Origin of the sequence: Parapedobacter sp. SGR-10, assembly GCF_011030405.1 — a bacterium.
Lineage (GTDB): Bacteria > Bacteroidota > Bacteroidia > Sphingobacteriales > Sphingobacteriaceae > Sphingobacterium.
The window spans coordinates 346,028-443,176 of the sequence record NZ_JAAJTJ010000002.1; the positions used below are offsets into that span (position 1 = coordinate 346,028).

96 protein-coding genes and 1 tRNA gene (1 of these 97 running past the window's edge) are annotated in these 97,149 nt (G+C 43.4%); 64 read left to right on the forward strand and 33 right to left on the reverse strand.

The window, feature by feature from the left end; all coding sequences use genetic code 11:
* The 3 genes in view from G5B00_RS03670 to G5B00_RS03680 are tightly spaced (at most 22 nt apart) and all read right to left on the reverse strand, a layout consistent with a single transcriptional unit that may run on beyond the window.
* A protein-coding gene (locus G5B00_RS03670) for a cupin domain-containing protein (RefSeq protein ID WP_163871889.1) crosses the window boundary here: on the reverse strand, positions 1 to 90 show its start. 255 nt of this gene lie to the left of the window's left edge; the window shows 90 of its 345 coding nt (coding positions 1-90); the start codon lies at positions 88 to 90; the stop codon falls past the left edge of the window.
* The gene (locus G5B00_RS03675; protein ID WP_163871890.1) at positions 87 to 2,240 is read right to left on the reverse strand and encodes a heparinase II/III family protein; all 2,154 of its coding nucleotides are present in this window, start codon (positions 2,238 to 2,240) and stop codon (positions 87 to 89) included. The genes G5B00_RS03670 and G5B00_RS03675 overlap by 4 nt, the downstream gene beginning before the upstream one ends.
* Before the next feature lie 22 nt (positions 2,241 to 2,262).
* Positions 2,263 to 2,994 carry a FadR/GntR family transcriptional regulator gene (locus tag G5B00_RS03680; RefSeq protein WP_163871891.1) on the reverse strand — a complete coding sequence of 244 codons (732 nt, stop codon included), beginning with the start codon at positions 2,992 to 2,994 and terminating at the stop codon, positions 2,263 to 2,265.
* A 505-nt stretch (positions 2,995 to 3,499) separates the two neighbouring features.
* On the opposite strand from G5B00_RS03680, the gene G5B00_RS03685 reads away from it, so the two are divergent.
* From G5B00_RS03685 to G5B00_RS03695, 3 genes are all read left to right on the forward strand, one after another.
* Entirely contained in the window at positions 3,500 to 3,793 is a 294-nt protein-coding gene (locus G5B00_RS03685; protein ID WP_163871892.1) for an HU family DNA-binding protein, read from the forward strand.
* A 15-nt stretch (positions 3,794 to 3,808) separates the two neighbouring features.
* Positions 3,809 to 4,648, forward strand: coding sequence for a tetratricopeptide repeat protein (locus G5B00_RS03690; protein ID WP_163871893.1), 840 nt, complete (start codon positions 3,809 to 3,811; stop codon positions 4,646 to 4,648).
* Between the two features lie 296 nt (positions 4,649 to 4,944).
* Entirely contained in the window at positions 4,945 to 6,498 is a 1,554-nt protein-coding gene (locus G5B00_RS03695) for an Rne/Rng family ribonuclease (protein WP_163871894.1), read from the forward strand.
* A gap of 35 nt (positions 6,499 to 6,533) precedes the next feature.
* Here G5B00_RS03695 and G5B00_RS03700 read toward each other — a convergent pair whose 3' ends face one another.
* Genes G5B00_RS03700 through G5B00_RS03710 form a run of 3 tightly spaced genes read right to left on the reverse strand, consistent with a single transcriptional unit; the run spans position 6,534 to position 9,272 of the window.
* Positions 6,534 to 7,127: a gliding motility lipoprotein GldD gene (locus G5B00_RS03700; protein WP_240894369.1), complete on the reverse strand. Its 594-nt coding sequence runs from the start codon at positions 7,125 to 7,127 to the stop codon at positions 6,534 to 6,536.
* The gene (locus tag G5B00_RS03705; RefSeq protein WP_163871895.1) at positions 7,120 to 7,866 is read right to left on the reverse strand and encodes a shikimate dehydrogenase family protein; all 747 of its coding nucleotides are present in this window, start codon (positions 7,864 to 7,866) and stop codon (positions 7,120 to 7,122) included. Before G5B00_RS03705 ends, G5B00_RS03700 begins: the two co-directional genes overlap by 8 nt.
* A complete protein-coding gene (locus G5B00_RS03710) occupies positions 7,863 to 9,272 on the reverse strand; it encodes a tetratricopeptide repeat protein (RefSeq protein ID WP_163871896.1) in 1,410 nt (469 codons plus the stop codon). The genes G5B00_RS03705 and G5B00_RS03710 overlap by 4 nt, the downstream gene beginning before the upstream one ends.
* A 259-nt stretch (positions 9,273 to 9,531) precedes the next feature.
* On the opposite strand from G5B00_RS03710, the gene G5B00_RS03715 reads away from it, so the two are divergent.
* Both G5B00_RS03715 and G5B00_RS03720 read left to right on the forward strand, forming a co-directional pair.
* A complete protein-coding gene (locus tag G5B00_RS03715; protein ID WP_163871897.1) occupies positions 9,532 to 9,810 on the forward strand; it encodes a NifU family protein in 279 nt (92 codons plus the stop codon).
* A gap of 115 nt (positions 9,811 to 9,925) precedes the next feature.
* Entirely contained in the window at positions 9,926 to 10,528 is a 603-nt protein-coding gene (locus tag G5B00_RS03720; protein WP_163871898.1) for a carboxypeptidase-like regulatory domain-containing protein, read from the forward strand.
* Between the two features lie 18 nt (positions 10,529 to 10,546).
* Here the strand turns inward: G5B00_RS03720 and G5B00_RS03725 are convergent, their stop codons facing one another.
* Positions 10,547 to 10,939, reverse strand: a complete 393-nt coding sequence (locus tag G5B00_RS03725; protein ID WP_163871899.1) for a RidA family protein — start codon at positions 10,937 to 10,939, stop codon at positions 10,547 to 10,549.
* 283 nt (positions 10,940 to 11,222) lie between these two features.
* Here G5B00_RS03725 and G5B00_RS03730 point away from each other — a divergent pair, with 283 nt between their 5' ends.
* The 12 genes from G5B00_RS03730 (at position 11,223) to G5B00_RS03785 (ending at position 29,923) form a co-directional block, all read left to right on the forward strand.
* On the forward strand, positions 11,223 to 12,776 hold the full coding sequence (locus G5B00_RS03730) for a glycoside hydrolase family 10 protein (protein ID WP_317168826.1): 1,554 nt from the start codon (positions 11,223 to 11,225) through the stop codon (positions 12,774 to 12,776).
* A 192-nt stretch (positions 12,777 to 12,968) separates the two neighbouring features.
* Positions 12,969 to 14,231 carry an exo-beta-N-acetylmuramidase NamZ domain-containing protein gene (locus G5B00_RS03735; protein ID WP_163871901.1) on the forward strand — a complete coding sequence of 421 codons (1,263 nt, stop codon included), beginning with the start codon at positions 12,969 to 12,971 and terminating at the stop codon, positions 14,229 to 14,231.
* A gap of 150 nt (positions 14,232 to 14,381) precedes the next feature.
* The gene (locus tag G5B00_RS03740) at positions 14,382 to 17,399 is read left to right on the forward strand and encodes a SusC/RagA family TonB-linked outer membrane protein (protein WP_163871902.1); all 3,018 of its coding nucleotides are present in this window, start codon (positions 14,382 to 14,384) and stop codon (positions 17,397 to 17,399) included.
* A gap of 5 nt (positions 17,400 to 17,404) precedes the next feature.
* Complete coding sequence (locus G5B00_RS03745) at positions 17,405 to 18,946, forward strand: SusD/RagB family nutrient-binding outer membrane lipoprotein (protein WP_163871903.1); 1,542 nt, start codon at positions 17,405 to 17,407, stop codon at positions 18,944 to 18,946.
* An 11-nt stretch (positions 18,947 to 18,957) separates the two neighbouring features.
* Positions 18,958 to 19,743: a hypothetical protein gene (locus tag G5B00_RS03750; RefSeq protein ID WP_163871904.1), complete on the forward strand. Its 786-nt coding sequence runs from the start codon at positions 18,958 to 18,960 to the stop codon at positions 19,741 to 19,743.
* Positions 19,744 to 19,746: 3 nt separating this feature from the next.
* Positions 19,747 to 21,363: a PKD domain-containing protein gene (locus G5B00_RS03755; RefSeq protein WP_163871905.1), complete on the forward strand. Its 1,617-nt coding sequence runs from the start codon at positions 19,747 to 19,749 to the stop codon at positions 21,361 to 21,363.
* 64 nt (positions 21,364 to 21,427) lie between these two features.
* Positions 21,428 to 22,459, forward strand: a complete 1,032-nt coding sequence (locus G5B00_RS03760; protein ID WP_163871906.1) for a glycosyl hydrolase family 18 protein — start codon at positions 21,428 to 21,430, stop codon at positions 22,457 to 22,459.
* A 103-nt stretch (positions 22,460 to 22,562) separates the two neighbouring features.
* A complete protein-coding gene (locus G5B00_RS03765) occupies positions 22,563 to 24,383 on the forward strand; it encodes a PQQ-binding-like beta-propeller repeat protein (RefSeq protein ID WP_240894370.1) in 1,821 nt (606 codons plus the stop codon).
* A gap of 143 nt (positions 24,384 to 24,526) precedes the next feature.
* Positions 24,527 to 25,351 (forward strand): N-acetylmuramic acid 6-phosphate etherase, encoded by an 825-nt coding sequence (gene murQ / locus G5B00_RS03770; protein ID WP_163871997.1) that lies wholly within the window; start codon positions 24,527 to 24,529, stop codon positions 25,349 to 25,351.
* Positions 25,352 to 25,493: 142 nt separating this feature from the next.
* The gene (locus G5B00_RS03775; protein ID WP_163871908.1) at positions 25,494 to 26,996 is read left to right on the forward strand and encodes a sodium:solute symporter; all 1,503 of its coding nucleotides are present in this window, start codon (positions 25,494 to 25,496) and stop codon (positions 26,994 to 26,996) included.
* A gap of 78 nt (positions 26,997 to 27,074) precedes the next feature.
* Positions 27,075 to 27,890: a purine-nucleoside phosphorylase gene (locus tag G5B00_RS03780; RefSeq protein WP_205966283.1), complete on the forward strand. Its 816-nt coding sequence runs from the start codon at positions 27,075 to 27,077 to the stop codon at positions 27,888 to 27,890.
* A gap of 44 nt (positions 27,891 to 27,934) precedes the next feature.
* Complete coding sequence (locus tag G5B00_RS03785; protein WP_163871909.1) at positions 27,935 to 29,923, forward strand: putative porin; 1,989 nt, start codon at positions 27,935 to 27,937, stop codon at positions 29,921 to 29,923.
* Between the two features lie 224 nt (positions 29,924 to 30,147).
* On the opposite strand, the gene G5B00_RS03790 is transcribed toward G5B00_RS03785, so the two are convergent.
* The gene (locus G5B00_RS03790) at positions 30,148 to 30,495 is read right to left on the reverse strand and encodes a phage holin family protein (RefSeq protein WP_163871910.1); all 348 of its coding nucleotides are present in this window, start codon (positions 30,493 to 30,495) and stop codon (positions 30,148 to 30,150) included.
* A gap of 160 nt (positions 30,496 to 30,655) precedes the next feature.
* Here G5B00_RS03790 and G5B00_RS03795 point away from each other — a divergent pair, with 160 nt between their 5' ends.
* From G5B00_RS03795 to G5B00_RS03815, 5 genes are all read left to right on the forward strand, one after another.
* Positions 30,656 to 31,087: a DUF2147 domain-containing protein gene (locus tag G5B00_RS03795; protein ID WP_163871911.1), complete on the forward strand. Its 432-nt coding sequence runs from the start codon at positions 30,656 to 30,658 to the stop codon at positions 31,085 to 31,087.
* A 148-nt stretch (positions 31,088 to 31,235) separates the two neighbouring features.
* Positions 31,236 to 32,426 (forward strand): glycine C-acetyltransferase, encoded by a 1,191-nt coding sequence (kbl, locus tag G5B00_RS03800; protein ID WP_163871912.1) that lies wholly within the window; start codon positions 31,236 to 31,238, stop codon positions 32,424 to 32,426.
* A 259-nt stretch (positions 32,427 to 32,685) separates the two neighbouring features.
* Complete coding sequence (locus G5B00_RS03805) at positions 32,686 to 33,906, forward strand: serpin family protein (protein WP_163871913.1); 1,221 nt, start codon at positions 32,686 to 32,688, stop codon at positions 33,904 to 33,906.
* A gap of 90 nt (positions 33,907 to 33,996) precedes the next feature.
* Positions 33,997 to 35,802 (forward strand): translational GTPase TypA, encoded by a 1,806-nt coding sequence (gene typA, locus G5B00_RS03810; protein ID WP_163871914.1) that lies wholly within the window; start codon positions 33,997 to 33,999, stop codon positions 35,800 to 35,802.
* A gap of 79 nt (positions 35,803 to 35,881) precedes the next feature.
* Positions 35,882 to 36,217, forward strand: coding sequence for a Rieske (2Fe-2S) protein (locus G5B00_RS03815; protein ID WP_163871915.1), 336 nt, complete (start codon positions 35,882 to 35,884; stop codon positions 36,215 to 36,217).
* A 13-nt stretch (positions 36,218 to 36,230) separates the two neighbouring features.
* Here G5B00_RS03815 and G5B00_RS03820 read toward each other — a convergent pair whose 3' ends face one another.
* Both G5B00_RS03820 and G5B00_RS03825 read right to left on the reverse strand, forming a co-directional pair.
* Positions 36,231 to 36,971 carry an aspartate/glutamate racemase family protein gene (locus G5B00_RS03820; RefSeq protein ID WP_163871916.1) on the reverse strand — a complete coding sequence of 247 codons (741 nt, stop codon included), beginning with the start codon at positions 36,969 to 36,971 and terminating at the stop codon, positions 36,231 to 36,233.
* Positions 36,972 to 37,185: 214 nt separating this feature from the next.
* A complete protein-coding gene (locus G5B00_RS03825; protein ID WP_163871917.1) occupies positions 37,186 to 38,364 on the reverse strand; it encodes a P1 family peptidase in 1,179 nt (392 codons plus the stop codon).
* A 258-nt stretch (positions 38,365 to 38,622) separates the two neighbouring features.
* Between G5B00_RS03825 and G5B00_RS03830 the strand changes: the two genes are divergently transcribed.
* The gene (locus G5B00_RS03830) at positions 38,623 to 40,737 is read left to right on the forward strand and encodes a M3 family metallopeptidase (RefSeq protein ID WP_163871918.1); all 2,115 of its coding nucleotides are present in this window, start codon (positions 38,623 to 38,625) and stop codon (positions 40,735 to 40,737) included.
* Between the two features lie 34 nt (positions 40,738 to 40,771).
* Here the strand turns inward: G5B00_RS03830 and G5B00_RS03835 are convergent, their stop codons facing one another.
* The 6 genes from G5B00_RS03835 to G5B00_RS03860 all read right to left on the reverse strand — a co-directional run bounded on the left by G5B00_RS03835 (position 40,772) and on the right by G5B00_RS03860 (position 46,409).
* Positions 40,772 to 41,539 carry a DUF4197 domain-containing protein gene (locus tag G5B00_RS03835; RefSeq protein ID WP_163871919.1) on the reverse strand — a complete coding sequence of 256 codons (768 nt, stop codon included), beginning with the start codon at positions 41,537 to 41,539 and terminating at the stop codon, positions 40,772 to 40,774.
* Between the two features lie 241 nt (positions 41,540 to 41,780).
* A complete protein-coding gene (locus G5B00_RS03840; protein ID WP_163871920.1) occupies positions 41,781 to 42,629 on the reverse strand; it encodes an endonuclease/exonuclease/phosphatase family protein in 849 nt (282 codons plus the stop codon).
* A 300-nt stretch (positions 42,630 to 42,929) separates the two neighbouring features.
* Positions 42,930 to 43,694, reverse strand: a complete 765-nt coding sequence (locus tag G5B00_RS03845; RefSeq protein ID WP_163871921.1) for a glycerophosphodiester phosphodiesterase — start codon at positions 43,692 to 43,694, stop codon at positions 42,930 to 42,932.
* A 12-nt stretch (positions 43,695 to 43,706) separates the two neighbouring features.
* Complete coding sequence (locus tag G5B00_RS03850; RefSeq protein WP_163871922.1) at positions 43,707 to 44,537, reverse strand: phosphodiester glycosidase family protein; 831 nt, start codon at positions 44,535 to 44,537, stop codon at positions 43,707 to 43,709.
* Positions 44,538 to 44,595: 58 nt separating this feature from the next.
* Positions 44,596 to 45,243 (reverse strand): HD domain-containing protein, encoded by a 648-nt coding sequence (locus G5B00_RS03855; RefSeq protein ID WP_163871923.1) that lies wholly within the window; start codon positions 45,241 to 45,243, stop codon positions 44,596 to 44,598.
* A gap of 2 nt (positions 45,244 to 45,245) precedes the next feature.
* Positions 45,246 to 46,409: a class I SAM-dependent RNA methyltransferase gene (locus tag G5B00_RS03860; protein ID WP_163871924.1), complete on the reverse strand. Its 1,164-nt coding sequence runs from the start codon at positions 46,407 to 46,409 to the stop codon at positions 45,246 to 45,248.
* A 67-nt stretch (positions 46,410 to 46,476) separates the two neighbouring features.
* Here G5B00_RS03860 and G5B00_RS03865 point away from each other — a divergent pair, with 67 nt between their 5' ends.
* Entirely contained in the window at positions 46,477 to 46,857 is a 381-nt protein-coding gene (locus G5B00_RS03865; RefSeq protein WP_163871925.1) for a DUF3127 domain-containing protein, read from the forward strand.
* A gap of 184 nt (positions 46,858 to 47,041) precedes the next feature.
* Here G5B00_RS03865 and G5B00_RS03870 read toward each other — a convergent pair whose 3' ends face one another.
* Positions 47,042 to 48,049 (reverse strand): acyltransferase, encoded by a 1,008-nt coding sequence (locus tag G5B00_RS03870; protein WP_163871926.1) that lies wholly within the window; start codon positions 48,047 to 48,049, stop codon positions 47,042 to 47,044.
* Positions 48,050 to 48,375: 326 nt separating this feature from the next.
* On the opposite strand from G5B00_RS03870, the gene G5B00_RS03875 reads away from it, so the two are divergent.
* From G5B00_RS03875 to G5B00_RS03890, 4 genes are all read left to right on the forward strand, one after another.
* Positions 48,376 to 49,152 carry a hypothetical protein gene (locus tag G5B00_RS03875; RefSeq protein WP_163871927.1) on the forward strand — a complete coding sequence of 259 codons (777 nt, stop codon included), beginning with the start codon at positions 48,376 to 48,378 and terminating at the stop codon, positions 49,150 to 49,152.
* Positions 49,153 to 49,255: 103 nt separating this feature from the next.
* Positions 49,256 to 50,359 (forward strand): toxic anion resistance protein, encoded by a 1,104-nt coding sequence (locus G5B00_RS03880; protein ID WP_163871928.1) that lies wholly within the window; start codon positions 49,256 to 49,258, stop codon positions 50,357 to 50,359.
* Positions 50,360 to 50,796: 437 nt separating this feature from the next.
* Positions 50,797 to 51,267 (forward strand): Lrp/AsnC ligand binding domain-containing protein, encoded by a 471-nt coding sequence (locus tag G5B00_RS03885; protein WP_163871929.1) that lies wholly within the window; start codon positions 50,797 to 50,799, stop codon positions 51,265 to 51,267.
* A 151-nt stretch (positions 51,268 to 51,418) separates the two neighbouring features.
* Entirely contained in the window at positions 51,419 to 53,098 is a 1,680-nt protein-coding gene (locus G5B00_RS03890) for a glutamine--tRNA ligase/YqeY domain fusion protein (protein WP_163871930.1), read from the forward strand.
* 31 nt (positions 53,099 to 53,129) lie between these two features.
* Here the strand turns inward: G5B00_RS03890 and metF are convergent, their stop codons facing one another.
* From metF to G5B00_RS03925, 7 genes are all read right to left on the reverse strand, one after another.
* Positions 53,130 to 54,086: a methylenetetrahydrofolate reductase [NAD(P)H] gene (gene metF / locus G5B00_RS03895; RefSeq protein WP_163871931.1), complete on the reverse strand. Its 957-nt coding sequence runs from the start codon at positions 54,084 to 54,086 to the stop codon at positions 53,130 to 53,132.
* A gap of 26 nt (positions 54,087 to 54,112) precedes the next feature.
* On the reverse strand, positions 54,113 to 54,634 hold the full coding sequence (gene rimM, locus G5B00_RS03900) for a ribosome maturation factor RimM (RefSeq protein ID WP_163871932.1): 522 nt from the start codon (positions 54,632 to 54,634) through the stop codon (positions 54,113 to 54,115).
* 12 nt (positions 54,635 to 54,646) lie between these two features.
* Entirely contained in the window at positions 54,647 to 55,408 is a 762-nt protein-coding gene (locus tag G5B00_RS03905) for an exodeoxyribonuclease III (protein ID WP_163871933.1), read from the reverse strand.
* Positions 55,405 to 56,163, reverse strand: a complete 759-nt coding sequence (locus G5B00_RS03910) for a peptidylprolyl isomerase (protein ID WP_163871934.1) — start codon at positions 56,161 to 56,163, stop codon at positions 55,405 to 55,407. Before G5B00_RS03910 ends, G5B00_RS03905 begins: the two co-directional genes overlap by 4 nt.
* Positions 56,164 to 56,166: 3 nt before the next feature.
* Entirely contained in the window at positions 56,167 to 56,514 is a 348-nt protein-coding gene (locus G5B00_RS03915) for a hypothetical protein (protein ID WP_163871935.1), read from the reverse strand.
* 1 nt (position 56,515) lies between these two features.
* On the reverse strand, positions 56,516 to 56,947 hold the full coding sequence (locus G5B00_RS03920; RefSeq protein ID WP_163871936.1) for a low molecular weight protein-tyrosine-phosphatase: 432 nt from the start codon (positions 56,945 to 56,947) through the stop codon (positions 56,516 to 56,518).
* Positions 56,948 to 57,061: 114 nt separating this feature from the next.
* A complete protein-coding gene (locus G5B00_RS03925) occupies positions 57,062 to 57,913 on the reverse strand; it encodes a M23 family metallopeptidase (RefSeq protein ID WP_163871937.1) in 852 nt (283 codons plus the stop codon).
* A 132-nt stretch (positions 57,914 to 58,045) separates the two neighbouring features.
* Between G5B00_RS03925 and mutY the strand changes: the two genes are divergently transcribed.
* The 15 genes from mutY (at position 58,046) to G5B00_RS04000 (ending at position 71,695) form a co-directional block, all read left to right on the forward strand.
* Entirely contained in the window at positions 58,046 to 59,095 is a 1,050-nt protein-coding gene (gene mutY / locus G5B00_RS03930) for an A/G-specific adenine glycosylase (protein ID WP_163871938.1), read from the forward strand.
* Positions 59,096 to 59,110: 15 nt separating this feature from the next.
* The gene (locus tag G5B00_RS03935) at positions 59,111 to 59,563 is read left to right on the forward strand and encodes a single-stranded DNA-binding protein (RefSeq protein ID WP_163871939.1); all 453 of its coding nucleotides are present in this window, start codon (positions 59,111 to 59,113) and stop codon (positions 59,561 to 59,563) included.
* Between the two features lie 89 nt (positions 59,564 to 59,652).
* Entirely contained in the window at positions 59,653 to 60,690 is a 1,038-nt protein-coding gene (gene pheS / locus G5B00_RS03940; protein WP_163871940.1) for a phenylalanine--tRNA ligase subunit alpha, read from the forward strand.
* The gene (locus G5B00_RS03945) at positions 60,687 to 61,094 is read left to right on the forward strand and encodes a hypothetical protein (RefSeq protein WP_240894371.1); all 408 of its coding nucleotides are present in this window, start codon (positions 60,687 to 60,689) and stop codon (positions 61,092 to 61,094) included. The genes pheS and G5B00_RS03945 overlap by 4 nt, the downstream gene beginning before the upstream one ends.
* Before the next feature lie 3 nt (positions 61,095 to 61,097).
* Positions 61,098 to 61,673 (forward strand): TetR/AcrR family transcriptional regulator, encoded by a 576-nt coding sequence (locus tag G5B00_RS03950; protein WP_163871941.1) that lies wholly within the window; start codon positions 61,098 to 61,100, stop codon positions 61,671 to 61,673.
* Positions 61,674 to 61,960: 287 nt separating this feature from the next.
* Positions 61,961 to 63,373, forward strand: a complete 1,413-nt coding sequence (rlmD, locus tag G5B00_RS03955; protein WP_163871942.1) for a 23S rRNA (uracil(1939)-C(5))-methyltransferase RlmD — start codon at positions 61,961 to 61,963, stop codon at positions 63,371 to 63,373.
* A 108-nt stretch (positions 63,374 to 63,481) separates the two neighbouring features.
* Positions 63,482 to 63,880: a hypothetical protein gene (locus G5B00_RS03960; RefSeq protein ID WP_163871943.1), complete on the forward strand. Its 399-nt coding sequence runs from the start codon at positions 63,482 to 63,484 to the stop codon at positions 63,878 to 63,880.
* A 140-nt stretch (positions 63,881 to 64,020) separates the two neighbouring features.
* Positions 64,021 to 64,779: a hypothetical protein gene (locus G5B00_RS03965; protein WP_163871944.1), complete on the forward strand. Its 759-nt coding sequence runs from the start codon at positions 64,021 to 64,023 to the stop codon at positions 64,777 to 64,779.
* A 117-nt stretch (positions 64,780 to 64,896) separates the two neighbouring features.
* Positions 64,897 to 65,586 (forward strand): OmpA family protein, encoded by a 690-nt coding sequence (locus G5B00_RS03970; RefSeq protein ID WP_163871945.1) that lies wholly within the window; start codon positions 64,897 to 64,899, stop codon positions 65,584 to 65,586.
* Positions 65,587 to 65,714: 128 nt separating this feature from the next.
* A complete protein-coding gene (gene miaB / locus G5B00_RS03975) occupies positions 65,715 to 67,148 on the forward strand; it encodes a tRNA (N6-isopentenyl adenosine(37)-C2)-methylthiotransferase MiaB (protein ID WP_163871946.1) in 1,434 nt (477 codons plus the stop codon).
* An 89-nt stretch (positions 67,149 to 67,237) separates the two neighbouring features.
* A complete protein-coding gene (locus G5B00_RS03980) occupies positions 67,238 to 68,497 on the forward strand; it encodes a sigma 54-interacting transcriptional regulator (RefSeq protein WP_163871947.1) in 1,260 nt (419 codons plus the stop codon).
* 12 nt (positions 68,498 to 68,509) lie between these two features.
* Entirely contained in the window at positions 68,510 to 69,043 is a 534-nt protein-coding gene (locus G5B00_RS03985; RefSeq protein WP_163871948.1) for an LptE family protein, read from the forward strand.
* A gap of 7 nt (positions 69,044 to 69,050) precedes the next feature.
* On the forward strand, positions 69,051 to 70,130 hold the full coding sequence (locus G5B00_RS03990; protein ID WP_163871949.1) for a hypothetical protein: 1,080 nt from the start codon (positions 69,051 to 69,053) through the stop codon (positions 70,128 to 70,130).
* A gap of 15 nt (positions 70,131 to 70,145) precedes the next feature.
* Positions 70,146 to 70,499: a preprotein translocase subunit SecG gene (gene secG / locus G5B00_RS03995; RefSeq protein ID WP_163871950.1), complete on the forward strand. Its 354-nt coding sequence runs from the start codon at positions 70,146 to 70,148 to the stop codon at positions 70,497 to 70,499.
* Between the two features lie 149 nt (positions 70,500 to 70,648).
* On the forward strand, positions 70,649 to 71,695 hold the full coding sequence (locus tag G5B00_RS04000) for an ABC transporter ATP-binding protein (RefSeq protein ID WP_163871951.1): 1,047 nt from the start codon (positions 70,649 to 70,651) through the stop codon (positions 71,693 to 71,695).
* 86 nt (positions 71,696 to 71,781) lie between these two features.
* On the opposite strand, the gene G5B00_RS04005 is transcribed toward G5B00_RS04000, so the two are convergent.
* Both G5B00_RS04005 and G5B00_RS04010 read right to left on the reverse strand, forming a co-directional pair.
* Positions 71,782 to 72,657, reverse strand: a complete 876-nt coding sequence (locus G5B00_RS04005; protein ID WP_240894372.1) for an alpha/beta hydrolase — start codon at positions 72,655 to 72,657, stop codon at positions 71,782 to 71,784.
* A 112-nt stretch (positions 72,658 to 72,769) separates the two neighbouring features.
* Positions 72,770 to 73,981, reverse strand: coding sequence for an alanine dehydrogenase (locus G5B00_RS04010; protein ID WP_163871952.1), 1,212 nt, complete (start codon positions 73,979 to 73,981; stop codon positions 72,770 to 72,772).
* 304 nt (positions 73,982 to 74,285) lie between these two features.
* On the opposite strand from G5B00_RS04010, the gene G5B00_RS04015 reads away from it, so the two are divergent.
* The 8 genes from G5B00_RS04015 to G5B00_RS04045 all read left to right on the forward strand — a co-directional run bounded on the left by G5B00_RS04015 (position 74,286) and on the right by G5B00_RS04045 (position 80,743).
* Positions 74,286 to 76,232 carry a polysaccharide biosynthesis protein gene (locus tag G5B00_RS04015; RefSeq protein WP_163871953.1) on the forward strand — a complete coding sequence of 649 codons (1,947 nt, stop codon included), beginning with the start codon at positions 74,286 to 74,288 and terminating at the stop codon, positions 76,230 to 76,232.
* Positions 76,233 to 76,427: 195 nt separating this feature from the next.
* Entirely contained in the window at positions 76,428 to 77,081 is a 654-nt protein-coding gene (locus tag G5B00_RS04020; protein ID WP_163871954.1) for a tetratricopeptide repeat protein, read from the forward strand.
* A 66-nt stretch (positions 77,082 to 77,147) separates the two neighbouring features.
* A complete protein-coding gene (gene ribH, locus G5B00_RS04025) occupies positions 77,148 to 77,636 on the forward strand; it encodes a 6,7-dimethyl-8-ribityllumazine synthase (RefSeq protein ID WP_163871955.1) in 489 nt (162 codons plus the stop codon).
* A gap of 3 nt (positions 77,637 to 77,639) precedes the next feature.
* Complete coding sequence (locus tag G5B00_RS18265; RefSeq protein WP_255453775.1) at positions 77,640 to 77,768, forward strand: hypothetical protein; 129 nt, start codon at positions 77,640 to 77,642, stop codon at positions 77,766 to 77,768.
* A 34-nt stretch (positions 77,769 to 77,802) separates the two neighbouring features.
* Entirely contained in the window at positions 77,803 to 78,132 is a 330-nt protein-coding gene (gene ytxJ / locus G5B00_RS04030) for a bacillithiol system redox-active protein YtxJ (RefSeq protein ID WP_163871956.1), read from the forward strand.
* Between the two features lie 119 nt (positions 78,133 to 78,251).
* Positions 78,252 to 78,323: transfer RNA gene (locus G5B00_RS04035), tRNA-Glu, on the forward strand.
* Positions 78,324 to 78,572: 249 nt separating this feature from the next.
* Positions 78,573 to 79,790 (forward strand): site-specific integrase, encoded by a 1,218-nt coding sequence (locus G5B00_RS04040; RefSeq protein WP_163871957.1) that lies wholly within the window; start codon positions 78,573 to 78,575, stop codon positions 79,788 to 79,790.
* Between the two features lie 80 nt (positions 79,791 to 79,870).
* Positions 79,871 to 80,743, forward strand: coding sequence for an Rpn family recombination-promoting nuclease/putative transposase (locus tag G5B00_RS04045; protein WP_163871958.1), 873 nt, complete (start codon positions 79,871 to 79,873; stop codon positions 80,741 to 80,743).
* A gap of 245 nt (positions 80,744 to 80,988) precedes the next feature.
* Here G5B00_RS04045 and G5B00_RS04050 read toward each other — a convergent pair whose 3' ends face one another.
* The 6 genes from G5B00_RS04050 to G5B00_RS04075 all read right to left on the reverse strand — a co-directional run bounded on the left by G5B00_RS04050 (position 80,989) and on the right by G5B00_RS04075 (position 85,374).
* Positions 80,989 to 81,975: a DUF5712 family protein gene (locus G5B00_RS04050; RefSeq protein ID WP_163871959.1), complete on the reverse strand. Its 987-nt coding sequence runs from the start codon at positions 81,973 to 81,975 to the stop codon at positions 80,989 to 80,991.
* 9 nt (positions 81,976 to 81,984) lie between these two features.
* Positions 81,985 to 82,491 carry a BfmA/BtgA family mobilization protein gene (locus tag G5B00_RS04055; protein WP_410510761.1) on the reverse strand — a complete coding sequence of 169 codons (507 nt, stop codon included), beginning with the start codon at positions 82,489 to 82,491 and terminating at the stop codon, positions 81,985 to 81,987.
* 40 nt (positions 82,492 to 82,531) lie between these two features.
* Positions 82,532 to 82,843, reverse strand: a complete 312-nt coding sequence (locus G5B00_RS04060) for a hypothetical protein (protein WP_240894373.1) — start codon at positions 82,841 to 82,843, stop codon at positions 82,532 to 82,534.
* Positions 82,844 to 82,847: 4 nt separating this feature from the next.
* The gene (locus tag G5B00_RS04065) at positions 82,848 to 83,123 is read right to left on the reverse strand and encodes a helix-turn-helix domain-containing protein (protein ID WP_013663620.1); all 276 of its coding nucleotides are present in this window, start codon (positions 83,121 to 83,123) and stop codon (positions 82,848 to 82,850) included.
* Between the two features lie 404 nt (positions 83,124 to 83,527).
* The gene (locus tag G5B00_RS04070) at positions 83,528 to 84,277 is read right to left on the reverse strand and encodes a hypothetical protein (RefSeq protein ID WP_013663619.1); all 750 of its coding nucleotides are present in this window, start codon (positions 84,275 to 84,277) and stop codon (positions 83,528 to 83,530) included.
* Between the two features lie 23 nt (positions 84,278 to 84,300).
* Positions 84,301 to 85,374, reverse strand: coding sequence for a tyrosine-type recombinase/integrase (locus G5B00_RS04075; RefSeq protein ID WP_163871962.1), 1,074 nt, complete (start codon positions 85,372 to 85,374; stop codon positions 84,301 to 84,303).
* Positions 85,375 to 85,564: 190 nt separating this feature from the next.
* On the opposite strand from G5B00_RS04075, the gene tet(X) reads away from it, so the two are divergent.
* From tet(X) to G5B00_RS04105, 6 genes are all read left to right on the forward strand, one after another.
* Positions 85,565 to 86,731 (forward strand): tetracycline-inactivating monooxygenase Tet(X), encoded by a 1,167-nt coding sequence (gene tet(X), locus G5B00_RS04080; RefSeq protein ID WP_163871963.1) that lies wholly within the window; start codon positions 85,565 to 85,567, stop codon positions 86,729 to 86,731.
* A gap of 203 nt (positions 86,732 to 86,934) precedes the next feature.
* A complete protein-coding gene (locus G5B00_RS04085) occupies positions 86,935 to 87,996 on the forward strand; it encodes a linear amide C-N hydrolase (RefSeq protein ID WP_163871964.1) in 1,062 nt (353 codons plus the stop codon).
* Between the two features lie 301 nt (positions 87,997 to 88,297).
* Positions 88,298 to 89,080 (forward strand): lincosamide nucleotidyltransferase Lnu(H), encoded by a 783-nt coding sequence (gene lnu(H), locus G5B00_RS04090; protein WP_163871965.1) that lies wholly within the window; start codon positions 88,298 to 88,300, stop codon positions 89,078 to 89,080.
* 232 nt (positions 89,081 to 89,312) lie between these two features.
* On the forward strand, positions 89,313 to 89,894 hold the full coding sequence (locus tag G5B00_RS04095; protein ID WP_116876868.1) for a Crp/Fnr family transcriptional regulator: 582 nt from the start codon (positions 89,313 to 89,315) through the stop codon (positions 89,892 to 89,894).
* A gap of 87 nt (positions 89,895 to 89,981) precedes the next feature.
* Positions 89,982 to 90,614 (forward strand): hypothetical protein, encoded by a 633-nt coding sequence (locus tag G5B00_RS04100; protein WP_140936949.1) that lies wholly within the window; start codon positions 89,982 to 89,984, stop codon positions 90,612 to 90,614.
* A gap of 5 nt (positions 90,615 to 90,619) precedes the next feature.
* On the forward strand, positions 90,620 to 91,045 hold the full coding sequence (locus G5B00_RS04105; RefSeq protein ID WP_116876870.1) for a hypothetical protein: 426 nt from the start codon (positions 90,620 to 90,622) through the stop codon (positions 91,043 to 91,045).
* Between the two features lie 185 nt (positions 91,046 to 91,230).
* Here the strand turns inward: G5B00_RS04105 and G5B00_RS04110 are convergent, their stop codons facing one another.
* Positions 91,231 to 92,010 (reverse strand): phytanoyl-CoA dioxygenase, encoded by a 780-nt coding sequence (locus G5B00_RS04110; RefSeq protein WP_163871966.1) that lies wholly within the window; start codon positions 92,008 to 92,010, stop codon positions 91,231 to 91,233.
* Between the two features lie 381 nt (positions 92,011 to 92,391).
* On the opposite strand from G5B00_RS04110, the gene G5B00_RS04115 reads away from it, so the two are divergent.
* The 7 genes from G5B00_RS04115 to G5B00_RS04145 all read left to right on the forward strand — a co-directional run bounded on the left by G5B00_RS04115 (position 92,392) and on the right by G5B00_RS04145 (position 97,030).
* On the forward strand, positions 92,392 to 92,958 hold the full coding sequence (locus tag G5B00_RS04115) for a Crp/Fnr family transcriptional regulator (protein ID WP_163871967.1): 567 nt from the start codon (positions 92,392 to 92,394) through the stop codon (positions 92,956 to 92,958).
* 54 nt (positions 92,959 to 93,012) lie between these two features.
* Positions 93,013 to 93,594 (forward strand): peptide deformylase, encoded by a 582-nt coding sequence (gene def / locus G5B00_RS04120; RefSeq protein WP_163871968.1) that lies wholly within the window; start codon positions 93,013 to 93,015, stop codon positions 93,592 to 93,594.
* Between the two features lie 184 nt (positions 93,595 to 93,778).
* The gene (locus G5B00_RS04125; RefSeq protein ID WP_163871969.1) at positions 93,779 to 94,471 is read left to right on the forward strand and encodes a helix-turn-helix transcriptional regulator; all 693 of its coding nucleotides are present in this window, start codon (positions 93,779 to 93,781) and stop codon (positions 94,469 to 94,471) included.
* A 67-nt stretch (positions 94,472 to 94,538) separates the two neighbouring features.
* Complete coding sequence (locus G5B00_RS04130) at positions 94,539 to 95,168, forward strand: DinB family protein (RefSeq protein ID WP_163871970.1); 630 nt, start codon at positions 94,539 to 94,541, stop codon at positions 95,166 to 95,168.
* 207 nt (positions 95,169 to 95,375) lie between these two features.
* The gene (locus tag G5B00_RS04135; protein WP_163871971.1) at positions 95,376 to 96,191 is read left to right on the forward strand and encodes a helix-turn-helix domain-containing protein; all 816 of its coding nucleotides are present in this window, start codon (positions 95,376 to 95,378) and stop codon (positions 96,189 to 96,191) included.
* Between the two features lie 69 nt (positions 96,192 to 96,260).
* Positions 96,261 to 96,737, forward strand: a complete 477-nt coding sequence (locus tag G5B00_RS04140) for a VOC family protein (RefSeq protein WP_240894374.1) — start codon at positions 96,261 to 96,263, stop codon at positions 96,735 to 96,737.
* Positions 96,738 to 96,739: 2 nt separating this feature from the next.
* Positions 96,740 to 97,030 carry a TfoX/Sxy family protein gene (locus G5B00_RS04145; RefSeq protein WP_163871972.1) on the forward strand — a complete coding sequence of 97 codons (291 nt, stop codon included), beginning with the start codon at positions 96,740 to 96,742 and terminating at the stop codon, positions 97,028 to 97,030.
* The last annotated feature ends 119 nt before the right edge of the window (positions 97,031 to 97,149 follow it).

A 97,149-nucleotide genomic window follows, 5' to 3' on the forward strand; every position in this document is an offset into this window, starting at 1 on the left:
ATCGTATCCGTAGACTTGGCGTTTTATGCCATTGCCCAGATCTTCCCAAGGCGTACGCTCACTGAATTGAAAATTTTCACTTTTTATCATGGTTCTATAGTTTTTACGTTAGTGATTTCATTGTCTGTTATTGCTATGGAGAAGCCATAGTGTTTGTCCGCTACATCGAAACGGAGCTGTATATCATGTGCTGATGGCATGACCATCTTAAAGTTACTGACCATAGGATTGGCGTTCGTGATGGTTTCGTCGGTAGGATTGATATCGCCATAGGTTTCGAGCAGTTGGGCGAATACGGCACGGTTGGTGTTTTTTTGCCTTAATATAAACCCTCTTGTGGGCAGTAGGTTGAGATTGGGGTCGTTTGCTCCTAGATGCACGTGATGGAGCGAAGTCTCCGGGCTATTGTTTGCAAAATGAATCTTGTAAAATTTGTAATTCGTCAAAAGGGTGAGGTAATTATCCTTTTGCTGAAGGGTATAGCTACCGTCTAACCAAAGGTGCTCATATCCGTTTTTGGTGCCAAATGTGTGCAATGTCTGTGCTGCGGCCAGATCTTTTTGGGATTGATCTACTACCTGTCCAAGATAATAGTAAGGGAGATCAATGCTCGCCATTTTAGTGTTGCCATGTGCCATACTGATGTCCAGGATAAGTGGTTTTTCTAGTCCTTCAATTTTTAAGGTGATCAATGCTCTTGACAAGCTTGTCTGTGGATAGGCATTCTTGTCCGAAGCAATGGTATATGTGATAGTTCCCTGTTCCTTGAGCTTGATCATGGAAGGGGTATACTCTTCGGCAGCGCTGACCTTTGCATTGAACTGTGAGGCTTCGCTGATGACGAGGGTATTATGCGCGATAGTCTGTTTGGCCCAGGAGTTGTTTTCTTTCAAATAGTGCCCGCCGGATTTAGTTTCGATGTTCAGAAAACGTGCTGCCCCATAGTCGGGGAATATTTCTGTGCCATTGTCATATAATAGGAAGCTGAGGCGGTCGAAGTGTCCGTGTCCCATGCCGTGTGTAGTATTTTTCAGTACCAAGGCTTGTTGCGTATCTTCTGCGCCGTGGCGAAGGATAGCTATACCTCCTTTTTTACCATCTTTGCCATCGTGTATCAATGTTGTTTTGTAGTCAAAGGGTTGTGATTTTCCAAGATAAATGTCTTCTGCGACCTGTAGGCCAGCATCTGAAAGGGTAACTTTCCCTTGTTTTTGTGCCATGCCCAAGAGTGTAGGAGAGGGACTGATGTCTCCATAGATGATATTGTTGGCTAGGATCAGCTCGTTGCTTTTGATAGATTTGTCCTTGATGGCGTCATTGAGCGGGAACAACAGGCCGTTTGTATAGCTGGTCTGAAATACGGTTTCGATAGCCTTGGCCAGAAGTTTGTCCCTGTATTCGAAGATCTTTAGTTCCGGTCTGTAGTTGTGCAGCGCCTTTGCAAACAAGACAAAGGGGAGCAATGCGTATCTTTGATAATAAGGGCCTTCAGCATAATATCCATCGGGTGAAAACAATTCGTCCATTTGCTTCAGAAAGCCGGTATTTTTGTCTAATGCACTACCATAAATTGATTTGTCCACCCATTCCTTTTTGCCCAATACCAATCCCGTAAGCCCTACGGCGGCAATGCTCCAAGTCCCATGGTTATGGATTTTGTCGAATACGTCTTTGTGATTGACCATCAGATAATCGACCATCGGTACAAAGAGGTTGTTTTCGATATGTTTTCTTTCTTGGTCGGATAGTTCGGATACGATCAGATCGTATGCTTGGATGGCATGCACTAACCATACACAATCATTGAGGTTTTGCCAAAAAATACGCCCACTTGGATGATTCTCTTTTCGTTTAGGATGCTCGGGCCAATTCTTGTAGCTTTGAGCATACGCCAAAAATATTTCTTTGCACCTTTTAAGATATTTCTGCTCTAGTGTGATCTGATAACAGATAGCACTATTGAGCAGCAACTGGTAATTTTTCTTGTGTAGCTCGTGGGTATAGCCACCGCCTGCATCTTGGGGCGTAGGTACGGACACTGTGCCCTGCAATTCGAGATCGACAAAGTTTTTTATCTCCAAGAAACTGGTTTTCAATAGTGGTAGCTGTTCCACTCCACTACGCAGTTTGGGTAGCTTTGGCTGTGTAATCAGCAAGCTAGGGTGATCCTGTGCAAAGATGGTGAGCGGGAAAATAAAGGCAAAAAATACCCTTACCACATATTTTATGTAGTTTCTCATAATGAATTGAGCTATTAAAAAGTTAAATTATCTGTCTATTTTTTAGTTCACGTTGGCTAAGTTCCCAAATTGCGTTTAAATGTATTTTCATAGCTTCTTCGGCAAGATTTGCATCTTGCTTTTCGATAGCTTCGTATATAGCTCTGTGTTGATCGATGGCATCGAAAACCTGATTTTCGCCGCATACTTTTTTTTCTGTGATGTGTTTAACCAAATCCGGTATCAAATGCAGAAGCATGGAGGAGAGGACCGTATTTTGAGATGCTTGTGCAATTTTAGTATGGAAAAGCATGTCTTCCTCTACACTGGACTGGTTGTTGTTGGTCTTGATTTCAAAAGTAAGCATCGTGTCTTTCAAGATTTTTAAATCTTCTTCTGATCTCCGCTGAGCCGCTAATTGTACCGCGTTGAGCTCCAAGTGATAACGGGCTTCGATCAAGGCATAGAAATCGTCTTTACTAAAGTTGATTAAGTCACCGATCATGCTATCGATAATATTGATACTCAGACCGGCTACATAAGTGCCACTTTGCGGGTTGGTCTTCAATAGTCCGTAAAACTGGAGTTTGAGGATAGCTTCTCTTACATAGCTCCGACCTGTCTGGAATCTTTCACTCAATATACGCTCAGACGGAAGACGATCTCCCGGTTTTAGCTGTCCGGAAACAATCAGGTTCCGGATCTGATGGATAATGATGTCCACAGGCGACTGGATCTGTATAGCCGAAATGTTGTCAATGATAGTTGTGCTCATATTAAAACTTTAACATACCGTTTAAATTGGTCAACCAAAAATTGGTTAACCAAAATTAGGAATAAAAAATTCAAATCCAAAAAAAATATAAAATAATCTATTCGAGATCAAGAAACCTAGGTGTGAAAGCTATAGGAGTAATGATTTAAGCAATATATTAATAGAAAATGTGAAATATTTCTATTAATATAGAGGCCGATTTTTACACTACAATACATGCTTTGGATAGGATTTTGGAATGATGCTTTCGGGACTATACTACTGTTTCGAACGGTTAGGTTGTGACGCGAAATAAAATTAAAGATTTGAAAATCAGTAAAATAATGCTAGATTTGCCGTCACGTTTTGAGTAGGGGGAAGGCGGTTTATGGAGGTAACGTTTTGAAAATGAAAAAAATATGGGGTATTAATATTTAAAATATTTTAAAACCTCATTTTAAAACGGTAATTTTGCGTCCCGAAATGTTGGGAAGGGAAGAAATTAAATAATACAGTATAAATAGATATGACTAAAGCAGAAATTATTGCAGAGATCTCTAACAAGACAGGATTAGAGAAGGTAGATGTCCAGGAGACCGTAGAGGCATTCTTCAAGGTGGTTAAAAATGCAATGATCCAGGGAGAAAATGTTTATGTAAGAGGTTTCGGAAGTTTTGTAGTAAAAAAGAGAGCTGAGAAAACAGCCCGTAACATTTCCAAGAATACGGCTATTATCATTCCTGAGCATTATGTACCAAGCTTCAAGCCTGCAAAAGTTTTTGTGGAAAAGGTAAAGTCAGGTAACAAAGTAAAAAAATAATCCCAATATCTTCAGATGAAAACCAAACAAATCCTTGTCGTCGTGTTGGCAGTAGCCTTGATGGGTGTATTGCTGATGCAGCCGATCAAGGGTTTGGTGGATAAAGACAAAGGTGCCTCAACGGAGACGACCGAAGAGGTTTCCTCTCCTTACAACCTGCAGACGGTATCGGAGATGTCCAAGCAGAGCATAAACGCAACCATCGCACAGGAAATCACGGCTATCGAGAAACAGATTGAACAGGTAGAAGGCGAAGGGAAAGTTAGTCTATTACAACAATTGGCAGACAAATGGGATGATGTAGCCAAAGCGATCCCGCAAGGGTTTGTATATGAAGAAATGGCTCGTCTCTCGCCTACTGTCGGCTATTGGGTGAAGTCGGGAGATGCCTATCGAGAGGGATATACCAATCTACAAGACACGGCAATGGTTTCTGCTCTTAACCAACGTGCTATTGCAGCTTATGAACAGGCGCTTGCATTGGATGATAAAAATCTGTCGGCCAAGACCGGGCTTGGATCAGCGTTGGTGACAGGCACAAATAACCCCATGCAAGGCATCGCTTTGCTACGTGAGGTTGTAGAAGAAGATCCCAAAAATGTAGAGGCCAATAAGGCGTTGGGCCTGTTTTCGTTGCAGTCCCAACAATTTGATAAAGCCATTGACCGTTTCAAAACGGTCGTTGAACAAAAACCCGATGCCGAGTCTTATTTTTATTTGGCTACAGGGTATGAAAAAATTGGGTTGAAGAACGAAGCTATCGCTGCTTATCAAAAAAGCAAGGAAATGGCTGCCGATCCAACCCTTTCTCAATACATCGATCGTCAGATCGAAGCATTGAGCCAAAGTAATTAACAAAATTATTCACATTAAAAACATTAAGCTATGCCAAGCGGAAAGAAAAGAAAAAGACACAAAATGGCTACTCACAAACGTAAGAAACGTTTGAGAAAAAACAGACACAAGAAGAAATAACTTTGTATAGTCTTTAGAGGGCGAGTATGTTCTCATCCAAAGGCTATCCGCAACCTATGATTTCAATTCGTTGTTTTATCATAGGTTGTTTTGCATTGCAATAAAGTTTTTTCACAAGTTTTATGTTTCATTTGGGAAAGGGTACGCGAGGTGCCTTCCCACAATTTTAGTAGCTGTTGGTAAAGGAATTAATTATCGATTCAACCCCTGAAAACGGGGTGACTATTGCTTTACTACAGGATAAACAATTAGTAGAACTTAATAAGGAAAAGGTCGGCAATAATTTTTCCGTCGGAGATATCTATCTGGGGCGTATCAAAAAAATTATGCCGGGTTTGAATGCCGCTTTTGTCGACGTTGGTTACGACAAGGATGCTTTTTTGCATTATCTGGATCTAGGTCCTCAGGTACATTCCTTATTAAAATTGACCCGTGTAGTAAAGAATGGCAGCTATCAAGAGAAGCTGCTCAGTAGTTTGAAGCTTGAAAAGGATATCGATAAGGCAGGTAAGATTTCGGAAGTATTGAACCGGAATATGCTTTTACCCGTACAGATCGCAAAAGAACCTATTTCGACAAAAGGTCCGCGCTTGAGTTCGGATCTGTCCATTGCAGGACGTTTTGTCGTGTTGGTGCCTTTTTCAAGTTCTGTTTCCATTTCCAAAAAAATCAAAAGCAGCGCGGAACGTACACGTCTCAAGAAGATTGTAGAGAGTATCAAACCTGCAAACTTTGGTGTGATTATCCGTACGGTGTCCGAGGGCAAGGGAGTAGAAGAAATGCAAAAAGATCTACTCGATTTGATTTCGAAATGGGAACTGTTTACCAAGCGCCTTAAAAATGCCGAACCTCCGCAAAAGGTGTTGGGTGAGATGGATAGAGCTTCTACCATCCTGCGTGATATCCTGACGGACGAGTTTACACATATATATGTCAACGATCCTGTCATCTATGAAGAGACAAAATCATACGTACAGGAGATATCGCCAGAACTGGAAAAAATAGTCAAGCTCTATAAACATAAGGAGCCTATTTTTGATCATTTTGGCATTGAAAAGCAGATTAAGGCGTCTTTTGGTAAAACAGTCAATTTACAAGGTGGAGCCTATTTGGTCATTGAGCATACCGAGGCTTTGCATGTCATCGACGTGAATAGCGGCAACCGTATCGCAAGCAAGGAAAACCAAGAGGATAATGCCCTTTTGGTCAACAAGGAAGCAGCACGGGAAATTGCCAGACAATTGCGTTTGCGTGATATGGGCGGTATAGTCGTTGTGGACTTTATCGATATGCACAAGGCAACAAATAGGAAGGATCTTTATACGTACCTCAAGGAATGTATGAAGGAGGATCGGGCACGCCATACGATACTCCCGCCAAGCAAATTTGGCCTTGTACAGATCACGCGCCAACGGGTAAGACCGGAGATGAGCGTCGTGACGAATGAAAAATGTCCTGCTTGTGATGGTACGGGAGAGATCCGTTCCAGTATTGTCCTGTTGGATGACATTGAAAACAATTTGAGTTTTATCCTGGAGGAGCAAAATGAAAAAGGTGTAACCTTGTGTGTGCACCCTTATATTGAGGTATATATCAAGTCCGGCTTGATCTCCAAAAGGTTGAAATGGTTTTTCAAGTATGGAAAGTGGATCAAGGTCAAGGCCGTGCCGTCTTATTTTCTGACGGAGTTTCATTTTTTCAACGCGAAGGACGAAGAAATAAAATTATAAAAAAGGCCTCGGGCATATGCCCGAGGCCTTTTTTCTTACCTCCATCTAAAGGTATGGATCAAATGCCGGATATCTTCTTTTAAGAATTCCAATACAGGCTGTATGGAGTCTAGGTTTGGCTTTTCATTGAAATACAGTGCACCTCTCAAATAGTTTGTCGTACTATCCGAAAGATAAAACTGAAAATTGGAAGCCGTATTGCCTTTGATGCTGTACTCGATGCCATAGACTTTTTGTGCTGGGTACGATACATGCGTCTGGTCGATGGCGGTGGCTTTAGTGGTATGTTTGAATACAAAAGTGCGTGCATCCTCGGTAAGCTGATCGAATGAGGCCGTAGGGCTGATCCGAAAATAGCTCAGATGCAAACGGGCATTGAATTCGGGAAAATCAAGATTTTTCCAGCAGGGCCGGGCATTTCGGGAGATATCATCTTCCAGTCTACTGTATGCGGGAATATCGAATACAAAGGGACAACCATCGGTATCGGCAGATTGATACGCTTTTTGAGGAAAGATGATACGGTGATATCCCCGGGGCTTGGGGCTGTAGTCTGCATTTTGACACGCCCAAGTGAAGGCTGTCAGCACCGTCAACCCCATTGTCCAAGCTCTTCTTGCCCTACACATTGTTCCAGATCTCCCAGTTTTTTTCAGCCTGTAGCAACAGCATTTCGTAGCCATTTTTGGTTGTGGCTCCATTTTCCCTACCTTTTTGCAAAAACAAGGTCTCCTCCGGATTGTAAATCAAGTCATAGAGCAGATGGTCTTCGCCGATAAACTCATAGGGGATCTGCGGAGCTTCATCTATATTTGGAAATGTACCTACAGGAGAGCAGTTGATGATGATTTGATGGTCTCCTATGATGTCCCTGTCCAGTTCTTCGTAGGTGAGATCGCCGTTGTGTTTTGAGCGGCTTACGATCAGATAGGGTATTCCGCGTTTTTTCAATACGTACAGAATAGCTTTTGCCGCTCCTCCATTGCCCAGGACAAGGGCTTTTTTGTGTTTTTCTTGCAGTAAAGGAGCTAAGGACTCCTCAAACCCAAAAGCATCTGTATTGTATCCTTTGAGATAAGGTTTGCCACCCTTCCTTTGGATAGTGATACAGTTTACCGCTTGTATGGCGGCTGCTTCTTCAGACAGTTCGTCCACAAACTGCATGACAGCCTGCTTGTGAGGGATGGTGACATTAAAGCCATAAAACCGATCATCCTGCCCGTATAGTTGTGGAAAATCATGAATGTCTTCAATGGAGTACAGATCGTAGTCGATGCCAAGGATATGTTCTTTGTGGAACTTGTCCAGGTAATATTTCTTCGAAAATGAATGGCTCAAAGGATATCCCAATAACCCTAATTTCCTCATGTATTGTCCTTGTATTTGTTGATAATGTCTACAATAACCTGATTGCCTTGTAGTTGGGGTAGGTATTCGAACAGGATATCGTGTTTGTCGGGATCTATGGCCAAGGCCAGATCCAATGTATTCAATGCATCGTTGTATTGGCCATCGGCAAACAGGTAAGCAACCAGTCGATAGTAGAGTTCGGGTATCTCAGGATTGCATTTTATAGCTTCGGCCATAGTCTCAATGGCCTGCAAATGATTCTTTTTCTCAAAATAAATGGAAGAGAAATCCAGCCAGGCTTCTATATCTGTGGGATTGAGCTCTACAACTTTCATATAGGCTTTTTCAGCTTCTTCAAATTGGCCCAATTTGTACCGGGCGTCGGCGATGGCGAACCAATAATCCGGGTTTTCATCATCAAATTCCAACGCTTTCTTATAAAAGTGGAGTGATTCGAAATACCTTTCTTCAAAGTCCAGCGTCACACCTATGCCAAACCAAGCATCTGCCAACGTGTTGTCCAGTTTGACGGCCTTTTTGTAATAATCGCGGGCGGTGTCCATCAACTCGAGCTTTTCATAACATTCGCCTATAGCACAGTAGGTGTCGGCACTGGGTGGTTCGTACTCAAAGGTTTGTTTGTATATATCGATAGCCTCCGAATACCTATCCAAATTGACCAATGCATTTCCCTTGTTGAAATAGGCCGATGCAAAATTTTCTTTTATCAATATAGCATAATCATACGCATCGATAGCTTCTTCGTATCTCCCCAATTTATGGTAAGCATTACCTAGGTTGTACCAGGCGACGTACGAATAGGGGTCGTTGTCGATAAAGTGCTTGTAGAAAGAGATGCTCTCCTCCTGCCGCCCGATGATATCGTAGCAAAAGGCCAATTCGTAGAGGGCATCCTGATTTTCCTGATTGATTTGTAAACTTTTTTTCAGATAATGTACAGCTTTTTCGAAATCTCCTTTGACCTGGAACATATTGCCCAATTGGTAATACACATCTTCCTTGTTGTCTGCGGAATGTAGCGCTTTTTTCAGATTTTCCTCTGCATCGTCAAACCAGCCCATAGAGGAATAAATCGTGCCGCGGATCAGATAGATATCTCCTTCGGAAGGCTCCAGAAGCTCGGCCTTTTCTAAAGCTGCTAGTGCCTCGTCAAAATTTTGTATCGAAGCGTAGATCTGCGCTTGCTTGACCAGGAAAATAGTTTCAAAAGGGTGTTGGTTGATCGCAAAACCGATGACCTGCAGGGCTTTGACCGGATCGTTCTTGAGCGCGTAGTAGTCGATGATACTTTCAAATGCCGCAGCGTCAAAAAAATACTGATCATCGTTACGGATCATTTCTTCGTAACGATCTACAGATTGTTTTTGCTCTTCCGGCGAACCGAATTCGAATTCTTCTTCCATATCTAAACTATTTGTCGAGAGCCATAAAGGCGCTTCTTCGCCTTTTTCAATAACAATGTATGAAAATTAGCGCAAATTTCTGACAAAGGTATGCTTTAATTTTCCACATTTAAACATATAGGCTGTTTTGTGAGGTTGGTATGACGGTATCGTTTTCCTCAAAAATTAAGATGGGTTTGACTTGAAAAGCGACATTATTGTGTCACGATTGCAAATAAAATTGATTACCTTTACCTAGTTTAAAGTAATTGGATTGAAAATGACTATTTACGAGAGAGTAGAACAAGCCTTGGATAGCATTAGGCCTTATCTCGAAACGGATGGTGGCAATGTGAGTATTGAGGAAATCACGAACGATAATGTTGTGAAGCTGAGGCTGTTGGGCACCTGTGCTAATTGTGCAATGAGTATCATGACTTTTAAGGCCGGCTTAGAGCAGGCCATAAAGAAGGCTGTTCCCGAAATAGTATCCGTAGAGGCTTTGAATCTTACGGATATGGACGACCCTAATGCCATCACGCCCGGCCAATTGTCATGATATTGTTTCAAAAGTGATTAACACATTTTAACAGCCCATACGCAAATATTTGTTTAGTTTTGTTAAAGTGGTACGTTATCAAACATATCTGTTTTTTATTTTCCTGTGTCTTAGTGTGTGCCGGTCACATGGGCAGGAAAAGAATATTCTGCAATTCAGCGGACTGATTACTTCTACCAATAATCCCGATTTACCTGTTGCTTTCGCGACCATCAAGAATACATCTTTTAGGGACCAGACATTTATTTCGAATAATGACGGTTATTTTTCCTTTGTAGCTCATTCGGGAGATACTATATTGTTTACTAGTGTAGGTTTTGATCCATTGACCTATGTGATTCCGGAGGTTACAGGCGATAAATTTACTGCTCACATACAGATGCGCAGCCTGGTGATCGAGCTACCTGCTGTCACACCCTACCCTTGGGCCAGCTACGAAGACTACCTGGCGGACTTCATGGCGATGAAGCTGGGTGACGACCCGGTGGCGATGGCCCGGCGCAACATCAGTCCCGAGGCGATGGCGGCATTGGCACAGATTGTGCCACGCAATGCGGATGAGATACAGAGTTATCATTCCTTGCAGCGTCATACGATCCAAAGTAATCGGTATATCAATCAACGCATGAATAACCCGTTGCTGAATCCTTTTGCTTGGGGCGAGCTGATCAATCAGATACGAAGAGGCGACTTCAGTCGTGAGCGGCTTAAGTATTAAACCGCTCCATGTTTGTTGCTATTCTCCTGCTTTCCAGGCGATGACCGAAATCTCGACATTTACATTTTTTGGGAGTGTTTTGACAGCGACACACTCACGTGCAGGTTGGTTGGTCTTGAAATATTGTGCATATACTTCGTTGACTGTGCTGAAATAGTCCATGCTGCTCAAAAAGATGGAAGTTTTGACGACGTCTTCAAATCCGTATCCGGCATGTTGTAAGATCGCTTCCACGTTCTGCAGTACCTGATGCGTTTCATCTTCCACTCCGGCGCTGATCAGTTGCATGGTTTCAGGGATCAACGGGATTTGACCGGATATATAGAGCGTTTGTCCTGCCTTGATAGCTTGATTGTAAGGGCCGATGGCGGCTGGTGCTTTCTCGGTATTGAAGATTTCTTTCTTTGACATGGTATTTTATGATAAAATTATGTGTTAAATGTTGATTTTGGCTAAGCCTTTGCTAAGATACGTTGGTTGGAGGGGAATGTCAATATTTGAACAAAACTTCGTAAATATTGGCTCAAGCGTCTGCTTGCGTCTGCCATGTGCGTCAGTATACTGGCCAGAGAATTTTATATTGCAGATAACTATTTAAAACGTAGATTTGTGGCCTATGAATAGGAGATTTTTCAGTGTGTTACTGGTTTTTTGTGGAATATTGCTATTGGGTATTTCCTGTCGTTCGAAAAAAGTGAAGACAGTAGAAAAGACAGAAGTGAATAGGTCAGTGCCTAATAAATATTTGGATACGGTCAAGAAAGTACAACCTCCCATCGTACAAGAGATTGTTCCACCGGTAGTAGCTACACCGGAGCCTGTAGAGGAGACCATCGAGGTGCAGCTTCCGGCTGTCCCTCGTGAATTCCGTGCAGCTTGGATAGCTACGGTGGCGAATATCAACTGGCCTTCAAAAAATAACCTGTCTGTCGAACAGCAAAAACTGGAGGCAGTCTATCTTCTGGATCTTTTGAAGAACAATAATTTCAACGCGGTCATATTTCAAGTGCGGCCTTCGGCCGATGCGCTGTACAACAGCGTCTATGAACCTTGGTCTTATTTTTTGACGGGAGAGATTGGCCGGCGGCCGGAGCCCTATTACGATCCGTTGGAGTTTTGGGTAGAGGAGGCACATAAGAGAGGTCTGGAGCTGCATGTATGGCTCAATCCTTACCGCGCACACCATACCAATGGAGGAGCTGTGACGGCACAGTCCATGGTTCGAAGGGCTGCCGATCATGTCGTGCGATTGAAAAACGGAATGTATTGGTTTGATCCGGCTGACCAAAGAACCCAGGATCATGCATCTGCCGTAGTCAGCGATATCGTAAAAAGGTATGATATAGACGGTGTACATTTTGACGATTATTTTTATCCTTACGCTTCGTATAACGGGGGGGCAGACTTTCCGGATGACAAAACGTGGAATGCTTATAGGAGAAATGGGGGGATGCTTTCGCGGGCTGACTGGCGTCGGGATAACGTGAATAAATTTATTCAGCGGATCTATAAAGAGATAAAGACGGAGAAAAACTATGTTAAATTCGGACTAAGCCCTTTTGGTATCTGGAAACCGGGTTATCCAGCAGGTATTACAGGTTCTTCCCAATACGACGAATTGTATGCAGATGCCAGGCTTTGGCTGAATGAGGGGTGGGTAGATTACTTTACACCGCAATTGTACTGGGCTATAGATCCTCCTCGACAAAGTTTTACGGCGCTGTTGAAGTGGTGGCAGTCTGAAAATACACATAATCGACATTTGTGGCCAGGATTGAATACAGTGGCGGTAAGGACAAATGATCGGCCAACGGAAATTGTCAATCAGGTACGGGTGACCAGAGAAATACTGCCCCAGTCTGTTGGTGCGGTACATTGGAGTATAGCAGGGCTGACAAAGAGCCCGGAATTGCTAAGAAGGCTCAAAGAAGGGCCTTATGCGCAAAAAGCTTTGGTGCCAAAATCACCTTGGCTAAAAGCCAATCCTCTTCTTCAACCCACACTTTTACTGACGGACCAAAAACAAAGTGTATTTGCCAAGTGGCTACATAAGCAACCCGAACAGGTCGTGCATTGGATTTTTTATGTACGTTATGGTCAGGAATGGGAGATAGAAATTCTGGATGCACCCATTACTTCGTTTGAATTGCCCAAGGTCAAGTATGGCAAATCTCTGAATGCTGTAGCTGTGCAGGCTGTGGACAGGCTGGGTAATGAAAGTGTGTATATTGCCAAACCTATACGTTGATAATATAATAATACATGTTTAATATTTTATAGAGACGTAAGATCTTACGTCTCTACTTGGATGAAATTAAAGAATGTTTGGTTATATTTTGCGTTTTTGTGCTTTGTGTTTAAATAAAAACGCAAAATTTTATCTTTTGTTTGCATATATATGCGTTTTTTAGCGTATCTTTATACTGAAAAACCATCTATTATGATACAGACTTTCTTCAAATCAGGTTGGGAAAAAGGTTGTGTTTTCCTGCTTACGTTTACGCTTATTTCTTTTTCGTATGCTTGTCAGTCTTCTTCCAGTAGAGAAAAAAAGGTTGCGCAGGAACGGGGCACCCCTACGGACAATGACGGTCCTATTGTGCCCGGTGCAGATCGGCTTACGGCATACCTGCCGCTATTGGAAGGTAAGAAAGTAGGCTTGATGGGTAATCAAACATCGATCGTAGGAACTGATAAGGAGCATTTGGTCGATGTTTTGCTTCGAGAAAAGGTGGATATCCAATTTGCCTTTGCTCCGGAACATGGTTTTCGGGGCGAGATCGAACGCGGGGAGAAAGTGAGTAATGAGGTAGACATAAAAACAGGACTGCCGCTGTTTACCCTTTATGGAGGAAACGAAAAGCAGGATTCGATCGTGCAATCCATTGATGTCATGATCTTTGATCTACAGGATGTGGGGGCTCGGTTTTATACGTATATCACTTCGCTTCATCGTGTCATGGAGCTTTGTGCCAAACACTATAAGGAATTGATCGTACTGGACAGACCTAATCCCTGCGGTGATCAGGTGGACGGGCCGGTGCGAAAGGATGATAAATTCAAGTCCAATGTGTCTTTTCATAAGATTGCAATGGTACATGGGCTGACAGTAGGAGAATTGGCTCAAATGATCAATGGCGAAGGTTGGCTGGAGCATAGTCGGCAGTGTAAACTGACGGTTATACCGGTGGAAAACTGGGATCATTCTAAGCGCTATGAGCTTCCTATAGTACCCTCTCCGAGTCTACCTAACCACTTATCTGTGCGTCTTTATTCGTCTTTATGCTTGTTTGAGGCGACGGATTTTTCAGTTGGTCGAGGGACGGATTGGCCGTTTCAGGTGATTGGATATCCAAGCCCGGTCTTTGGTGATTTTGAATTTACTCCCGGGGAAAAAAGTGGGATGGCAAAACATGTTGAAGGGAAAGGTTCGGTCAATTATGGATTGGATTTAAGAAAATTAAATTCTGATAATCAAAAGTTTACATTAAAATATATTTTGGATTTTTACGATAAGATGCCTGATAAATCGAAGTTTTTTACGCGTCCGGAATTTTTCGATAAGCTGGCCGGAACGGACGAATTGCGTAAGCAGATTCTGGCCCGAAAGACCGAGGATGAGATTCGTGCGTCTTGGGAACAAGACTTGGCGGCCTATAAAGGGATGCGTAAAAAATATCTGCTTTATGCGGATTTTGAGTAAATAAATATTTTTTTTGCATTTTTTTGCGTTTTTCAAAACGATTGTCTACCTTAGCATTGTGGTTTTGTGAGTGGTTTGTATAAAACAGTCTAAAAACTGCATGATAAGCTGAATTATGATAGTACATTTTTAATTTCAAAAAGTTAACGTATGAAAAAAGCTTTGCAATTGCTTTTTGCCTCGTTGTTTACTTTTCATGTGGCCTTGGCTCAGGAGGTCACTGTGAAAGGTAGGGTATCTTCTGCCGAGGATGGGTCGTCCATAGCGGGCGCTTCCATTCGGATAGAGGGTACAGGTGCTGGAACTTCTTCAGGGGCAAATGGTCAGTACGAAATTCGGGCGTCGAAAGGTCAGGTTCTGGTGTTTTCGTTTGTTGGAATGGTGTCGACGACGAGAACTGTGGGAGACGAAAGCGTTATAAACGTCGTTTTGGAGTCCGATGGACAGAGCTTGGACGAGGTTGTCGTGACGGCCTTGGGCATAGAGAGGAACAGAAAGAATCTGACCTATTCTGTTCAGACGGTGTCGGGAGATGATCTGAGAGCTGCGAACCAAGGAAATATCATCAATGCACTTCAAGGTCAAGTGGCAGGTGCACAGATATCTTCGGCAGGCGGTTCGCCTGGATTGCCCACGGAAATTATTCTTCGTGGATCCACGACCTTGTCGGGTGACAACCAACCGCTGATGATAGTGGATGGTATTCGTGTCAATAACTCCTCTTCTAATTTTACGGTCAATCGTGTGGCGGATATCAACCCCGAAGATATAGAGGATATATCCATATTAAAAGGAGCAGCAGCGGCTGCACTTTATGGTATTGACGCTGCCTCGGGAGCCATTATCATTACCACGAAGAAAGGAAAGCAGGGTGTCATCCAGGTAAATGGATCGTATAAGAGCTTTATGGAGACAATGGGGCGGCTACCTCGTCAACAGGCTATATACACCACAGGCACAGGTGGTACTTACGATGAGTCGTCTGGTTCGTCCTGGGGTCGAAAGTTCCGATATGATGAGACGATATATAATAATGTAGAGCGATTTTTCCAAACAGCCTTGACGCATGACGTGAATCTGAATATCAATGGTGGAAGCGAAAATCTTCAATATTATATGTCCGGAGGTTATCGCAATGCAGGCTCTATGGTTCCGAACACTTTTCAAGACAAGCTTAGCTTCATGATGAAAGGGACTGCCAAGCTGAGTTCGAAGCTGAGTATGACGGCATCGGCCAATTATGTTCAGAATAATATACAGGAAGGTTTGGGAGGAGCCTCTGCGGGAGGTTGGATCAACAATATCTTGAGATTTCCTCTGAAATATGATATTTTACGATATGAATATCCCAATGGTGAGCCTTGGTATGCATATCTGGAGCCAGAAGACGATGGACGGAACGCCCGGATATCGCCGATGTGGGGTGTAATGCGTAACCCGCGCAACAATAATGTGGATCGATTTACAGTCAATGGATTCTTGGAATACAATCCTCTGGAGTGGTTGAGGCTGTCGTACAGGTTGGGGCAGGATTTTACGGCGTCAAAGTATAGAACGATCATAACTCCCCGAACTCCCGGAGATTTTTTCGATGGCCGTGTGGCAGAGGTCAACTCCAATTCCAAGTATATTACTTCGACCTTCAATGCAACGATCAATAAAAAACTGCATGAAGATCTTGGTTTCACACTGTTATTGGGCGCGAATAGTGACTATTTTGAGGCGAGAGGGATCAACTATACAGGAGAGGGCCTGTTGATTCCAGATATTTTTTCTCCAAACGTGGTCGATCGTACCGGCCTCACTTTTGGGGAGAGCCTTTCGCGCCGTCAGCGTTATGCTGTATATGGTGATTTGAGTGTCTCATACAAGGATATCGTCACTTTAGCCATGACAGGGCGTAACGACTGGACTTCAACTTTATCTCCACAGCATAGAAAGTATTTTTCGCCTTCTTATTCAGGAAGTCTGGCCTTTTCCGAGCTGTTTGAGGATAACGATCTTTGGTATGGAAAACTGAGGGTGAGTTATGCAAAAGTTGGGAAAGACGCACCTATTTACAAAACCAATACAAACTTAAGACAGGTTGCAACAGTAGGGGCAGGTTTTGTAGTCGATCCGACTACAGGTGGAAACCAAGATTTGAGACCCGAGCGTACTTCTGAGTTTGAGGTGGGGACAGAATTAAGTTTTTTCAAACGTCGGTTGAATATAGATCTGACCTATTATAATCGGGAGAGTATCGACATGATTTTGACCACACGGGTGCCTCCTCCTGCAGGGTATATCTTTAAGACTTTCAACTCTGGTTCATTACGTAATAAAGGTGTAGAAGCCTCGGTAAATGTCATTCCATTTAGAAATGAAAAATTTCTCTGGAGCACGACATTGAATGCCTGGAAAAATACATCCAAAATGTTGCAATTTGTGGGTGATATAGAAGTATTCCCCTATACGAATGTGCAGCTCAATGCTGGCAAAGCGGGTACGCGGTTGCATGAGCACGTGTTAGGTATTATCGGTACTGATTATAAGCGGACAGAGGAAGGGTATGTTATCGTAGGCACAGATGGTTATCCCATCGTGGATGATACGGAAAAAACGATCGGCAACAGAGAGCCTGAGTTCAATTTGGGATGGCTGAACAGATTTAACTATAAGGCTTTTAGCTTATCGTTTATGTGGGACTTCCGTTTTGGGGGAGATATTCTGAATGCCTCTCGCCAAGGGATGATGTCTACAGGTATAGCGTACGATATCGGTGAATGGCGCGATAAGGAGTTTGTGTTCAATGGCGTCGTAGCGCAGGAAGATGGTTCGTATGTCAAAAATGAAAAGCAGGTTGTATTGGACTACAGCTATTTTGCCAACAACTACTATCAAGTAGGAACCAATTTTGTGGAAAAAGTGAATTGGGCACGTATCCGATACATTACGCTAGGGTATTCTTTGCCCGATTTCATCGCCCAAAAGGTGCGTGTAAAACGGTTGGGGCTGGAGCTTTCGGCACAGAACCCATTGATTTTCACCAATTATTCGGGCGGTGACCCGGAGGTGAATAGTGCCGGACCCAATGCGGGAGGCACCGGAGCCAGTTCGATGGGAGTGGACAATGGAGCCATACCATTGCCGCGGGCATTTTCATTAGGTTTAAATATTTCATTATAGGAATTATGAAAAGATTGGTTAAGATTATATGTACACTACTAGGGATTATAGCCATTACTTCATGTAATGACTTGGACCTGAATTATAACCCGGTCCAGCCGGTGACAGCACCTTCGCCCCTACGTCTACCTGCCATTCAGGCCAATTTGGCCTATTCACTCTATTCGCAGGCTCGGTTTGCGTCGTTCCATAGTTATTACCTGACGACCAGAACAGGGAATAGCAATGCACAGACAGATACCTGGAATTATAATAATATCACCCGTATGGGAGCGTGGCGTTGGCATTATTTTGATGTAAGTGCCAACATAGCCTCCAAAGATGGAATATTGATAAGAGCCGAACAGGATGGGGACAATAACTATACGGGAGTCGGAAAGATATTGCTGGCTTTTAGTTTCCTGACCGCGACAGATGTGTTCGGAGATATGCCATTTTCCGAAGCTTTTACAGATATCATGAATCCTGTGTATGACTCGCAAGAGACGGTATATCAAGGAGTCGAAAGACTGCTGGACGAGGGGATCAACGAGCTCAGAAATGTGAACCCTACTGCACGGAGTATGAACGCTTCCTCGGATTTGATATATGCGGGAGATTACAATAAATGGATATCTTTTGCGGAGGCTGTCAGGGCCCGGTTGAAATTGCATACAGCCAGTTTTACAGCCAATGGATATACAGATTTGTTGGCCTCTGTCAATACCGCTTTGGCTGGTTTTGAAGATGCGATGTTTAGATATCCCGAAGAATCCTCTTCATTGTGGGAGAAAAATCTATGGGGAGAGACGAGGCCCAATCCGGAATGGCAGTTTGCGGATATCCGCAACGACTTGGCCAACACGTTGCCAACCGACGTACTGATGAATGCACTGACTGTGGACGAAGCTACGAATACTTTCGATCCGAGACTGTACAAATTGACTACTCCCGGAGCGAACAACAAATATCTGGGAGCTCAAATGTCAGTAGGCTTGCATTCTTCAAATACAAATCTGCCAAGTGGTACGACATATCAGGATTTTGCTAACCTCTACAACGGCTACTGGACAGCGGATAACTCCCCTTATCCATACATGATCAAAGAAGAATTGTACTTTATGAAAGCCGAAGCGTTGTTCTATCTGGAACGATATGGAGAGGCTTTGATTGCTTACCAACAAGGAATTGAACACAATTGCCAAAGATTGGGTGTCGAGCCGGGATTGATTACCAACTTTATGGGATCAGCCAAAGTTGTCCAATCCGCTGAAAATCTAAAAATATCTGATATCATGATGCAAAAATGGCTGGCTTTGTATCTCCAGGCCGAGACGTGGGTAGATATGCGTCGCTATGGATATGGTACACACGCTTATCCGGACCTGTATTATCCTCGATTTGCATTGGCCGAATGGGGAGGACGGTATATCCAACGGTTTATATACGATCCGCAGACGGAATATGTGTATAATCCAAAAGAGATTGCGCGCCTTGGTGCAGGAGCTAGAGATTGGGCATTCAAAGAAGTTTGGTGGGCCGAAAAATCGACGTTGAAAAACCCTTAATTGTAGATCATATGAAAAAGTATATAAAATATATATATGGTATTGTCACCTTGCTCGTTATCGTGGCATGTGAGAAAAACGATCCGATTACAGAACTGGGCGTGACCAATGGACAGTATGCGGCACAGTTGAGGGTAACGTATAACAATACAAGACCTGCTATAGGGGATACTTTAATCATTACGGCCTCCACTTGGCAACGGGATGATAAATACAGCAAGGTAGTATTTTATGAAACCATTTTTGAAACATTTGGGCTGAAGTTTTCTTTGGAAAATGGGACAGTCATTAATACAAAAGAAGTTGAAGTCAATGATATCACATTCCCCACTTTGCTCATCACGGATACGGTCAAAAACAAATCCGTACTCCGTACGATAGATGCTTCCGAGATGGATAGCCATTGGGTGACTGTTTCGAATAGTTATGCGATTCGTGAAGAGTATATCTTCAAGAAAATAGATGGAGATTATCCCAATAATAGTGAGTTGGTCGATAAATTGACTGCCGTGGAGTTTGATATCGTAAAAAGTGTATTGGCGTATGGTATTACGCGGGATGATTATCTGGCACTGTTTCCAGATGCCCCCTCGTCGCATTTTACAACTGGAGGTACATATGTGCTCACGCAGGAAGGTATTAATAATCTGAAGGCTAATCTGTCTAAAGCTATGTTGTTGCCCCTTATCTCTCAATTGGAGAAAACAGGAAGTTATAGTATACGAATCGATGTTGATGCAATTACTCCGACAGGTGCTACTACGTCGACAACGCGAACCTTTGACAATAATATATAGGTTATGAAAAGATTAAGATTATTTTGTTTGTTTGTCACAGGTCTTTTTATCGTGGCATGCTCGAAAAATGAAATTACCGGTATAGGCCAGCAAGGTGATTATATCGCCAATTTTGACTTTCCTATATATGATATATATGCACCAGGAAAGGTGGTCATCACCAATAGGTCAAAGAACGCAGACAAGTTTTTGTGGGAATATGAAGGAGGAAAAACAATTGTCGGTCAGGACACATTAGCTATTTCTACCTCAGAAAAGATGTCGCCGGATACTATATTTTACGAATTGCCGGGACAGTATAATGTCAAATTGACGACTTGGAAAGGCAGTGAGCAAAAAACGATCTCAAAGACCATCACGGTTGAAAAACAACAGCCAACGATTGTCGTTCCGGAAAATATCGGTATTCTGCTCGAAGTAACATTTTCAGCCAGGGTATTCAAGTTTCCGGGAGGTAGCGTAACCTATTCTTGGGATTTTGGAGAAGCAGGTACTTCGACAGAGGCTACGCCGAAAGTCACTTTTATGACAGAGGGTGTCCATCTTGTCAAATTGACGATCAATGATGGTGAGGAAGAACTGTCGACAGAGGTCGAAGTGAATGTTCAAGGAGAATTGGCAAAGACGATATACTTTACAGATGCCTTTACACGACGCATTTATCGGTATAAGTTGACAACAATGACTGCATCGCAAGTCGAATGGATTGGAGCGACCACAGGCTACAATGCGTTAGGACTATCTGTGAAAGGGAATAAGTTGTACCTGTCCGAGACAGGCTTTGGTACAAGGTTCTCCAGTGGGGATGCCGCTGTTGCTGATGGGGTACTGAAATCTTATAATTTGGATGGAACAGGTGAAAATATCATAACCAGACCTGTGGCGACATCATTAGATTATCGTGATGATCCTTGGATGCATACAGTAGACAAATACGGTAATATCTGGTGGACCTGTAGAAACTGGGGAGTGAGAGTCTTGAATGCATCGTCTTCTGAGGCTGCCTATCCGGGTATAAAGTTCAATATCAATGCTACAATAGCTGGAGAGGCTATTAACACATACTTCCCTTCGGATATCAAAGAGGTAGGTGAACAAATATGGGTATCCTATGCAGGTACAACAGGCAAAGGTATTTATAGATACGATTATGATGGGACGTATAAAGACAAGTTTACCACAGCTATCCAAAGTCATGCTATCCGCACGTTTGCGGTCGATCATGTGAACGGGCATATCTACTTTGCGACAAACAGATCTGATGCAGGTAGACCGGTAGGTGTATACAGAGCAAATATAGATGGTTCGAACATTGTTGCGATTGATAACGGCTCAAGCATGCAGATAGGAGCCGGAGGATATAGCAATCAAGGTGCAGACGGCGAATATATCTATATTACAAATATGGATATAGATGTGGATGAAAATGGCCAAGGTTACCTCTACTATGGTTATAGGGCCAATACAGATATCAATGGTAGCGGAAATCCGCCAACCTTGGGAAGTTCTGCCGCAAATTCGGGCGTCAAACGGTATAAACTGGATGGCTCGGAGAGTGCAGAATTTTTATTCAAAGGTTATGCGCCTTATGGTTTGGCCATTGATCAGATTAAACGTTAGAAAATGGCTATGGGTTCTGCCTAACGCAGAACCCTTCCCAGACTTGAATGAAAAAACAAAACTTATGAAGAGATTTTTAGTTTTATGTATTTCGCCCCTTGTACTATTTACTTCTTGTGAGAAAGAGGTAATATGGGTACCTGATGGGTACGGCGCCTCGGAGGTAAAGAAACCCGAGGGCGAATATGTATCGGATCAATCGTTTAAGCGCGTAGCGTATGCATATCACAATAATGCTATAGCCAATTTTGATACCACAAAGTTGGATTATGTGACACATTTGCATTTTGCGTTTCTGAATCCACATGCAGATGCCAATGGAAACTTTGCCGCACTGACGAATCAAAACAATTTTGAGGCTTTGAACAAGTTAGCTCGATCCAAGGGTGTAAAAACCGCTATTTCTTTGTCCGGCAGTGAGAATATCTTTCGGACTATTGCTGCAAATGAAAATACCAGAAAGGTGTTTGTAAAAAATATTGTTGATTTTGCCGTAAGGTATCAATTGGATGGTGTGGATATTGATTGGGAATACCCACGTTCTAACTATGGGAATGATGTTACCTTTGAAGTTTTCATGAACGAGCTTTCAGCAGAGCTTCATTCGTGGCATAAATATCTGAGTATGGCGGTCACTGCAGGATTGTTTGCCGGCACTGTAAAAGAGGGTATTACGAAAGGAGCTATCGACGCTTGTGACTTTGTGAACCTCATGGCTTATGATGGAATCGGAACAGACCCCAATAATCTGAACCATCACTCTTCGTATTATATGGCCAATCGAGTGTTAGATATTTGGTTAAATGATAAGCAGCTCCCTGCGGAGAAGGCTGTCTTGGGTATCCCCTTGTATGGGAAATCGGCCGCGAATGCTTCCGCTACATTTGCTAGTTTAATAAGCAGTGGAGCTGATCCGCATGCGGATGAATTTACAAATACCTCTGATGTCACATTCTATTATAATGGTATCAATACGATACAAGCAAAGACAGAATTGGCAAAAACCAAGGGCAACGGGGTGATGTTTTGGGAGTATAATCAAGATGTAAAGGGAGCCAACTCCTTAATGAAAGCTGCATACGAAGTGTCAAAATGAGTTTTTACCAATAGAGAGGTCGCTTTTATAGGAACAAAGGAAAGAGGCTGTTCGGAAATTGATGTCCAGCGGTTTGAATATGAGAATAGGCTATACTGGTTTTATGTATATACTGTGGATAGTAGGCATCATGCATTCGGTCGCCTTTGCCCAGCAGCCGTTTCAATTTGCTTTGGTCACGGACACGCATGTGGGGGGGGCTACGGGAGCGGAAGATCTGCGGCGTACGGTGGCAGATCTCAATCAGCGTATAGATATCGATTTTGTGGTTTTGTCGGGCGATGTGACCGAGTTTGGATCGGATGAGGAATTGCGGTTGGCCAAGCAGATTTTGGATAGTCTCCAAAAACCATTGTATATCATTCCGGGCAACCACGATAGCAATTGGTCAGAGAGCGGAGCAAATAGTTTTCGGCAGGTATTTGGCGGAGAGACTTTCTTTTTTGAACACAAGGGATACCAATTTATGGGCACGACTTCGGGCCCCAATATGCGGATGAGCCCCGGCCAGATTCCCCGGGAAAATCTGGTATGGATGGATTCAATCTTTCGGGTATATACCGATAACCCCTTGGTATTCATCAACCATTATCCCTTAGATTCCTCGCTGAACAACTGGTTTGAAGCTATCGATCGGTTGAAAACAAGAAATATACGGTTGGCTTTGTGCGGGCATGGACACCAAAACCGATTGTACGATTGGGAAGGAATTCCGGGGGTGATGAACAGATCCAATCTAAGGGCAAAGGAGGCCGTCGGGGGATACAACATTATTCATCTCACCCGTGATTCGGCATTTTTCCGGGTACGTAGGCCTCTTGAGCGTACGGAGAACGTTTGGTTGAAAATTCCCTTAGGACTGAACAATGTTATGCCGGAACAACCGAAGAGGCCCGATTATACAGTCAATTCGACTTATGGAAGGCGTGTACTTTGGGAATACCGGGATCACGGAGATATCGGCTCCGGGATGGATACAGACGGTCGTTTTATTTTTGCGGCAAATACTGTGGGGGAGATTTATGCGTTAGATATACATGACGGTAGACGCGTATGGTCTTTTAAAACTGGAGGAAAGGTTTATTCTACTCCGGCTTATGCGAAGGGTGTGGTAGTCGTGGGTTCTTCCGATCATGGGATTTATGGATTGGATGCTAAGACAGGAATGCTATTGTGGAAGGTGAAGACCAGCAAGGCAGTATTGGGTTCTCCGGTAATAGATGGAGATAAAGTGTACATCGGAGGCTCGGATGGTACTTTTCGTTGTCTTGATCTTCGGGACGGTAGATTGGTTTGGGCTTTTGACAGTGTGAAAGGATACGTTTCGGCACGCCCAACCTTAGTTGGTAATAAGGTCATTTTTGGGAGTTGGGAAAATGGTTTTTATGCATTGGACAAAAGAACGGGTAACGTAATCTGGGAGTGGGACAACGGTTATAGCAACAGGATGTTTTCTGCGGCGGCATGTTATCCGGTGGTGACCAATGGACGTGTTTTTATTGTTGCGCCGGATCGGTATATGACGGCTTTGGATTTAAAAAGTGGAAAAGTTGTCTGGAGGGAAAAGAAAGAGGGTATTCGGGTACGCGAATCGATCGGCCTTGCACCCAATGGAAAGTATGTATATGCCAAGACGATGGACGGTGAATTGATCGGCGTGTCTGTGCACAAGGATAGTATGTCCATAGATTGGCACTCGGCGTTGAAATTACCTTATGATATCTCGCCAACGGCTATTGTTAGCTCGTCCGATTTGACTTTTGTGCCCAGCCATAGTGGTTTGTTGTCCGCGGTAGACCCCAAGACAGGTCAGGTGAGATGGCAGTATAAAATAGCTGAAGGGATGGTCAATCCACCGTTGGTATGGAAGCATTCTGTGTTTGTAAGTACGATGGACGGCAAAATAGTCGCCTTGCGTATCTGATAGGATAAGTGATTAAATTCGGAGATAAAGCTGTTTGAAAAAAATATTATATTCGTGCGGTAATTTAAGGTTGCGTTTTTTTGCGTATCTGGTTTTAGAGGCGCATATTTACGTATGTTTTTAGGATTTAGATGGATGAACTGATGATCAATGCAACAAATACTACAGAGAAAGATTCCTATTACCGGGATCTGGATAAAATGTCTATTCATGAGCTGCTGACCAACATCAACAAGGAAGATAAAACGGTTCCCCATGTTGTGGAAAAGGCCATACCCCAGATTGAACAATTGGTCGAAGTGGCCGTAGACAGGATGCAAAAAGGGGGAAGGCTTTTTTATATAGGTGCCGGGACAAGTGGGCGTTTAGGTATTCTGGACGCTTCGGAATGTCCTCCTACGTATGGTGTGCCGTTTGATTGGGTGATAGGATTGATTGCCGGAGGCGATGTCGCTATTCGCAAGGCTGTAGAATTTGCGGAAGACGATGAGGAGCAGGCGTGGAAAGATCTGGAGGAATATGCCATCAATGCCGACGATATTGTCATCGGTATTGCGGCTTCGGGCACGACTCCCTATGTCATAGGAGGCCTACGGGAAGCCAATCGCCATGGTGTGGCTACAGGCTGTATCGTTTGTAATGGTGGAACGCCTGTCGCCAAGGAAGCGGCCTATCCCGTAGAAGTGATCGTAGGTCCCGAGTTTGTGACTGGATCGACCAGGATGAAAGCGGGAACAGCGCAAAAATTAGTGCTCAATATGATCAGTACCTCTGTTATGATCCAACTGGGCAGGGTTAAAGGCAATAAGATGGTAGATATGCAACTGTCCAACCACAAACTGGTCGGGCGGGGTGTCAGGATGGTCATGGCCGAGACGGGGGTGGATGAGGATACGGCCACGGCCTTGATCGAAGAATTTGGTAATGTCCGTAAGGCTATCGATAATTTTCATCAAAACGCGCATTAGGGTTGGGAATAATGAGTAGTGCGTATGGAGATGATTGTATAGCTTTTTAATTTATAGAAATGTATATATCGCAATACGTACGTCCCCCGTCGCAATACTCAATACGCATATCGCAATACGCTATTAACTTTTAAATCAGATTATGACCCCTCTAGTTTTACTTTCATTTTTGGTCGTTTATTTTGGAATATTGCTGAGCGTAGCTTATTTTACTTCCAAAAAGACTTCCGATAATTCCACGTTTTTTGTAGCCAACCGTAGTGCCAAGTGGTATATGGTAGCCTTCGGTATGATCGGAGTGGCGTTGTCGGGTGTGACTTTTATTTCCGTTCCGGGGGATATCGGGAATGCCCCCGCAGGTCTGCAACCCAACAATTTTAGTTACTTCCAATTTGTATTGGGCAATGCACTGGGCTTTATCGTCATTGCCTATGTCCTGTTGCCCCTGTATTACAGGATGCAGCTGACCTCCATATATACGTATCTGGAGGAGCGATTGGGACATAGAAGCTACAAGTCTGGTGCGATGATTTTCCTAATTTCCCGAACCATCGGTTCGGCTTTCAGGCTCTATTTGGTGGCCATTGTCTTGCAGCGCTATATCTTTGATGCTTGGAATGTGCCTTTTATTGTGACGGTAGCTATTTGTTTGGTATTGATCTGGCTGTACACGAATAAGGGGGGCTTGAAAACAATCATCATCACGGATATGATGCAGACGACTTGTCTGGTGTTGGCGGTGGTGCTTTCGATTTATTTTATGGCTGATGGATTGGGATGGAGCGTGACAGAGGCACTGGAAAAAGTGAAGGAAAGTTCATATTCCAAGATTTTCGTGTGGGAAAACCTCCTGGGCGATACCAGACATGTGCTGAAGCATATTATAGGAGGTATGTTCGTGACCATAGCCATGACAGGATTGGATCAGGATCTGATGCAGAAGAACTTGAGCATGAAAACCATTGGAGAGGCGCAGAAGAATATGATGACTTTTACCGGGATATTCGTGGTCATCAATATCTTCTTCCTTGCGGTGGGCGCGTTGTTGTATTTCTACGCCGAAGCAAATGGTATAAGCATAGCCGAACTCGGCAAGTCCGATTACCTCTATCCGGAGATTGCCTTGAATTATCTGGGTATGGTGCCGGGTACTGTATTTATGATGGGATTGACGGCGGCAACCTTTGCAACAACGGATTCGGCATTGACAGCATTGACAACATCTTATTGTGTGGATTTTCTGGATTTCAACAAAAAGGAAGATCCGAATGATCCTAAACTGGTCAAACAAAGGAATGTTGTCCATTTGGGTTTTTCGATTGTCATGCTCCTTGTGATTTTATTGTTTCATGTGATCAACGATGATTCGGTCGTGACAGCTATTTTCAAAGTGGCAGGTTATACATATGGCCCGCTTTTGGGTCTGTTCTCCTTTGGCATATTGACCAAGCTTCGCGTGAGAGACGGTATCGTGCCTTATATCTGTGTGATCTCTCCGATATTGATCTTTTTGCTCGCACAATATGTATTGCCCTATACGGCTTATAAGATCGGATTTGAACTTATTGTCTATAATGGGTTGATTACCTTTTTGTTGCTATGGGCGACTTCGCCGGGGAGAATTGTTGACCATAAAAACCTATAAAGTTTCCAAAACCTTATGGGTTTAACCTTGTACGTGCCAAAAAATTACGTTAAGTTTGAACAAATAGTTTATGCACGTATGTATCATTTAATAGACGACACCGTAGATTATATTCGAAAAAAGATAGGAGACTTCACCCCGGAATTCGGGATTATATTGGGTACAGGATTGGGCAAGGTCGTGGATGACATACAGATCGAGCATCAATTGATGTATGCCAATATTCCTAACTTCCCGATTTCTACGGTCGAATTCCACTCCGGAAAACTAATATTTGGGTATCTCAACGGACGAAAGATTGTCGCTATGCAAGGGAGATTGCACTATTACGAAGGCTATTCTATGCAGGAAATTACCTTTCCCGTTCGGGTCATGAAATCGCTGGGTATCCAAAAATTATTTGTTTCGAATGCATCGGGTTCCTTACAGCCGGGAATCAGAAAAGGCGAGCTTGGCATTATTGAAGATCATATCAATTTATTGCCCGACAACCCCCTTAGAGGCCCTAATGACGACCGTTATGGCTCTCGCTTTCCGGATATGAATGCACCCTATGACAAGGTCATGATCGAGCAAGGTATGCAGATCGCGGCACAGCTTGGCGTGGCGGCCCATAAGGTTGTTTATGTAGCTACACCGGGTCCAAATCTGGAAACCCGTGCGGAATACCGTTATATGCGTATCATCGGTGGAGATATTGTAGGGATGAGTACCGTGCCCGAAGTAATCGTGGCCAACCACATGGGACTGCCGGTCTTTGCCATTTCGGTGATTACCGATGAAGGTTTTCACGAGGATTTACAGCCGGTATCCCTGGCAGAGATCGTCGCTGTAGCGACTGAGGCCGAACCTCGGCTCACGGCTATACTAAAAGAATTACTTGCATTGCAATAAAGTCTAATTTATCCTTTATTTTTGTCCGGTATTGCTTTATGTACATGAGTAGTTTGACGAGAGGTTTATTTGGTTTGTGCTTCCTGATGTTGATGGGGATGTATGGCTATGGGCAGGTGGACGAAGAGTTTAGCAGTGCTCTGGATTCAGCGAGGGCATTGGAAGACAATAAAAAGGATTCGGTCGTTTTCTCAGCAAAATACGTGCGGTATGCTACATTGGATATGTTGAAACATGCAACCTATACGAAACAGATAGATACGAGCCATCGCAATTTCCAATACTATAACAAGCAAAATCTCCCTTGGAATCCCAGTGTACATTTAGGCTCGTACGGTCTGGCGACCAGGGATCTGTTGTTCAGCCCCAGTAAGACTATAGGTTTTCAACCCGGCTTTCATGCCTTGGAAAGATACCTGGTACTAGCAGATTCAGTACAGTATTATCGGGCGAGAGCACGGTATTCGGAGCTGTATGCTGTTGGTTTTTTCTTTGATGATCAGGTCTTTCGTGCCAAATTGGCGCAGAATATCAATCCACAATGGAATATAGGAGCGGAGTACCATGCCGCCAATACCGATGGATTTTATTATAACCAGACCTATGCAGACCGTAAAGGGAGTGTCTTTACGTGGTACGAGTCTACCAATCGTCGGTACAACCTGTTGGCAAATCTTACTTTCAATAAGGTTGATGCCTCAGAAAACGGCTCTGTGACTAACGATACGACAAATATCTTTGTCGGTGAGATGCAGTCTCCTTTTGCCATACAGACCAAGCTAAGGGGGCAACAGCAGAATAGACCTTTCAACAAATGGCTGGACAATGGGGTATTCTTGCGTCAGTCATTCTATATTGGTAGGTTGGATACGGTGAATGCCGGTAAGCCTGAAATGGAAATACATCCTACCAATGCCTTTGCCCATAACACTTCGGTACGTCAACGGAAATATATCTTTTTCAAGAATGAAGAGGATCTGTACAATGCCTTTCCCTTTGGAGATGCGGTAGAGGTACAGGACACGACCAAGATAACAACGATTTCCAATGAGTTTACCTATGCTTTTTATCTCCGCAACCGATCGTTAAAGAATGAGGCAAAGGTCAATGTAGGTTTTCAGAATGATCTGGTTTGGTATGATGATATTGTGAGCAAGGATTTTCTGCAAAACAGTGCTGTCAAGGGTGATATAAGATACCAGTTCAGTGATAAGGTGGATGTGGTGTTGAATGGGCACCAGATTATCGTCGGAAGACACTTTGGCGATTACCTATACGAAGCTACAGCCGAGGTCGGTATGGGAGCGAAAATCGGGAAGGTCACTTTGGGAGCCTATAGCCAAAACAAATCTCCGGAAATGGTCTTTACAAGAATGAACTATACGTACCATCAATGGTTGCGTGATGACTTGGAAAAGACCAAAACCCAAAACCTGTCCTTTCGTTATAAAAATGATAAACTTGGCTTTTGGGGTAAAGCCGAATATTTTCTGATCAACAATTATCTTTATTTTAAGGAGGTGGACAACCCTACTGACGACGAAAAACTGGAGAAATTGATCGAGGCCGCCCAGACGGGCAATATCAATTTACTGAAGGTCAGCGTGGGTCAGAATTTTAGATTTGGCAATTTCCATCTGGACAATATGGCCGTGTACCAGAAATCCGATGCTATGCACGTACTGTCCACACCTGAACTGTACACATGGCACAGCTTTTATTATAAGGATATCTGGTTTGACAAGGTGCTGGATTTTGCTATCGGTCTGGATGCAAAGTTCAATACTCCATTTCGAGCACCCTCTTATGCGGTCAATGCGGGACAATTTTACAACAGCAATGTCGCTATAGAATTTTCTACCTACCCAGTTGTAGACGCATGGTTCACAGCTAATCTCCAGCGGGTCAATCTTTTTGTGAGTTGTAATTTTGTCAATCAATATCTCTATCCCAAGGGGTATTATACGGTAAGGCGCTATCCAATGAATCCGGCCAACCTACGTTTTGGTGTGTCCTGGAAGTTTTATGATTGATTCGTTTTTCGTAGACTTTTGCTAGTGCCCAATAGTGCTAAGTTAAGCGTTTTTGTCATCCTGAGGCTCGTCCGAAGGATCTGTTAGTGACACTGAAAGGGATACCTGGCCGGTAGGAAGGATTTACAGATCCTTCACGTTGTTCAGGATGACAAAAAACAAAAAAGCCCACAAGAAAACTCTCCTGCAGGCCTTTACATTAATGGTTATAGTGTCGTGTAATTTTAAGGCTTGTCTCTTTTTATGCTTCCGATCAACATTTCCAATATAGCGACCACGATGGCGAATAAGGTGGCATTCCAGAAGCCGTTCACTTCGAATTTTGTGCCCATAAGCCAGTCTGCCAACATGATCATCAGTACGGTGATGATAAAGGATATCAGGCCGAAGGTGAGCCAATTCAGCGGAAAGGTAAGTACACGAAGGATTCCCCCCACAATAGCATTGACCAGACCGATGACAAGACCTGTAGCTACAGCCCACCAAAAACCATCGACATGTACATTCGGAATGATATAGGCAGCTACTGCTACCACTACTCCCGTCAGTAAAAGTGATATAATAAACCTCATAATTCTTAGTATTTGATTTTATTATGTATTCAGTCAAAATTGATGCCAAACAAAAGATAAATCGAAATTGTTTATAATAAGTAATATGATGGGATTAATTGACGTGTTCAATACTCCAATTTGTTTTTACTAAATTGCGCTTATCCATAAAGGTTTATAGATGAAAAAGATATATTATACATTGTTGTTATTGATATGCTCAACAGCGGCATATAGCCAGTCCTCGGTCGATATCGTAGGCAAATGGACGACCATAGATGACGAAACCGGACAAGCGAAATCTATTGTCGAGATTTTTAAAAAATCCGATGGCAAATATTATGGAAAGATCCATAAACTATTGATAAAGCCAGAGAACGATAATTGCATCAATTGTAAGGATGACCGCAAGAACAAACCTTTGATCGGTCTGGAAATCATCCGGGGACTATCTAAGGAAGGAAATGAATTCACCGGAGGGAGCATCACCGATCCCCAGAACGGCAAAACCTATAAATGTACAATCGTACGCAAAGGTGATAAACTCAACGTACGGGGATATGTAGGTTTTTCGCTCATCGGACGTACACAGACATGGAATCTGGTCAAATAGCAGAGACAAAAAATCTTTTCCCCCTGCTATTTGACTATTTAAAATTAGAACAAACGATTTCGTTGTTTTGCTTATCAAAATTGCATTATCTTTGATTTTGCATTAGCCCGTAATTTTTACTTTTGATTTTTTACATTTTACTTGAATCATGTATAAAACGTTAAAAACAGTATTGGAAAAAGAACTCGCATCCATCAAGGAGGCAGGTCTCTATAAAGAGGAGCGCATCATCACCACGCCACAGGGAGCCGATATCAAAATCAGCACCGGACAGGAAGTAATCAACTTCTGTGCAAATAATTATTTGGGGCTGTCCTCACACCCCAAGGTCATCGAAGCGGCTAAAAAGACGATAGATAGCCATGGATATGGTATGTCTTCTGTTCGCTTTATTTGTGGTACACAGGACATCCACAAGGAGTTGGAGGCAAAGATCTCTAAATTCTTGGGTACAGAGGATACGATTTTGTATGCGGCGGCATTTGATGCCAATGGAGGAGTATTCGAACCTCTCTTGGGGGCCGAAGACGCCATTATATCTGACGAATTGAACCACGCATCTATCATTGATGGTGTCCGCTTGTGCAAAGCACAACGTTTCCGTTATAAAAACTGTGATATGGAAGACTTGGAAGCACAGTTGAAGGCGGCTTCCGGTGCGCGTCATCGTATCATTGTGACGGATGGTGCATTTTCTATGGACGGATCTGTAGCCCCTTTGGACAAGATATGTGATCTGGCCGATAGATATGAGGCATTGGTCATGATCGACGAATCGCATTGTACAGGTTTTGTCGGTAGAACTGGTAGGGGTACGCACGAATTGTTTGATGTGATTGATCGGGTGGATATCATTACGGGTACATTGGGTAAGGCTTTGGGCGGAGCCTCAGGGGGATTTACTTCCGGCAGGAAAGAGATCATTGATATGCTTCGCCAACGTTCGCGTCCCTATCTGTTCTCCAATACCCTGGCGCCGGCGATTGCGGGGGCTTCTATAGCTGTATTGGATATGCTGAGCGAGACGACAGCATTGCGTGATAAGCTGGAGAGCAATACCAGATATTTCCGGGAGAAGATGACCGAGGCAGGATTTGATATCAAACCAGGTTTTCACCCGATTGTTCCGGTCATGTTGTACGATGCGAAGCTGGCACAGGAGTTTGCGGCCCGGATGTTGGAAGAGAGGATATATGTCATTGGGTTTTATTATCCGGTGGTACCGCAAGGGAAGGCTCGTATCCGTACACAGATCTCCGCAGGCCATGAGATTGTACATCTGGACAAAGCCATTGCGGCCTTTACGAAGGTAGGTAAGGAATTGGGGGTAATCGGATAACTAAACCGAGATGTCTAAAAAGCCTCAAATCAACACCTCGTCATATTGAGCGAAGCATCGCGAAGTCGAAACATCTTATTTATATACGAGATTTGCTTCGCAGCTGCCTTCGGCGGTCTTCCACTTCTCTTCGTTCCGGTCAGAATGACGTAGACTTTATTTAGAAATGCCCAAGTGAAGGTTTGGGTATTTTTTTTGTAACGTTTTTGTTGTTTGTTCCGTTCTATACACGAATACTAACTGAAAGAAAGGACTATATATGAGAAGTTTACTATTTTATTTGAGTCTTGCTCTACCCATTACATGGGCAGCATGTGAAAAAAAAGCAGTCGTAGATATCAAACAAGAAAAGGAATTGAGTCTGGATCAAAAAGACAGGGCCTTGATTGCTGCCAGCAACCGCTTTACGATCAGTTTGTACAGTGAAGTAGAAAAAGAATATGACAATGAGGAGAATATCCTGCTGTCTCCATACAGTGCCAATGTGGCTCTTTCTGTTGTGAATAATGGCGCGAACGGCGAGACGGCAAAAGCTATATCGTCTGCGTTGGGCTATGAGGGATTGAGTCAGGAAGAGGTCAACACCTCCCATCAGAAGCTGATCGAAGGCTTGCCACAGGTCAGTGCCAAAAACATACTGAAGATCGCAAACTCTATTTGGACAAATGATCAATTTAGTGTTTTGCCTTCGTTTCTGCAGGTAGCTAACACGAACTACCATGCAAAAGCATCTTCATTACCATTTGTCAATCCCGATGCTCCCAACGCCATAAACGGGTGGGTGAAGGACAATACCAATGGTAAGATCGAGCAGATTGTGGATGAAGTCAGTAGCGATGACCTTCTATATGTCCTGAATGCCGTTTATTTCAAAGGAATGTGGCAACAGCAGTTCGATAAAGAATTGACAGCTCGGGAAACTTTTATAAAGGCAAATGGTATTAAAGTATTGACTGATTTTATGAAGAATACCGGAGAATACAACGTATTGTCAACCACGAGGTATCAAGCGGTGGAGATTCCCTATGCCGACAATAAGTTTAGCATGGTACTGGTCAGGTCAGCGGACAGAAATCATATCCTTAATTTTGATGTGGATTTGCAGGATGTCATCGTAAAACCGCAACCGTTGAAAAGAAAGATCGAATTAGTCATTCCTAAATTCAAATTTGCATTTGATCACATCCTCAACAACAACCTGAAAAATCTGGGTATGGGTATAGCCTTTACCGAGCAAGCAGACTTTTCGCAGATGATCTCCGGTGCCCGGGCGCATATCTCGATCGTCAAGCAGAAGACATTCATTGACGTGAATGAAGAGGGTACAGAAGCAGCTGCGGTGACCAGCGTAGGTGTGGTAGTGACATCTGTACCTATGATCGAAACGATCAAATTTGATACACCATTTTATTTCCTGATTAAAGAGAATTCAAGTAATCTGATCCTATTTGCAGGTAAGCTCAATGACCCTACAAAATAAAATAAAATAATTATCCGTTATAAATGCAAAAATTGAGGCGCAAAATGTATATCTTTGCACCTCAATTTTTTTATAACACATTATCGCTCAATGCAAAATATCAGAAACATTGCCATTATCGCACACGTAGACCATGGTAAGACTACACTCGTCGATAAAATCCTATATTTTACCAACCAATTTCGGGAAAACGAAAATGCCGGGGAGTTGATCCTAGACAATAACGACCTGGAGCGTGAACGAGGTATCACAATCGTGTCGAAAAACGTTTCTGTAAAATATAAAGATACGAAGATCAATATCATTGATACCCCTGGTCACGCCGATTTTGGTGGTGAGGTCGAGCGGGTATTGAAGATGGCAGATGGCGTGGTACTGTTGGTAGATGCCTTTGAGGGGCCTATGCCGCAGACACGTTTTGTGACAGGAAAAGCACTTGCGCTGGGTATAAAACCCATTGTCGTCGTCAACAAAGTGGACAAGGAAAACTGTCGTCCGGAAGAGGTCTATGAGAATGTGTTTGACCTGTTCTTTAGCTTGGGTGCGACCGAAGACCAATTGGATTTTCCGGTATTGTACGGCTCTTCAAAGCAGGGTTGGATGTCTTCGGACTGGAAACAGCCGACGACCGACTTTACCGAACTTTTGGAGGCTATCGTCGCACATATACCTGCGCCTAAGGTTGCGGAAGGCACGTTGCAGATGCAGGTGACTTCACTAGATTATTCGGCTTTTGTAGGCCGTATTGCTATTGGTCGTGTTGCACGGGGAACGATCAAAGAAAACCAACCGGTATCTCTGGTCAAACGTGACGGTAAAGTTGTCAAATCACGTGTCAAGGAATTGCAGATATTTGAAGGATTGGGTCGTGCAAAAGTATCGGAAGTACATGCCGGCGATATCTGTGCCGTAGTCGGTATTGAGGGATTTGATATAGGTGATACGATTGCGGACTTCGAAAACCCGGAACAGCTGGAGGTCATCAGCATCGATGAGCCGACGATGAACATGTTGTTCACGATTAACAATTCACCTTTCTTTGGTAAGGAAGGTAAATTCGTGACATCGCGCCATATCTATGACCGCCTGCAGAAAGAATTGGAGAAAAATCTAGCCTTACGTGTCGTACCTACCGAATCGCCTGACGCGTGGTTGGTCTATGGTCGTGGTATCCTGCACTTGTCGGTATTGATCGAGACCATGCGTCGGGAAGGCTACGAACTACAAGTAGGCCAACCGCAGGTCATTGTCAAAGAGATTGATGGCGTGAAATGTGAACCTATAGAAGAGCTTGTCGTCGATGTACCTGCAGAAGTATCGGGCAAGGTGATCGAATTGGTGACACAGCGTAAGGGAGAATTGCTGATTATGGAAACCAAAGGTGATATGCAGCACTTAGAATTTTCTATACCTTCCCGTGGTATCATTGGATTGCGGAATAATGTATTGACGGCTACGGCAGGAGAGGCCGTTATGGCACACCGTCTGAAAGGCTATGAGCCATGGAAAGGAACTATTCCAGGCCGTTTGGCAGGTGTGTTGATTTCCTTGGATACGGGTACGACTACAGCATATTCCATTGATAAATTACAGGATCGTGGACGTTTCTTCGTGGATCCGGGCGTGGATATCTACGAAGGACAGATCCTGGGTGAGCATATCCGGGACAATGACCTCACGATCAATGTGACCAAGGGTAAGCAGTTGACAAACATGCGTGCCTCTGGATCAGATGACAACGTACGTATCGCTCCGGCGATCAAATTTTCGTTGGAAGAATGTATGGAATACATCCAAGCAGACGAGTACATCGAGGTGACACCTCAGTCTATACGTTTGCGTAAGATCTACCTGACGGAGAACGAAAGAAAAATCAACGCTAAGAAGTTCCAGTAAAAGAACTAAAAGAACAAGGAATAAGGAGCAAAGACAGAATACGTCTTTGCTCCTTTGTCTTTTATCCTTATTTTTAACCATGGATAAGCTCATATGGTATGCTATACAGGTGCCTGAGGGAGAAGGAAAGGTGCATAGGATAATCGTTGACGGGAAGAAGCTATGTGTGGTCGTGCAGAATGGGAAGCCCTATGCCACCAGCAGTCGCTGTCCACATGCCGGGGCAGATTTGAGCCAAGGCTGGTGTGAAGAAGGGAGATTGGTGTGCCCTTATCATCGGCATCGTTTTGATCTGCAAACAGGAAGAGGAGACCCCGGACAGGGAGACTATATCCATGTGTATCCAATGAAGAAAGAAAACGGCCAATGGTATGTAGGTCTCGAAAGACCTTGGTGGAGGAGGATATTTGGATAGTCTCTTTTTCACTTTACACCAACTTATTCGGATCAATATGCCGAATCAATGCCCTAGCCAGTATTCGGTTGGGGTCTACGATAGGTAAACCGAAATAGCTTTTTTCGTTCAGTGCCAATGGCAGCTCTGTACAGGCTAAGACGATCAGTTCGGCACCTTCACGTTTTAAGGTTTGGACAGCCTCTACCAAGGCATCGTGTGCTCTGTTTGTCACAGGCGAGGAGCAGGCTTTGATACCATACGTCTCGTCATAGATGGCTTGGTGGACACTGTCTTGCAGATCATCGTCTGGTTCTATACAGTCTACACCAAATTTGGCCAGTACATTTTTGTAAAGTCCTGTATCTCTTGTCCCTGTGGTGCTCAGGATGCCGACTTTTACCCCAGCATGGTTTTCACGGATAAATTTAGCTGTTTCTTCGACGAGGTGGAGCAATCTGATCTGGGCTTGGCATTGGGCCAATGTCTCCTTGACCTTGTCGAATATCTGCGGAGCATGCGCTGTATTGCATGGGATAGCAACGACTGTAGCGCCACCTTTTTCAAGTTCCAAGGCGATTTCAGCAAGGGCTATTCCAGGGTTTATACTTTTTTTGCCCAATAGAAAAGCCGTACGGTCGGCAATGCGATGGGGCTGCGAGGAAAGCAATACGGGCAGGTGTTCCTGATCTTTCGACGCTTTTGTTTCTTCGATAATTTTTTTGACAATATCTACTCCGGCCAATGGGCCTACTCCGCCTACAATTCCTATCATGATGAAGTGTGTTTATTTTATGAAGATAAAAGATATTTTTCTCAACCACATAGGAACATAGTTTTTTATTCTCGTCTTTGTTTTTTCTTTTGAAAGGATGCCAATAGTTTCAGATAGTTTAACTATGTCAGAAAATTCATTTTCTCATCTATGAAATGCATATAATGATTTTTCTGAAATGAAATAATTCTATGTATCTATGTGGTTATGTTATTTATTCTTTGACTGCGCCCGGTAGCTTGTCGTGGCTCAAGGCGTTGTATTTTTTTAGTATGTCTACTGTCTCCTTGATCGGGAGAGCTTTTAGTGTTTTTCCATTACGTCCGGTTTGGTCCTGCGCCATGAACAGCGAGTTGAGGATAGCTTCTTCCGTGGCTTCCCAAACTGCCATAAACAGAGGGGTCAATTCGTTGTTGTGAATATCCTTTGTGTCCAGTTCCCGTTGTCCATTGACACTATAAGGCACCCGGTTGGCAGGGTTGGTAGTGAAGGCAATTGAATAATCGCCCGAACCATTGGCCGAGAATGCTCCGACATTGCCAAATGAAATAAACGAACGTTTGGCCAGACGTTTTAGGTTGCGAGGTGAAAGCGGTGCATCGGTCGCAATGATAATCATACAGGATCCATCGGCCTTATACGGTTCTTTTTTTTCCATCATGTAATAGTTGTGCAGTTCCCTACCCACAGGTGCACCGTTGATATTGAGGACGCCGCCAAAGTTGGTCTGTGCAAGTACACCGACGGTATAGCCACCCTTTGATGCCGGAAGCTTGCGGGAGGCTGTTCCGATACCGCCTTTGAAGCCCAGGCATTCTGTACCGACTCCTGCACCTATGTTGCCTTCCTGTACAGGACCGGATTGAGCCGTTTGAATCGCTTGCAAGACATGCTCCTTTTGTACATGTCTTCCTCGGATGTCATTGAGTCCTCCATCGTTGGTCTCACCGACTACGGTATTGACCGAGCGTATATTTTCGTTGCCGGGCAATGCCAAGATATAATCTAGTACTGCATCGGCTACTTTGGGCGCATTTAGGGTATTGGTCAAGAGGATAGGTGTTTCGATATTGCCCAGTTCTTCGATTTGGGAGATGCCCATCATTTTGCCAAAACCATTGCCGACATATACGGCCGCAGATACCTTGTCTTGAAAAATATTGCCATCATGCGGCAATATGGCGGTGACACCTGTCCGCACGTTTTTTCCTTCGACCACAGAAACCTGTCCCACTTTCACGCCAGGGACATCCGTGATGGCATTCCATTGCCCTGTAGGCAAAATACCTGTAGTAATACCAAAATCACGGGCGCGTCCCCGCTTTTCCTGTGCAAAGGAAAATAATGTGAGGCTTGTACACCATAGTAAGAGTAATAGACCGTTTGTTTTCATCCGTTTAAAATGTTTTTTCAATGGCTGATGAGTGCTCGATGTAAATAATCGTTGCCCTGCATGTCAATAATATTACATCTCGGTTTCATCATTTAAAAAAGGTTTCTACACGCAAAGAAAGGAAAAGATTTGCAATATAACGAGGGCTTTCTGTGGTTTATTTGGCTTTGTAGAGACACAATGCATTGTGTCTCTACTTTTATATAGAGGATAATCTGTACCTTTGTGCCCATATTCTGAGAACAAAAATTAAATTATATGCAGAAAAAACATTTTATTCCTTTTTTGATCGTTGCATCGATGTGTGTAGGCTGTAACCAGGAAGAAAAAAGTGATTTAACAGACAATCCTTTGATAGGAGCATACAATACACCATTTGATGTTCCTCCTTTTGATAAGATAAAAGACGAACATTTCAGACCAGCATTTGACGAAGCATTGCGGCAGCACAATCTCGAAATAGACAGCATTGCCAATAATGAGGAAGATGCCAATTTTCCGAATACGATCTTTGCTTTGGAAAAGGCAGGAGGCTTATTGAAAAAGGTGTCGATTATATTTTATAACCTCAATTCGGCCCATACCAATGATACTATTCAAGCTATAGCCAAAGATATGGCCCCCAAGCTGTCGGCGCACCGTGATGAGATACAGCTGAATACCAAACTTTTTGCCCGTGTCAAAACGGTTTATGAGCAGAAAGGAAGTTTGGATCTGGATGCGGAAGATGTAAAATTACTTGAAGAAACTTACAAAGGTTTTGTCCGTTCTGGGGCAAATCTATCAGACAGTGACAAGGACAAGTTGAAAAAGATCAATGCAGATTTGTCCGTCTTGACGACGCAGTTTGGACAAAATCTATTGGCTGAAACCAATGCGTTTGAGTTGGTCGTGGATAAGGAAGAGGATCTGTCGGGATTGCCGGAAGCCTTGAAAGCAGCAGCAGCAGAGACAGCGGCAAGCAAAGGCAAAAATGGAAAATGGGTGTTTACGCTGCAAAACCCTTCGGTTATGCCATTTCTACAATATGCCGACAACAGGGATTTGCGCAAGCAGATTTGGGAAGCTTATCAATTGCGTGGAAATAATGGCAATACAAACGATAATAAGGAGAACTTGTTGAAAATTGCAAACTTGAGATTGGAAAAAGCCAAGTTGCTGGGTTATCCTTCCCATGCGGCCTATGTCTTGGAAGAATCCATGGCCGAAAATCCTGCAAATGTGTACAGCTTGCTGAATAGGCTATGGATGCCTGCACTGGCAAAAGCTAAGGTGGAAGCAGCCGATATCCAAAAAGAAATCGAAGCCGCAAAAGATACGTTCCGGGTAGCACCGTATGATTGGAGGTACTATGCTGAAAAAATCCGTGTCAAGCGTTTTGCCCTGAATGAGGAGGAGATCAAGCCTTATTTTAGTTTATCGTCTGTACGGGAGGGAGCATTCGCCACCGCAAACAAACTGTGGGGCTTAAGTTTTGTCGCCTTGAACAATGTGCCTGTTTACCATCCTGAGGTAGAAGTCTATGAGGTTAAGGATAAAGATGGTTCACATCTGGGGTTGTTGTACGCCGATTTTTTCCCAAGGGAATCAAAGCGTGGTGGAGCTTGGATGACCTCGTACCGTGGTCAATATAAAGCGGATGGTAAACGCGTTGCCCCGGTCATTTCGATTGTATGCAATTTTACCAAGCCTGTAGGTGGGCAGCCCGCGTTGTTGACCTTTGATGAGACCACAACCTTGTTCCATGAGTTTGGGCATGCCTTGCATGGATTATTGTCCAATGTGAAATACCAATCGTTGGCAGGGACATCGGTTCCTCGTGATTTTGTGGAATTGCCTTCACAAATCATGGAAAACTGGGCGGAAGACCCTGAAGTTTTAAAAACGTATGCCAAACATTATCAAACAGGTGAAGTGATCCCGGATACATTGATCGAAAAAATGGAAAAAGCAGGTACGTTTGATCAAGGGTTTGCTACTACGGAATACCTGGCAGCCTCGCTGTTGGATATGCACTATCATGCGACGACTTCCCCTATTTCGGGAGATGTCAATGACTTTGAGCAGCAAGCTATAGCCAAGATAGGATTGATCGATGCTATTATCCCCCGGTATAGAAGTACTTATTTTCAACATATTTTCTCCGGAGGTTATTCGGCCGGATACTATGCTTACATCTGGGCAGAAGTATTAGATGCGGATGCTTTTGCCGCATTCAAAGAAAAGGGGCTGTATGATCAGGCGACAGCGACATCTTATCGTCAGCACATTTTGGAAAGAGGAGGTACCGGCAATCCTGCCGAGATGTACCGGGCATTTAGAGGCTCCGATCCCGATCCTATCCATCTGATGAAAAAAAGAGGGTTGAATTAATTGATAAGCCTGCCAATTGGCAGGCCTATTTTTTTTATTTCTGACCATCAACCCAACCGAATACCTTGTCCAGTATTCCCGAATTGCGTGCATTGCCGATGTTGTTGCGGATTTTGAGCTCTTCGTCTGCTACCTTGACAAACAGGCCATCAATAGCTTTTTGCGTTACATAAGCATTCAGATCAGTTTGAATTTTTTCTTTTCCCAACGGCAGGCTGTTGTAGGCTGTAGTCAGTTGCGTCCAATAGGTGCTGACGTTGTTTTTGCCCAAGGCGGATTCGACGATAGGGCTGAATTTGGTGGTCAATGTTGCAGAGGTTGTCCTTTTGAAAAAAGTAGTGGCAGCATCTTGTTGGCTGCCCAATAAAATATTAAAGGCATCTGTCACGGTCATCTGGGACAGTGCATTGACGAATACGGGAGCAGCTTCTTTTACAGCAGATTCGGCGGCACGGTTTAGACTAGTGATGAAATTGTCACACAAGGCGCCCATGCCGACGGAGCGAAGTGTTTTTTCGACTTGCTGAGCTTCTTTTGGCATCAATATCTTGACGGCTGCGTCTCCAAGGAAGCCATTTTGTGCGGACAGGATATTGATACTGTTGTTCAGCCCATTACTAAGGGCCTGTTTTATACCTGTTACGGCTTCGGTCTGTGTGATGGTTCCGGAAGATTTATTTGTGGTCGATGTGCTACCTGTACCCGTTTGTGGCATGCCGGTAGTTACTTGATTTAGCGTATCACAACCAGAGAATAAAGGAACGATCAAAGCTCCGAGGGCAAGCATATGCAAATATTTCATATGTAAATAATTTGTTTTTTAATGGCCATATGGAATGTCCAGATTATTTTCATTCGTGTTTTGGCAATCGTGGACATTTCATATTTCGATTTTAATTTAGCTATAAAGGTAAGGTAAAAATTGTAGAGACACGATTCATCGTGTCTCTACACATTAATAATTTTTTTTATGTCCTTTTTTAGCTACAAATGGGTAATGCTGTGTAGAGACACGAGATCTTGTGTCTCTACAAAACAGGATTTTACCATTGAATCAAGGATGTAACAGGAAAATGATCCGAAGGGTATTTACCGAGATAAGTATCGGTCAGTACACCGTATTTTTTGATCTTAAATGTAGGGCTGACGAAAATGTGGTCTATACGACTTTTGGGTTTGAGGCTCTTGCCCCATCCATTGAATGTAGAATTAGGTTCATAGACGATACCCGCCAGATCGTGTGTGTCCTTCACCAATGTGCTTTGTGCAAGCGTTTGGTAAGCCGAGCTTTTTTCATCGACATTGAAATCTCCTGTCAGGATGATAGGCAATCCTTCCGCTAGCTCATGCGCTTTTGTCAGGATGAGTTTAGTGCTTTCCAACTGTGCCACTTTTCCCTTGTGGTCAAAGTGCGTGTTCATAAAGATAAAGGACTTCTTGTTCTGTTGGTCTTTGAATATTCCCCATGTACATATCCGGGGAAGAGCGGCGTCCCATCCTTTATTGGGTCTTTCCGTATCTTTGTCCGATAGCCAAAATGTTCCCTCACGTACAAGTTCAAATCGTGACGGATCATAGAATATGGCCGAATGTTCTCCTTTCTTCTGCCCATCGTCACGACCGACTCCAATATGACGATATGTAGGCAATAGGGTAAGCATATCCTGAAGCTGTGTATCAAAAGCCTCCTGTACGCCAAAAATATCAAACTCATGATATCGTATCACTTGGCAAAGTGCTTCTTTACGATCTTGCCATAGATTTCCTGAGTCTTGGGCGGTTTGTAGTCGTATATTGTAGGTCGCGACCCGTATTTCCTGCGCACTGCCGGTCAGAGGAGCAAACGACAAAAAGGCCAGTAGGAGTAGAATCTTTTGTTTGATCTTTTTCATTATTCTTTTTCATTAACAATTGTTACAGGCGGGTATAACACCGGGCACGCGTGCGCCAGATTTGTGCTAGCGCACGAGCAATGGTATTAAGTTAAGCGTTTTTTGTCATCCCGACGATAGGAGGGATCTGTAAATTAGCCGGCTAACAGATTCTTCGGCAAGCCTCAGAATGACAATATAAAACAGGTTATATCCTTAACTTAATGACATTGAGCGCACGCGTGTGCTTGAATTTGTGGATATGCATGCTACCTATATATCGTCTAAGCCCGCTTCAACCCCATGCCGTTATATCTTCTATTACTTGCTGAGTACTTTCTTCAATAGCTCCGGTTGGTCAGTGGTAATGAAATCCACACCTTGGGCGATAAAATACTCCATATCTTCTTTTTTGTTTACCGTCCAGACGTTTGTTTTGATGCCTAGTTTTTTTGCCTGAGGGATATAATCCGGGTTTTTCTTGAATACCTTGACGTTGTAATCCAGCTCATATATGTGGTCTTGTTTCAACTGCTCGGGCGTTTTATCGCCGTTGAGATATTGGATTTTTACGTTTTTGTCCAGCTCTCTCAGTTTTAGGCAAGCCGGGTAACTGAAGGCGATGAATACGGTTTTGTCGAGACCTTTTAGTTTTTTTACGGCTTGATAGCTCATCTCTGTCGCCTTGACCGTTCGTTCTACCCCAAGCTTGTTGGTTTTTATTTCGAAAATCATTTTGGTCTTTTTCTGTTTGTATCCCTCTTTCAGATATTCCTCTATGGTAGGGATTTTTTCACCATTTGGATGGGTTTTGGCCAATAGTTCCTGGTAGGTGGACATCGCAATGTCCAAACCGTAAAAATCCTGATCGTGATTGACGACGAGTATGTCATCCTTGGTGAGATGTACGTCAAATTCAGTACCCCATACGCCCTGTTCAATGGCTTTTTGTAGAGAAGCTATGGAGTTTTGTGGAACTTGTGTGTTTTTCCATGCTCCACGGTGAGCGATGATCTTAGGAGTCTGTGCCCATGTAGCTAAACTTGCACATAAGATGACTACTGCTGTTATTACAATTTGTTTCATGAAGCGGTTGTGTTAATTTTTAATGTAAATAATATTTGCAACAGACCTTTCGCCGTGATGGTCGAATTTTTTATTGTCGGATGGATAATTCACGATGCCATTATCGGGTTGGTCTTTGATATACATCGTCGTACTTCCTCCTCCGTCCAGGTTCATGGCGGCATCACATGCATACCATTTTAAAAGCCTGCTGAGTTCAAACAGCGTGACTCCATGGGATTGTTTGTTACGGCCATCTATGGTCATGAAAATAAGGTTCTGACCACGCAAAGCCACTACTGTTCGGGGATGTTTGTTCGTGCTAAAGCCGCCTTTGCTGATTTTCATGATCTCCCCGCCGGAAATCAACAGAGGCCCCGACCGTAGCACATTGTCTACCTTCGTTTCGCGAATACTGTCTGCCGTTTGGGGGATTATCTGAATGGATCGTTTGTCGAATGTCAGAAAGGCATTGGATCTCGGGTGTTTGTTGGTGGTGACGTTGATAACCTCTCCCTCTATTTTGATAAAATCAGTTGCACCACCAATTTTAGTGTTAAAAAAACCGCCATTGATAGCCACCACAGCGTTGTTTTCTTGAGCAAATGTCGATGTGAGTTTGGTTTCTTTGGATATACCGGCCAGTCTTAGTTTCTTGAGATGCCGTTTCAAGTCTATTTCTATCAGGTTGATTTCCTGTTCACCGCCAAACAGGTTATGAAAATGGGCTTGTTTCCATACGATACCTTTTTTTAGGGTTTGTGTTGTCCATGCTTGGGTAGCAAAAGCTGTTGAATCGTGTTCCTGTGCCGATGTCGGAAAAGCAGCACTCAGAAACAATAAGAATAGGAATAGATTTTTCACATTACAAAGCTCTCTTGTTTATCTAAAGTTACAGAAGAAATGTTAAAAAGAGATTAAATTATTTGATCCCGTTCCATTCATCATAAAATTGTTGCAAATATGTTTCCATAAAACGGTGTCTTTCTACTGCTATACGCTGTGCAGCGAGCGTATTCATGTTGTCTTTGAGCAACAGCAGTTTTTCGTAAAAATGGTTGATGGTCGGTGCGGTGCTGTTTTTGTAGCTTTCTTTGGTCAGATCTCTTTTGATGGGTATGTTGGGGTTGTAGATTTCCCTGTTTTTGAATCCTCCATAATGAAATGCTCTTGCAACGCCTATGGCGCCTATGGCATCCAGTCGATCGGCATCCTGTACAATTTCCAGTTCCTTGGAATGAAAGATCACTTTGCCCAACGAGGCTTTGTAAGACATGTTGAGTATGATGTTTTTTACGTGTTGTACTGTGTCGGCATCTACCTGTAGCGAATTTAAAAATGTACCAGCCAGGGCCGGGCCGAGGTGTTCGTCTCCATCATGAAACTTGCTGTCGGCAACATCATGCAGCAAAGCGGCCAGTTCACAGATCAACCTATCGGCTTTTTCATGTACCAAAATCAGCTTGGTATTGTTCCATACCCGCAATACATGCCACCAGTCATGGCCTGCTTCAGCATGTTTTAATCGTTCTTGTACAAAAAATGCTGTCTTGTCAATGATATCTTGCATTTTTAAACCTCTTTGGTCCCCTCGTACAGCTCATACTGTAACAATCGACAATCCAGTTTTCCGTTGAAAAACTCAAAACGTCTCGATGCTTTGAGACCGATTCTTTTGGCCAAGTCGGGATTTCCGGTAAAGACATAGCCCCGATAACCTTTGCAATGTTGTTTCATGAAGTCTCCGATCCGGCTATATGTCGCTTCCAGTCGACTATGTTGTCCCAATCTTTCGCCATATTCGGGGTTGAACATAATGATGCCTGCGTCCTGTGGAACTGTCGTTTCTGCAAAATCACAAACCTCAAATTGGATAAGGTGCTCCACACCTGCAGTTCGGGCATTTGCCTTGCTGATGTCCACGGCTTCCGCAGAGATATCCGAGGCGATGATAGGAGGTATGTTAGCTTTGTCCGTGATATCCTTGAGCTGTCGTCTCTGCTCGAAGAATACTTCGTCGTCGTATCCGACAAAGTGCATAAAGGAGTAGTTCATACGTTGTAGTCCGGGCATTCGCTTTTGCGCCATCAATGCGGCTTCAATGGCCAATGTGCCTGATCCACACATGGGGTTGACAAAAGGGGATCTGCCATCCCATTTGGTAGCGAGTATAGTCGCGCTGGCCAAAGCTTCCAACATCGGTGCTTTGCCGGGAATCTTGCGATAACCATGTTTGGCAAGTGTTTCGCCTGATGTGTCGAGAAATATTTCGGCCTTCTCGTCAATCCAATGCAAGTGTATAACGGCCTTGGACAGATCAGGGCCAGAATTTGGGCGAACTCCTTTTTTGTCTTTTATTCTATCTACAATAGCGTCCTTGACTTTGACATTTGCAAATAGAGGGGTAGTGATGGTTTCGTTGTGTACGTTGGACGTCACGGAAAAATAGCCGTCAAAAGGAATGAGTTCTTCCCAAGCGATTTTGCTCAATGCGTTGTAAAGCTCATGGGCATCTTTGGCGCGAAAGGAGGCTATTTCGTATAGCACCTGGCTCGCCGTACGTAGGTGCAGATTGAGACGAATGCAGTCATTGGCCGTTGCTTGGAGCTCTACGCCCGTGTTGAAAACGCGTTTAGGTGTAAAACCAAGTTCGCGGATTTCTTCTTCAAGATAGGGAGACAATCGTCTATTGCATGTTACGATGATTTTGCCGGGGGTGTTGAAAACTTCTTTCATATTTCTACAAAGTTAGTCATTCTAGAATGCAAAAAATGTGTATTTTTATGGTTTAATAAGTTTGAATATGGAAATTAGAGGAAAAGTACATGAAATAGGGGCGGTTCAACAGGTTACCGAGTCTTTTAAGAAGAGAGATCTGATTGTTGCCTATGCCGAGAATCCACAATTTGTTGAGTACATTCGCTTTGAAGCGACGCAAGATAGGGTCAATATCTTTGACAATCTATCTATAGGCGAAGAAGTCGAGGTATCTTTCAATCTTCGTGGACGTCCTTGGACCAATAAAGAAGGAGTCACTTCATATTTTAATTCATTGGTAGCTTGGCGTGTCACCAAATTGGCCAATACAGCCCAAGCTGCTGCTTCTACACCGGGTTATGCAGATATGCCTGCACCTGTTGATATCTCTTCTTCCGGTGCGGACGACGACGATTTGCCATTTTAATTTTTTGATATCGTACTGTTTATAATTTAAAGGGCCACTCTCTTGGGTGGCTTTTTCTTGTTTGGTCACCGCTCATTCACATCCATAATATATTGCCCAATACCTGGACTTGCTTTACTTCTGTCGCTGTCGGTCCACAGGAGATCTACGATTTTAATAAAAAGGGGTAGAAAAACCTTAAACTTCACCCGCTCACATGCCTGCCGTAAGGGATTCTGCGCAATAAAAAGATAAGGGCAATCGACAATACCAACGTGGCTAGTGTAGCCAATGGAATCACCCAGACCGTGGAAACGTATTTCGAGATAAGGGGGTGGACATAGTTTAGGGGAAGGATATGCACGAGGTATATCCCAAAGCTATATCTATCTACAAGGGCTATCCATGAGGGAATGTTCGTGATGTTTCTCGAAAAGGACTGTACACAGGTGAATAACAAAACGGCGGTCAATGCTGCGGTCGGCATCGTATAGCCCATGAGTTGTGTATCCCATTTTTGCAGTTTTTCCGAAAGATAGTAGGTGCCTATAGCAATTCCTACAACTGCACAGGCGTATAGAAAAAGCAAGAACCATGTGTTCCATGTGATTTTTCTGAGGGTCAGGTAATATCCTAAAACCAGATAGCCGATATATCCCGAAAAAAAGGTAAGGTCAAATTTTGGCAGATTGTAAGATTTGTTCATAAAAAATAGGGACACAAACCACAATACAAGAAATACTTCTAATTCTCTGGCACTGCATTGGGACACCATTTTCCGTAGAAAAGGAATGGCAGTGTAGAGTCCCATGATCATATACAGATACCATAGATGGGCATTAGCGCCATACAGGATTTTATGCCAGGCAATCTCCCAGATCCGCCAGGACGGTAGAATGGAAAAATTGGTATATCTGTAAAAATAATATATCGTATAGATGATTGTCCAGAAAATAAAAGGATAAAGTAGTTTTGGGATACGTTTGCGGTAGAAGGAAATAATGCTTTCATCCTTTTGTAACAATAGAGCGCCCGATATCATCACAAATAAAGGAACAGCACAACGGGTAGCTGCATTGATCCAATTGGCATAATTCCAATCGAAGCTGTCGGCGTCATAGCGGTATAGAAAGCCTGTAGAGGCATGGATGGCAATGACAAATACTGTCGCAATGACACGTAAATAACTGATGGATATATTTTTTTCTGCCATGATGTAAAAATATAGAATATTGGAACAAGAATTGGGCGTTAAATAAAAATGGGTGAACAAAAATCCGATTTGCGTCATTTCGACGACGTTAGGAGGAGAACCACGAAGTGCTCTCCGCAGGAAAATCTATGGATATGTTTCCTGTCTAGCCATAGATATCTCCTTCCCGAATGCTTTCGGGACAGGCTGTTCCTCGTCGATATGACGGTATAGTTTGTGATAAGTTTTTTACGAATCTGCATTTTGTGGTGCATCCAATAAAAATGCATTCGATCAAGTATAGAGGATTTTTAAGTACTTTAGCATAAAAATAAGTAAATTGCACAATGGGTTGGGCGACGAAGAAAAGCAAACGTTGGGAATTGAGCCAGTTGAAATGGACATTTATGTCTATTTTGCTGTTTATTCCGCACATCCATCCATTTGTGATGATGTCGCAGGCCGCCAAGAGTAAGGTGAGGTCCTGGTATGCTTTGGCTTGGGTTTTGCTTTTGGGCGAGGTCGGGCTGTTGTATTCGTTTTATGCATTTTGGGGCAGTCTGTCCCAGGGGATGTTGCTGACGATAGTTGGATTCCTGAGTTCTTATATTGTGGGTAACGGGTTGTTGCTGAGACAAGCCAAACCGTATCTGCAACGTCTCGAATTGGGAGAGGTGCGTCCTTTGACATGGATAGGTTCGGTCGGAAAACAGCGTCGGCTCGAATTGGCTCAGGCAGCAATGGAGACACCCCAAACTTTTGTGTCCAAGTTATTGTATTTTAAAAAGGAAATCAACAACAGGAATATTCAGCAACACATTGACATTATTGTACGCTTGTTTCATTTGTTGGAAAAACGGGATGTGCAGGAGGCGGAGAAGTTTCTCGTGCGGCATGGTACTGTTGTGAATGTGTTGCGCGAATACGATGAATTGGAAAATACACGGCTGCACAATCAGGTCACGCTTGACTCCAAGTTGAAATTGGAACGTGTTTTAGCACAGGCGGCTTCGGCTATCGAACAGGATGTAACCAATCTGATCAAATTGCGGCTGTTGGATGTGTCTGCCGAATCGGAAGTGTATATACAGACATTGAAAAACAGGGACTTATTAAAAGATTAAAATAAAGTGACGAAGGTGATGTCGTTACAATGGTTAAGAAGGGCTATATACCTCTATAACCCACTTCACCTCCATAACTCGCATAACTAAAATAAAATAGGATATGTCAACATTAGATTTAACCACCTACGACGATAATAATGAGGGCAAAGGCAAGGGTCTTCAAGTCAATTTTTCGGAAGAGGACAAAGCCCTTATCCAACAATACAAGGAGAAGATCAATCTCAATTCGACGACGGATATCATTCAGTATGGTGTCGCTAGTCAAGCCAAGGTGAGCAATTTTTCCAATGAGATACTCAAGCAGGTGCGTACCAAAGATATGGGAGGGGCAGAAGATGTGCTGTTGAACCTGCGTTCGGATCTCAAATCTTTCGACGAAAATCTGAATAAGAAGCCGCTTATTCCATTTTTTGACTCGTTGAAAAAGAAAATCAAGCGTCTGCGTACGGAATATGCCTCTGTTGAAAAGAATATTCACCAAATCGAGCTCAAACTCGAAGGACATTATAAGAATTTGTTGAAAGATGTCAATATTTTTGACAAATTGTTTGTAGAAAACCAAAATTATTTCAAAGAACTCTCTTTACATATTGCAGCTGGGGAGGAAAAACTGCAAGAAGTGCACAGCACAGTATTGCCCCAATTGAAGCAAGAAGCGGAGGAGAGCGGCGATCAGCACAAAATCCAAGCCTATAAAGACATGGAGCAGCATGTAGTTCGTTTCGAACGCAAAATACACGACTTGAAACTCACGCGTATGGTGGTTTTGCAGACGGCGCCACAAATACGCATGATCCAGAGCAACAGCAGTTCGCTCATGGAAAAGATACAGTCCAGTATTGTCAATACATTGCCTTTGTGGAAAAACCAAATGGTTTTGACATTGGGCATAGCGCACTCCCAACGTGCTTTGGAAGCGCAAAAGGCTGTAACAGATGCTACGAACGAGCTGTTGCGCAAAAACTCCGAAATGCTGAAAGAGTCTACGATCAATGTGGCCCGCGAAACCGAACGTGGTATCGTAGATATCGAGACGATCAAGAAAGCCAATGCAGATATTATTCATACTATCGAACAGGTCTTGCAGATTCAGCGAGACGGACGCGAAAAACGTAAGGTAGTCGAACAGGAATTGTTGCAGGCAGAAACTGAGTTGAAACAAAACCTGTTGAAATCTTCGGATGAGACAAAGTTGATTAATTAATCTTTTATTGTAGAGAGACGCGATCAATCGCGTCTCTCTACAGGATGAAAAAGGTCTGGCAGGTTTTTGAAACCTACCAGACCTTTTTTGTATAAAAATATATCAAAATAAGCCAAGCAATTTTCAAAAAATAAAAATAAAATATGCATTTTTGTTGATATTATTGAAAATAATGTAAAAGAAGAAGGGTGGGAAGAATTGGTTATAAAAAGGAAAAGTCCACCGGGCGGTGGACTTTTACGCTAACCAATTATAAACCTATGTTATTTGAGGGAAGTAACATGCAACCTGTAAGAGATATTGTATTGTTTTTATCTCTTTTGTTATTACAAATTTACGTTTTATACCAAAACTGTGCAAATTTTTTATTAAATTTTTTCTATTTTTATAAAAATTACAAAAAACACTATAAAAAAATATAAAAACATCGGTTTTTTATGGAGAAAAATTATTCAAATTACGATTTAGACAACTTAGATGTTCAAATTTTGTCTATTTTAATGGAAAATGCTTCTATTCCTTATACAGAAATAGCGAAAAAACTGATTGTTTCTGGTGGAACTATTCATGTTCGCATGAAAAAGATGGAAGAAATGGGTATTATCCATGGATCTAACCTTATTATCAACCCTCAGAAGGTTGGATTTGATATCACAGCCTTCTTGGGTATCTATTTAGAGAAGGGTTCGCAGTATGCAGATGCTGTAGAACAGCTCAGGCAGGTGAAAGAAGTGGTGGAATTGCACTATTGTACGGGTCAATACAGTATGTTTGCAAAAATTATCTGCCGGGATACCGCCCATCTCCGCAAAGTATTGAACGAAGATATACAGGGGCTCAAAGGTATTCAGCGGACGGAAACGATTATTTCGCTCGAAGAGAGTATCAAGAGACAGATTACTTTGTAAAAATAGGCTCAAATAGACAATAATATCGTCATTTCGATGGCCTGGCCAGAAAACATTCGGGACAGGCTATCGAAATGACGTTGTTACTTTAATATATGTATGTTTTCCCTGACTATGTGTTTTACATGGTATAAATAGCTAAATTTGCAGTATGATAGAGGAAGAAAAAGAAGAAAAATCATTAAATTTCATTGAAGAGATTATAGAGGAAGACCTACGCAACGGTACGCACGATGGCCGTGTGCTGACACGTTTTCCTCCCGAGCCCAATGGCTACCTGCATATCGGACATGCCAAATCCATCTGTTTGAACTTTGGCCTGGCGCAGAAATACAACGGCAAGACCAATCTTCGTTTTGACGATACGAACCCTGTGACCGAAGATGTAGAGTACGTGGACAGCATCAAAAAGGACATTCAATGGCTGGGGTTTCAGTGGGCAGAAGAGCTGTACACCTCGGATTATTTTGAAACACTCTATCAGTACGCGGTTGATCTGATCAAAAAAGGTCTAGCTTATGTAGACGACAGTACGGCCGACGAAATCGCGGCAGCCAAAGGTACACCGACAGAACCCGGTACGCCTACACCTTATCGTGACCGATCCGTAGAAGAGAACCTGCAGCTCTTTCAAGAGATGCGGGAAGGCAAATATCAGGATGGTGAGAAAGTACTGCGTGCCAAGATCGATCTGGCCAGCCCCAATATGCATCTGCGGGATCCGCTATTGTACCGTATCAAGCATGCCCATCACCACCGTACAGGGGACAAATGGTGTATCTATCCGATGTACGATTTTGCACATGGACAGTCCGATTCGATCGAAAAAATCACCCATTCGATCTGTACGTTGGAATTTATCCCCCACCGTGCCTTATACGATTGGTTGATCGAGAAGTTGGAGATTTTTCCCTCCAAACAATACGAGTTTGCCCGTTTGAATATGACCTATACGGTCATGAGCAAGCGTAAGCTGCTGCAGCTGGTCAACGAAAAACATGTGGAGAGTTGGGACGATCCCCGTATGCCTACAATATCGGGCATGCGAAGAAGGGGATATACGCCGGGCAGTATTCGTAATTTTTGCGAGCGTATCGGTGTACAGAAGCGGGAGAACATGATCGACATCAGTCTGTTGGAATTTTTTGTCCGCGAGGATCTCAACAAGACAGCTTGGCGTCGCATGGCAGTATTGGATCCGATAAAATTAATTATTACCAACTATCCCGAAGGAAAGACAGAAGAGTTGGCCGGCGAAAACAATCCCGAAGCAGAGGGGGGAGAAGGTGCCCGGACTATTCCGTTCTCAAGGGAGCTGTGGATAGAAAGAGGGGATTTTATGGAAGAGCCTCCGAAGAAGTTTTTCCGTCTTGGGCCCGGTCTTTCGGTTCGCTTGAAGCACGGCTATATCGTCGAATGCCAGGATTTCAAAAAAGACGAAAATGGTGTGGTGACCGAAGTGTATTGTACCTATGTGCCCAATTCCAAGTCGGGCGAAGATACATCCGGGCTCAAGGTCAAAGGTACAATCCATTGGGTATCGGTACCGCATGCCAAAGAGGCCGAAGTCAGACTGTACGACCGCTTGTTTCAAGTGGAGAATCCCGCAGCCGAAGAGGACTTCAAGGCTTCTATCAATCCCGACAGCCTGCATATTATCGAGAAAGCTTATATTGAGCCGGATTTGGTAAGTGCCGAGCCAGAAAGAGGTTACCAGTTTATCCGGTTGGGGTATTTTACGCTGGACACGAGATCTACGGCAGAACATTTGGTCTTTAACCGCACAGTCACATTGAAAGACAGTTGGGCTAAGGAGTCTAAGAAAGCATAAAAACAAAAAGAGGCTATGCCTCTTTTTGTTTTTATGCTAATTTCTCTACAATTTTCTTTGTCGGTCCAGGGTTGCTCATCGTATAGAAATGCAATACCGGCGCGCCAAAATCGATTAATTCTTTGCACATATTGACCATCCATTCGGTGCTGACCTGTTGCACTTCGGCATTGTTTTTACAGGCGGTCACTGCATCGCTCAATTCTTCGGGGATATCCAGGTGGAAAATCTTCGGTAAGGCGATCAATTGTTTTTTGGTCGTCAGGGGTTTCAATCCGGGGATAATCGGCACTTCGATGCCTTGTTCCCGGCATTTGGTCACAAACTCTTTGTATTTTTCTACGTTGTAAAACATCTGTGTCACGATAAATTCGGCACCCATGTCTATTTTTTTCTTCAACCATTTGAAGTCTGTGTTGAAGTTGGGAGCTTCAAAATGCTTTTCCGGATAGCCTGCCACACCGATACAAAAATTTGTTTTCTCCGAATTGACGATATCCTCATGCAGGTACTTTCCGTTATTCATGTCCACAACTTGTTGCAACAGATCCGTCGCATAAGCGTGACCACCCGGTGTAGGGATAAAGTCAGAATCCCCCTTGCGGGCATCGCCACGTAGTACCAGTACATTATCTATGCCCAGAAAATTGAGGTCGATCAGGGCGTTTTCCGTTTCCTCTTTCGTAAAGCCTCCACAGATCAGATGCGGTACGGCATCGACCTTGTATTTGTTCATGATCGCCGCACATATCGCTACAGTTCCCGGACGCTTGCGGTAGGCCACACGTTCCAATAAGCCATTGGTATGTTGCTTGTACAGGTAATCCTCGCGATGGTATGTCACGTCGATAAACGGCGGATTGAATTCCATCAGCTCGTCCATCGTGTTAAAAATACTTTGGATACCCTGCCCTTTGGCGGGTGGAAGCAGTTCAAAAGAAAACAAGGTCTTACCCTTGGCATTTTTTATATGATCTGTTATTTTCATTTTTTCAAAAAGTCAAAAGTATAAAATTATCTATACAAATCCACCAACCCTTCGGGCAATTCCACTCCGATCACTTTCTCCTCTGCATCAATTCCCAATATGAGATCGTCCGATAGCGGAAACAACAGCTCTTTGCCATCCATATCCACTGTCGCCATAAACTGCTGGGGCATCTCTTGTACATGGACGATTTCGCCCAGTTCACCTTCGTTTTCATCAATGACCATATAACCGACCAAGTCCGAATAGCGAAAATCTTCGGGGTCACGTTCGGGCATTTTGTCGTTGGGCAGGTACATCTTTTTGCGGACCAATGCCTGGGCCTTGTCGATATGGTCTATATCCTCAAACGTGGCATAAGCCGTGCTGTTCTTATGCAATTTGATCTCTTCTGTAAAATAAGGCACTAACTTCTTGTTTACTTCGAAAAAAATCACGTCCAGATCCAACTCTTGGTAGTCGTCGAATTCAAAGAAAAGCTGAACCTCCCCTTTGAGTCCCCTGGTCTTGGAGACATAGCCTATATAAAAACTTTGATCTATATTCATTTTTGTTAAAAATCAATCCAATGTCAGTACTACCGGGCAGTGGTCAGAATGCACGGCATGAGACAAGATCTCCGCTTTTTGTATCCTTTCGGACAGATTTTGAGAGACCATATTATAATCGATGCGCCAGCCGAGATTCCGTGCGCGTGCTCCTGCCCTATAGCTCCACCACGTGTAATGGTGCGGATCGGGATTGGTGTGTCTGAATGTATCTACAAACCCCGAATTGATAAAATTCTCCATCCATTCCCGTTCTTCGGGAAGAAATCCCGAGGTATTGGCGTTGGATTTGGGGTTGTGGATGTCAATAGCGCGATGGCAAATATTGAAATCCCCACAGACGACCAACTTCTTTTCCTTCTTAAGATTGTCGACATAACTTTGGAAATCGTCGAGGAATCTGTATTTGAAAGTCTGGCGGATATCGCCCGTCGTGCCCGAAGGGAAATAGACGCTCATGACCGACAGATCTTCAAAGTCGGCACGTATCATCCGTCCTTCGAAGTCATAGTCTTCATGTCCACATCCGTATTCTATATGGAGGGGACTTTTTCGGGTAAGGATGGCTGTACCACTATAGCCTTTCTTCTGTGCGGGATACCAATAGTGCTCGTAACCCATCTGCTCCAGCATCAAGATCTCAGGAACCTGATCGGGGGTCGCTTTGATCTCCTGTAGGCAGACGACATCGGGAGCTTCCGTTTTGAGCCATCCTAGCCAATCTTTTTTCAGCGCTGCTCGCAGGCCATTGACGTTATAGGTGATTATTTTCATAGCTTGTAATACCGGGATTTTAGCGAATCAAATAATTTGGTAAAAAAACCACCTTTAGGTTCCAAACCCTGCATTTCTCTTTCCAGGTTCAGTGCCTCCCGTCGGGTCAGTAGGCGCATGGCCATACGTTCGTTGGTCAATGGTCTATCGTTGCGGTCTGTCTGTACCTCTGCTATCCTATCGATGATCTCTATTCCGGACACTAGCTCGCCAAAGACCGTATAATCGCCATCAAGGTGTGGTATACCACCAATGTCCATATAGGTGCGCCGTTGAAGATCGGATAATCTTTTGCCTTTGAAACGGAAGGTTTCCAACGAGTCCAGCCCCGCTTCCGTGAATTTTCTGCCCTGCACCAGATAAAACTGCGATCCGGATGACTGCTTTGCCGGATTGTTGTCGCGCGCGGCCGCTATACTTCCTTTTTTATGGATAATATCGGCCTGTATCTCCGCAGGAATCTTATAATCCGGACCTCCATTGCCCAACAAAGTGCGATCTCCGGCATATTTGGAATCGGGGTCTCCACCCTGTATCATAAAATTCTTGATTACCCGATGAAAGAGCAATGAATCGTAATACCCCTCCTTGACCAATCGGTAAAAATTGTCCCGATGCTTTGGTGTTTTGTTGTAGAGCTTTAATGTGGCATCCCCTTTATTGGTCGTTATTTGCACGTAGTAATGTGTTGGGATTTGGGCATATGTGGCTATACTGATGGACAATAGTCCTAGTAGAATGAGATGTCTAATCATGTGCTATATGATTTCTAGTTCCTGAAAATAATCGATAATAAGGGATTTCAAGATCATTTCCTGCTCCAATAGGGTGTAATTTGGAATGGGGTTGGCCAATTGCCAATGTGGCCAACCATCTTTGTCCAATCCTTTAAGCTCATAAAAACCCATTGAGCTGAAAAGGCGACAAGTAGCGATATGCATCAGCTCTTCCTTCTCCCGTTTGGAAAATTGTTTGGCCCCCTGTCCGAGTTCCTGTACACCGATCAAAAAAAGCATCACCTTGAGGTCGGGTAATTCTGTGTCAAAATCACGGGCGATGATCTGTCTCAATTCCTCCCACTTTATGTTTACATCTGTTATGTTCATATTATAATGTCTTGATCAGATCGTGACAGCGCTTTTCTATCATCTTATACACAGGTTCGAACATGTCTTCGTCGTAATACGGGTCCGGTACAATATCCTCTTCCAGAAAAAGAGATACTTTATCTCGGTCTTCTTCACGTTTTGCCAGACGCAGAACGTCTTTCATATTCTGCCGATCCATGACAAAAATACGGTCGTATTCATCAAAGAAATCGGATATGAAATGCCTTGCCCGTTGACGGGAAATATCGATGCCGTATTTTTTTGCTACAGCTACAGCGCGTCTATCCGGTGATTGGCCGACATGCCAGTCTCCGGTACCTGCCGAATGTACCGTCCATCCCAATTCGTTCGTTGCAGCGATATGTGCCAGTACGCCATGTGCCAAAGGAGAGCGGCAGATGTTTCCTAGACAGACCATTAATATTCTCATAAGCTAAAAACAGTTTTTAGACCTCAAAGATAGTCAAAAGAAAGGATATAGGGGGGTAAAAACTAGCGCACGCGTGCCGCGTGCGCCAAAATTGTGACGTCGCATGCAACGTCTTTACAAGGTAAAATATTTTTCGGGATTTATTTTTTTGTCGTTTTTCAAGATCTCGTAGTGGAGATGAGGCCCTGTACTGCGTCCTGTGCTGCCCATGAGTCCTACGATATCGCCTGCGGCCACCTTTTCACCTTTTCTTACCAAAGGTTTGGACAGGTGAGCGTAGCGTGTCTCGTAGTTGTTGGCATGTTTGATCTTGACGACGTAGCCGTAATATCTTTCATAGCCGGAAAACACGACTGTTCCCTTTGCCGTAGCCTTGATCCGGTCACCGGTCCTGCCCTTGAGGTCTATTCCTGAGTGCATTTCGCGGCCTCTATTCGTAAAAGGGTTTCTCCGGTAGCCAAAGCGGGAAGTTACTTTACCATGATGGGGCACTCCAATGGGTAGACTTTCCAATTTCTTGTCCAATTCGGCTAAGGCTTCTTCGTAGAAGGTACTCATCAATTCGATGTTTTCTTCATCTGCTTCTATAGGTCCCCCTGCATTCTCCAGAGCAATGGTTTTCAGTCCCCTTTTTTTCATTTTGGAATTAATGATTTCCAGGGTAGAGTCGATCTTGTTGAATGATTTTTTGGCCTGGTCCACCTCTTTTTCGGTTTCACTTTTGCTTCTGCTTAGGAGTTCCTTCTGTTGGTTGACTTCGTTTAGCGTCTCCGTATATTGAGATGCGAGTGCATCGGCCTTTTGTTTGGTGACAAGATAGATGACTATGCCACATAAACCCAACACCAACCCAAATGTAGAAACAGCCAGTTTCTTCCAATTTTTCACAAAGAAGGTCGGCACCACAAACTTCTTCTCCCCTTTACCTTCGATGTGGATTTGAATAGACGATTTGTTCTTTAACATAAGTAGTTTTTTGTTTCCGTTTATTTCAAACGCTGACAAAGTTAGGGAAATAATTGCTTAATATCCAACTTATTATTGTTGATAGTCAATATGTTGTTGTTAATTTTTGTTAAAAATAACCATATTTGTGTCATGAGGTTTGCCGAAAATTTAGTGGCTTGGTACAGAGAAAATGGTCGGGATTTGCCGTGGCGGAAGACGGAAGATCCTTATGTGATTTGGCTTTCGGAGGTCATATTGCAACAGACTCGCGTGGAGCAGGGAATGCCTTATTTCCATAGGTTTGTCCAATCTTTGCCCGATGTGAAATCCTTTGCCGAAGCTGCGGAAGAAGACATCCTACGGTTGTGGCAGGGATTGGGCTATTATTCCCGGGCGCGTAATATGCACAAGGCTGCCAGACAGGTTATGGATCGTTTTGATGGGGTGTTTCCTACCCGTTATGATGATCTGATCACACTGCAAGGTGTAGGTGAATATACCGCGGCGGCCATTTCTTCTTTTGCGTCAAACGAACGACGAGCCGTATTGGACGGCAATGTATTTAGGGTATTGTCCCGGGTGTTTGGTATCGACGTGCCGATCAATTCTACCGAGGGCAAGAACCTGTTCAAAAAATTGGCGGACGAGCTGATTCCGCACGATTATCCCGGCGAATATAACCATGCCATTATGGACTTCGGAGCGATTCAGTGCAAACCCAAGCAGCCCTTGTGCCCGACTTGTATCTTTCAGTTGGAATGTCGGGCATTGGCAGAGAATCGTGTACACGAGCTGCCGGTCAAGTTGAAGGGCAAAGCCAGTCGAAACCGTTATTTTCATTATTTCATCGTGGAGAGGAATGGAGAGGTGCTCATGTCCAAGCGTGGGGACAAGGATGTATGGGCAAACTTATACGAATTTCCAATGATAGAGACTGCCGAAGACTGCCCGATGGACGATTTGTACGAACATACAGCGTTTAAGAAGCATTTTGAGAGGGCTACGCTATATCCGGTAGGAGGAATGGTGAAGCACGTGCTCAGCCATCAGAATATTTACGCCAGATTCTATAGGATTGCAGAAGGGATCGAGGTAAAAGAAAAAAAATCGCAATGGCGCTATTTTTTATCAGAAAAAATCGATACATTAGCTAAACATAAACTTATCTTCACGTTTTGGGATAAGTATGGTATTAGCTAATTAACCTTAAATTATATGTCTAGTGTAAACAAAGTAATCTTAGTAGGCCATCTTGGCAAAGATCCTGAACTCCGTTATTTGGAAGGCAATGTGAGTGTGGCAAGTTTTCCTTTAGCGACATCCGAAACGTACAATAAAGATGGAAAAAAAATAGAACAGACCGAATGGCACAATATCGTCATGTGGCGGGGACTAGCCGATGTCGCAGCCAAGTACCTGACCAAGGGGCGTTTGGTCTATATCGAGGGCAAATTGCGTACACGGTCGTATGAGGATAGGGAAGGGATACGGAGATATACCACAGAGATTGTGGCGGAGAGTTTTAACATCTTAGGGCGCCGATCGGACTTCGAAGGTCCTGCTAACCCAGCGTCTACATCCAATGCGACTACAACTACCACTGATACACAAGAGCAACAAGTGGATTTTAAGGAAAACGAAGGAGAGGATGACGGGTTGCCGTTTTAGAATAAATTAGGAATTACGAATTGCCAATTACAATATTGATTCGTAATTCCCAATTCGTAATTGAATATTTTTGCCGTATCTTTGGCATTATGTTGCAAGAGAAGATAAAGCAGTTTACCCAAGAGATAGAGCAGTTCAAAGCCTCCTCCGCGGCAGATGTAGAGAACTTCAGATTAAAGTTTTTAGTTTCTAAAGGGATCGTAAAGAGCCTGTTTGAAGAGTTCAAGTCCGTTTCCAATGAAGAGAAACGAGTTTTGGGGAAGGTTTTGAATGAATTTAAGCAACTTGCCGAAAATACATTCCAGGAAGCATTATCTGCTTTTGGAAAAGAAAAAGCCGCCATCAAGAGACAGGAAGGGGACCTGACCTTGCCGGGCGAAGGTCTACAATTGGGCTCTCGCCATCCGTTGTCTTTGGTCCGCAAGGAGATCGTTGAGATTTTTAAGAAACTCGGTTTTATCGTTGCCGAAGGACCGGAGATCGAAGATGACTGGCACAACTTCTCGGCCTTGAATTTTCCACCGGAGCACCCGGCGCGTGATATGCAGGATACTTTCTTTATCAAGAAACAAGATGGTAATGATATTGCCCTGCGTACGCATACCTCTTCCGTTCAGGTTAGACTGATGGAAGCAGGCAAGCCACCTTTCCGTGCCATTATGCCTGGCAGGGTGTACCGCAATGAGGCTATTTCGGCACGTGCACATTGTTTCTTCCATCAGGTCGAGGGACTTTATGTGGATGAAAATGTATCGTTTGCCGATCTGAAACAGACTTTGTTCCACTTCGTTCAGGAATTGTACGGTGAAGGAACCAAAGTGCGGTTTCGTCCGTCCTATTTCCCATTTACTGAACCTTCTGCCGAAATGGATATTTCCTGTACGATCTGTAAAGGCGCGGGATGCAACCTATGTAAAGGATCGGGTTGGGTCGAAATCCTGGGATGTGGAATGGTGGATCCGAACGTGCTAGAAAACTGTGGCATAGACAGTAAAAAATATTCGGGCTTTGCATTCGGTATGGGGATCGAGCGGATCACCAATCTGAAATACGAGATCAAGGACCTGCGTTTGTTCTCAGAAAACGATGTACGTTTCTTGTCGCAATTCGAGACGGAACTGATATGATGAAAACGGTTGGATACTGCATTTTATTTCTTTTTTCCACGATGATGCTGTCACGCTGTGGAAAGGGGGGATGCAATGTGATATCTGAGGTTAGTTTCAATACTGGCATCAACCAGGCTGAACATCCCGGTGTATATGCGACCAATGGTTATGCGTATGCTCCTGGAGGGGTTCGGGGGCTGATCGTCTACAATACAGGAGATGGTTTAGTGGCCTATGACAGATGCAGTACTGTAGCGCCCGAAAAAAGAAATCAGGTTGTGGTAGATGGACTATTGATCGTAGATGAGGCTTCGGGGGCAAAATGGTTACTGCGGGATGGTTCTCCTACGCATATCGCTGAATGCTCGCTTAGAAGGTACAATGTTCGGAAGAGCGGAGCTGTTTATTATGTATCCAACTGACACATGGAACAGGATAAAATAACCTTATCGATCAAAAAAGCGGCGAGAGAGCTCTTTCGCAGGTATGGTTACAACAAGACCAGTGTGAATGAACTGGCTAAACAGGCTTCTATCTCCAAAGCTACTTTTTATAAATATTTCAGCTCGAAGGAACTTATCCTGCACGAAGTGCTGATGGATTATATTCGGGAGAATGTAGAGGATATCCTCAATAAGGGCGTTCGTGAAAAAGACCTTCCTACTTTTTTGGCCAATACCATCCTGCGTGTGAGCCGTGTGACCTATACGGTTTGTAATGAATTTGTCGGTTGGGAATTTATCCGTGAATCGGCCAATGCACAGGAGTACCTCAAAATCCTGTCGGATGACCTGGAATTTTTGCTGTTAAGTTCGTTTATCAAAAATGATACGATAGGCAGTACCATTTCCGAAGAGAAACTGACCTTCCTGATCAAGACCAGTAAAAATATTGTTTTCTCTTTTGCCTTCACGGCTGTGACCGACGGTGACGTGCGCAAGAATTTTATTTCCTTCCAGAAGGAGATGTTGCCGTATCTGGTGCAGGCTACTTTGGCTTAAGGATCACTCTGTTGCTGATGCCCAATGCTAGCGCACGAATCCTTTCGTGTGCTTGTCTGTTATAGGCACACGAAAGGATTCGTGCGCCAACAAAAGGAATTAAGTTAACTGGCGCAAGCCTGCCTGCGGTAGGCAGGCGTCCGCTTGTGACCGATATAGTACAGGTACAAGGATCGCTGCGCTAATCCTTGCGCCAGATAGAGATGACAAAAACGCTTAACTTAATGACATCAGGTTTGCGCCAGTGATGTTTATTATTCCCGATAAAACCGTATTTTTGCACAAATATGGGCAGAAGAATACCACAGGACAAAAGATTTCTGAAAGACATTGAGATCATTGATATTGCCGAAGAAGGCAAAGGCGTAGCAAGATATGAGGATTTGGTTTTATTCATCGAAAAAGCCATTCCGGGCGATACCGTAGAGGTCGAATTGCAACGCAAGAAAAAGAATTTTGCTGAAGGCCGTGTGGTCTCTATACAAACACCTTCTCCATATCGTATCGAAGCTTTTTGTCCGCATTTCGGAACCTGTGGTGGTTGCAAATGGCAGCACATGGCCTATGATGCCCAGCTGAAATTCAAGCAGCAGTCCGTGGACAATGCCCTGACCCGTATCGGTAAGGTGGACACATCAGCGATGGAAGACATTTTGCCGTCGGGCCAAACGGAATATTACCGCAACAAACTGGAATTTACGTTTTCCAACAAACGTTGGTTGACGAATAGGGATGAGCAAGCCGCTCCACAGAACATGGATGCTTTGGGTTTTCACGTGCCGGGCCGGTTTGACAAAATCCTGGATATAACACATTGTTTTCTCCAACAGGATCCCTCCAATGACTTAAGGAATAAGGTAAGGGATTTTGCTGTTTCCCAGGATATCTCTTTCTATGACCTGCGTGAGCATACAGGTGCTCTGCGCAATCTCATTATCCGTACATCTTCTACGGGCGAGGTTATGGTCATTGTGGTATTTGCGTACCCCGAAGAAGGACAGGTGGAGTTATTGATGGATTTCATTGTCGGACAATTTCCTAATCTGACCTCATTGCTGTATATCATCAACCAAAAGCGCAACGATACGATCTTCGACCAGGATATCCATGTTTACGCAGGCCGCGATTTTATCTATGAAGAGATGGAGGGTTTGAAATTCAAAGTCGGTCCCAAGTCTTTTTACCAAACAAATTCCAGACAAGCGTACGAACTGTACAAAATCACCCGTGAATTTGCCGGGTTGACAGGGGATGAACTGGTCTATGACCTATATACCGGAGCAGGTACGATTGCCAATTTCGTGGCAAGAACAGCGAAAAGGGTTGTAGGCGTAGAGTATGTGCCTTCGGCCATCGAAGATGCCAAGGTCAATTCGGCGACCAACGGTATTGCCAATACGGTATTCTATGCCGGGGATATGAAAGATGTGTTGACTGCTGAATTTGTAGAACGGCAGGGAAAGCCGGACGTGGTCATTACTGACCCGCCAAGAGCTGGAATGCATCCGGATGTTGTTGACCGTATTTTGGAGATGGAAGCCCCAAAAGTGGTGTATGTGTCGTGCAATGCCGCAACGCAGGCGAGGGATTTGCAGCTGCTCTCTGAAAAATACAAAGTTGATCGGATAAAGCCCGTAGACATGTTTCCTCATACCCAACACGTCGAAAACGTGGTATTACTTACTCTTAAGATAAAGTGATAGAGGTGATGATGGTTATAGAGGTTGTAAGAGTATATGATATGCGACGTTCTCATAACCTACTTCACCTCCATAACGCACATAACTATAAATAAAATAATAAACGGTATGGATTTTCAAGACTTATTGTATCGCCAACCGGAAGGAGAAGGGCAACCTAACCCTTCTGCACCTAGTCCCCTGCACAGCCTTAAAGCAGATTTGGACTTTTATGGGGAATCCATTCGGGAGGTTTCGTCCGAGATGATGGCAGAAGGCTATACACTGTTTCCGATTTTTGTGGCCCATCAGCACGAAGTCAGCCTGGGGGAGCTGATATTGGACAAAAACGAATTGGGAACCAATTGGTCGATTAATGCCAGCTCTTTGGAGGAGTTTGTCGATAGAGGTGTCATCAAAGAGGAAAAGAAAGGGCGTTTTGAGAAGCAGTACAAATCAGCAAGTGAATTTATGTGTTTGTTTGTCGTGGTGCCAGAGGGTGCTAATTTTGTATTTTATCCTTATTAGCCGCAGGCTATAAGCGATAGGCTCCCTGGGATGCTTACAGCATAAAGCATATAGCCTACGGCCTATCGCTAATAAAAACCATACACCTTTAAAACTTTTTAACATTCGAATAGTCCAATATTTGTTTACATTCGTAGGGAATGATTAAATTTTTAACAAATACAGCCTTGTGCTTCTTGCTTATTGGGGTAGTCATACCTGTTGCAAAAGCGCAGCAGTTGTCCGGTACGGTCTCGGGTTTGATATTGGAGAAAGGGACTGGCAACCGATTGGCGGATGTCAACGTAGTCAATTTGAGGACGTACCAGAGGGTAAAAACGAGCGTATATGGTGTTTTTTACATAGAAGCCTCTATAGGGGATAGTTTGTCCATATCGAAAACGGGGTACGGCCCATTGAAGACGATTCTTTATACGACGGAGGATATTCTCCTCGAGATGCAGCCCGGCCTGCAGATCGAGACAGTCGTTGTCTCGCGACGTACCCGACAGCAGGAAATGGACGATATCCTCCGGGATTATGAAAAGAAGGGGATATACAATGGTGGAAAGAACAAAGTGGGGACATATTTGAATAGTCCGGCCACGGCATTGTACAACCTGTTTGGCCGGGAAGCCAAAAATATGAAACGTTTTGAAAAGTTTATGAATCGCGAAATGGAGGAAATGACGGTGGACAAGATATTCTCAAAGTCGGTCGTAGGACAGGCAACAGGTCTGGAAGGAGAGGAATTACAAAACTTCATGGATATGTACCGTCCTTCGTATGAACAGGCCCAAAAATGGGGGCAGTACGATGTGTTGGACTATATCTCCCGATCGTTCAAGACATGGGATGAGGAAGGGCGTCCGGCACCGCAAAAATTGCCCAAGTTAGAAATTCCTCTACAAGAAAAATAAAAAGAGGCGCGAGATACGTAAAGGTGTATTGTTATTGTTTAATTTTGGCACTACCTTTGATTATATTCATTGGGAATAAATAAACAACAATTAAAAAGAACATAAAAAACAAAGAGTATGAAAATTAATAAAAGATTAGCGGTATATGGTCTGTCTCTGGCCACATCAGCTATGTTGTTTGCGAGCTGTGAAACAGTAAAAAACACAAACAATACAACAAAAGGAGCTGTCATCGGCACAACTGCAGGTGCAGGTCTTGGTGCATTGATCGGTAACAAAGCCGGTAATACAGCGGTAGGTGCTATTGCTGGTGCAGTGATCGGTGGTGCTGCAGGCACATTGATCGGTCGGAAAATGGACAAGCAGGCCAAAGAAATCGAAAATACAGTCGCTGGCGCTGAAGTAGAGCAAGTCGGTGAAGGTATCCTGGTGAAATTTGATTCAGGTATCTTGTTTGATTTCAATAGCTCAGCGCTGAAAACCAACGCAAAAGATAATGTATCTAAATTAGTGGCAACCTTGAATAAGGAGCCTGATACAGAGATTTTGGTTTTGGGTCATACTGATAATGTGGGTACATTGGCGGCAAATGATAAAGTTTCTAATGACCGCGCGCGTGCGGTAAGAGACTATGCTGTAGCACAAGGGTTGGCTAGCAACCGTATCAGAACGGAAGGTAAAAACTATTCAGAGCCTATAGCTTCCAACGATACTGAAGCAGGACGTGCACAAAACCGTCGTGTGGAAATCGTGATCGTCGCCAGCAAAAAAATGCAGGAAGAAGCTAAAAAACAAGCAGGTCAGTAATAAGACCTGTTCTATACAAAAAAGGAGGTGCTCCATTCATGGAGCACCTCCTTTTTTGTATATACTCTGCCAAACTGTCATTAAAAGTCGTATTTTATTTTTAACTTTGTATTCTTTTATAATAGGCTATGTTAGAGTTAACTCATACCACAAAAACGCACGACGAGTCCCGTCAGGGAGAGGCATTGGAGATGGCGACTACCGGGAAATCGAATGGGCGGAAACTGTATATCGAAAGCTACGGCTGTCAAATGAACTTCTCGGATAGTGAGATTGTCGCTTCTATACTGATTGATCAAGGGTTTGAGACCACGAAGGATTACAAGGATGCGGATGTGGTATTTATCAATACCTGCTCCATACGGGAAAATGCAGAGCAACGCGTACGGAATAGGCTGAAAGAGTTTGAAGCAGCAAAAACCAGAAATCCAGGTATGATCGTGGGGGTATTGGGCTGTATGGCTGAGCGATTGAAGGCCAAATTTTTGGAAGAGGAGAAATTGGTGGACGTGGTCGTAGGACCGGATGCTTACCGTGATCTACCCAACCTTATTGGCAAGGTGGACGATGGAAGCAAAGCCGTCAACGTGCTGTTGTCACGTGAAGAAACGTATGCTGATATCAGTCCGGTGAGGCTTAATTCCAACGGTGTATCAGCCTTTATCTCCATCATGCGAGGTTGTGACAATATGTGCTCGTTTTGTGTTGTCCCTTTTACCCGTGGGCGTGAGCGTAGCCGTGATCCTTACTCTATCGTCAAGGAAGCAACGGATTTATTCAACGCAGGGTATAGGGAAGTGACCTTGTTGGGTCAAAATGTGGATTCATACAAATTTACGCCGACCGTCGGTGAGGGCGTAGAACCGCTGCCTATTGTCAATTTTGCGGATCTGTTGGCTATGGTGGCTGAAGTAAGCCCCGAGCTGAGAGTGCGTTTTTCGACATCCCATCCCAAAGATATTACCGACGAGGTACTCTATACAATGGCCAAATATGAGAATATATGTAAGTATATACATCTACCGGTACAGTCCGGAAACTCTCGTGTATTGGAACTCATGAACCGCACCTACGATAGGGAATGGTACATCGACCGGGTAGATGCTATCCGTCGCATTATTCCCGAATGTGGTATTTCTACAGATGTGATTACAGGTTTTTGTACCGAAACCGAAGAGGAGCATCAGGATACGCTCTCTATGATGGATTATGTCAAGTACGATTTTGCCTATATGTTTGCCTATTCGGAACGTCCGGGTACTTTAGCTGCCAAACGTTATGAAGACGATGTCCCCGAAGAGGTAAAAAAACGTCGTCTTACGGAGGTGGTCAACAAACAGCAGGAACACAGCCTGTACCGTTTGCAAAACTTTGTAGGCAAGGTACATAAAGTACTTATAGAAGGCTTTTCAAAGCGGTCAGATCAGGATTATTGTGGTCGCAATGATCAGAATACCATGGTCGTGTTTCCCGTGGATTCACGCTATAAAGTAGGGCAGTATGTTCATGTGCTAGGTGAGAGCTGTACGTCAGCAACATTGATCGGTAGGATTGTGGAATAGTATTGAGATATGCGTATTGCGTATTGAGACGTGGGAGATATGAGGTTTTTATCGCAATACTCAATATGCTACGCACTACGAAAACAGAAATGGATAATCAAGATATTAAGAATAGATTCGGAATCATTGGCAACTCTCCCTTGCTCAATCGGGCTATCGATATTGCCCGGCAGGTTGCACCTACGGATATCTCGGTGTTGATCCAGGGAGAAAGCGGTTCGGGTAAGGAAGTGTTTTCGCATATCATTCATCAATTGAGTGCACGCAAACATGGTAATTTCATCGCCGTCAATTGTGGTGCTATACCAGAAGGCACAATCGATTCCGAGTTGTTTGGCCATGAGAAAGGATCATTTACCGGAGCACATGAAGCCCGTAAAGGATATTTCGAGGTGGTCGATGGTGGTACCATATTTTTGGATGAGGTTGGCGAGTTGCCCTTGAATACGCAGGCGAGACTTCTTCGGGTACTTGAATCGGGAGAATATATAAGGGTCGGTTCGTCCAAGGTGCTGAAAACCAATGTACGTGTGGTGGCTGCTACCAATGTGGATGTGTACGAGGCTGTGAAGAAGGGTAAGTTTCGGGAAGACCTCTATTATCGACTGAATACCGTTCCATTGCGTATCCCTGCCCTGCGGGAGCGAAAAGAAGATATTTACCTTTTGTTCAGAAAGTTTATCGCTGATTTTTCGGATAAGTATCGTTCGCCTAGCGTACAGCTCACACCAGATGCACAGGAACTTTTGACCAACTACAGCTGGCCGGGCAATGTGCGCCAATTGAAAAATATAGCCGAGCAGATTGCCGTATTGGAAAAAGAACGTGTCATCGATGCGGTTATACTGAGAAGGTATCTGCCCGATGATCGGCCAGTCAGCACCCTGCCTGTGTTTGTAAAAGATCAAGCTAAGGAAGATTTTTCCGAAAGAGATATTTTGTACAAGGTGCTCTTCGATATGAAAAAGGATATGGTCGATCTCAAAAAGCTGGTGGTGGAACTATTGCAGAATGGTACCAATGCAGCCAACTTTGATCGCAATGCAAACTATATCAACCAGCTTTACCGTGAGGTGCAGCCCGGTACTCCACAGCTTTATCAAGAGGACAATAGCAATGCTTCGCCGACGATTACTATCCACAATCCTGGGGGCAATGCTAACTACATGCCATTGGATACACAGGATGTTGAAGAGGTGGAAGAATCGCTTTCATTGGTGGAAAAGGAGTCTGATCTGATCAAAAAAGCATTGAAAAAACACAAGGGTAAACGAAAGGCAGCTGCGCAGGAACTGGGAATTTCAGAACGGACTTTATACAGAAAGATTAAAGACTTAAATTTAGAGTAGATTATCGATTCTATGGTCAGGAAGATGTTGAAATATGGTGTACGTGTGCTGATGGTCGTTGCCGTATTGGCTATGGTGCACGGTTGTGGGGTGAAATACAGTTTTACAGGAGGGTCTATTCCCAAGGATATGAAAACCTATACGGTATTGTATTTTGAAAATATTGCCCCGATGGTGTACACAACCTTGAGCCAGGATTTTACCGAAGGACTCAAAGAGCGTATCCGTACGCAGTCAAGTTTGAGCCAAGTCAATTCGGATGGAGACGCAATCTTTGAAGGTGTGATCACCAATTACAGCATCACACCGGCCTCTGTCCAAGCCGGAGGTCTTGATCAGGCTGCCAATAGCCGATTGACCATCACGGTGAAAGTGAAATATACCAACCGGTTGGATGAGACGGGGGAGAGTAATTTTGAAGAAAGTTTTACGCAGTTTGAGGAGTTTGCAGGGAGTGATGTGACCTCTTATGAGGCGACACTGAACCAAAACATTATTAAGAAACTGACCGAGGATATTTACAACAAAGCATTTGCAAACTGGTAGGGATATTATGGGGACACAATCACAGGAACATCAGCTCTATTATGATGCTATTACCCAACCTTTGCGGGTAGAAGAAGCAGATCTATTGCGCTTGATCGACAAGTATCCTTACTCCCAGCCACTACGGTATGCCTTGTTGCAAAAACAGGCCCTGTCTTCACAGCATATCCCCGCTGTTGAAAATACGCTTCTTTATGCGCCAGATGTACATTGGTTGTGGAGCTATGTACACACACCGGCGGAGATGATCGAAGAGATCGTGTCCATGACCGAGGATTACGTGCCTTTTGAGGAGTACGAAGAAAAAAACGAAGGACAATCCGGAGTAGATAGCGAAGCGTATGATGAAACTGCTGAAACAGTACATGAACAGGTGGCAGACCAAACGAACGGGCAGGTAGACGAAGTGCCTCCGGAGGAGGAAATGGAAAGATTGGTACATAGTGCGGGTATTTCCGGTGATTATTTTGTTTTTGAGCAGAAGGAAAAGGGGATAGCCGAGGAGCAGGTGGTGGAAGATGCGTCCGTAGTAGGAGAAAACGAGCAGACCGAGGATGAGAATATCAGCCTATATAACGATGAGTTAATGCCTTATAGTTTCCGTTGGTGGCTGTATAAGACCCGACTGGAACATGCAGATACTTATCAGCCCTATGCTACACCGGTATGGCCACAGCCGCAGAAGGGCCAGTTTGACCCTAAAAAGCTCGATGAGGCAATACTAGACCAACAGATCAAGGAGAGTATCATCCATTTTCAAGATCCAGAAATGAAACTGAGTGAAGAGGTCAAGAACCGGCCTGTCGAACCAGTCACACCGAAAAAAGGGGCCGAGATCATCGAAAAGTTTATTCAGGAAGAACCGATAATCCATCCACCTTCGCCCGAACAGCTCAATACGGAGAATATGGCCCGACAGAGCGCAGAAGATAATTACATGTTGGTCACGGAGACTTTGGCTAACATCTATATAGAGCAGGGTTTGTATTCGAAAGCAATTGAGGTGTTCAAAAAATTAATTTTGAGATATCCGGAAAAAAAATCGTATTTTGCGGCCCGAATTCAAGAATTGGAAAAAAACTTATAATAATAGCATAAAGAGATGACAACATTATTTATTATCCTGATCATTTTAGCGAGTGTGATCCTATCGTTTTTTGTATTGATTCAAAATCCTAAAGGAGGTGGGTTATCATCAGGATTTGCGGGAGGAAGCAATTTAATGGGAGTAAAGCGTACAGGAGACTTTTTGGAAAAAGGAACCTGGACTTTGATGATTGCTCTCATGGTATTTAGCTTGGCCATCAATATTTTAGGGCCTTCTGCTAGCTCCGGGGGTGGTGGTCTTTCGGATCAGATTGATGCACCTGCACAAGCGGCTCCGCTCAACTTGAATAATATGGCGCCAGTCGAAGGAGAGCAGCCTGTACCGACAGTACCAGATTCTTCCAATTAAGGTGTGCAAAGAAATATGATGAGCTCTACAAAATTTTTGTAGGGCTTTTTTGTTGTTGGTTCTGAAAATATTATAACCACCAAAGATTTTTTGCCCCTACCTGTTATTATTGTATTTTTACGGAGAACAAATACATATTTCGTTTTATCATGGGTAATTCTCCTCATTCTTGCCAATATATTTTTGATGACATACAGCTTCAGGATGTTGCTTTGGTGCATGGCAAGGATGTGAGCATTGCTTTTGTTGGTACAAAGGATACTACTGTTGCGGTCGACCATGTGGACTTTGACATTGAAGAGGGCAAGATTACGGCCATCATCGGTGAATCGGGCAGTGGGAAGAGTACGTTGCTCAAACTCATATATGGATTGTTGGAACCAGAGACCGGAGAAGTCCGGTATAGGGGATGGTTGGTGCCTACGCGAAAGGATAAGCTGATTCCGGGACATGATGCGATGAAAATGGTTTCGCAAGGTTTTGATGACCTAAATTATTATGCCAAGGTGTGGGATAATATTGCCTCTCAACTTTCCAATACGGATTTGGAGCTCAAAAGAAGCAAGACAGAAGAGGTGTTGGACAAACTTCGGATCCATCATCTGGCCCAACACAGGGTTGCCGACCTCAGTGGGGGAGAAAAACAACGGGTAGCTATCGCACGTGCACTGATCAATGAGCCGGAAGTATTGCTTATGGATGAGCCTTTTAACCAGGTCGACGCAGCATTTCGGGATGCTTTGCAACAAGATATCCGCCGGATTGTAGCGGATACCGGACTGACCGTCATCCTCGTCTCACATGATCCGGCCGAAGTATTGGCCATGGCAGATGCTTTATTAGTCATGCAGGGTGGGCATATTGTGGATTTTGGTCATCCCCAAGAGCTCTATTTTCGACCTAAAAGTACATACACGGCATTGCTATTGGCCAAAAGCAATATCCTTACAGCGGAACAGGCACAGCGACTTGAGCTTCCGTCTGAAAGTCCAGTGGCCATCCATCAGGAATGGATCGATATAAAAGCGCATTCAAATGGACGTTTCGTGATCAAAGATATTCGGTTTCGGGGTTTTTATAAGGAATATGTACTCAGCGATGGGGAAATAAGCCTGCATGCTATCGTAAAGTCGGATGTGCCGCTACCCAAATTTACTCAGGTTGCTATTATTATTAAAGAGTATATTATTTTTTAAATGTTTTTTAATCCTATAAACCTCAATTCGATTATTAAACTCAACAATAGACCGATGCGCTAAGCCAACAGTCTATTGCTTATAGCTTAATACAGGCTCTCCACCCACTCGATCATGGCATCGAACCAACTGCGCGTATCTGTCTTGTTATTTAAACCAAAGCCATGGCCCCCCGTTGTGTATCGGAAAAGTATCGCGGGAACGCCCGCAGTTTTCATATTGGTCAGATAACGTTCGCTATTGGTGATGGGGACAGCCTTGTCGTCTGCAGCGTGCATCAGAAATGCCGGAGGGGTGTCCTTATTTACATTCATTTCGTTGGAAAAGCGCCGTACATCCTCGACTGAAAAGTCTGGTCCGATCAATCTGGTCTTAGAACCTTTGTGAGTGATGCCCTCGTCCATCGAAATCACAGGATAGCAGAGTATCGAAAAATCCGGACGTAAGTTTTCTTTGGTTTTTTTGCCGGTACGATAGTCTATTGCAAAATGTGTAGATAGGGTAGAGGCCAGATGCCCTCCCGCAGAAAAACCGATCACTCCTACATACTTTGTTTTGTTCAAGCCTAGCTTTTTGGCATTCTTTCGGATGTAGGACAAGGCTGTTTGTGCATCCTGGATAGGAGCTATGCGTTTGTCTATGTGCTGTTCAGGATTGGGCAACCTATATTTCAGGACAAAGGATGCGTAACCCAGGACTTTTAGTTTCTCTGCAATATCATAGCCCTCATGTTGTATGGCGACTTTTGCATATCCTCCGCCGGGAATGATCAAAAACACCTTATCAGATTTCAATTGTTCGGGGTGATAGAAATAAAACTCGGGAATATTTGTGCCGCTGTCTGCTCCTTCTATCTGGTTGATTATACCTTTTGGGTATAGTTCAAGTTTTTCCTGGCTTATCAGCTTGTTTGCTGTCATGGTCAATATTACAAGGATCAATATGTTATGTTTAAGCATCATTAAACCTGTTTTTTCTTGGTATATCACACACGCGACACGCGTGCGCTAGCACAGGTATGGCGCATGCGTGCTGCGTATGTCCTCATTTAGAAAAATATAATGTAATATCATATCATTGGTTTGCTATTATCATAAGGCTAAGATCCTTGTACTGCAAGTCAAATTTTTCGGCCATATCTTTGTTGGTCAGGCTGCCTTTGTATAGATAGACAGCATTCCTTATCCCTTTGTGCTGCCAGATCAGATTGCTGATACCTCCGCATTCTGCTATCTGCAACAGGATGGGCGTGAATATATTGGTCAGTGCGTACGTCGCTGTGCGAGCCACCCGGGAGGCAATATTGGGCACGCAATAATGGATGACATCATATTTTCTGAATGTAGGCTTGTCATGGGTGGTGATCTCCGATGTTTCAAAACATCCTCCTTGATCAATCGATACATCGATCAGCACGGAATTGGGTTTCATTTTAGACACGGTTTCTTCGGAAATGATACATGGACAACGCCCATTCTTGGCACGCAATGCACCAATGACGACATCGGACGAACGTACAGCTTTGTTCAATATGATGGGCTGTATGACGGAGGTAAATACCCGCGATCCTACGTTGTTTTGCAGGCGGCGCAGTCGGAAGACGGAACTGTCAAACACCTTGACCTGTGCACCCAAGGCTATAGCAGTACGAGCAGCAAATTCGCCCACAGTTCCGGCTCCGATGATGACGATTTCTGTGGGAGGAACGCCTGTCACTCCGCCTAACATTAATCCTTTGCCATCAAAAATATTGGAGAGGTATTCGGCGGCGATGAGGATAGAGGTGGCTCCCACAATCTCACTCATGGCCCGTACGACCGTAAGATGTCCCCCCTCGTCTTGCAAGTATTCGTAAGAAAGGGCCGTGATTTGTTTTTTCATCAAGGCCTTGAGTATGTCGATCTCCAAAAGCGAAGGTTGTTGACTCGATAGCAATATTTGCTTGGGTTTCATGTATCCGACCTCTTCCAGTGTAGGGCTTGCTATCTTGATGATGATATCGGCTTTGTACACGGTCTCCCGGTCATAGACGATCTGGGCTCCCTGCTCACTGTAATGATGGTCCAGAAAATTGGAGGCTGCACCTGCTTGCGACTCGATCATGATCTGATGTCCATGTTCGATCAATAACGCTACAGATAAGGGAGTCAGTGCGATCCTGTTTTCTTGATAAACGCTTTCTTTGGGAATACCTATGACCAAACTGCTTTTGGATGTACCTATAGGCTGGGATTTTTCTTTGGGTTGCCTCAACGCCTCTTCAGCAATTTTCGAAATACTATTCATGTTCAGTTGTTGCTTGCCTAAATTTACTGAATATAATTGATACCGATTGTGCGGATAAATATCAACGTTAATGTCATGTCGAGCGTAGTCGAAACCCGTCTGCTGCAGGCATCTTTAATTCATACCTGTAGATCCTTCGACGAATTCAGAACTTGTCCCTAAAACTCGGGACGACAATTTACCTGGTAGATGTATTACCGGTATAATTGACATTATCCAAGACAAATTACGGATAATTATTTGAAGAATTGATTATTTATATCTTTTTTTAGTATTATATTTGCTTGCATCGGTTTGGAAAAACATGAAATTCTTAAAAGTTATTAACCATATCAAGATTGTCCCGCGTTGGATAATCTTTGCATTGGACCTCTGTATAGCCTCTGTCGTGTTTGTGGGCGCCTACCTTGTATTCCACAATTTTGATCTGAGTACATTCCGGACTCAGGATACTGCGGAGATATACTTTTATTGTCTCGCGGCTACTGCCGTTGCATTTTCTTTCTTTCGTTTGTATCTGGGGATTATCCGTTATACGAGTGCTATTGATTCGATACGCATCCTTTCTGCGGTGCTGTTCATGACGGTTATTCTCTTTACGTGCAAATTGGTGTTTATTATTTTTAATCTGAAAACTTCGATCAATACCCAGTTTGTCATTCTATATGCTTTGCTCCTTTTCCTGGCATTGATCACATACAGAACCTCGATCAAGATCTTTTTTCAATATACCAAAACCATCAAAAAGACAAAGAAAAATGTGGTAGTGTATGGTGCCGGAGAGCTTGGGATAGCTGTCAAAAGGACTTTTGATCATGATTTGACGTCCAATCGTATTATCGTGGCTTATCTGGATGACAACAGTGCCAAGATAGGTAAATCTATCGATGGGGTTAAGATATACAGTCCCAATGAATTGGAAAAGGTAATCCAGAAGATGGACATTGACGAACTCATTCTCTCCTCCTACAGTATTCCCCCTAATAAAAAATCGACCCTTATTGATATTTGCCTTGAACATAATATCCATGTGCTTACCCTGCCGCCTATCAATAGGATCATGAATGGTAGTTTGAACCTCAATCAGATCAAAAAAGTCAAGATCGAGGACTTATTGGAACGTTCGCAGATAGAGATCGACAATGATAATATTCGTAAGCAACTGGAGGGCAAAAGAGTCTTGGTTACAGGTGCTGCGGGTTCTATAGGCAGTGAGATCGCCAAGCAGTTGAGCAAATATCGCCCACAGATGATCGTATTGTGTGATCAGGCGGAGTCACCTCTACATAATCTCCAACTTGATCTGCAGGAGCGTTTTAAGGATCAGATCTATCACGCCTTTATCGCGGATGTCAAAAATATAGAACGTATGAAGGTCCTCTTCAACACGTTCAAGCCACAGGTTGTCTACCACGCAGCTGCTTACAAGCATGTGCCGATGATGGAAAGCCACCCGATAGAAGGTGTGCATACAAATGTACGGGGCACGTTTAATGTGGCTAATCTTTCTGTGGAATACAAAGTACAAAAGTTTGTCTTCGTCTCTACGGACAAAGCTGTCAATCCGACCAATATCATGGGGGCGACCAAACGCATAGCGGAGATCTATGTACAGTCCTTGAACAATAACCTACAGAATACCCTCGGAGAGAAAGGCACCAAATTTATCACGACACGCTTTGGGAATGTGTTGGGGTCGAATGGCTCGGTCATACCCCGGTTTCGTGAACAGATCGAAAAGGGAGGTCCTGTCACGGTGACCCATCCCGAAATCACCCGGTATTTTATGACCATTCCGGAAGCCTGCCGGCTTGTGGTCGAGGCAGGTTGTATGGGCAATGGTGGAGAGATCTTTGTGTTTGATATGGGTAAGTCCGTGAAAATCGTGGATTTGGCCGAGAAAATGATAAAACTATCTGGGTACGTACCCTATCAAGATATAGATATTAAATTTACAGGTCTACGTCCGGGAGAAAAACTATACGAGGAATTGCTGAACGATTTGGAAAATACCTTGCCGACCCATCATGAAAAAATCATGATCGCAAAAGTCCGTGAGAACGACTATGAGCAGGTCCAACTTCAACTGCATGAGCTATTTGAATTGTTGAAGACCCAGCATACAGTCAATATTGTGCGACATATGAAACAAATGGTGCCTGAATTCAGAAGCCAAAATTCTATCTACGAACAACTCGATCAAGGCCCTCTCATCGAAAAGGGGGGATTGGGGGCAGCAAATCATAGGTAACCGCCTTTGTTAGCGCAGGAAAGGATTTACTTCGTAGAGTTCACTTCGTTCGGTTCCCGCGGAGAGTGGTTTGTGCACTAGCGGGTGTGTGAGACATGGGATCATGTGTCGCAAAGTGTTTTTTATAATAAAGTATTGAAAGTAATATAGAAAAGTGTATTTTTGCGTTCCGTAAATTACATTAAAAATAAACTGATGTCAACATCTAAAGCAACAGAAAAAAAAGGATCGTTTTTTCAAGATAACCAAAAGAGTATTTCCTTTATCATAGGGGGAATCATTGTTCTTATCTTACTTTATATCGGCTATCAAAAGCTGTACCTGGAGCCTCGTGCTGCTAAGGCTTCGGATGCGATGTACAAAGCCGAAGAATATGCTTTGATCGATTCATTGCAAAAGAAAGCCATCGAAAGTGATGGATCCTTCATTGGATTCAAGCAGATCGCCGATGAATATTCAAATACTCCTTCAGCCAATATTGCCAATGCCTACTTAGGAGGTCTTTATTTACGTCAGCAAAATTTTCAGGAGGCTATCGTGTATCTCAAAAAGTACAGTGATACCGGCAGTGAGATTTTGGATCCTTTGGTGGCAGGTCTGATCGGGGATGCCTATTCCGAGAGCCAGGATTACAATAATGCGGCAAGCTACTATAAAAAAGCTGCTGACAAAGCGACAAATTCCTATACGACTCCCCTGTTCTTGAAAAAACTGGGATTGGTTTATGAGCAATTGAACGAATTCAAGAAAGCGGAAGAAGCTTATGCAAAGATCAAAACGGATTTTCCGGAGAGTGCAGAAGCTTCTACAATAGATGGACCTCTGGGGCGGGTACAAGCTAAACAATAAAAATATAAAAGGGGCTCACAAAAAGGCCCCATTTTTTTATCTCGTCATTTTTAACGATTTATCATCATGGCCAGTAACTTAAAGAATTTATCTGATTTTTCGCATATTGATGTACAGAGCGCAACAGGTTTAAAGATTGCCATTGCGGTATCCCAATGGAATGCACAGGTCACCGGAGCCTTATTGAATGGAGCAATAGATGGATTTGTCAAAAATGGGGCATCGGAAGATGATATTAAGATTATCCACGTGCCCGGTAGTTATGAGTTGATTTCCGGTGCCGATATGCTCTTGCGGGACAAGGAGCTCGATGCAGTCGTATGTTTGGGCTGTGTAATCCAAGGAGAGACCAAGCACTTTGATTTTATCTGTGATGCGGTGGCCAATGGTATCAGTAATGTAGCTATCAAATACAATAAACCTGTTGTTTTCGGCGTTTTAACGACGGATACTTTGGAGCAGGCACTGGATAGAGCAGGAGGGAAGCATGGCAATAAAGGTGAGGAGGCTGCTATTACAGCGATCCAAATGGCCCATATACATAGATCTATTTAAATAATGAAGCGGACGGTAATTCTCTTGTTAGGAACATTGATCCTTGGTGCGACCATACTGTCTTCCTGTGCTTCGCAGTCTTCCTGTGCAGCTTATAGCACTTATGCGAAGAAAAAAGGCCGTAGTAGGTAGCGTAGTTTAAGTCGGGATATGATTTTTTGGTAAAATGAACTGGATCGAATTAAATTCAGAGGCACAACTGGAGCATATTGTACATTCTCCCCATATTGCGGTCATATTCAAACACAGTACACGCTGTGCCGTGAGTAGCATGGCCAAACGGAGTCTGGAATCGGATGCGGATATGATTCCGAATGACACACCCTTCTATTACCTTGATCTGCTTCGTCACTGTGATCTGTCTAACCAAATTGCCGCTAAATGGAATGTCGTCCATCAGTCTCCGCAAATTCTGATCGTACAGGGGGAACGATGTGTGTACCATGCTTCGCACGAGGATGTCCAAATGCAAACGATAGTGCCTTTTATTCAGTAGTATTTTTTTGTGCGCTGTGTATTAACGGATCTCTTGCCAAAGATTCTATAGATTTTTTGGATAAAAAATTTTTTTCTTTTAAAAAAGAAAGTTCTATATTTGCAGACCTTTGGAAATAAGGCCCGTTCGTCTAGGGGTTAGGACGCAAGATTTTCATTCTTGAAACAGGGGTTCGATTCCCCTACGGGCTACACATCTTGAAATCAAAACATACAAAAGCCTGCAAATTAAACGTTTGCGGGCTTTTTGTATTTTACAGCATCCTGATTCATTCAATTATTCGCATAAAAACAGTGAGTAATTCAGTGAGTCAATTCCTCGCATACCTTTACTCACTGAAAACGTTGTAACGAATTGTAAAACAACGTGTTCAACTATTGAACATCTTGACTACCATAGGCTGCAAGGCTAATTTTGTTTCACTTAAATGATGTATTATCATGAGTACAAATTATTCCTTGCTCTTCTACTTGAAGAAGCCGAAAAACTATGCGGGTGGTGCCAAACCCATCTACATGCGTATCACCGTGGCCGGTGAACCCAAGGAAGTGTCCACCGGCCGTGAATGCGACCCCTTGCGGTGGAACGCCAAGGCCAACCGTGCCAAGGGCACCAAAGAGGACATCCGTGGCCTGAACGCCTACCTCGACATGCTGGAGCGAAAGGTGGCTAATGCCCACCTGCAACTCGTGAAAGACGGCGCGGAAATCACCGCCGAATCGCTGAAACTGAAATTCCTTGGCAAAGGCGTGCAACGACGGCACCTGATGGAAACATTCATGGAACACAACCGGAAGATGGAAGCATTGCTTGGCAATGGCTTCAAACCCAACACGCTCAAAGGCTACAACACCTCCATAGGTCATCTCACCGCATACCTATTGAAATGCCACGGCGAAACGGACATCGAGATCCGGCACATCGACCATGCGTTCATCACAGGTTATGAGTTTTTCCTGCGCTCTGACATGGGGTGCAGTGCGGTATCGGCAGCCAAGTACATGAAGCACCTGCGTAAAATCATAAACCAGTGTCTTGCACACCGATGGATTACGGAAAACCCCTTTGTGTTCTACAAAACAAAAGCCAAGCCGAGGGAAAAGGAGTTCCTAACACCGGATGAATTGGATAGGATAACCATTAGGGAATTCAGCATACCAAGGCTTGCGCACGTGCGTGATATCTTCGTGTTCTGCTGCTATACGGGGCTGTCATACGCCGATGTGCGGAAGCTGCAAAAGACGGACATTGCAAAGGGCATAGACGGTAGGCTGTGGGTGTTGACCAATCGGGAGAAAACGGAAACTTCTTCCAATATCCCCCTCCTGCCGCAAGCCTTGGAAATCATCGGGCGCTATGCGGACTATCCCCCATGCGTGGCAAAGGGGCTGGTGCTTCCGGTGTTGAGCAACCAAAAGATGAACAGCTACCTAAAGGAAATTGCCGACCTGTGCGGCATCACCAAAACACTGACGTTCCACATGGCTCGGCACACATTCGCCACCACGGTGACACTGGCCAACAACGTGCCCATCGAAACGGTTTCAAAGATGCTGGGGCATAGCAATATCAAGACCACTCAGCACTATGCCAAGCTGCTGGACACGCGGATCGGTAGCGATATGCAGGCTCTGCGATGTAAATTGGCGGGAATTTAATCCATATCCGTTGGGGGCTTTTAAGTTCCCAAACTGAAATAAGAACAGTGCATAAAACCAAAATACATTATATTTGAATCATGGCCAAAACAACAAAGCCAACAATAGGCACTTATATTGACCCTTTAACCGATTTCGCATTTAAAAAGCTCTTTGGAAGCGAGCCGAACAAGGACTTACTGATTGACTTCCTCAATGGCGTGTTCCGTGGGCGGAAACACATCGTGGATTTGGTATACAACAAAAACGAGCATCCCGGCGAAACGGTAAACGAGGGCGGTGCCATCTTCGACCTTACCTGTACCGGAAACGATGGGGAGCAATTCATCATCGAAGTACAAAGGGGAAAACAGGGGAACTTCAAGCAACGTGCAATTTTCTACACCAGCCGCTTGATTACCGAACAGGCTCCAAAGGGAAAGCGTTCCGAATGGGCGTATAATGTGAAAGAAGTGTATCTCATCGCGCTCTTGGAAGATTTTTCCTTGGATGCGGGTAATGAGCAAGAGTTTCTGCATGATATTTGCCTAAGTAACAGGGAGACAGGTAAAGTTTTTTACGAGGGGCTGGGGTATATATTCATTGAATTGATTAAATTTGTAAAAACGGAAGCGGAACTGGATACCGACCTTGACAAATGGCTCTATGTTTTGAAGAACATGAGTAGCATGGATAAGATTCCGGTATATCTGCGCAAACCGATTTTTGAAAAACTGTTTAATATTGCTGAATACAGCAATCTGACAAAGGAGGAAAAGACCATGTACGATACAAGTCTGAAACGCAAATGGGACAACAAAGCTGTGTTGGACTATGCAGTAAATGAGGCCGCAAAGGAAGCCAAACAAGAAGAAAAAATGGAAATCGCCCGCGAAATGAAAAAGGACGGCATTCCCGTTGAGCAGATTGCCAAATTCACCAAGTTGTCTATAGCGGAAATCGAGAAGCTTTGATGAAATTCTCACTATTATAGCGCAAGCCATCCCCGAAACGGATGGCTTTTTTTGTACCCCCCTTGCACGCACCAAGGCATTTTCACCGCTTAGGCCACCGAACGCAAGGCGGGGGAATCGGGTCAAGGGCGCCGGAGGGCAAAGGCCTGCGGGAGGGGGCGTTTATATACCCTTGACCTTTCCCACGCCGTGGGTAATTTTGGCCGGGCGGTGCAAAGGCCGGATGTTTTCACCCATCGGTAAACTCACCGCCTGATACCCCGTGACTGCGCTTTCTTTTTCCGTTTGCGCCGCTTCTCCTCCTCCTCGATGGGGCTTTGCTGCTCACCCGCTCCCTCCACCGGAGCCATCAGTAATTCCCACAGGTCGGCAGCCATACTGCCCGTGGTGGTCAGCATATCGCCCACGCTTTCGAACATGCCTTGGGCAACATCGTGTGCCAGCTCCATTGCCAACGGCTGACCCTGCGGATGCCGCTCCGTCAATTCCGTGAGCGTGTGCATCTGTGCCTTTTGCTGTGCCGTACCGTTCTTCATCATATTGGCATATTGCAGGCTGTCTTTCAGGTTTCGCTCAAAATCGAACAGTTCATCGAATAGGGTTTCGCCCGACTGCTTGAACGCCGTGCGGTCGAACTGCCCCAGCTTCTGCGAATGGGCTTTGTTTTTGCCACGTGACGTATTCTGCGGGCTTAGCTTGATTTTATTGGTGATGTCCTTGCGGCTCACGATTATCTGGACGTGCATCTGCCGCCCCTCCTTGCGTTCGCCTTTCCGCTTTTGCCCGCTCTTTACCTCCCTGTCGTTGTGGCTGTAATAGCGGTAATTTTCCAGCTTGCCGAACCAAAGCAAATCCCGGTGGCTGTCTATGCCGGGGCGTTTGAAGTTACGGGCGTATTCGTCCATTACACTCATGGCAAATTCCTTTAGTTTTTCCCTTGCCCCGTCCTCGCCGTATTGCGATACGAGATGCGTCAGTTCCTTCCCGCTGGGGCTGATGTTGATGAGGAAAAACTTACTGTCTTCCCTGCCCAGCTTCGCCACGTTGCGGTCGATGCCCATCCGCACCTTGTGGGGTTTGATGTCACTGTCCGTTCCGTTGAACCAACGCTCCGGCTTATTTTCCATCCCGTTTTCGGGCTTCATCCGGTTTTCCTTTTCGAGGTAATGCACCAGCGCACCGCTGCTGCCCTTGTTGTCGCCCGTTTCCGATTTGGTGATGTTGATATACATAATCCTATGTTACAGATTATCCAGTGATTGCCTTGCATGCTTGGCCAGTTCCTCCTTTTTGGCGGCCGATACAGGCCAGCCGAGGGCTTCCCTTTGGGTAATGTAGTAATCCAGTACCTGCCGGAACCTGGACTTCAATGTTTCCTTTTCCCGCATGTTGCCAAGTATCTTTTTCAGCGTACCGTCCACCAGTTTCAGGTAGCCGATGGTTTCCCTGCCCATGATGGTTGCCTCCGACTGCCCTTTGCCGATGTTTTTTAAAAGTGGGCTTTGTGTTTTGGCAATGGCCATCAGTTCCTCCATAGCCGAGTACATCGGCACCAGCATGTCACCCTCCTGTTTGCGGATGAACGAAAGGATGCGGTTGATACCGTTCGATAACTCCTTTTTCAGCACCTCATCGTTCAGGTCGGCGGGGTCTTTCTTGCTCTTGTAGAAATAATCCACCATCTGCATGAACAGTTCCCGCTTGGTGCGGCCAAGTTTCCGCGCAAGCAACGTGAGCCGTTCGTCCACCGCTTCGGGGAAACGGACGGATTTCTTATTCTCATCAATCCTAACCACTTACCCCTCCCTCCGTGCGGATAACAAACCTGAACCTGCTGCCCTTGGCCGGATGCCACGAGGGGCGGTACTCCACATAGCCGTAGGCCACCAGTTCCGACAGGCACTTGTGGTAGGTGGCGATGGAGCGTATCCGCGAGAAGCGCATCAGCTTCCTGCGGCTGGCGTGGAAATGGCCGTGCGGGTTGCCGCAATCGTGGTGGTAGAACAATGCCGCCACCAATCCGATGTGCGTGGGCAGCAAACGCCCGTCATCGCCAATCCGCTCGAAGAACGCGCTGAACGCGTGCTTGGGCAATTCCATCCGTTCACCCATTGCCGTTACCTCCCTCCATCATTTTCCTGATGTCCTCCCTGCGGTAGTACATGCTGCCGCCCAACTTGCGGTACGGCAACGTGCCGCCCGCACGGAGGTTCTGCAACGTTCCAGGCGATATGCCAAGTAGCCTGCGCACCTCGGCACTTTTCAGCCACTCCCTGCCAAGATTGTCTTTTTCCCTGTTTCCGATGATTTGCTTTAACTCCTCCAGCATTTCCCGCTTGAACTGCCGGAGGTCTTCCCGTGTGACAATGTCTATTTCCATATCCCTATCATTATGTTTCCCTATCCATATATCCCGATAGCGGGATATTCATTCACGCCGTTTACATAGCGCACGGTATACCGCCAAGTATACCGGAACCTTGCGCTGGTGCTATCCCAGCGTATTGGGGTATCCCCGGAGGATACCCGAAACCCCCATGGCGATAGCGTGGGGGCAAGCAAGTAGAGCTATGCCCAACTTCCGCTTGCTCCATTCCCATCGGGAAATGGCAATTTGGTGGAACGTGCGAACCGCACGGTTTGGCTCTGCTACCAGACAGGGTGATATCCGGTGTTTCCATCGTGCGGCACCCGCTCCGTTGGGACAAAGTTGGGGGATATGACAGGGATATGGATGACCAACCGGAGCGGCTTGGTCATGTTCGGGGATTGAACGGGTCGGGGTCAGGCTTGGTTTGCGGGAACGATACGGAACAGCTTCCTGTCTTCGGGAACCTGCGAACCCTTTATCGGGGCTTCACCCTTGCCCACGAAATAGTTGCGAGCGGTATCCAATGGGATTTCCTTGCCGCCGTGGTTGAAGTATTTCGCTACCAATTTGTAATACGGACTGTGGTGGTCGCTTTTGAGCAGCGACCTCCCATTGGGCAATCCCACTTCGCGCACTTGCTGGATGAGGTCGATTAGCGTGGGCAGGTAGCCGTCCTCAACATACACTTTCTGTGCAACCCCATATTTCGTATGCGCTTTCAACTGTTCTTCCAAATCCTGTATACGGGCTTGAAGTTCGGCTATCTTTTCGTCTTTTTCTTTCAGCAGCACATCGTTTGGCCTAATGTTCCATTTATCGCGTGTGTCGAGGTATTGCTGGAATTCGGTAAGTTTCCCGATGTTTGACTGATGTCGGGGGTGCTCGGATGAGAACGGGTCTTTCCGCTCGAAATGTTCAATCCGTTTCTGCACGATGTACCACACATAGGAAAGGAACTCCTTTTCGGCTCCCTGCCCCTTGGACAGGAAATAATTCAGGTGGTAGGTGTAATAGTTCTCAAATTCGGTTTTGTCCAACCCATATATTTTGAGCAAAAAATGGTTGTTGCCATACCCCCTCTTCAAACCAAGTATGTTGCCTACATCAAACGGATGTGGGGAAAAATCGAAGCGCTTTCTGCTTTTGAAGTAATTTAGTCCCATCGTGATAATCCTTAAATTTATAGCTACAACATCCTGTCCAACGGACTTTTGATTGCATTCAGTTGCGCATTGCCGACTTTTGCATAAAGCATCGTGGTCTTGATGTCATTGTGACCAAGTAGCTGCTGTATGAATAACATGTCCGTGCCGTATTCCAGTAAATGCGTGGCGTAACTATGCCGCAAACCGTGTATCCCTATCGGCCTGTTTACCTTTGCGGCCTTCATCGCATTCTTGAACACAGCTTGGACACTGCGGACGGAATACCGCCCTCCGTACTGACCTTCAAAAAGATAAGTCTTAGGGCGATACGCTTTATAATACTCCCGTAGCAAATCCAGCACTGCGGTAGGTAGCGGTACATACCGGTCTTTCTTTCCTTTGCCCGCTTCGATGAGTACCTGCATTCGTCCACTGTCGATGTCACTCACTTTCAGATTGACAACCTCACTTACTCGCAGTCCCATTCCGTAGCACAGTTGCAACATCAGCAAATGCTTCTGGTTTCGTACCGTGTCGAATATCCGTTTTACTTCCTTTTGGCTCAACACCTTTGGCAAGGTGGACGGCTTCTTCGGCCGTGGGATTTCGGCAAAGAAATCCGGTTTATGGAGCACCTGTTCAAAATAGAATTTGATGGCGTTGAGTCTGCTTTGCAGCTGGCTTTCCGAAATTTTCAATGTATTGATGCAATAAAGGATGTAAGCACGGAGACGGTCGTAGCCGAGCGAATCAACGGGCACATCTTTCAAAATATACAGTAGTTGTGCAAATTCTACCATGTATGTCTTTATGGTCAACGGGCTGTAGGCTTTCATCTGCAATACCTCTTTCATGCGTTGCAACTCCCGAGCATTTACGGGTGACAATTTGGACAACACCCCTTTGCCAACCGGTGGGATTTCCATCCCAAACAGTGTCCGGAAATGGGGGGTGTCCGGTACATACCAGCACTTTTCAGACCTGCTCCATCTACCTTTCAGCGATTTGACCAAATCAATCTTTGCTCGGTCGTATTTGAAATCTATCCAAATGACTGCGGCATCCTTATGTCTACCTTCCCGAAAATCAAAACCAGAAAAATCAACAACTTCCATACTGCGTATTTTGTATTATCTACCAAAGCAAATCTAAGAAAGTTATGCAAAATGCGCAATAGATAGAATCTGATAAGGTTAAAGCAAGACACTTAAAAACAACCATTTACAAGAACAAATAGAAAAGAATTTGACATCTTTGTATGCAGAAGATTATTGCGTATATTTGGGAGTTATGTGCCATTTTTGAATGACAATGCGAATAGATACAGACAAACAAATGAATTTACTTAGTGATAAGAACGTTGCAATAATTGGTGGTGGACCCGTTGGACTGACTATGGCAAAATTATTACAGCAAAACGGCATAGACGTTTCAGTTTACGAGAGAGACAAAGACCAAGATGCAAGGATTTTTGGTGGAACCCTTGACCTACACAAAGGTTCAGGTCAGGAAGCAATGAAAAAAGCGGGATTGTTACAAACTTATTATGACTTAGCCTTACCAATGGGTGTAAATATTGCTGATGAAAAAGGCAATATTTTATCCACAAAAAATGTAAGACCCGAAAATCGTTTTGACAATCCTGAAATAAACAGAAATGACTTAAGGACTATCCTATTAAATAGTTTACAAAATGATACCGTCATTTGGGATAGAAAACTTATTACCCTTGAACCTGATAAGGAGAAGTGGATACTAACTTTTGAGGATAAATCGAGTGAAACAGCAGATCTGGTTATTATTGCCAATGGTGGAATGTCTAAAGTAAGAAAATTTGTTACCGACACGGAAGTTGAAGAAACAGGTACTTTCAATATACAAGCCGATATTCATCAACCGGAGGTGAACTGTCCTGGATTTTTTCAGCTTTGCAATGGAAACCGGCTAATGGCTGCTCATCAAGGTAATTTATTATTTGCGAATCCTAATAATAATGGTGCATTGCATTTTGGAATAAGTTTTAAAACACCTGATGAATGGAAAAGCAAAACGCGGGTAGATTTTCAAGACAGAAATAGTGTCGTTGATTTTCTCCTGAAAAAATTTTCCGATTGGGACGAACGCTACAAAGAACTGATTCGTTTGACATCATCTTTTGTAGGGTTAGCGACACGAATATTTCCCTTAGATAAGTCTTGGAAAAGTAAGCGTCCATTACCCATAACGATGATTGGAGATGCTGCTCATTTGATGCCTCCTTTTGCAGGACAAGGCGTAAACAGTGGGTTGATGGATGCCTTGATATTGTCGGATAATCTGACCAATGGGAAATTTAACAGCATTGAAGAGGCTATTGAAAATTATGAACAGCAAATGTTTGCTTATGGAAGAGAAGCACAAGAAGAATCAACTCAAAACGAAATTGAAATGTTTAAACCCGACTTTACGTTTCAGCAATTGTTAAATGTATAAAATGGAATAAAACGGCACATAACAAACAAATTGGCAATAGAGCCGGTGAAGTACTTCTATTGAACTTTTGTGCAATGTTGAAGATTAGTAATTCTATTCAACATTTGTGCTAAAAGTCGGCTCCATCGCCAATTTGCCAACCGTTAGCTGCCATACAATGATAACACCAAGAAAAAAACAACCATAACTAAAACAAGGAAGATATGAAACAATTCTTTTTAAAAAACGCGTTACCTGCTATCATTGCAATAGTGATGCTGACCACTTCAACCAAGGCAGAAGCCTGTACCAGAGTTGTATATAAAGGCCCAAACGGCACTATTGTTACTGGTCGAAGTATGGACTTTTCAATGGAGATACCTGCAAATTTATGGCAATTCCCGCGTGGCATAAAACGAGAGGGACAAACCGGAGCAAACACAGTTAAGTGGACTTCCAAATACGGAAGCATTGTTGTCAGTTCGTGGGATATTGCTGTTTCTGACGGGATGAACGAGAAAGGACTGAATGCGAATATGTTATGGTTGAACAATTCAAAGTACCCACCATTTGAAAAAGATGGAAATACGAAAGGGCTTGCAGTATCGCTATGGGCGCAATACGCTTTGGATAATTTCGCTACTGTGAAAGAAGCGGTTGAACAATTCAGAAAAGAAGAATTTGTAGTGGTTACGGACTTTATACCCGGAACAGATAAATATACGACTATCCACCTCTCATTGTCCGACCCAACAGGAGACAATGCAATCCTTGAATACGTCAACGGAAAATTGGTGATTCATCACGACCCTTCCTATACGGTAATGACCAATGACCCAATCTTTGAGGAACAATTGGCCATAAATGAATATTGGAAAGAAATACCCGGCAAAATTTTCCTTCCGGGCACCAATAGGGCTGCCGATAGGTTTGTACGTGCATCTTATTATATCGATGCAATTCCACAAACCGACAATACTCGGGTTGCCGTAGCAAGTGTATTCAGCGTAATAAGAAATTGTTCTGTCCCTTATGGAATTTCGACCGAAGGGTTTCCTAATTTATCGACAACCAGATGGCGAATAGTCGCCGACCAAAAGAATATGGTTTACTATTTTGAAGATGCACTCAGTCCCAATGCGGTATGGGTAGATTTTAAAAATTTGGACTTCAGCCAATCAACAGGAAAGGTAAAAAAACTCTCTTTGGACAAACAACAAGTTTATGCCGGTGAAACATCCGATAAATTTATTGTTACAAAACCATTTGTGTTTCAAGGAATTTAACAATGGGATTAACTGTACGAGCAGCTAACCAGGTATTGCCAAAAGCGGGGTGAACAGCTTCCATTGGACGTTTGTGCAAGGTTCAACTTTCGTTCTTCGATTGAAACTTTGTGCTGAAAATCCCCGCCTTCGGCAATACCCCCAACGTTAGCGGTAATTTTACCAAACAGAATGTTGAACATAAAAAAATCTAATCCGATGAAGCTATAAGTAACTGTCCAAAATAAACATAGTAAAACTTTTTCATTGCTTACAAAAAGTAGTGAGAACTTCTATTATCAACTTTTAAAAATTAGAAAAAATGACACAGTTACAAATGATTAACAAAACAAAATCTATAGCTCAACAAGATGAAAATGTTTCCGCTGTTTTTATGTATGGTTCATTTACAAAAAACGAAGGAGACAAATATTCTGACATCGAATTTTATATCTTCTTAAAAAGTAAAGAAAACTTCTCAGCGGAAAAATGGGTAAATCAAATTCATCCCGTGGCTTTATATTTTACAAACGAATACGGAAGCGAAGTGGCTATTTTCGAGAATATGGTAAGAGGTGAATTTCACTTCTTAAAAACAGAGGAAATTGAAATCATCAAATCCTGGGACGGAATTGTTGCATTTAGCGATTTTGACCAGATGAATCTAATCGACAAAGATGGACTTTTAACGAAAACGCTTAATCAAATCAAAACGAAATCGCCCGAAAGAATAACAAATGAAAATATTTTGTGGTTAAGTCAATCATTACTGAATGTTGTACTGACAACAAGCAACTTGATTAAACGAGAAGAATTTGCTCACGCTCATCACAGTTTATCAAATGTGCAGAAATACTTGCTTTGGCTTATAAGAGCAAGAACAAGCAAAACGCAACATTGGGAAAGTCCGACTAAAAGTCTCGAAAAGGACATTGACACGATTTGGTATTCAGCGTATAAAAAAGTAACATCAGATTTAAATCCCAAAAACATCGTTTTGGCTTTTGAGAACTCATTAAATTTATCGGAAAAACTATTTGATGAACTAAATATTGAACCCAAACTGAAAGAAATCCTACACGAAATAAGAAAAAACTACCGCTAACAAAGGTTTTGCAAAAGAGCGGGTTAAGTGGTTAATTCAAGGTTAGTGTATTTAATCCGCAAAACCATTTTTTATTTGCTTTTAAAATGTAAATTAGCATATAGAAAAAATGGTTTTGCTTACGTGTATGCTAAATTGAAAGTTTGGTCTTTCTAATCCGCTCCTTCGCAAAGCCTCGAAACGTTATGGGCAACCTTAGACGACACCCCCACAGACCAACGAACACAGGACAATGAGCGACTTTAAAATATTTAAAAATTGGCTGACACAAGTTTCCTTTCTGACAGAAAAGGACTGTTCGCTTTTTGAACCCTTTTTAAAGACAAAACAACTTAAAGCGAAAGACTACTTTTTGACCGAAGGAAAAATTTGTCACGAAATCGGCTTTATCAATCAAGGCTGTTTCAGAACTTATTACCTTGCAGACGGAAAGGAAATCAACACGCATTTTGCATTTGAAAATGAATTTGTAACGGACTATGACAGCTTTTTACAAAGTAAACCCAGCCGCTACTTCATTCAGGCATTGGAAGACGCTGAAATTGTAACATTCAATTTATCCGCTTTACAAAATGCCTACAACCAATCGCAAAATTGGGAACGCTTTGGCAGAATGATAGCCGAACAATCTTACAAGCTGACAACCCAACGTGTTGAGAGCTTTTTGTTTTTAGACGGAGAGCAACGTTACCTTGACTTACTTGAAAACCAACCTCACATTCTTGACAGAATACCGTTATATCATATTGCTTCCTACTTAGGTCTTGAACGGGAAAGCTTGAGCCGACTACGGAAAAAAATTGCTTACAAGTAGCGATTGTAACATTTGTCAATTTCTTCTTCATTCACCTTTGAGACTTTTGCAGTGTAAAATTTAATGTTTCACTAAAAAAAATTCAGAATGAAAAAGGTGATTTTTTCCGCTACTGCAATAGCTTTTATGATTTTAGCGAGTTGCAGCACTTCAAAACAAGTAACAGTTCCGCTTAACCGTTCCGTTGAGTTGGACGACACCTACACAATTATTTGGAACGGTGTCAGCAAAGCATACCGATACGAAAACGGACAATGGTTGCGAGCAGAAAGTTATGATTACCAATTTGACGTTGTTCAAAAACGTTATGACAATCATTGGAAATCCGTTAAATCATTGCACCGTATTCACCCCGACTATGACGGCAAAGCGGGTAACAGAGACCAGACAATGTATTTTGAAGTTGCTTACCAAAATCTGATTGACGGAAAAGTGCAAGCAACTATCAATTCATCGCTTGGCAACGGAACGGGAACAACAGACGCAGAATTTCGTAAATCCGTTTTGATAATGTATGTTCCAAATGCAAGTAAGTTTATGCCGTATAACAAGTTTAGAATTACGCAAAACTACAACTACGAAGAAGGTGTGCTGACCGAAACTGTTGAACTCATCAAAGAGAAAGACGGCAAAGAAATTCCGTTCATGAAGAACGAAGAAACCGCTTTGATTTTTATTAAAAGTAAATTGGACAAAGCACCAACAACCTTTAAACACTAACAGCTATGACAAACGAAGCAAGAAAAATAAGCGGTTACATTTTGCTTTCCGTTCCGACAATCATTTACGGTGGGTATTTTTTGCTCACCGTTTTAAGCGGACAACAGGAACATTTGCAATTAACGGACTTCCAAAAATCAATGTTCCGTGCAGGACACGCCCACGCAGGTGTTTTGGTCATTCTTGCGTTAGTTGCTCAACTCTTCGCAGACCACGCTTCTTTGTCCAATCGTTGGAAATGGTTTGCCCGACTTTCATTCCCGATTTCAGCCATTACAATTAGCTTAGGCTTCTTTGCGGCAGCTATCGGCAGACAAATTACCGAACCGACAGGACTAATTTTCATTTTGTATGTTGGTATTGCAATACTGACTTTTGGACTTTTGACATTGGGAATTGGACTAATCCGACAGAAGAAAGGCAGCCCATAACAGCGGTTTGGCACAAGCGGGGGTTTAGGGCTTCGTATGACAGTTTTTCGTAAATTTGAGCTTTCGGCTTCGTAGCAAGTTTTGTGGTAAAAATCCCCGCCTGCGCCAAGCCGCAACCCGTTATGTGCAACCCTAAAAGAAAGAGGCTGCTAAAAACAACCTCCTTCAATGTGACCTCTTTATGATTAATCTATTCCTAAACGAATAGCCATTTCTACGGGAGAATAGCCGATATCAGAATCTGAAATAGACAATTCGCTCCTTAACAACAACGGTGGTTGTGCCATAAATTTAGGCGTACTTCCCTTATGTGGTTGAGCTGAATGAACCAAAAACGGATGACATAGGTAAACAGTACCCGCTTTACCAGTTGCATACACTTCTTTTCTTTTTGGCAACTCGTCCAACTTGCCTGCAAGTTCCATAAAAGAAAGACCTAAATCTCCTTCTTTAGATAATAATCTTGCAACATCAATATGAGAACCTTCATAAATGATTGTTGGAGCATCATTTTCGCTTACATCTGAATACAAAATCAACATTAATAATGCTCGTCCTTTTGATTTGACATTGACACGCCATTCGAAAAAATTATTCGGGTCATTTCCCGGAAAGCTTGCATCTACGTGTTTACCAGTATCATTAGGCTGCTGACCAGATGGAAATCTGACAGGAAACGTTCCTACATTCCGACAAGGAATCCATTTGTCTTTACCTATTAACTGATTAAAAGCGTTATATAACTTTGGAGTATTTACGGAATTAACAAAAGGATCATTTGTGTACATTCCCAAACGAATTACAGGCTCAATCCAGGTTGAAGGATTTGACCTGTCACAAGGAAGGTCATTCCAAAGAATTTCTAAAGCAGAATCTGCGATTTCCTTGGAAAATGAATTATCAAGACGAACAAAACCGTTATAAATAAAATGCTCTATTTCCTTTTTACTTAGTATATCTGACATAATTTTTTTGTTAAAAAACCAACCACAGCAACAAATCCTATCGACCAGTGGACTTGGTTTTAAGATTATTAATAAAATGAATGAATAATAGAAAGGGACGCTTTGTATAAATAAAGCGCATTGCTTAAGAACTAAGCTTGAAAGGAATATTATAGCATTACGGTCATTCTCATAGCGACAAAATTAAAAAAAATCTCTAAACGAACAAAACGAAAAGGGTATGCACATAACATTGTATAAGCATAATGCGGGCTGATTGGCTAAAATTGAGTATTTTGCAATCTATCAAAAGTTTAGTGTGGGCGGACAGTGAATCGCTCCGAAACCCGCACTAGGCTTATACTTGACCGTTGCAGGCAAGCATTACAAAACCCTCGTAAAATGGGACACATAAAAGAATATTATGAAAGAATAGTGAAACTGAAAGAATCAGAGTGGAATTTTATTGCCTCTCATTTTAACAGAAAAGTCTATACTAAAAATCAAATAATCACAGAACAAGGTGAAACGGAAAAATATCTTTCGTTTGTCGAAACAGGAATTGTTAGGTTTTATATTCCTAATGACGAAAATGAACTAACGTTTAATTTCAGTTTTGACAAAGAATTTACTTGTGCTTATGACTCTTTCTTAACCCAAACACCGTCTGAATATGAGTTACAAGCATTAGCTGAAACCGTTATTTGGCAAATATCATACGAAGATTTACAAAGGGTTTATGCGCAAACAAAAGTTGGAAACTATTTAGGACGTTTTGCATCCGAAAAATTGTTTTTGGCAAAAAGTAGGCGTGAAATATCGCTACTAAAATATAACGCAAAAGAACGATATTTAAAATTATTCAAAGAGCAGCCCAATATTTTAAAATTCATTCCATTAAAATATGTTGCTTCCTATATAGGAGTAACGCCACAAGGATTGAGCAGGATACGCAGACAAATTACTTAACATAGGTTCATTGTTTTTTATGTTTCTTCTTTTGAACTTTGCCCAAAAAAGAGAATGAAACATCCGATTTTAGCCTACGGGCATAGCATTTTAAAACAGAAATGTGAAAACATTGAACCAAATTTCCCCAATCTCAGTGTGCTAATTGACGAAATGTGGGAAACAATGAGGAATGCCAACGGTTGTGGATTAGCAGCCCCACAGACTGGAATAAGTAAAAGATTGTTCATTGTTGATAGTAAAACAACATTTGAACAACTTGACAAACAGAATAGGAAAATTTATTTTGACAACGATGATAAGGGTATAATAGAAACTTTTATCAATGCGACCATTATTAAGCGTTCCAACGACTTTTGGGAAGATGAAGAAGGTTGTTTAAGTATTCCTGGCCTATTTCAAACAGTAAAAAGAAGTTGGGAGATAACAATTCAATATGTGAATAAGAACTTTGAACCACAAACAAAAACTTTTAGTGGAACAACAGCACGAATGATACAACACGAATATGACCACACGGAAGGAATTCTATTTCTTGACTATTTGAAACCACTTACAAAGAAATTAATTGAATCTAAACTCAAGAAAATTGTTAAAGGGAAAGTTCAAACGAGATACGCAATGAAATTCGTATAATATGCCAGCCTGCAACAAACGGTTTTGCGTCAGGCGGGGTAAACGGCTTCGATTGAAAGTTTTTTACTAATTTTGAAGTATCGGCTTCGGCTCACGCTCGGTGGTAAAAATCCCGCCCGAACGCAAAGCCGCCGGACGTTAGCGGGCATTGTAACGGACGACCGTACCAGACAAAAACGGAATAATGAATGACAACGATACAAAGCGACTTTCAAGACTGACGGCAATTCTAACACAGTTGCAAGCCAAACGACTTTTGACAGCAAAATCACTTGCTGACAAATTCAACGTAAGTATTCGTACCATTTACAGGGACATCAGAACATTAGAACAAGCAGGTGTTCCGATTGTAACGGAAGATGGAAAAGGTTATACATTAATGGAACACTATCGGCTTCCACCCGTTACGTTCACAGAAAACGAAGCCAATGCTTTGATTACGGCAGAACAAATTGTGTTAAAAAACAAAGACACTTCATTTATCAAAGCCTATTCAGAAGCTATTATCAAAATCAAAGCCATATTAAAAAACAGCATAAAGAACAAGGTCAATCTACTTGCCGAACGTGTTTATTTTTCCCAAAACGAAACAGACGAAAGGACAAGCAATCATTTATTATCTATACAATTTGCCCTGACTAATTTTTGTCAAACAGCAATAACCTACACAGACGAAGCCAATAACGTAACAGATAGAATAATTGAACCTTTTGCTTTATTAAGCACACAGGAAAAATGGCTGCTTATAGCTTGGTGTCGTTTACGTAATACATTTCGGTTTTTTCGCCTTGACAGGATTAACAAACTAACTGTCTTTTCAGAAAAGTTTGAACCTCACAAATTGACCCTGCAAGAATATTTTGAAAAATATCACTAATCTTTCCCTACCCCTGACATAGGGCTGTCATAATTCTGTTTTACTTTTGCAGACAAGAAAGTAAAAAATGAAGAAAACACTTATTCAAGGGGCTATCGTGGTGCTAACAGTTTTCTGCACAGCCTGCAATAACAGTAGTAATCAACCGACAAAATCAGAAAGTAAAATGGACAACAAAACAATTACAGACATTCTTGCTTCACAATATAAAGCAAGTCTTGGTATGCTTCGTCAGGCATTGGAAAAAGTACCCGAAGAACAATGGAGCACCGAAGAATACAACAACCCGAATTGGCAAATTGCCTATCACGTTTTATGGGGGACAAAATTTTATTTAGGAGCTAACCCCGAAAGTTATGTTCCTTTTGACAATGCCATTGAAGGAGCTGAAAGTCTCGGTGGAAATCAAGATTGGGAAAATCCTGAAGAAGGAACAAAGATTGAAGGCTTTCATACAAAAGAAGAGTTGATTTCTTTTATAGATAATATAGAGAGCAATCTACTTTCTTCTATTGAAGCACTTCCGCTTAATGACAATTCAGGGTTTGAATGGTATCCTTATTCCCGATTGGAACTTCACATCAACAACATACGCCATATTCAACATCACACGGCACAAATTATTGAACGTTTAAAAGCAAAAGGAATAACAGGATTTCCTTGGCGGGCAGACCAAAATCCACCACAAGAATGGTAACAACAACGACCCGCTAACAGGCGGTCGAGTAAGCAAGGGCATTGCAGCCCCGCCAACATTGTATAAGCGTAATGCGGGCTGAACGACTAAAATTGAGCATTATTGCTCTTAAGAAACTTTGCGGTGGGCGGACATAAAATGTCTCCGAAATCCCGCACTACGCTTATACTTGACCGTTAGGCGTAATGCTAAAAGACACCGTAAATATTGAAAACATCGGCAGACATACGACAACTTTACAAACCAATTCAACCGACAGTTAAACAATCGGCTGACAATGTAGCCTATTCAGAATTTCTGCCCGACATAAGACTGCAAAACTATATTTATTGTTACTGGGAACTTAAAACGACCGAGACACTTTCTGAGCCATTCATTTATCGTGTAGTTGCAGACGGTTGTATTGACATCTTTTTTGAACTCAATAATCCCAAGGACAATTTTGTAATGGGATTTTGTAAAAAGTTCACTGAGTTCCCGCTTGATAACTCATTTCATTACATAGGTGTTCGTTTCTTGCCGACAATGTTTCCGCAACTTTTCAGAATTAATGCTTCTGAATTGAGTAATCGTTTTGAACAATTATGTAACGTAGTGCCCAAAGTTTCAACTTTCATTGCCGACAATTTTCATAATCAATTAACGCCAGGACAAATACAAAAAACATTTGACAGTTATTTTATCAATCTTATTGAAAACACAACTTTCGACAACGACAGCAGACTTTACAATGCTATTGAAAAGATACTTCAAGAGTTTGGGGTTTTAAATATTGAACAGGACTTAAACACAGGTATAAGTCAAAGACAACTTCGCAGACTTTTTGAGTTTTACATTGGTGATACAGCTAAGACTTTTGCAAAAGTGGTTCGTTTTCAAAATATTCTTCGTGCTAAGCCTTCATCTCAAAGTTTGCGACAAAACAAATTGTTTTTTGATGTAGGCTATTACGACCAAGCCCATTTTATCAAAGAATTCAAGAATTTTTATGGCGTAACACCAAGCAAGGCGTTTGGCAGATGATTATGTCCGTTTTATACAATGTTTGAACTGTGATTTGATAGAATTTTGTATCGTAAATCAAAACAAAGAATGATGAAACGAATACTCACAATTCTAACAGTAGCTTGCTTAACGGCAAATGCTTTTTCACAATCAAGTTCAACAATTAAAAATCAAAACAAGATGAAATTAAACGCAGGAGTTCTCACAACAAAGTTGGCAGAAAGCAAAGATTTTTATACCAACATTTTAGGTTTCGGGGTAACATTTGAAAATGAGTTTTACCTCTTATTACATACCCCAAACCACGAAGCAGAAATTAGTTTTTTGCTTCCCAACCACCCAAGTCAGCAACCTTTCTTTCACAAACCTTTTTTGGGACAAGGAATGTATCTTACAATTGAAGTAGATGATGTGGACAGTATCTACAACGACCTTAAAAAGAAAGGTGTACCCATAAAAATTGACATTCGAAACGAACCTTGGGGTGACAGGCATTTCGCCATTGAAGACCCTAATGGCATTGGCATTGACATTGTAAAATATTCACCACCACAAGACAAATAGCTATGAAAACGCAACTTTCAAACAATTTAAAAGGTGCAAAAAATATTGGTGAAACTATTGAGAAACGCCTAAATGAAATAGGCGTTTTCTCACTTGCAGACCTTGCTGAAATGACACCAGTAAAAGCATATCAAAGTATCTGCAAACAAAATCCCGACAAAACATTTCCAGTTTGTTATTATTTGTATTCACTACAAGGTGCTTTGCTTGACCTACATTGGGACGACTTGCCAACACAACTAAAAACAGAACTGTGTAAACAGGTTGACAAGAAAAGAAGCACATACGCCTAACACGGGTTTGGCAAAAGTGGCGGTTCGGTGCTTCGTATGACAGTTTTTGCTAAATTTGAACTTTGGTGCCTCGTATGAAATTTAGTGGTATAAATCGCCACCTTCGCCAAGCCCGAAAC

Bases quoted from the DNA above. Each gene is read 5' to 3' on its own strand.
- G5B00_RS03675 (WP_163871890.1), bottom strand. From the start codon at position 2,240: ATGAGAAACTACATAAAATATGTGGTAAGGGTATTTTTTGCCTTTATT.
- G5B00_RS03680 (WP_163871891.1), bottom strand. From the start codon at position 2,994: ATGAGCACAACTATCATTGACAACATTTCGGCTATACAGATCCAGTCG.
- G5B00_RS03685 (WP_163871892.1), top strand. From the start codon at position 3,500: ATGACTAAAGCAGAAATTATTGCAGAGATCTCTAACAAGACAGGATTA.
- G5B00_RS03690 (WP_163871893.1), top strand. From the start codon at position 3,809: ATGAAAACCAAACAAATCCTTGTCGTCGTGTTGGCAGTAGCCTTGATG.
- G5B00_RS03700 (WP_240894369.1), bottom strand. From the start codon at position 7,127: ATGTGTAGGGCAAGAAGAGCTTGGACAATGGGGTTGACGGTGCTGACA.
- G5B00_RS03705 (WP_163871895.1), bottom strand. From the start codon at position 7,866: ATGAGGAAATTAGGGTTATTGGGATATCCTTTGAGCCATTCATTTTCG.
- G5B00_RS03710 (WP_163871896.1), bottom strand. From the start codon at position 9,272: ATGGAAGAAGAATTCGAATTCGGTTCGCCGGAAGAGCAAAAACAATCT.
- G5B00_RS03715 (WP_163871897.1), top strand. From the start codon at position 9,532: ATGACTATTTACGAGAGAGTAGAACAAGCCTTGGATAGCATTAGGCCT.
- G5B00_RS03725 (WP_163871899.1), bottom strand. From the start codon at position 10,939: ATGTCAAAGAAAGAAATCTTCAATACCGAGAAAGCACCAGCCGCCATC.
- G5B00_RS03735 (WP_163871901.1), top strand. From the start codon at position 12,969: ATGATACAGACTTTCTTCAAATCAGGTTGGGAAAAAGGTTGTGTTTTC.
- G5B00_RS03740 (WP_163871902.1), top strand. From the start codon at position 14,382: ATGAAAAAAGCTTTGCAATTGCTTTTTGCCTCGTTGTTTACTTTTCAT.
- G5B00_RS03745 (WP_163871903.1), top strand. From the start codon at position 17,405: ATGAAAAGATTGGTTAAGATTATATGTACACTACTAGGGATTATAGCC.
- G5B00_RS03750 (WP_163871904.1), top strand. From the start codon at position 18,958: ATGAAAAAGTATATAAAATATATATATGGTATTGTCACCTTGCTCGTT.
- G5B00_RS03755 (WP_163871905.1), top strand. From the start codon at position 19,747: ATGAAAAGATTAAGATTATTTTGTTTGTTTGTCACAGGTCTTTTTATC.
- G5B00_RS03760 (WP_163871906.1), top strand. From the start codon at position 21,428: ATGAAGAGATTTTTAGTTTTATGTATTTCGCCCCTTGTACTATTTACT.
- G5B00_RS03765 (WP_240894370.1), top strand. From the start codon at position 22,563: ATGTATATACTGTGGATAGTAGGCATCATGCATTCGGTCGCCTTTGCC.
- murQ (WP_163871997.1), top strand. From the start codon at position 24,527: ATGATCAATGCAACAAATACTACAGAGAAAGATTCCTATTACCGGGAT.
- G5B00_RS03775 (WP_163871908.1), top strand. From the start codon at position 25,494: ATGACCCCTCTAGTTTTACTTTCATTTTTGGTCGTTTATTTTGGAATA.
- G5B00_RS03780 (WP_205966283.1), top strand. From the start codon at position 27,075: ATGTATCATTTAATAGACGACACCGTAGATTATATTCGAAAAAAGATA.
- G5B00_RS03785 (WP_163871909.1), top strand. From the start codon at position 27,935: ATGAGTAGTTTGACGAGAGGTTTATTTGGTTTGTGCTTCCTGATGTTG.
- G5B00_RS03790 (WP_163871910.1), bottom strand. From the start codon at position 30,495: ATGAGGTTTATTATATCACTTTTACTGACGGGAGTAGTGGTAGCAGTA.
- G5B00_RS03795 (WP_163871911.1), top strand. From the start codon at position 30,656: ATGAAAAAGATATATTATACATTGTTGTTATTGATATGCTCAACAGCG.
- kbl (WP_163871912.1), top strand. From the start codon at position 31,236: ATGTATAAAACGTTAAAAACAGTATTGGAAAAAGAACTCGCATCCATC.
- G5B00_RS03805 (WP_163871913.1), top strand. From the start codon at position 32,686: ATGAGAAGTTTACTATTTTATTTGAGTCTTGCTCTACCCATTACATGG.
- typA (WP_163871914.1), top strand. From the start codon at position 33,997: ATGCAAAATATCAGAAACATTGCCATTATCGCACACGTAGACCATGGT.
- G5B00_RS03815 (WP_163871915.1), top strand. From the start codon at position 35,882: ATGGATAAGCTCATATGGTATGCTATACAGGTGCCTGAGGGAGAAGGA.
- G5B00_RS03820 (WP_163871916.1), bottom strand. From the start codon at position 36,971: ATGATAGGAATTGTAGGCGGAGTAGGCCCATTGGCCGGAGTAGATATT.
- G5B00_RS03825 (WP_163871917.1), bottom strand. From the start codon at position 38,364: ATGAAAACAAACGGTCTATTACTCTTACTATGGTGTACAAGCCTCACA.
- G5B00_RS03830 (WP_163871918.1), top strand. From the start codon at position 38,623: ATGCAGAAAAAACATTTTATTCCTTTTTTGATCGTTGCATCGATGTGT.
- G5B00_RS03835 (WP_163871919.1), bottom strand. From the start codon at position 41,539: ATGAAATATTTGCATATGCTTGCCCTCGGAGCTTTGATCGTTCCTTTA.
- G5B00_RS03840 (WP_163871920.1), bottom strand. From the start codon at position 42,629: ATGAAAAAGATCAAACAAAAGATTCTACTCCTACTGGCCTTTTTGTCG.
- G5B00_RS03845 (WP_163871921.1), bottom strand. From the start codon at position 43,694: ATGAAACAAATTGTAATAACAGCAGTAGTCATCTTATGTGCAAGTTTA.
- G5B00_RS03855 (WP_163871923.1), bottom strand. From the start codon at position 45,243: ATGCAAGATATCATTGACAAGACAGCATTTTTTGTACAAGAACGATTA.
- G5B00_RS03860 (WP_163871924.1), bottom strand. From the start codon at position 46,409: ATGAAAGAAGTTTTCAACACCCCCGGCAAAATCATCGTAACATGCAAT.
- G5B00_RS03865 (WP_163871925.1), top strand. From the start codon at position 46,477: ATGGAAATTAGAGGAAAAGTACATGAAATAGGGGCGGTTCAACAGGTT.
- G5B00_RS03870 (WP_163871926.1), bottom strand. From the start codon at position 48,049: ATGGCAGAAAAAAATATATCCATCAGTTATTTACGTGTCATTGCGACA.
- G5B00_RS03875 (WP_163871927.1), top strand. From the start codon at position 48,376: ATGGGTTGGGCGACGAAGAAAAGCAAACGTTGGGAATTGAGCCAGTTG.
- G5B00_RS03880 (WP_163871928.1), top strand. From the start codon at position 49,256: ATGTCAACATTAGATTTAACCACCTACGACGATAATAATGAGGGCAAA.
- G5B00_RS03885 (WP_163871929.1), top strand. From the start codon at position 50,797: ATGGAGAAAAATTATTCAAATTACGATTTAGACAACTTAGATGTTCAA.
- G5B00_RS03890 (WP_163871930.1), top strand. From the start codon at position 51,419: ATGATAGAGGAAGAAAAAGAAGAAAAATCATTAAATTTCATTGAAGAG.
- metF (WP_163871931.1), bottom strand. From the start codon at position 54,086: ATGAAAATAACAGATCATATAAAAAATGCCAAGGGTAAGACCTTGTTT.
- rimM (WP_163871932.1), bottom strand. From the start codon at position 54,634: ATGAATATAGATCAAAGTTTTTATATAGGCTATGTCTCCAAGACCAGG.
- G5B00_RS03905 (WP_163871933.1), bottom strand. From the start codon at position 55,408: ATGAAAATAATCACCTATAACGTCAATGGCCTGCGAGCAGCGCTGAAA.
- G5B00_RS03910 (WP_163871934.1), bottom strand. From the start codon at position 56,163: ATGATTAGACATCTCATTCTACTAGGACTATTGTCCATCAGTATAGCC.
- G5B00_RS03915 (WP_163871935.1), bottom strand. From the start codon at position 56,514: ATGAACATAACAGATGTAAACATAAAGTGGGAGGAATTGAGACAGATC.
- G5B00_RS03920 (WP_163871936.1), bottom strand. From the start codon at position 56,947: ATGAGAATATTAATGGTCTGTCTAGGAAACATCTGCCGCTCTCCTTTG.
- G5B00_RS03925 (WP_163871937.1), bottom strand. From the start codon at position 57,913: ATGTTAAAGAACAAATCGTCTATTCAAATCCACATCGAAGGTAAAGGG.
- mutY (WP_163871938.1), top strand. From the start codon at position 58,046: ATGAGGTTTGCCGAAAATTTAGTGGCTTGGTACAGAGAAAATGGTCGG.
- G5B00_RS03935 (WP_163871939.1), top strand. From the start codon at position 59,111: ATGTCTAGTGTAAACAAAGTAATCTTAGTAGGCCATCTTGGCAAAGAT.
- pheS (WP_163871940.1), top strand. From the start codon at position 59,653: ATGTTGCAAGAGAAGATAAAGCAGTTTACCCAAGAGATAGAGCAGTTC.
- G5B00_RS03945 (WP_240894371.1), top strand. From the start codon at position 60,687: ATGATGAAAACGGTTGGATACTGCATTTTATTTCTTTTTTCCACGATG.
- G5B00_RS03950 (WP_163871941.1), top strand. From the start codon at position 61,098: ATGGAACAGGATAAAATAACCTTATCGATCAAAAAAGCGGCGAGAGAG.
- rlmD (WP_163871942.1), top strand. From the start codon at position 61,961: ATGGGCAGAAGAATACCACAGGACAAAAGATTTCTGAAAGACATTGAG.
- G5B00_RS03960 (WP_163871943.1), top strand. From the start codon at position 63,482: ATGGATTTTCAAGACTTATTGTATCGCCAACCGGAAGGAGAAGGGCAA.
- G5B00_RS03965 (WP_163871944.1), top strand. From the start codon at position 64,021: ATGATTAAATTTTTAACAAATACAGCCTTGTGCTTCTTGCTTATTGGG.
- G5B00_RS03970 (WP_163871945.1), top strand. From the start codon at position 64,897: ATGAAAATTAATAAAAGATTAGCGGTATATGGTCTGTCTCTGGCCACA.
- miaB (WP_163871946.1), top strand. From the start codon at position 65,715: ATGTTAGAGTTAACTCATACCACAAAAACGCACGACGAGTCCCGTCAG.
- G5B00_RS03980 (WP_163871947.1), top strand. From the start codon at position 67,238: ATGGATAATCAAGATATTAAGAATAGATTCGGAATCATTGGCAACTCT.
- G5B00_RS03985 (WP_163871948.1), top strand. From the start codon at position 68,510: ATGGTCAGGAAGATGTTGAAATATGGTGTACGTGTGCTGATGGTCGTT.
- G5B00_RS03990 (WP_163871949.1), top strand. From the start codon at position 69,051: ATGGGGACACAATCACAGGAACATCAGCTCTATTATGATGCTATTACC.
- secG (WP_163871950.1), top strand. From the start codon at position 70,146: ATGACAACATTATTTATTATCCTGATCATTTTAGCGAGTGTGATCCTA.
- G5B00_RS04000 (WP_163871951.1), top strand. From the start codon at position 70,649: ATGGGTAATTCTCCTCATTCTTGCCAATATATTTTTGATGACATACAG.
- G5B00_RS04005 (WP_240894372.1), bottom strand. From the start codon at position 72,657: ATGATGCTTAAACATAACATATTGATCCTTGTAATATTGACCATGACA.
- G5B00_RS04010 (WP_163871952.1), bottom strand. From the start codon at position 73,981: ATGAATAGTATTTCGAAAATTGCTGAAGAGGCGTTGAGGCAACCCAAA.
- G5B00_RS04015 (WP_163871953.1), top strand. From the start codon at position 74,286: ATGAAATTCTTAAAAGTTATTAACCATATCAAGATTGTCCCGCGTTGG.
- G5B00_RS04020 (WP_163871954.1), top strand. From the start codon at position 76,428: ATGTCAACATCTAAAGCAACAGAAAAAAAAGGATCGTTTTTTCAAGAT.
- ribH (WP_163871955.1), top strand. From the start codon at position 77,148: ATGGCCAGTAACTTAAAGAATTTATCTGATTTTTCGCATATTGATGTA.
- G5B00_RS18265 (WP_255453775.1), top strand. From the start codon at position 77,640: ATGAAGCGGACGGTAATTCTCTTGTTAGGAACATTGATCCTTGGTGCG.
- ytxJ (WP_163871956.1), top strand. From the start codon at position 77,803: ATGAACTGGATCGAATTAAATTCAGAGGCACAACTGGAGCATATTGTA.
- G5B00_RS04040 (WP_163871957.1), top strand. From the start codon at position 78,573: ATGAGTACAAATTATTCCTTGCTCTTCTACTTGAAGAAGCCGAAAAAC.
- G5B00_RS04045 (WP_163871958.1), top strand. From the start codon at position 79,871: ATGGCCAAAACAACAAAGCCAACAATAGGCACTTATATTGACCCTTTA.
- G5B00_RS04050 (WP_163871959.1), bottom strand. From the start codon at position 81,975: ATGTATATCAACATCACCAAATCGGAAACGGGCGACAACAAGGGCAGC.
- G5B00_RS04060 (WP_240894373.1), bottom strand. From the start codon at position 82,843: ATGGAATTGCCCAAGCACGCGTTCAGCGCGTTCTTCGAGCGGATTGGC.
- G5B00_RS04065 (WP_013663620.1), bottom strand. From the start codon at position 83,123: ATGGAAATAGACATTGTCACACGGGAAGACCTCCGGCAGTTCAAGCGG.
- G5B00_RS04070 (WP_013663619.1), bottom strand. From the start codon at position 84,277: ATGGGACTAAATTACTTCAAAAGCAGAAAGCGCTTCGATTTTTCCCCA.
- G5B00_RS04075 (WP_163871962.1), bottom strand. From the start codon at position 85,374: ATGGAAGTTGTTGATTTTTCTGGTTTTGATTTTCGGGAAGGTAGACAT.
- G5B00_RS04085 (WP_163871964.1), top strand. From the start codon at position 86,935: ATGAAACAATTCTTTTTAAAAAACGCGTTACCTGCTATCATTGCAATA.
- G5B00_RS04095 (WP_116876868.1), top strand. From the start codon at position 89,313: ATGAGCGACTTTAAAATATTTAAAAATTGGCTGACACAAGTTTCCTTT.
- G5B00_RS04100 (WP_140936949.1), top strand. From the start codon at position 89,982: ATGAAAAAGGTGATTTTTTCCGCTACTGCAATAGCTTTTATGATTTTA.
- G5B00_RS04105 (WP_116876870.1), top strand. From the start codon at position 90,620: ATGACAAACGAAGCAAGAAAAATAAGCGGTTACATTTTGCTTTCCGTT.
- G5B00_RS04110 (WP_163871966.1), bottom strand. From the start codon at position 92,010: ATGTCAGATATACTAAGTAAAAAGGAAATAGAGCATTTTATTTATAAC.
- G5B00_RS04115 (WP_163871967.1), top strand. From the start codon at position 92,392: ATGGGACACATAAAAGAATATTATGAAAGAATAGTGAAACTGAAAGAA.
- def (WP_163871968.1), top strand. From the start codon at position 93,013: ATGAAACATCCGATTTTAGCCTACGGGCATAGCATTTTAAAACAGAAA.
- G5B00_RS04125 (WP_163871969.1), top strand. From the start codon at position 93,779: ATGAATGACAACGATACAAAGCGACTTTCAAGACTGACGGCAATTCTA.
- G5B00_RS04130 (WP_163871970.1), top strand. From the start codon at position 94,539: ATGAAGAAAACACTTATTCAAGGGGCTATCGTGGTGCTAACAGTTTTC.
- G5B00_RS04140 (WP_240894374.1), top strand. From the start codon at position 96,261: ATGATGAAACGAATACTCACAATTCTAACAGTAGCTTGCTTAACGGCA.
- G5B00_RS04145 (WP_163871972.1), top strand. From the start codon at position 96,740: ATGAAAACGCAACTTTCAAACAATTTAAAAGGTGCAAAAAATATTGGT.